Annotated in this window: 107 protein-coding genes and 3 pseudogenes (2 of these 110 cut by a window edge); 53 read left to right on the forward strand and 57 right to left on the reverse strand. The window is 70.4% G+C overall.

Translation table 11 applies throughout. The features are described from left to right. Positions 1–56, forward strand: the 3' end of a protein-coding gene (locus ACFSCV_RS15540; protein ID WP_378800478.1) for a hypothetical protein. It extends 814 nt beyond the left edge of the window; the window shows 56 of its 870 coding nt (coding positions 815–870); its start codon lies off the left edge, out of view; its stop codon occupies positions 54–56. A gap of 29 nt (positions 57–85) precedes the next feature. Here ACFSCV_RS15540 and ACFSCV_RS15545 read toward each other — a convergent pair whose 3' ends face one another. Beyond that, on the reverse strand, positions 86–910 hold the full coding sequence (locus ACFSCV_RS15545; RefSeq protein ID WP_378800479.1) for a patatin-like phospholipase family protein: 825 nt from the start codon (positions 908–910) through the stop codon (positions 86–88). Next, positions 907–2,371 (reverse strand): annotated as a pseudogene (xseA, locus tag ACFSCV_RS15550) (exodeoxyribonuclease VII large subunit). Before xseA ends, ACFSCV_RS15545 begins: the two are co-directional and overlap by 4 nt. Before the next feature lie 336 nt (positions 2,372–2,707). Between xseA and ACFSCV_RS15555 the strand changes: the two are divergent. Then, on the forward strand, positions 2,708–3,070 hold the full coding sequence (locus tag ACFSCV_RS15555; RefSeq protein WP_378800480.1) for a cupredoxin domain-containing protein: 363 nt from the start codon (positions 2,708–2,710) through the stop codon (positions 3,068–3,070). Positions 3,071–3,241: 171 nt separating this feature from the next. Next, a complete protein-coding gene (gene purD, locus ACFSCV_RS15560; RefSeq protein ID WP_378800481.1) occupies positions 3,242–4,510 on the forward strand; it encodes a phosphoribosylamine--glycine ligase in 1,269 nt (422 codons plus the stop codon). Between the two features lie 34 nt (positions 4,511–4,544). Here the strand turns inward: purD and ACFSCV_RS15565 are convergent, their stop codons facing one another. Both ACFSCV_RS15565 and ACFSCV_RS15570 read right to left on the reverse strand, forming a co-directional pair. After that, positions 4,545–5,417, reverse strand: a complete 873-nt coding sequence (locus ACFSCV_RS15565) for a TIGR01459 family HAD-type hydrolase (protein ID WP_378800482.1) — start codon at positions 5,415–5,417, stop codon at positions 4,545–4,547. A gap of 32 nt (positions 5,418–5,449) precedes the next feature. Next, complete coding sequence (locus ACFSCV_RS15570; RefSeq protein ID WP_378800483.1) at positions 5,450–6,901, reverse strand: EAL domain-containing protein; 1,452 nt, start codon at positions 6,899–6,901, stop codon at positions 5,450–5,452. A gap of 138 nt (positions 6,902–7,039) precedes the next feature. Here ACFSCV_RS15570 and ACFSCV_RS15575 point away from each other — a divergent pair, with 138 nt between their 5' ends. The 3 genes from ACFSCV_RS15575 (at position 7,040) to ACFSCV_RS15585 (ending at position 9,956) form a co-directional block, all read left to right on the forward strand. Beyond that, on the forward strand, positions 7,040–7,246 hold the full coding sequence (locus ACFSCV_RS15575) for a heavy-metal-associated domain-containing protein (protein ID WP_378800484.1): 207 nt from the start codon (positions 7,040–7,042) through the stop codon (positions 7,244–7,246). Between the two features lie 118 nt (positions 7,247–7,364). Next, on the forward strand, positions 7,365–8,744 hold the full coding sequence (locus tag ACFSCV_RS15580; protein ID WP_378800485.1) for a sigma-54-dependent transcriptional regulator: 1,380 nt from the start codon (positions 7,365–7,367) through the stop codon (positions 8,742–8,744). 90 nt (positions 8,745–8,834) lie between these two features. Next, entirely contained in the window at positions 8,835–9,956 is a 1,122-nt protein-coding gene (locus ACFSCV_RS15585) for a TIGR03364 family FAD-dependent oxidoreductase (protein WP_378800486.1), read from the forward strand. Positions 9,957–9,962: 6 nt separating this feature from the next. On the opposite strand, the gene ACFSCV_RS15590 is transcribed toward ACFSCV_RS15585, so the two are convergent. Next, positions 9,963–11,633, reverse strand: coding sequence for a TadG family pilus assembly protein (locus tag ACFSCV_RS15590; protein ID WP_378800487.1), 1,671 nt, complete (start codon positions 11,631–11,633; stop codon positions 9,963–9,965). A gap of 1 nt (position 11,634) precedes the next feature. Continuing rightward, complete coding sequence (locus ACFSCV_RS15595) at positions 11,635–12,090, reverse strand: TadE/TadG family type IV pilus assembly protein (protein WP_378800488.1); 456 nt, start codon at positions 12,088–12,090, stop codon at positions 11,635–11,637. A gap of 214 nt (positions 12,091–12,304) precedes the next feature. Between ACFSCV_RS15595 and hisS the strand changes: the two genes are divergently transcribed. After that, complete coding sequence (gene hisS / locus ACFSCV_RS15600) at positions 12,305–13,879, forward strand: histidine--tRNA ligase (RefSeq protein WP_378800489.1); 1,575 nt, start codon at positions 12,305–12,307, stop codon at positions 13,877–13,879. A 151-nt stretch (positions 13,880–14,030) separates the two neighbouring features. Here hisS and tilS read toward each other — a convergent pair whose 3' ends face one another. The 6 genes from tilS to ACFSCV_RS15630 all read right to left on the reverse strand — a co-directional run bounded on the left by tilS (position 14,031) and on the right by ACFSCV_RS15630 (position 19,973). After that, the gene (gene tilS / locus ACFSCV_RS15605; protein WP_378800490.1) at positions 14,031–15,017 is read right to left on the reverse strand and encodes a tRNA lysidine(34) synthetase TilS; all 987 of its coding nucleotides are present in this window, start codon (positions 15,015–15,017) and stop codon (positions 14,031–14,033) included. 150 nt (positions 15,018–15,167) lie between these two features. Then, positions 15,168–16,241, reverse strand: coding sequence for a tol-pal system protein YbgF (gene ybgF, locus ACFSCV_RS15610; protein ID WP_378800491.1), 1,074 nt, complete (start codon positions 16,239–16,241; stop codon positions 15,168–15,170). A 118-nt stretch (positions 16,242–16,359) separates the two neighbouring features. Next, positions 16,360–16,869, reverse strand: coding sequence for a peptidoglycan-associated lipoprotein Pal (gene pal, locus ACFSCV_RS15615; protein WP_378800492.1), 510 nt, complete (start codon positions 16,867–16,869; stop codon positions 16,360–16,362). A gap of 238 nt (positions 16,870–17,107) precedes the next feature. Then, positions 17,108–17,884, reverse strand: a complete 777-nt coding sequence (gene eutC, locus ACFSCV_RS15620; RefSeq protein ID WP_378800493.1) for an ethanolamine ammonia-lyase subunit EutC — start codon at positions 17,882–17,884, stop codon at positions 17,108–17,110. Between the two features lie 15 nt (positions 17,885–17,899). Next, the gene (locus ACFSCV_RS15625; RefSeq protein WP_378800494.1) at positions 17,900–19,300 is read right to left on the reverse strand and encodes an ethanolamine ammonia-lyase subunit EutB; all 1,401 of its coding nucleotides are present in this window, start codon (positions 19,298–19,300) and stop codon (positions 17,900–17,902) included. A gap of 220 nt (positions 19,301–19,520) precedes the next feature. Further along, positions 19,521–19,973 carry a Ros/MucR family transcriptional regulator gene (locus tag ACFSCV_RS15630; protein ID WP_378800495.1) on the reverse strand — a complete coding sequence of 151 codons (453 nt, stop codon included), beginning with the start codon at positions 19,971–19,973 and terminating at the stop codon, positions 19,521–19,523. Positions 19,974–20,271: 298 nt separating this feature from the next. On the opposite strand from ACFSCV_RS15630, the gene ACFSCV_RS15635 reads away from it, so the two are divergent. After that, entirely contained in the window at positions 20,272–22,320 is a 2,049-nt protein-coding gene (locus tag ACFSCV_RS15635) for a cation:proton antiporter domain-containing protein (protein ID WP_378800496.1), read from the forward strand. 99 nt (positions 22,321–22,419) lie between these two features. Beyond that, positions 22,420–23,016 carry a TetR/AcrR family transcriptional regulator gene (locus tag ACFSCV_RS15640; protein WP_378800497.1) on the forward strand — a complete coding sequence of 199 codons (597 nt, stop codon included), beginning with the start codon at positions 22,420–22,422 and terminating at the stop codon, positions 23,014–23,016. Between the two features lie 36 nt (positions 23,017–23,052). Here the strand turns inward: ACFSCV_RS15640 and ACFSCV_RS15645 are convergent, their stop codons facing one another. From ACFSCV_RS15645 to ACFSCV_RS15660, 4 genes are all read right to left on the reverse strand, one after another. Then, a complete protein-coding gene (locus tag ACFSCV_RS15645; RefSeq protein WP_378800498.1) occupies positions 23,053–23,382 on the reverse strand; it encodes a flagellar biosynthesis regulator FlaF in 330 nt (109 codons plus the stop codon). Next, the gene (locus tag ACFSCV_RS15650; protein WP_378800499.1) at positions 23,363–23,794 is read right to left on the reverse strand and encodes a flagellar biosynthesis repressor FlbT; all 432 of its coding nucleotides are present in this window, start codon (positions 23,792–23,794) and stop codon (positions 23,363–23,365) included. Before ACFSCV_RS15650 ends, ACFSCV_RS15645 begins: the two co-directional genes overlap by 20 nt. Before the next feature lie 85 nt (positions 23,795–23,879). Next, a complete protein-coding gene (locus tag ACFSCV_RS15655) occupies positions 23,880–25,415 on the reverse strand; it encodes a flagellin N-terminal helical domain-containing protein (RefSeq protein ID WP_378800500.1) in 1,536 nt (511 codons plus the stop codon). A gap of 212 nt (positions 25,416–25,627) precedes the next feature. Beyond that, entirely contained in the window at positions 25,628–27,145 is a 1,518-nt protein-coding gene (locus ACFSCV_RS15660) for a flagellin N-terminal helical domain-containing protein (protein ID WP_378800501.1), read from the reverse strand. 402 nt (positions 27,146–27,547) lie between these two features. On the opposite strand from ACFSCV_RS15660, the gene ACFSCV_RS15665 reads away from it, so the two are divergent. Next, a complete protein-coding gene (locus ACFSCV_RS15665) occupies positions 27,548–28,759 on the forward strand; it encodes an efflux RND transporter periplasmic adaptor subunit (protein ID WP_378800502.1) in 1,212 nt (403 codons plus the stop codon). Between the two features lie 13 nt (positions 28,760–28,772). Beyond that, positions 28,773–31,979: an efflux RND transporter permease subunit gene (locus ACFSCV_RS15670; RefSeq protein WP_378800503.1), complete on the forward strand. Its 3,207-nt coding sequence runs from the start codon at positions 28,773–28,775 to the stop codon at positions 31,977–31,979. Between the two features lie 205 nt (positions 31,980–32,184). Here ACFSCV_RS15670 and ACFSCV_RS15675 read toward each other — a convergent pair whose 3' ends face one another. Genes ACFSCV_RS15675 through ACFSCV_RS15685 form a run of 3 tightly spaced genes read right to left on the reverse strand, consistent with a single transcriptional unit; the run spans position 32,185 to position 32,913 of the window. Then, entirely contained in the window at positions 32,185–32,364 is a 180-nt protein-coding gene (locus ACFSCV_RS15675) for a hypothetical protein (protein WP_378800504.1), read from the reverse strand. Beyond that, the gene (locus ACFSCV_RS15680) at positions 32,361–32,651 is read right to left on the reverse strand and encodes a BrnA antitoxin family protein (protein WP_378800505.1); all 291 of its coding nucleotides are present in this window, start codon (positions 32,649–32,651) and stop codon (positions 32,361–32,363) included. The genes ACFSCV_RS15675 and ACFSCV_RS15680 overlap by 4 nt, the downstream gene beginning before the upstream one ends. Next, complete coding sequence (locus ACFSCV_RS15685; protein WP_378800754.1) at positions 32,644–32,913, reverse strand: BrnT family toxin; 270 nt, start codon at positions 32,911–32,913, stop codon at positions 32,644–32,646. Before ACFSCV_RS15685 ends, ACFSCV_RS15680 begins: the two co-directional genes overlap by 8 nt. 101 nt (positions 32,914–33,014) lie before the next feature. On the opposite strand from ACFSCV_RS15685, the gene ACFSCV_RS15690 reads away from it, so the two are divergent. Continuing rightward, on the forward strand, positions 33,015–33,401 hold the full coding sequence (locus tag ACFSCV_RS15690) for a GFA family protein (RefSeq protein WP_378800506.1): 387 nt from the start codon (positions 33,015–33,017) through the stop codon (positions 33,399–33,401). Between the two features lie 16 nt (positions 33,402–33,417). Here the strand turns inward: ACFSCV_RS15690 and ACFSCV_RS15695 are convergent, their stop codons facing one another. After that, positions 33,418–34,023 carry a right-handed parallel beta-helix repeat-containing protein gene (locus ACFSCV_RS15695; protein WP_378800507.1) on the reverse strand — a complete coding sequence of 202 codons (606 nt, stop codon included), beginning with the start codon at positions 34,021–34,023 and terminating at the stop codon, positions 33,418–33,420. On the opposite strand from ACFSCV_RS15695, the gene ACFSCV_RS15700 reads away from it, so the two are divergent. Beyond that, positions 34,022–34,231, forward strand: coding sequence for a hypothetical protein (locus ACFSCV_RS15700; RefSeq protein WP_378800508.1), 210 nt, complete (start codon positions 34,022–34,024; stop codon positions 34,229–34,231). The two genes, ACFSCV_RS15695 and ACFSCV_RS15700, sit on opposite strands and share 2 nt — an antisense overlap. A 92-nt stretch (positions 34,232–34,323) precedes the next feature. Here ACFSCV_RS15700 and ACFSCV_RS15705 read toward each other — a convergent pair whose 3' ends face one another. The 4 genes from ACFSCV_RS15705 to ACFSCV_RS15720 all read right to left on the reverse strand — a co-directional run bounded on the left by ACFSCV_RS15705 (position 34,324) and on the right by ACFSCV_RS15720 (position 36,827). Next, positions 34,324–34,635, reverse strand: a complete 312-nt coding sequence (locus ACFSCV_RS15705; RefSeq protein WP_378800509.1) for a hypothetical protein — start codon at positions 34,633–34,635, stop codon at positions 34,324–34,326. Between the two features lie 137 nt (positions 34,636–34,772). Continuing rightward, the gene (locus ACFSCV_RS15710; protein ID WP_378800510.1) at positions 34,773–35,246 is read right to left on the reverse strand and encodes a hypothetical protein; all 474 of its coding nucleotides are present in this window, start codon (positions 35,244–35,246) and stop codon (positions 34,773–34,775) included. A 4-nt stretch (positions 35,247–35,250) separates the two neighbouring features. Continuing rightward, entirely contained in the window at positions 35,251–35,565 is a 315-nt protein-coding gene (locus ACFSCV_RS15715) for a rod-binding protein (RefSeq protein ID WP_378800511.1), read from the reverse strand. Continuing rightward, complete coding sequence (locus ACFSCV_RS15720; protein WP_378800512.1) at positions 35,565–36,827, reverse strand: flagellar basal body P-ring protein FlgI; 1,263 nt, start codon at positions 36,825–36,827, stop codon at positions 35,565–35,567. Before ACFSCV_RS15720 ends, ACFSCV_RS15715 begins: the two co-directional genes overlap by 1 nt. Before the next feature lie 246 nt (positions 36,828–37,073). On the opposite strand from ACFSCV_RS15720, the gene ACFSCV_RS15725 reads away from it, so the two are divergent. The 3 genes from ACFSCV_RS15725 (at position 37,074) to ACFSCV_RS15735 (ending at position 38,506) form a co-directional block, all read left to right on the forward strand. Next, positions 37,074–37,484, forward strand: a complete 411-nt coding sequence (locus ACFSCV_RS15725; protein WP_378800513.1) for a flagellar assembly protein FliX — start codon at positions 37,074–37,076, stop codon at positions 37,482–37,484. A gap of 165 nt (positions 37,485–37,649) precedes the next feature. Continuing rightward, positions 37,650–38,066 carry an RNA polymerase-binding protein DksA gene (gene dksA / locus ACFSCV_RS15730; protein ID WP_378800514.1) on the forward strand — a complete coding sequence of 139 codons (417 nt, stop codon included), beginning with the start codon at positions 37,650–37,652 and terminating at the stop codon, positions 38,064–38,066. Between the two features lie 266 nt (positions 38,067–38,332). Continuing rightward, positions 38,333–38,506, forward strand: coding sequence for a hypothetical protein (locus ACFSCV_RS15735; RefSeq protein ID WP_378800515.1), 174 nt, complete (start codon positions 38,333–38,335; stop codon positions 38,504–38,506). A 15-nt stretch (positions 38,507–38,521) separates the two neighbouring features. Here ACFSCV_RS15735 and glyS read toward each other — a convergent pair whose 3' ends face one another. Then, complete coding sequence (glyS, locus tag ACFSCV_RS15740; RefSeq protein ID WP_378800516.1) at positions 38,522–40,846, reverse strand: glycine--tRNA ligase subunit beta; 2,325 nt, start codon at positions 40,844–40,846, stop codon at positions 38,522–38,524. Positions 40,847–40,968: 122 nt separating this feature from the next. Further along, positions 40,969–41,880 (reverse strand): NAD(P)-dependent oxidoreductase, encoded by a 912-nt coding sequence (locus ACFSCV_RS15745; protein WP_378800517.1) that lies wholly within the window; start codon positions 41,878–41,880, stop codon positions 40,969–40,971. Between the two features lie 158 nt (positions 41,881–42,038). On the opposite strand from ACFSCV_RS15745, the gene bglX reads away from it, so the two are divergent. Beyond that, complete coding sequence (bglX, locus tag ACFSCV_RS15750) at positions 42,039–44,258, forward strand: beta-glucosidase BglX (protein WP_378800518.1); 2,220 nt, start codon at positions 42,039–42,041, stop codon at positions 44,256–44,258. A 188-nt stretch (positions 44,259–44,446) separates the two neighbouring features. Here the strand turns inward: bglX and ACFSCV_RS15755 are convergent, their stop codons facing one another. Next, positions 44,447–44,575, reverse strand: a complete 129-nt coding sequence (locus ACFSCV_RS15755) for a hypothetical protein (RefSeq protein ID WP_378800519.1) — start codon at positions 44,573–44,575, stop codon at positions 44,447–44,449. Between the two features lie 175 nt (positions 44,576–44,750). Here ACFSCV_RS15755 and ACFSCV_RS15760 point away from each other — a divergent pair, with 175 nt between their 5' ends. Together ACFSCV_RS15760 and ACFSCV_RS15765 are read left to right on the forward strand one after the other, a co-directional pair. Continuing rightward, on the forward strand, positions 44,751–45,167 hold the full coding sequence (locus ACFSCV_RS15760; RefSeq protein WP_378800520.1) for an addiction module toxin RelE: 417 nt from the start codon (positions 44,751–44,753) through the stop codon (positions 45,165–45,167). A gap of 21 nt (positions 45,168–45,188) precedes the next feature. Then, positions 45,189–45,500 carry a helix-turn-helix domain-containing protein gene (locus ACFSCV_RS15765; RefSeq protein ID WP_378800521.1) on the forward strand — a complete coding sequence of 104 codons (312 nt, stop codon included), beginning with the start codon at positions 45,189–45,191 and terminating at the stop codon, positions 45,498–45,500. Between the two features lie 124 nt (positions 45,501–45,624). Here ACFSCV_RS15765 and ACFSCV_RS15770 read toward each other — a convergent pair whose 3' ends face one another. Further along, the gene (locus tag ACFSCV_RS15770) at positions 45,625–45,852 is read right to left on the reverse strand and encodes a helix-turn-helix domain-containing protein (protein WP_378800522.1); all 228 of its coding nucleotides are present in this window, start codon (positions 45,850–45,852) and stop codon (positions 45,625–45,627) included. A 108-nt stretch (positions 45,853–45,960) separates the two neighbouring features. On the opposite strand from ACFSCV_RS15770, the gene ACFSCV_RS15775 reads away from it, so the two are divergent. Continuing rightward, positions 45,961–46,914: an IS1595 family transposase gene (locus ACFSCV_RS15775; protein ID WP_378800755.1), complete on the forward strand. Its 954-nt coding sequence runs from the start codon at positions 45,961–45,963 to the stop codon at positions 46,912–46,914. Here ACFSCV_RS15775 and ACFSCV_RS15780 read toward each other — a convergent pair. From ACFSCV_RS15780 to gor, 7 genes are all read right to left on the reverse strand, one after another. Next, complete coding sequence (locus ACFSCV_RS15780; protein WP_378800523.1) at positions 46,911–47,351, reverse strand: type II toxin-antitoxin system HicB family antitoxin; 441 nt, start codon at positions 47,349–47,351, stop codon at positions 46,911–46,913. The two genes, ACFSCV_RS15775 and ACFSCV_RS15780, sit on opposite strands and share 4 nt — an antisense overlap. Next, positions 47,348–47,731 carry a hypothetical protein gene (locus tag ACFSCV_RS15785; RefSeq protein ID WP_378800524.1) on the reverse strand — a complete coding sequence of 128 codons (384 nt, stop codon included), beginning with the start codon at positions 47,729–47,731 and terminating at the stop codon, positions 47,348–47,350. The genes ACFSCV_RS15780 and ACFSCV_RS15785 overlap by 4 nt, the downstream gene beginning before the upstream one ends. A 56-nt stretch (positions 47,732–47,787) precedes the next feature. Further along, positions 47,788–48,279, reverse strand: coding sequence for a hypothetical protein (locus tag ACFSCV_RS15790; protein WP_378800525.1), 492 nt, complete (start codon positions 48,277–48,279; stop codon positions 47,788–47,790). Further along, the gene (locus ACFSCV_RS15795; RefSeq protein ID WP_378800526.1) at positions 48,279–48,599 is read right to left on the reverse strand and encodes a hypothetical protein; all 321 of its coding nucleotides are present in this window, start codon (positions 48,597–48,599) and stop codon (positions 48,279–48,281) included. The genes ACFSCV_RS15790 and ACFSCV_RS15795 overlap by 1 nt, the downstream gene beginning before the upstream one ends. Before the next feature lie 123 nt (positions 48,600–48,722). Then, on the reverse strand, positions 48,723–50,108 hold the full coding sequence (locus ACFSCV_RS15800) for a class II 3-deoxy-7-phosphoheptulonate synthase (RefSeq protein WP_378800527.1): 1,386 nt from the start codon (positions 50,106–50,108) through the stop codon (positions 48,723–48,725). A gap of 136 nt (positions 50,109–50,244) precedes the next feature. Continuing rightward, on the reverse strand, positions 50,245–51,693 hold the full coding sequence (locus ACFSCV_RS15805) for an MDR family MFS transporter (protein ID WP_378800528.1): 1,449 nt from the start codon (positions 51,691–51,693) through the stop codon (positions 50,245–50,247). Between the two features lie 193 nt (positions 51,694–51,886). Next, positions 51,887–53,248 (reverse strand): glutathione-disulfide reductase, encoded by a 1,362-nt coding sequence (gene gor / locus ACFSCV_RS15810; RefSeq protein ID WP_378800529.1) that lies wholly within the window; start codon positions 53,246–53,248, stop codon positions 51,887–51,889. 206 nt (positions 53,249–53,454) lie between these two features. Here gor and ACFSCV_RS15815 point away from each other — a divergent pair, with 206 nt between their 5' ends. Genes ACFSCV_RS15815 through ACFSCV_RS15825 form a run of 3 tightly spaced genes read left to right on the forward strand, consistent with a single transcriptional unit; the run spans position 53,455 to position 56,411 of the window. Then, complete coding sequence (locus ACFSCV_RS15815) at positions 53,455–54,417, forward strand: Bug family tripartite tricarboxylate transporter substrate binding protein (protein ID WP_378800530.1); 963 nt, start codon at positions 53,455–53,457, stop codon at positions 54,415–54,417. Next, a complete protein-coding gene (locus tag ACFSCV_RS15820) occupies positions 54,414–54,893 on the forward strand; it encodes a tripartite tricarboxylate transporter TctB family protein (RefSeq protein WP_378800531.1) in 480 nt (159 codons plus the stop codon). Before ACFSCV_RS15815 ends, ACFSCV_RS15820 begins: the two co-directional genes overlap by 4 nt. A gap of 12 nt (positions 54,894–54,905) precedes the next feature. Then, positions 54,906–56,411 (forward strand): tripartite tricarboxylate transporter permease, encoded by a 1,506-nt coding sequence (locus ACFSCV_RS15825; protein ID WP_378800532.1) that lies wholly within the window; start codon positions 54,906–54,908, stop codon positions 56,409–56,411. 6 nt (positions 56,412–56,417) lie between these two features. Here ACFSCV_RS15825 and ACFSCV_RS15830 read toward each other — a convergent pair whose 3' ends face one another. The 4 genes from ACFSCV_RS15830 to ACFSCV_RS15845 all read right to left on the reverse strand — a co-directional run bounded on the left by ACFSCV_RS15830 (position 56,418) and on the right by ACFSCV_RS15845 (position 60,027). Beyond that, on the reverse strand, positions 56,418–58,031 hold the full coding sequence (locus tag ACFSCV_RS15830) for an NTP transferase domain-containing protein (protein ID WP_378800533.1): 1,614 nt from the start codon (positions 58,029–58,031) through the stop codon (positions 56,418–56,420). Next, on the reverse strand, positions 58,028–58,696 hold the full coding sequence (locus ACFSCV_RS15835) for an XdhC family protein (RefSeq protein WP_378800534.1): 669 nt from the start codon (positions 58,694–58,696) through the stop codon (positions 58,028–58,030). The genes ACFSCV_RS15830 and ACFSCV_RS15835 overlap by 4 nt, the downstream gene beginning before the upstream one ends. A 16-nt stretch (positions 58,697–58,712) precedes the next feature. Further along, positions 58,713–59,048, reverse strand: coding sequence for an XdhC family protein (locus tag ACFSCV_RS15840; RefSeq protein WP_378800535.1), 336 nt, complete (start codon positions 59,046–59,048; stop codon positions 58,713–58,715). Positions 59,049–59,130: 82 nt separating this feature from the next. After that, positions 59,131–60,027, reverse strand: coding sequence for a penicillin-binding transpeptidase domain-containing protein (locus ACFSCV_RS15845; protein ID WP_378800536.1), 897 nt, complete (start codon positions 60,025–60,027; stop codon positions 59,131–59,133). Between the two features lie 246 nt (positions 60,028–60,273). Here ACFSCV_RS15845 and ACFSCV_RS15850 point away from each other — a divergent pair, with 246 nt between their 5' ends. The 7 genes from ACFSCV_RS15850 to ACFSCV_RS15880 all read left to right on the forward strand — a co-directional run bounded on the left by ACFSCV_RS15850 (position 60,274) and on the right by ACFSCV_RS15880 (position 65,988). Continuing rightward, entirely contained in the window at positions 60,274–61,188 is a 915-nt protein-coding gene (locus ACFSCV_RS15850) for an ABC transporter permease subunit (RefSeq protein ID WP_378800537.1), read from the forward strand. Beyond that, positions 61,188–62,510, forward strand: a complete 1,323-nt coding sequence (gene livM, locus ACFSCV_RS15855) for a high-affinity branched-chain amino acid ABC transporter permease LivM (RefSeq protein ID WP_378800538.1) — start codon at positions 61,188–61,190, stop codon at positions 62,508–62,510. The genes ACFSCV_RS15850 and livM overlap by 1 nt, the downstream gene beginning before the upstream one ends. Further along, on the forward strand, positions 62,507–63,376 hold the full coding sequence (locus ACFSCV_RS15860) for an ABC transporter ATP-binding protein (protein ID WP_378800539.1): 870 nt from the start codon (positions 62,507–62,509) through the stop codon (positions 63,374–63,376). The genes livM and ACFSCV_RS15860 overlap by 4 nt, the downstream gene beginning before the upstream one ends. Continuing rightward, on the forward strand, positions 63,373–64,098 hold the full coding sequence (locus tag ACFSCV_RS15865; protein ID WP_271199320.1) for an ABC transporter ATP-binding protein: 726 nt from the start codon (positions 63,373–63,375) through the stop codon (positions 64,096–64,098). The genes ACFSCV_RS15860 and ACFSCV_RS15865 overlap by 4 nt, the downstream gene beginning before the upstream one ends. Then, complete coding sequence (locus tag ACFSCV_RS15870) at positions 64,098–64,439, forward strand: DUF6867 family protein (RefSeq protein ID WP_378800540.1); 342 nt, start codon at positions 64,098–64,100, stop codon at positions 64,437–64,439. The genes ACFSCV_RS15865 and ACFSCV_RS15870 overlap by 1 nt, the downstream gene beginning before the upstream one ends. A gap of 121 nt (positions 64,440–64,560) precedes the next feature. Next, complete coding sequence (locus tag ACFSCV_RS15875; protein ID WP_378800541.1) at positions 64,561–65,667, forward strand: branched-chain amino acid ABC transporter substrate-binding protein; 1,107 nt, start codon at positions 64,561–64,563, stop codon at positions 65,665–65,667. A 93-nt stretch (positions 65,668–65,760) separates the two neighbouring features. After that, positions 65,761–65,988 carry an alkylphosphonate utilization protein gene (locus tag ACFSCV_RS15880; protein ID WP_378800542.1) on the forward strand — a complete coding sequence of 76 codons (228 nt, stop codon included), beginning with the start codon at positions 65,761–65,763 and terminating at the stop codon, positions 65,986–65,988. 38 nt (positions 65,989–66,026) lie between these two features. Here the strand turns inward: ACFSCV_RS15880 and ACFSCV_RS15885 are convergent, their stop codons facing one another. After that, a complete protein-coding gene (locus ACFSCV_RS15885) occupies positions 66,027–66,761 on the reverse strand; it encodes a cytochrome c biogenesis CcdA family protein (RefSeq protein ID WP_378800543.1) in 735 nt (244 codons plus the stop codon). A 236-nt stretch (positions 66,762–66,997) separates the two neighbouring features. Here ACFSCV_RS15885 and ACFSCV_RS15890 point away from each other — a divergent pair, with 236 nt between their 5' ends. From ACFSCV_RS15890 to ettA, 4 genes are all read left to right on the forward strand, one after another. Next, the gene (locus ACFSCV_RS15890; protein WP_378800756.1) at positions 66,998–68,539 is read left to right on the forward strand and encodes a peptide ABC transporter substrate-binding protein; all 1,542 of its coding nucleotides are present in this window, start codon (positions 66,998–67,000) and stop codon (positions 68,537–68,539) included. 46 nt (positions 68,540–68,585) lie between these two features. Next, positions 68,586–69,506 carry an ABC transporter permease gene (locus ACFSCV_RS15895; RefSeq protein ID WP_378800544.1) on the forward strand — a complete coding sequence of 307 codons (921 nt, stop codon included), beginning with the start codon at positions 68,586–68,588 and terminating at the stop codon, positions 69,504–69,506. Next, positions 69,499–70,617, forward strand: coding sequence for an ABC transporter permease (locus ACFSCV_RS15900; protein ID WP_378800545.1), 1,119 nt, complete (start codon positions 69,499–69,501; stop codon positions 70,615–70,617). Before ACFSCV_RS15895 ends, ACFSCV_RS15900 begins: the two co-directional genes overlap by 8 nt. A 144-nt stretch (positions 70,618–70,761) precedes the next feature. Continuing rightward, positions 70,762–72,414 carry an energy-dependent translational throttle protein EttA gene (gene ettA / locus ACFSCV_RS15905; RefSeq protein ID WP_378800546.1) on the forward strand — a complete coding sequence of 551 codons (1,653 nt, stop codon included), beginning with the start codon at positions 70,762–70,764 and terminating at the stop codon, positions 72,412–72,414. Between the two features lie 134 nt (positions 72,415–72,548). On the opposite strand, the gene ACFSCV_RS15910 is transcribed toward ettA, so the two are convergent. After that, complete coding sequence (locus ACFSCV_RS15910) at positions 72,549–73,094, reverse strand: hypothetical protein (protein ID WP_378800547.1); 546 nt, start codon at positions 73,092–73,094, stop codon at positions 72,549–72,551. 182 nt (positions 73,095–73,276) lie between these two features. Between ACFSCV_RS15910 and ACFSCV_RS15915 the strand changes: the two genes are divergently transcribed. The 9 genes and pseudogenes from ACFSCV_RS15915 (at position 73,277) to metH (ending at position 82,103) form a co-directional block, all read left to right on the forward strand. After that, positions 73,277–73,492, forward strand: a complete 216-nt coding sequence (locus tag ACFSCV_RS15915) for a type II toxin-antitoxin system Phd/YefM family antitoxin (RefSeq protein ID WP_378800548.1) — start codon at positions 73,277–73,279, stop codon at positions 73,490–73,492. Between the two features lie 61 nt (positions 73,493–73,553). Then, on the forward strand, positions 73,554–73,766 hold the full coding sequence (locus ACFSCV_RS15920; protein WP_378800549.1) for a PIN domain-containing protein: 213 nt from the start codon (positions 73,554–73,556) through the stop codon (positions 73,764–73,766). 15 nt (positions 73,767–73,781) lie between these two features. Beyond that, a pseudogene (locus ACFSCV_RS15925) lies at positions 73,782–73,919 on the forward strand (type II toxin-antitoxin system VapC family toxin); the annotation flags it as partial. Beyond that, positions 73,916–74,704: a trans-aconitate 2-methyltransferase gene (gene tam, locus ACFSCV_RS15930; RefSeq protein ID WP_378800550.1), complete on the forward strand. Its 789-nt coding sequence runs from the start codon at positions 73,916–73,918 to the stop codon at positions 74,702–74,704. The pseudogene ACFSCV_RS15925 and the gene tam, both read left to right, overlap by 4 nt. 63 nt (positions 74,705–74,767) lie before the next feature. Further along, a complete protein-coding gene (locus tag ACFSCV_RS15935; protein ID WP_378800551.1) occupies positions 74,768–75,490 on the forward strand; it encodes a GGDEF domain-containing protein in 723 nt (240 codons plus the stop codon). Between the two features lie 18 nt (positions 75,491–75,508). Further along, complete coding sequence (locus ACFSCV_RS15940) at positions 75,509–76,105, forward strand: MOSC domain-containing protein (protein ID WP_378800552.1); 597 nt, start codon at positions 75,509–75,511, stop codon at positions 76,103–76,105. Between the two features lie 72 nt (positions 76,106–76,177). Next, a complete protein-coding gene (locus ACFSCV_RS15945; protein ID WP_378800553.1) occupies positions 76,178–77,200 on the forward strand; it encodes an ArsR/SmtB family transcription factor in 1,023 nt (340 codons plus the stop codon). Further along, a complete protein-coding gene (metF, locus tag ACFSCV_RS15950; protein WP_378800554.1) occupies positions 77,200–78,111 on the forward strand; it encodes a methylenetetrahydrofolate reductase [NAD(P)H] in 912 nt (303 codons plus the stop codon). The genes ACFSCV_RS15945 and metF overlap by 1 nt, the downstream gene beginning before the upstream one ends. Before the next feature lie 224 nt (positions 78,112–78,335). Continuing rightward, positions 78,336–82,103: pseudogene (gene metH / locus ACFSCV_RS15955) on the forward strand (methionine synthase). Positions 82,104–82,341: 238 nt separating this feature from the next. Here the strand turns inward: metH and ACFSCV_RS15960 are convergent. Then, positions 82,342–82,878, reverse strand: a complete 537-nt coding sequence (locus tag ACFSCV_RS15960; RefSeq protein WP_378800555.1) for a GNAT family N-acetyltransferase — start codon at positions 82,876–82,878, stop codon at positions 82,342–82,344. A gap of 151 nt (positions 82,879–83,029) precedes the next feature. Further along, positions 83,030–83,962 (reverse strand): (2Fe-2S)-binding protein, encoded by a 933-nt coding sequence (locus ACFSCV_RS15965; RefSeq protein WP_378800556.1) that lies wholly within the window; start codon positions 83,960–83,962, stop codon positions 83,030–83,032. A 301-nt stretch (positions 83,963–84,263) separates the two neighbouring features. Here ACFSCV_RS15965 and ACFSCV_RS15970 point away from each other — a divergent pair, with 301 nt between their 5' ends. After that, entirely contained in the window at positions 84,264–84,959 is a 696-nt protein-coding gene (locus ACFSCV_RS15970; RefSeq protein WP_378800757.1) for a GntR family transcriptional regulator, read from the forward strand. A gap of 195 nt (positions 84,960–85,154) precedes the next feature. Here ACFSCV_RS15970 and ACFSCV_RS15975 read toward each other — a convergent pair whose 3' ends face one another. Beyond that, positions 85,155–85,523, reverse strand: coding sequence for a DUF1127 domain-containing protein (locus tag ACFSCV_RS15975; protein WP_378800557.1), 369 nt, complete (start codon positions 85,521–85,523; stop codon positions 85,155–85,157). A 186-nt stretch (positions 85,524–85,709) separates the two neighbouring features. Here ACFSCV_RS15975 and ACFSCV_RS15980 point away from each other — a divergent pair, with 186 nt between their 5' ends. Beyond that, on the forward strand, positions 85,710–86,603 hold the full coding sequence (locus ACFSCV_RS15980; RefSeq protein WP_271199337.1) for a LysR family transcriptional regulator: 894 nt from the start codon (positions 85,710–85,712) through the stop codon (positions 86,601–86,603). Positions 86,604–86,613: 10 nt separating this feature from the next. Here the strand turns inward: ACFSCV_RS15980 and ACFSCV_RS15985 are convergent, their stop codons facing one another. The 5 genes from ACFSCV_RS15985 to tolQ form a co-directional block, all read right to left on the reverse strand. Continuing rightward, positions 86,614–86,964, reverse strand: a complete 351-nt coding sequence (locus ACFSCV_RS15985) for an ArsC family reductase (protein ID WP_378800558.1) — start codon at positions 86,962–86,964, stop codon at positions 86,614–86,616. An 8-nt stretch (positions 86,965–86,972) separates the two neighbouring features. Continuing rightward, positions 86,973–88,292 (reverse strand): Tol-Pal system beta propeller repeat protein TolB, encoded by a 1,320-nt coding sequence (gene tolB / locus ACFSCV_RS15990; protein ID WP_378800559.1) that lies wholly within the window; start codon positions 88,290–88,292, stop codon positions 86,973–86,975. A 136-nt stretch (positions 88,293–88,428) separates the two neighbouring features. Further along, on the reverse strand, positions 88,429–89,733 hold the full coding sequence (gene tolA, locus ACFSCV_RS15995) for a cell envelope integrity protein TolA (protein ID WP_378800560.1): 1,305 nt from the start codon (positions 89,731–89,733) through the stop codon (positions 88,429–88,431). Between the two features lie 10 nt (positions 89,734–89,743). Next, positions 89,744–90,193 carry a protein TolR gene (gene tolR, locus ACFSCV_RS16000; protein ID WP_378800561.1) on the reverse strand — a complete coding sequence of 150 codons (450 nt, stop codon included), beginning with the start codon at positions 90,191–90,193 and terminating at the stop codon, positions 89,744–89,746. 4 nt (positions 90,194–90,197) lie between these two features. Then, a complete protein-coding gene (gene tolQ, locus ACFSCV_RS16005) occupies positions 90,198–90,875 on the reverse strand; it encodes a protein TolQ (protein WP_378800562.1) in 678 nt (225 codons plus the stop codon). A 284-nt stretch (positions 90,876–91,159) separates the two neighbouring features. Here tolQ and ACFSCV_RS16010 point away from each other — a divergent pair, with 284 nt between their 5' ends. Together ACFSCV_RS16010 and ACFSCV_RS16015 are read left to right on the forward strand one after the other, a co-directional pair. After that, the gene (locus ACFSCV_RS16010; RefSeq protein ID WP_378800563.1) at positions 91,160–91,906 is read left to right on the forward strand and encodes a trypsin-like serine protease; all 747 of its coding nucleotides are present in this window, start codon (positions 91,160–91,162) and stop codon (positions 91,904–91,906) included. Positions 91,907–92,050: 144 nt separating this feature from the next. Next, the gene (locus ACFSCV_RS16015) at positions 92,051–92,833 is read left to right on the forward strand and encodes a S1 family peptidase (RefSeq protein WP_378800564.1); all 783 of its coding nucleotides are present in this window, start codon (positions 92,051–92,053) and stop codon (positions 92,831–92,833) included. A 3-nt stretch (positions 92,834–92,836) separates the two neighbouring features. On the opposite strand, the gene ybgC is transcribed toward ACFSCV_RS16015, so the two are convergent. Together ybgC and ruvB are read right to left on the reverse strand one after the other, a co-directional pair. Further along, positions 92,837–93,277 carry a tol-pal system-associated acyl-CoA thioesterase gene (gene ybgC, locus ACFSCV_RS16020; RefSeq protein WP_271199344.1) on the reverse strand — a complete coding sequence of 147 codons (441 nt, stop codon included), beginning with the start codon at positions 93,275–93,277 and terminating at the stop codon, positions 92,837–92,839. After that, positions 93,274–94,317, reverse strand: a complete 1,044-nt coding sequence (gene ruvB, locus ACFSCV_RS16025; protein WP_378800565.1) for a Holliday junction branch migration DNA helicase RuvB — start codon at positions 94,315–94,317, stop codon at positions 93,274–93,276. Before ruvB ends, ybgC begins: the two co-directional genes overlap by 4 nt. 99 nt (positions 94,318–94,416) lie before the next feature. On the opposite strand from ruvB, the gene ACFSCV_RS16030 reads away from it, so the two are divergent. Further along, complete coding sequence (locus ACFSCV_RS16030) at positions 94,417–95,499, forward strand: hypothetical protein (RefSeq protein WP_378800566.1); 1,083 nt, start codon at positions 94,417–94,419, stop codon at positions 95,497–95,499. On the opposite strand, the gene ruvA is transcribed toward ACFSCV_RS16030, so the two are convergent. The 4 genes from ruvA to ACFSCV_RS16050 form a co-directional block, all read right to left on the reverse strand. Continuing rightward, positions 95,480–96,103: a Holliday junction branch migration protein RuvA gene (ruvA, locus tag ACFSCV_RS16035; RefSeq protein ID WP_378800567.1), complete on the reverse strand. Its 624-nt coding sequence runs from the start codon at positions 96,101–96,103 to the stop codon at positions 95,480–95,482. The two genes, ACFSCV_RS16030 and ruvA, sit on opposite strands and share 20 nt — an antisense overlap. Then, positions 96,100–96,621 carry a crossover junction endodeoxyribonuclease RuvC gene (gene ruvC, locus ACFSCV_RS16040; protein WP_378800568.1) on the reverse strand — a complete coding sequence of 174 codons (522 nt, stop codon included), beginning with the start codon at positions 96,619–96,621 and terminating at the stop codon, positions 96,100–96,102. The genes ruvA and ruvC overlap by 4 nt, the downstream gene beginning before the upstream one ends. 240 nt (positions 96,622–96,861) lie before the next feature. Further along, complete coding sequence (locus ACFSCV_RS16045) at positions 96,862–98,226, reverse strand: serine hydrolase (protein WP_378800569.1); 1,365 nt, start codon at positions 98,224–98,226, stop codon at positions 96,862–96,864. A 127-nt stretch (positions 98,227–98,353) separates the two neighbouring features. After that, positions 98,354–100,147 carry a glucan ABC transporter ATP-binding protein/ permease gene (locus ACFSCV_RS16050; protein WP_378800570.1) on the reverse strand — a complete coding sequence of 598 codons (1,794 nt, stop codon included), beginning with the start codon at positions 100,145–100,147 and terminating at the stop codon, positions 98,354–98,356. A 218-nt stretch (positions 100,148–100,365) separates the two neighbouring features. Here ACFSCV_RS16050 and ACFSCV_RS16055 point away from each other — a divergent pair, with 218 nt between their 5' ends. The 5 genes from ACFSCV_RS16055 (at position 100,366) to ACFSCV_RS16075 (ending at position 106,938) form a co-directional block, all read left to right on the forward strand. Next, a complete protein-coding gene (locus ACFSCV_RS16055; protein ID WP_378800571.1) occupies positions 100,366–103,872 on the forward strand; it encodes a hypothetical protein in 3,507 nt (1,168 codons plus the stop codon). 126 nt (positions 103,873–103,998) lie between these two features. Beyond that, positions 103,999–104,922, forward strand: coding sequence for a sulfite exporter TauE/SafE family protein (locus ACFSCV_RS16060; protein WP_378800572.1), 924 nt, complete (start codon positions 103,999–104,001; stop codon positions 104,920–104,922). Further along, entirely contained in the window at positions 104,919–105,680 is a 762-nt protein-coding gene (locus ACFSCV_RS16065; RefSeq protein ID WP_378800573.1) for a TIGR02186 family protein, read from the forward strand. The genes ACFSCV_RS16060 and ACFSCV_RS16065 overlap by 4 nt, the downstream gene beginning before the upstream one ends. Positions 105,681–105,693: 13 nt before the next feature. Then, a complete protein-coding gene (locus ACFSCV_RS16070) occupies positions 105,694–106,173 on the forward strand; it encodes a DUF3429 domain-containing protein (protein WP_378800574.1) in 480 nt (159 codons plus the stop codon). A gap of 246 nt (positions 106,174–106,419) precedes the next feature. After that, positions 106,420–106,938, forward strand: coding sequence for a hypothetical protein (locus ACFSCV_RS16075; protein WP_378800575.1), 519 nt, complete (start codon positions 106,420–106,422; stop codon positions 106,936–106,938). A 13-nt stretch (positions 106,939–106,951) separates the two neighbouring features. Here the strand turns inward: ACFSCV_RS16075 and pdeM are convergent, their stop codons facing one another. Both pdeM and ACFSCV_RS16085 read right to left on the reverse strand, forming a co-directional pair. Continuing rightward, positions 106,952–107,668 (reverse strand): ligase-associated DNA damage response endonuclease PdeM, encoded by a 717-nt coding sequence (gene pdeM / locus ACFSCV_RS16080; protein ID WP_378800576.1) that lies wholly within the window; start codon positions 107,666–107,668, stop codon positions 106,952–106,954. 237 nt (positions 107,669–107,905) lie between these two features. Then, positions 107,906–109,241: the 3' portion of a ligase-associated DNA damage response DEXH box helicase gene (locus tag ACFSCV_RS16085; protein WP_378800577.1), read on the reverse strand. 1,199 nt of this gene lie beyond the right edge of the window; only the last 1,336 of its 2,535 coding nucleotides appear in the window; its start codon lies beyond the right edge, outside the window; it ends in the stop codon at positions 107,906–107,908.

Here is a 109,241-nt window from a genome sequence, read left to right on the forward strand (position 1 = left end):
ATCTTGGACGACAGATAGCTTCCTGGACCAAACGCATCGCTGCAGAGAATAAATGATGATACGGAGTTAATATTCGCAATAATTCTCAGCCCAGCGCCGCCTCGATCGCCCGCTTGGTCTCCTCACGCGCATGTTCGGTCGCGCGCAGCACGGCGGAGGTCTTCAGGAAATCGAGCAGCGTGATCGCCTCCACATGGGGGCGGATCACCGCGTCCGGCGCGCGGCGTTCGAGCTTCAGAGCCACGATCGTCGCCTGCATGATCTGAACCGAGCCGAGCCCGATCTCCATCGCATTGGGCGGACGGGGTCTGTCGAGCACCGCCCCGCCGGTGACGTCGACCGCGATCACGGCGTCCACGTCGCCCAGCACGTCGAACGGAAGGGGGTTGGTCATGGCGCCGTCGATCAGAGTCCGATCCCGGTGGACGACCGGTCGGAACAGGCCGGGGATCGCCATTGACGCCGCGACCGCCGGCCTGAGCGGTCCGTCGCGGAACACGATCTCGGCGCGGGCGAAGAAGTCGGTCGCGATCGCCGCGAACGGGATCGCAAGCTCCTCGAACGTCTCCGCCACGCCCTCGGGCAGGAACAGACCCATCAGCGTCTCGGCGTCGAGCAGCACCGGGTTGCGCGAGCCCGCGCCGAACAGGTCCGGCAGCCGGCCGACCCTCGCCTTCCAGAACTTGCCGACCACGTCGCCGCGCGTCCGGAGCATCGCCGCGGTGTGGGCGCGCAGCTCCGCGGCGCTCAGGCCGGAGGCGTAGGCCGCGCCGTAGATCGCGCCGATCGACGTGCCGGCGATCGCGGACGGACGGACGCCGAGATCGTCGAACGCCTGCAGCGCATGGATATGGGCGAGGCCGCGCGCGCCGCCGCCCCCAAGCGCGAGGCCGATGCGGCGCGCGCTCATCCGCCGAACAGGTCGGGCTGCCCGGCCGGCCCGGGCTTCCGCGCCCTCGGCTCCCGCTTCGCCGCGGGCTCCGCAGGCCGGGTCGGTCCCTCGCCGGACGTCGTCGCCCCGACTTCGCCGTCCGCGAAAACGAGCCGAAGCGCGTCGCCGGGCTGAAGCTCGCCCGCGCGGCGCACGACCTCGCCGCTCCCCTCGCGCAGCGCCAGCGCATAGCCGCGCTCCAGCACGCCGGCGTGGCTGTAGCTCCGGAGCAGCTTCCACGCTCCGGCGAGCCGGTCGCGCCGGCGCTGCTCCAGCGTGGCGAAGGCGCGGGAAAGCCGGCCCTTCAGCGCATCCGCGCGCTCGCGGCCGAGCGCGATGCGGTTCGAGAGCGTCGCGGGCTGCAGCCGGGCGCCGGCCGCCGCGAGCCGGGCGCGGTGGCGGCCGGCGTTGGCGGCGAGCGCGGGGCCGAGCCGCGCGGCGGCATGGTCGAGCCGCTGGCGCGGCGCCTGCAGCAGCGCGCCGAGCGCCGGCAGCGCGCGCGCCGCGGAGCGCAGCTCCGTGCGCCTGGCCTCGAGCCCGCGGAAGGTCGCGCCGCGCAGCCGGCTCCCGAGCTCGGCCACATAGGCGACGAGCTCCGCCCGGACCGGCGCGACCATCTCGGCGGGCGCCNGCCGTCGGCGTCGGCGCGCGCCGGTCGGCGGCGTGGTCGATCAGGGTGACGTCGGTCTCGTGGCCGATGGCCGAGACCAGCGGGATTCCGCTCTCCGCAGCCGCGCGGACGACGATCTCCTCGTTGAAGCTCCAGAGGTCCTCGAGGCTGCCGCCGCCGCGCGCGACGATCAGCACGTCGGGCCGCGGGATCGGCCCGCCGGGCGCGAGCGCGTTGAAGCCGCGGATCGCCGCCGCGACCTCCGCCGCGGCCGTCTCCCCCTGAACGCGCACTGGCCAGACCAGCACGTGCGAGGGGCAGCGGTCGGCGAGGCGATGCAGGATGTCGCGGATGACGGCGCCGGTCGGAGACGTGACGACGCCGATGACCTGGGGCAGGTAAGGCAGCGGGCGCTTGCGGTCCGGGTCGAACAGCCCCTCGGCCCGTAGCTTGCGCTTGCGCTCCTCCAACAACGCCATCAGCGCGCCGACTCCGGCCGGCTCCAGATGGTCGATCACGATCTGGTAGGCGGACTTGCCGGGATAGGTGGTGAGCCGCCCGGAGGCGATCACCTCCATGCCCTCCTCCGGCTTGAAGCGGAGCTTGCCGAAGGCGCCGCGCCAGACCACGGCGTCGATCTTGGCGCCCTCGTCCTTCAGCGCGAAATAGGCGTGGCCCGAGGAATGCGGCCCGCGATAGCCCGAAATCTCGCCGCGCACGCGCACATGGCCGAAGGTCTCCTCCACCGTGCGCTTGAGCTGCTGGGACAGTTCCGAGACAGTGACGTCACGGGCGTTGGTAGGCGCGGCTGCGGCGTCGCTCAGGGTCATGGGCCTCTCTTCGAACTGCGCCGGTCCCTCATACCCCAAAACCCGCCGCCGCCGCGACATTGCTGCGTCGCAGCAAATACGAAGACGTCTAAATCCAAGTCGATCACAATTTCGTCTGCGACGGTACGGCGCATTGTGAGTGTTATGATTGTCTTATTTGAATTTCCGCGCATGCGCGCCAGGTCAGCGGAGACGAGGATACGTCTTCGTTCATCGGGATACTGTTTAATCTAATTCCAATCCGCCGCCTCATCCGCGCCTGTTGAACGATAAGTCCCGGAGCGATCGACTCGTAATCGAGCGCGCGCCGAGAACAACGCAACCGAGGAGAACGTCATGCGTACCGCCCTGCTGGCCGCGCTCTGCGTCGCCCTGCCCGTGTCCTTCGCCTACGCCGAAGAGCCGATCGAGATCGTCGAAGGCGGCGCCGCGAGCGCCAACGCCGTCAGCATCGAGAGGATGTCCTTCGCGACGCCGGAAATTAAGATCAAGGTCGGCGACAGCGTGACCTGGACCAACAACGACGACATCGCCCACAACGTCCACTTCCGCCAGGGTCCCGCCAAGGGCAACCCGAAGGCGCAGGGCAAGATGCTGTCGAAGGGCGAGACCTACACGGTCAAGTTCGGCGTCGCCGGCGAATATAGCTACCTCTGCACGCCGCATCCCATGATGAAGGGCAAGGTCATCGTCGAGTGATCTGACGGGCCGGGCGACCGGTCCAGTTCGCGGCCGGCGGCGCGCCCCGCCGTCGGCCGCGACCGGGAGCGCGGCCTTGTCATGGCGGGGCGCGCATGGGCCATGGCCATCGCACCCGACAGCCTCTAGAACGGCGCGACACCGACCACGTCGACGCCCGCGCGAGGCCCCATGATCGTTCTCCTTCTCGGCTCCGGCGGCCGCGAGCACGCGCTCGCCGCAAGCCTCGCGAAGAGCCCGCGGCTCACGCGCCTCATCGCCGCGCCGGGAAACCCAGGCATCGCGGAGCACGCCGAGCTACGCGACGTCTCCGTCGACGACCTCGACGGGATCGTGGCGCTGGCCAAGGCCGAGGCCGTCGACCTCGTGGTGGTCGGCCCCGAGGCGCCGCTCGTGGCGGGCGTCGTCGACCGTCTCGCGGACGCCGGAATCAAGGCGTTCGGCCCGAGCAAGGCCGCCGCCCGGCTCGAAGGCTCCAAGGCCTTCACCAAGGCGCTGTGCGCCGAACACGGCATCCCGACCGCGGGCTTCCGCCACTGCCGCGACGCGGCCTCGGCCCACGCCGCCGTCGACGCCTTCGGCGCGCCCGTGGTGGTGAAGGCCGACGGCCTCGCCGCCGGCAAGGGCGTGGTGGTGGCCGAGACGCTGGACGACGCGCACGCGGCCGTCGACGCGCTGTTCGAAAGCGACGGCGCCGAGGCGGTGGTCGAGGAGTTCATGGAGGGCGAGGAGGCGAGCCTGTTCGCCCTGTGCGACGGGACGACCGCGCTCCTGTTCGGCGACGCGCAGGACCACAAGCGCGCCTATGACGGCGACGAGGGGCCGAACACCGGCGGCATGGGCGCCTACTCGCCGGCGCCGGCGCTCAGCCCCGCGCTCGCCGAGGACGCGATGGCGCGCATCGTGCGGCCGACGTTGAAGGCCATGGCGGAGGCGGGCGACCCGTTCGTCGGCTTCCTCTACGCCGGGCTGATGCTGACCTCGGACGGCCCGAAGCTCGTCGAGTACAACACGCGCTTCGGCGATCCCGAGGCGCAGGTGGTGCTGCCGCGCCTGAAGGACGACTTGCTCGACCTGCTCTTCGCGGCGGTCGACGGCGATCTCGCCGCCCGCAAGCCCCGTTTCGCCCGCGAGACCGCGCTCGCCGTGGTGATGGCGGCGAAGGGCTATCCCGGCGCCTATGAGAAGGGGTCGGAGATCCGCGGGATCGCGAAGGCCGCGGCCCGGCCGGGCGTCACCGTGTACCACGCCGGCACCGCGCGCGACGGCGATCGCCTGCTGGCCGTCGGCGGGCGGGTGCTCGCGGTCTCCGCCATCGGCGCCGACGCGGCCGAGGCCCAGATGAACGCCTACGCCGCGGTTGACCTGATCGACTGGCCCGAGGGCTTCTGCCGCCGCGACATCGGCTGGCGCGCCGCCGCCCAGGCCGAGGAAGGGTGAGGCTCAAGCCGCAGGACCGGACGACCCTGCCCGCTCACCACGTCAGCTGGGGCGTCACCGCGACAGGGTGATAGCCGTGGGCGGCGAACAGCGCGGCGAGCTTCTCGGGGTCGGGAGCGCCGCGGCCGAGCTCCTCGGCGTGGATGCCGTCCGCCACGAACAGGCAGTCGAGGCCCGCCGCCGTCGCGCCGGCGAGGTCGGTGCGCACCGCGTCGCCGATGGCGATGACCCGCTCGCGGTCGACGTTGCGCTCGAGGATGTCGGAGGCGAGGCCGAGCGCGGCGTCATAGATCGGCGCGTAGGGCTTGCCGGCGTAATGGGTCTCGCCGCCCATGTCGCGATACATGTCGGCGATCGAGCCGGCGCACCACAGCAGTTGGTCGCCGATCTGCACCACAAGGTCGGGGTTCGCGCAGATCAGCGGCGTGCCGCGCGCCTTCAGCGCCTCGAGCCTCGGGCGGTAGTCCTCGGGGACCTCGACGTCGTCATGGACGAGGCCGGTGACGACCGCGACCGGCGCCTCCTCGGCAGCGACGCGCTCGATGCGTTCGTCGCCGAACAGCGGCACGTCGCGGTCCGGCCCGATGTGATGGACCCGCGAGACGCCACGCTCGGCCAGCATGTGGCGCGTGACGTCGCCGGAGGTGATGACCGCGTCCCAGGCGCTGCGCGGCACGCCGTAGCCGTCGAGATGGGACACCACCCAGTCGGAGGGGCGCGGCGCGTTGGAGACCAGCACCACGGCGCCTCCTCCGGCGCGGAAGCGGGTCAGCGCGTCGCTTGCGGCGGCGTGGGCGGTGAGGCCGTCATGCAGCACGCCCCAGACGTCGCAGAGCGCGACGTCATAGGCCGAGGCGAGCGGCGCGAACCGGGCGAACACCGGGGATTCGGAAAAAGCATCGGACATGAGGGCCCGGCTAAGCCCGGGCCGCAGCCCCGTCAAGCGCGGCGCACGAACGGCCGCGGCTGGAACCGGCGCGGCTGGCTCTCGGCGCGTGCCGGCTCGGGCGCCGCCGGCGGGTCCTCGCGCACCGGGCGCGGCACGCCGAACAGATGCCCCTGCGCGGCCCTGACCTCGTGGTCGAGCAGCTCCGGCACCTCGCGCTCCTCCTCCACATGGGTGGCGATCAGGTCGACGCCGTGGCGAAGCAGCAGGCTGGACAGGTCGGACGGGTGGATCGCCAGGCCGCGCGCGGCCTCGGGGTCGAGCAGCGCCGCGGCCGGAACCTTGACGAAGCGCACGCCGCGGCGGGCGAGATCGCGCGGCTCGATCCTGAGATCGGTCGCCTGGTCGATCGAGAACCGCCAGCCGCGCTCGCTCAGCGCCTTGCGGGTCTCGCGCCCGGCCTGGTCCAGTCCCTCGAACGCCTCCTGCGTCAGCTCGAGCGTCAGCGCGCGCGCGACCTCCGGCGTCCGCTCCGCGATGTCGATCAGCTCGCTGACGGCGCCCTCGTCGCCGAGCGTGCTCGCGGCGATGTTGACGAACACGCCGACGGTCCGCCCGCTCGCAATCAGCCGCGCCGCGACCCGCGCGCCGCGAGCGATGGCGCGGCGGTCGATCTCGCCGAGCCGGCCTTCGGCAGCCGCGACGGCCAGGAACTCCTCCGGCAGGGCGATGCCGTCCGGCTCGCGCAGGCGCGACAGCCCCTCGTAATGCAGCGTGCGGCGGTTCGGCAGCGCGACCACCGGCTGGAGGTAGAAGTCGATCCGGTCGTCGCGCAGCGCGAGCTCGACGCGGGCGGCGACGCCGCGGTCGACCGGCCCGTCCGGCTCCTCGGCGCCATGCTCGGCGTCGAGCGGATCGAACGCCTCGGGCGCCTGCGGCTTCGGGGCCGCGGGCGTCGCGCGTGCGGCGGCGCGGCGGCGTGGAGCCGCGCGGGGAGCCGGCGGCTCGGGCGCGCGCTCGGGCTCCCGGACGGGAGGCGGCTCGGTCGCGACGGGGGGCGGAGGCGCCGGGGCCGCCACGACCGGTTCGGAAATGGCGTCGAGGCGGAGATGGACGCGGTTCAGCGTCAGCTCGTGCGCCGCCACCTCCTTCGCGACCGACGTCACCAGCCCGCCGAGCGCCGCGATCTCCTCCATCAGCGGGCGGGCGGCGGCGCGGGCGCGCTCCTGCACCGCCGCGTCCAGCGTCGAGATCCGGACGTCGAGCGTCTCGACGCGGCTCTGGAGCTGCGTCGCCAGCCGATCGAGATCTTCGAGCCGGCTCTCGTCCAGTCCGGGCGGCCGCACGAAGGCCATGTGCGCGAAGGCCATCAGCGCCAGCGCCGACAGCGCCGCGAGCGCGCTTTCCGCGCCGCCAAGCCCGAGGCCGTAGCGCGCGATCACGCCGACGCACGCCGCCGTCACCGCCATCGCGAAGGCGACGAAGAAAACGGCAGGCTTGGGCATCCGGGTGCTTCCGTGGGGCGCGCGAGACGGAATCATTTCAGATTCGCGAATCACAGGCCAATGTCCTCGCGCGCTGAACCGCGCCTTCCCATATGAAAATCCGCGACCGCGGCAAAAAACCAACGTGAGGAAATCCGGATGATCGTGCTCGACGTCGAAGGAATGACCTGCGACGGCTGCTCCAAGGCCGTCCAGAACGCGATCGCCGCCCGCGACGCCGACGCCGTCGTGGTGGTGAACCGCATTGCCGGCCGCGTTTCGGCCGACACCAAGCTAACGGCCGAGGAGGCCGCGGCCGCGGTGCGCGACGCCGGCTACGACGCGGCGCCCGCCGTCACGGGCTGAGGATCGCCCCGGCGGCCGCGGCGGTCGAACGCCCGCTCACCTTTCATTTACCCTGTTCGGCGACCTTGGGCTCGCGTCCGGCGCCGCCGGCCGCGAGCAGAGGTTTCCGAGAGGATCGATGGCGCAGGCGCACACGTCGGAGGTTCGCCGAGCGGCTGACGCGCGGACGCACGTCCTGATCGTCGACGCGGACCCGGCCGCGCTGCGTGTCGCGACGGTCGCCGTCGCAACCGCCGGTGGCGAAGTCACCGCGGCGCTTGGGCCGGCGGAAGCGAGCGGCGCCATCGCCCGCGCCGCCGAGATCGCGGTCGTGGACGCGCCGGACCGCGCGGCGCTCGCGCTGATCGAGCGCTTCGTCGGCGAAGGCCTGACCGTGGTCGCCACCAGCGGCTCCGGCTCCGTCGGGCTGGCGGTCGAGGCGATGCGGCGCGGCGCGGTCGATTTCGTGCTGAAGCCCTATTCGCCGGACTCCCTCGCCCGCCGCCTGACGCCGCGCTTCTCCGAGCGCGCCGCGCGCGCTGCGCCCCCCGCGCCCGAGCCCGAGGATTTCTCCGGCTTCGTCGGCGCCTCCGAGCCGATGCGCCGGGTCTATGAGGAGATCGCCCGCATCGCGCCGTCGCGCGCGCCGGTGTTCATCACCGGCGAGAGCGGTTCCGGCAAGGAGCTCTGCGCGGAGGCGCTCCACGCCCGCTCAGGGCGCGCGGGCAAACCGTTCCTCGCGCTCAACTGCGGCGCCATCCCCCGCGAGCTGATGGAGAGCGAGATCTTCGGCCATGTGCGCGGCGCCTTCACCGGCGCCGCCGAGGACCGCGTCGGCGCAGCCGAGGCCGCCGCCGGCGGCACGCTGTTCCTCGACGAGATCGGCGAGATGGAGCTCGCGCTGCAGGCCAAGCTGCTGCGCTTCCTGCAGACCGGCGAGTTCCGCCGCGTCGGCGACACCCAGGCCCGCCGCGCCGACATACGCATCGTCTGCGCCACCCATCGCGACCCGCTCGCCGAGGTCGCCGCCGGGCGCTTCCGGCAGGACCTGTTCTATCGCCTGCACGTGCTGCCGATCCGGCTGCCGGCGCTGCGCGAGCGCGGCGAGGACCTGGAGACATTGGCGCTCGCCTTCCTCCGGCGCTTCGCCGCGGAGGAAGGCCGCCGCTTCACGCGCTTCGCGCCCGACGCGATGGCCCTGCTCCGGGCGCATGACTGGCCGGGCAACGTGCGCGAGCTGCAGAACGTGATCCGTCGCGCCATCGTCATGGACGACGGCGAGGAGGTGACGCTCGCCATGCTGCCGCGCGAGCTCCGCGCGAACGCGGGGCGGAACGTCGCCGCGGGGCCGGGAGCGCCGGACGCGATCGAGCCCTTCCACGTGCAGGAGCGCCGCATCATCGAGGCGGCGCTCGCGGCCTGCGGCGGCAACCTCGCCCGCGCCGCGGCCGCGCTCGAGATCAGCCCCTCCACGATCTACCGCAAGCGGGAACGCTGGGCGGACGGCGCGACCGCCTGACGGCCGGGATCTCCAGCCGGACGCGGGCTCCGTATTGACTGTGCGGCCGGGATGGCGTCAGCGTCCCGCCGTTCAACGGATGTCCCGGATATGTCGGACCATTTCGATCTCGCCGTCGTCGGAGGCGGCGTTCTCGGCCTCGCGCACGCGCTCGCCGCCGCGCGCAGCGGCCGCCGCGTCGTCGTGTTCGACCGCGAGGCGCGCGCGAACGGCGCCTCCGCGCGCATGCCGGGCGTCGTCAGCGTGACCGGCCAGCCCGCCGGCGCCGGCTGGCGCCGCGCCCGGCGCTCGCGCGACATCTGGGCCGAGGTCGCCGCCAAGGCCGCCGTGCGCGTCGAGCAGGAGGGCCTCGCGATCGTGGCCCGTCGGCCCGAATCCGCGGCCGTGCTGCAGTCCTTCCTCGCGACCGACATGGCCGAGGGCTGTCAGTTCTACCCGGCGGAACAGGCCCGCGCGCTGTTTCCCGAGTTCAAGGGCGACATGACCGGCGTGTTCTGGAGCCCGCACGAACTCCGGGTGGAGGCGCGGCCCGCCATGGCCAGGATCGCGGCGTGGCTGGCGGAGGCGCACGGCGTCGCCTTCCGCTGGGAGACCGCGGTCACGGCGATCGAGGGCGAGCGTCTCGCGACCTCGCGCGGGGCGGTCGAGGCCGGGGCGACCGTGGTCTGCGCCGGCGACGACTTCCGCACGCTCTACGCCGATCGCCTTGCGGGCCAGAGCCTGACGCGCGCCAAGGCGCACATGCTGCGCGTGCGCTACGACGACGGCTTCGAAGCGCCGGGCGTGGTCGCGTCCGACCTGAGCCTGCCGCGGCTTCCGGGCTTCGCCGACCTGCCCGAGACCGATGCGCTCGTCGCCCGGCTCGAGGCGGAGCAGCCCGAGCATATCGCCCATGGCGTCGCGCTGGTCGCGGCGCAGTCGGCGGACGGCTCGCTCGTTGTCGGCGCCAGCCGCGCCTTCGATCCGACGCCCGATCCGTTCCAGCCCCAGTCCATCGACGACCTGATCCTCGACGAGCTCGCCGCCGTGGTCGGCAAGCGGCCGAAGCAGGTCGTCTCCCGCTGGACAGGAACCTACGCCTTCTCGGCCGAGCGGCCCGTGCTGCTGGACGCCCCGGCCCCCAACGTGCGCGTGGCGCTCGCCGCCTCCGGCGCCGGCGCGAGCGCCGCCTTCGCGCTCGGCGAAGAGACGATCGCCGATCTGTTCGGCTGATAAGCTTCAGCCCACCAGCGCCGAGCCGTCGCAGCGCAGGCCGCGGACGGTGACGTCGGCCTCGCCGACCGCCAGTCCGAGCGTCTGGAGCAGCGTGTTCAGCACGGGGTCGATCAGCGCGCCGACCGGCGCGAGGGTGAGCTTCAACAGCGACTCGAGCGCGTCGCCGGTGAGGCCCAACCCGAGAATGCCGAGCACGGTCACGTTGACCTTGAGGCCGCCGACCAACGTGGCGAGCGTGGTCTGCGCCGCGTTGGTGGTCTTCACCGACTTCATCGTCCCGGCCGCGATGTCGTCATAGGAGAAGACGAGCGGCGTCGGCGCGACGTTGGTCGCCGCCACGTGCGCCTCGGCCGTCGCTCGCACCAGACCGAGCACGTTCAGCAGCGTAGCCGGGTTCATCTGCGGATTGGTCGTGAAGCCCGACCAGGCGGAGGCGCTGGCGGGCTCGCCAACCCACAGCTCCGTCACGGCCGGCGTGGCCTGCACCGTGACGCGGCCGTCGAGCCGGGGCTGCCGCCCGCAGGAGATCGCCGAGATACGCGCCTCGGCCGCCGCGAGGTCGACCGCGATCGGTAGGTAGATCACCCGGCCCAGCAGCGCGCCCGCGCCGCCGACCTGGGCCGCGAGCCGCAGCCGTGTCTGGGCGGTGCGCACGACGGTCCCCGCGCTCCCGATCGCGAGCCACGGCGAGTTCTGCGGCCGCTCGCCGATGTCGATCGTCGCGGTCAGGCCGATGAGGCCCGGAACCTGCGCGCCGAGATCGAGCGCGATCTGGTTCGCGCCGTTCGCCGCCTGGGCGGCGACGTTGAGCAGGTCGAGCGCGGACACCCCCGCCGACAGTGCGGAGGTCGTGTCGCCGAGGGCGAGCCGGGCGTAGTCGCCGAGGCTGATGAGTTTCGTCATATCGACGAGCCTGGTGACGTCGGCGGTCGCCGCGACCCGGCGCAGCGTCGCCGAGACCGACGACGAGCCCTGCGCCACGTCGGCCATGGCCGAGATCAGGTCGGTCGCCCGGACCCGCGCCGAAAGCACGTCGCCGTAGGTTCCCGCTGTGGCGTTGACGCGGACGCCGAGCGCGGTCAGCAGCGGCGTGATCTCCACTTTCGCGGAGGCGAGCGCATTGTAGTCCATCACGCTGAGCGAGACCGAACCGCCGAGCAGCTTCGACAGCAGGGCGTTGACGACCCCGCCGTTGAGCGAGGCGAGACGCGAGCCGATCGAGAACGAGGCGACCTGGGTGTTGGCGGCCACGCCCGCGGCGCGCACCACGAGACTGTTCTGCGGCAGGAACGCTTTTGCGAAGTAGAAGGAGGAGTCGACGCCGATCTCCACCTTCGCCGCGTTGTAGGGCGTCGTCCCGGCCCTGAACCGGCCGCCGGACGCGGTCCTCGGATCGGGCGTGTACTGGCCGAGCGTGAGGCGGAACTCCCGCGGCTCGGCGAACCCGTTGGCGGCGAGCGTCGCTCGGGCCGCGCGCTCGGCGTTGGCGAGATCGCCCGCGGCCGCGAGGGCTGCGAGATCCACCGCGCTCTGCGCCTTCCTGCGGTCGAGATAGATGCTGGAGGCGTCGATGCTCACCGCGAGCAGGCCCGCGGCGCAGAGGCAGAGCGCGGCAACGAGCACGGCGACCGCCCCGCCCTCGTCGCGCCGGAAGCGCCGCGCGAGGGCGAGCATCTCAATAGCCCCCGCGTTGGATCGAGGCCGAGCGCACGATCGTCTTCGTCGGCAGCGGCAGCAGGCCGCCGAAACTCCAGATCGCGAGCGCGGAGGCGTCGTAGGCGACCTGCACCTCGAACAGGTCGGCGTTGGCCGGCGACGGCCGGGCGGAGACCGTCGCCCGCGCCGGATCGAGCAGAACGTAACTGCCGGCGGAGGCCGCGACCCGGTCGCTCGCGAGCTGGGCGCGCTCGGCGTCGGAGAGCCCGCCGACGGAGGCCCGGGCGGCGTCAGCCGCCAGCTGCTGCACGCTGTTCGCGAGGCCGAAATAGAGCCCGTAGGCGACGACGCCGGCGATCATCATCAGAAGCACCGGCGCGAGCAGAGCGAACTCCACCGCCGTGGCGCCGCTGGCGTCGCGCAGCCGCGCTTGCAGGGAGCAGGCCTTGGGACGGTACGGACGAGCGACGGGCACGGTGCGCATCCATGGGGAGGCGCGCAGGAACGCGCGCACACCCATTGCGCGCGCCCGGTCGCTAACGAGACAGGCGCGCCGGAGTGGTAACGAAAACCGTTATCGATATTTTCGGGAGCCGCCCGCGGCGGGCCGCCGGCGCCCGAGATTGCCGCGCCGCGCCCGGTGCGGTAGGGAGCCCGCACTCCCGCAAGCCCGGACCGCCTGAACGCCCATGACCGCCCGCCGCACCGACCTCACAGCCCCCCGCACGCCGCGCGGCTTCGCCGACCGCGGCGCGGCCGAGCTCGCCGCGACCCGGTCCATGGTCGAGAAGATCCGCAAGGTCTACGAGCTCTGGGGCTTCGACGAGGTCGAGACGCCGTTCCTCGAGTACACCGACGCGCTCGGCAAGTTCCTGCCCGATCAGGACCGCCCGAACGCCGGCGTGTTCTCGCTGAAGGACGACGACGACCAGTGGCTGTCGCTGCGCTACGACCTGACGGCGCCGCTCGCCCGCCACGTGGCGGAGAACTTCCAGAAGCTCGCGAAGCCCTACCGCAGCTATCGTTTCGGCCCGGTGTTCCGCAACGAGAAGCCCGGCCCCGGCCGCTTCCGCCAGTTCCTGCAGTTCGACGCCGACATCGTCGGCGCCGCCTCCGTCTCGGCCGACGCCGAGATGTGCATGATGATGGCGGACGCGCTGGAGGCGGTCGGCGTCAGGCGCGGCGACTACGTGATCAAGGTCAACAACCGCAAGATTCTGGACGGCGTAATGGAGGCGATCGGCCTCGGCGGCGAGGAGAACGCCGGCCGCCGGCTGACCGTGCTGCGCGCGATCGACAAGCTCGACCGGCTGGGGCCAGAGGGCGTGCGCGCGCTTCTCGGCGCGGGCCGCAAGGACGAGAGCGGGGACTTTACGAAGGGCGCAGGGCTGGACGACGAGCAGGCCCAGCATGTGCTGCACACCATCTGGCCCTTGGACATCGCGCACTGGAAGCCAGCAAGTGAGACTAGCCAAACGGAATTGGCCGATGGCACCACTAAAAATATAGATGGATTGCAATGGTACCTCAGCAACGAGAATGCCATCGCAGCAAAAAGGGACCTGCTCGTCGGAACACCGAGCGGCCAAGCGGCGTATGTCGAACTAATGGCTATGGCGCGGCTATTTGACGAAGCCGGCTATGGCACTCGGCGCATCCGCATCGACCCCTCTGTCGTGCGCGGGCTTGAATACTACACCGGACCGGTGTTCGAGGCCGAGCTGACCTTCGAGATCGCCGACGACGCCGGCCAGCCGATCCGCTTCGGCTCGGTCGGCGGCGGCGGGCGCTATGACGGGCTGGTCGGCCGCTTCATGGCCGAGGACGTTCCCGCCACCGGCTTCTCCATCGGCGTGTCGCGGCTGCAGGCGGCGCTCGCGGCGCTGAAAGGTCCGGACGAGGCGGCGAAGGCCGCCGGGCCCGTGGTTGTGCTCGCGCTCGACCGCGATCGGATCGGCGACTCGATGGCGCTCGCGGCGCGGCTGCGGGCTGAGGGCGTCGCAGCCGAGGTCTATCTCGGCTCGTCCGGCATGAAGGCGCAGATGAAATACGCCGACCGCCGCAAGGCGCCGGTCGTGGTGATCCAGGGCTCGGACGAGCGCGAGAAGGGCGAGGTCACGCTCAAGGACCTGATCGAGGGCGCGAAAGCCGCCGCCGCGATCTCCGACCGCGCCGAGTGGACTGAAAGCCGCCCCGCCCAGGTCACCGTGCCGGAAGCCCGGCTGGTCGAGGAAGTGAAGGCGATCCTGAGCCGGCATATCTGACGACGGCGCGGTCGCAGCATTTCCCGGGCGTCAGGCCCACAATCGCCGTCATGCCCGCGCCTTCGCGGGTATCCACGACTTCGGCGTCGAGCTTCAGCGCATCAGAAAGTCGTGGATACCCGGCTTCGCCGGGCATGACGCTTCTCACGCGTCAACCCCGCCGCGGCGGGGCGGGCGTGGTCCGGACGCCGCGCGAATCCCACGCCGCCTTGGCGCCGGCGAGCGTCGCCGCCCCGCGTGGCTCGGCCGCGATCCGCGCAAACAAGCGCTCCAGCCGGTCGAGGCGGATCGGCCCGTCGCCCGCCGCGGCGATCGCGCGAGCGAGCAGGCGCAGGCGGATTTCGTCCGCGAGCCCCGCCCAGCCCGGCCCGAGGCGCGCGCCGTCCTCCTCCCGTACGAAATGCTCCGCCGCCGCGGCGTCGACCGCGGCCTCCAGTGCGTCCTCGACCCGCGCCATCCGGGCCGCGAGCGCGCCGAGCCGGGCCGCGGTCAGGCCTTCCCGCTCCAGCACGTCGCGCGCCCCGCGAAGCCGCGCCCGCAGGTAGGCCGGGTCGGCGTTCATCGCGTCCTCGGCCCAGCCGATCCTGCGCTCCTGCAGACTCGCGACCAGCCGCGCCTTGGGCGATTCAAGCAGCGGGCGCAGATGCGCGATCCAGCCCCGTTCCGCGCGCGGACGCATGGCGGCGAGGCCGGCCGGGCCGCTTCCGGCGCCAAGCCTCATCAGCACCGTCTCGGCCTGGTCGTCGCGGGTGTGGGCGGTGGCGATCGCATCCGCCCCGACCTCTGAGGCGTGCGCCAGCAGTGCGGCGTAGCGGGTGTCGCGCGCCCGCGCCTCGACGCCCGCTCCGGGCGGGATCGCGCCGGCGAGCCGCGCATGCGGCAGCCCGCGTTCGGCGCAAAGCCGCGCCACGGCGGCGACCTCGCCGTCGGCCTCCGGGCGCAGGGCGTGCGCCACGGTCGCGACGGAAAGCTCGGGACCCTCCTTGCGCCGCTCGCGCCACTCCGCGGCCAGAACCAGCATCGCGACCGAATCCGCCCCGCCCGACACCGCCAGCACGACGTGGCCCACGCCGGCGAAGCGCAGGTCGAACAGCGCGTCGCATTCGGACGGCGTCAGGGCTGAGGTCGCGTCGGTCATGTGCCGCCGGTTGCAGACAAGCGTCGCGCCAGATGACCCCAGCCCGAGCGCCGCGTCAGCCCCCGTTCGTCACGGGACGCGCGGACGCCAGAACGCAGTCATGCCCGCGTTCTGGCGCAGGACCTGCGCGTCAGGCAGGCGTGCGGAAGGTCAGCAGGCGATGCGCTTGAACTCGCGGTCGCTCTGCGAGCGGATGCGGCTGTACTTCTTGCCCGCCTCGGCGATGGTGGCGCAGGCCTCTTCCTTCTTGCCCATGCCGTTCAGTGACATGCCGAGCTTCAGCATGCTCTCCGGCGCCTTGGCCGACTGCGGCGCGTCGACATAGATCTTGTAGAAGCTGTCGGCGGCGTCGGTGTACTGCCGGCGCTGGTAGAGGCTCTCGCCCAGCCAGTAGCGCGCTTCCGCCGCCTTCGGGTCGTTCGGGTTCGCGCGCAGGAACTCGCGGAAGGTCTGCTCGGCGAGCTCGTAGTCGCGGCGCTGCATGAAGCCGACGCCCATGTCGAACTGGTCGCGCGGGTCGCCGGTGCCGACCGACATGCCGCCGCCCTGCCCCTGCGACGCGCCGCGCGGCGGCAGCGCCCCGGTGGGGCCGGTCGCCGTACGGTCGGGCGCGGCGCCGGGCGGGGTGATGCGCATCGGCCCGCTGGGATCGTCGCCCGCGCCGTCATCGATCAGGCCGCCAATCGAGTCGCGCGGCGCGCCAAGATTGGAGGGCGCGGAGCCGAGGTTGGACGGACCCGGCGCCGGGCCAGCCGAGCCTGCGGTCGCGCCCCCGCCTGCCCCGCCGGGGGCCGACGGGCCGGCGTCGCCGCGGCGGCCGGGCTTCGCCGCTCCGCCGCCGCCCTTGCCGCTCTCGAGGTCCTGGAACCGGAACTCGGCGTCGCTCTGGAACCGCTTCTGGGTCTCCTCGCCGCGCTTGATCTGGAACTGCAGCTCCTCGATGCGGCCATTGAGCTGGCGCATCTGGTTCTCCAGCCGGTCGAGCCGCACCGCGATGTCCGCCATCGACGACTGCGCCTGCTGCACGTTCGAGGACGGACGCTCCTCGCGCGCGCCGCCGAAGAAGGCGAGGCTGCGCTCAAGCCCGTCGACGCGGCGCTCGATCCCGCCGCGCTCCTCGGCCGTCTCGCCGTCGAAGGCGAGCGCCGCGGTCATGGGAGCGCATGCGAGCGCGGCGCCGAGCGCGAAACGTCGGACGAGCGGGAAGCGCGGAGCGATGTGCATGGGGGCGGACGTTCCCAGCCGGATGTGAGCGATAAGAGCCGCTTACGTCGCGAGTTCGGCTGAATTAGGGCTGTTTCCGCCGGCGGGCGCAAGAGGCCCGCCGGCGGAAAGACGTGCGTCAGTAGCCGGCGGAACCCTGCAGCGCGGTGACGGCGCGGCGGTTCTGCGACCAGCAGGAGATGTCGTCGCACACCGCGACCGGACGCTCCTTGCCGTAGGACGTGGTGCGCACGCGGGACGCCGAGACGCCGCGGGCCGCGAGGTAGTCGCGAGTGACCTGGCTGCGGCGGGCGCCGAGCGCGAAGTTGTACTCGCGCGTGCCGCGCTCGTCGGCGTGGCCTTCGATCAGGATGGAGTAGCGGGGATAGCGCGACAGCCACTGCGCCTGCTTGTCCAGCGTCGAGCGGGCGGTCGAGGTGAGCTCGGTCGAGTCGGTCTCGAAGAACACGCGATCGCCGACGTTCACGACGAAGTCCTGCTGGCTGCCGGGAGGGCCGCCGCGGCCGCCCGCGCCATAGCCGCCGCCCGCGCCGTCGAGGCCGTCGCCCGGGCCCTTCTTCGCGCAGGCCGCAAGCAGCAGCGTCGCGCAGATGGCGGCGGCGACCTTGCCGCTTCCGCCCAAACGCATGGTACGCAACATCCCCGATGACTCCTTGTGGCTTTCGGTTGAGCGATCCATAGCATCCTCCCGGTTAACCGAAGGTTCCGTTAGGCTTAAAGAGCCGTTACCGCCTTCGGGCGCCGCGCGCGGCCGAAGTCGATCAGTCGCGGCGAAACATGACGCGGGCGTGGCCCGCCGCGCGGGACCTGTCGATTGGGCGGCCCCTGAGTCCGCCGCGCCACAGCGGCGGGCGCGGGCGCCCCCGTCAGCCGCCTTCGAGCGCGGGCGATCCCGCGGCGCCGGCGAGCAGGTCGACGTCGTCCTTGAGCTTCACGCCGGTGAGGCCGAGGCGCAGCGCCTCGCGGGCGAGCCAGGCGAGCTTGTCGGCGGCGAGCGGGTAGGTGAGGCCGCCGAGCCGGTGGACGTTGGAGATGCAGTTGCGCTCGCTGTCGCGCCGGCCGCGGCGGGGATCGAAGGTCAGGTAGACGCCAAGGCTCTCCGCGACGCTGAGGCCCGGCCGCTCGCCGATCAGCACCGCGACGAGCTTCGCCTGCAAGCGCTCGCCGACCTCGTCGCCGAGCGCGACGCGGGCCTGCCGCGCCACCACCACCGGCCCGATCGACAGCCCGCTAAGGCGCTCGACCGCGGCGTGCAGCAGCGCCGCGGCGTGGGTCTGCACGGCGGTCGCCGACAGCCCGTCGCCGATCACGAACACGACGTCGAAGCCCTTCTCCTCGACGTCGAGCGCCTCGGCCGAGACCTCGCTCAGCCGCCGGCCCAGATCGGGGCGGCGCAGGTAGATCGAGCGCTCGGGGGCCGCGCTCTCGACCTGAACGACCCGGTGGGGGCCAAGCTCCGCCGCGAGCGCGTCCACGTCGAGCGGCAGATGCACGGCGTCGCGCGCCTTCGCGTGGGCGTGCTGGAATTCGAGCACGGCGCGCAGCGGCTGCGCGTCGCCGCTGCGGCCGAGGCCGACGCGGGCGGAGGTGGCGGCCCGGAGCGGGCTCCAGAGATCGGTGACGTTGCCGGGGGCGTCGGCCATAGGCTCGGTCTCCGGTCAGGCCACGCGGCGGGTCTGGTCGAGCAGCCGCGACATGCGCGGATCGGACAGCGTGAGCTCGTTGATGCGCCCCTCGGGACCCACCATGCCCATGCGCTCCAGCCAGGCCTCGAACTCGGGCGCCGCCTTCACGCCCATGGTCGCGCGCAGGTACAGCAGGTCGTGGAACGACAGGCTCTGGTAGTTGAGCATCACGTCGTCCGCGCCCGGCACCGCGATCAGGAAAGTGCAGCCCGCCACCGTCAGCAGCGTCATCAGGCCGTCCATGTCGTCCTGGTCGGCCTCGGCGTGGTTGGTGTAGCAGACGTCGCAGCCCATCGGCAGGCCGAGCAGCTTGCCGCAGAAATGGTCTTCCAGACCGGCGCGGATGATCTGCTTGCCGTCGTAGAGATATTCCGGGCCGATGAAGCCGACCACGGTGTTGACGATCATCGGATCGAACGCGCGGGCGACCGCGTAGGCGCGCGCCTCCATGGTCTGCTGGTCGACGCCGTGATGGGCGTCGGCGGAGAGCGCGGCCCCCTGCCCCGTCTCGAAATACATCACGTTCTGGCCGACGGTTCCCCGCTTCAGCGCCAGCGCGGCCTCGTGCGCCTCCCGCAGGACGGCGAGGTCGACGCCGAAGCCGCGGTTCGCCGCCTCCGAGCCCGCCACCGACTGGAACACGAGGTCGACCGGCGCGCGCCGGTTCATGATCTCGATCGCGTTGGTGACATGGGTGAGCACGCAGGTCTGGGCCGGGATGTCGTAGGACTGGCGCAGCGCGTCGAGCATCTCCATCAGCGCGATGGCGTTCGGCACGTTGTCGGTCGCGGGGTTGATGCCGATCACGGCGTCGCCGACGCCGTAGAGCAGGCCGTCGAGCACGGAGACCGCGATGCCGCGCAGGTCGTCGGTCGGGTGGTTCGGCTGCAGCCGCGAGCCGAGCCGGCCGGGAAGGCCGAGCGTGGTGCGGAAGGCGGTGACCACGCGGCGCTTGCGCGCCACCGCGATCAGGTCCTGGTTCCGCATCAGCTTGGACACGGCCGCGACCATCTCGGGCGTGAGGCCGGGCGAGACGGCCGCGAGCGCCTCGCCGTCGGCCTCGTGGCCGAGAAGCCAGTCACGGAAGCCGCCGACGGTGAGATGGGCGATCGGGCGGAACGCTTCCGCGTCGTGGCCGTCGATGATGAGGCGGGTGACCTCGTCGTCCTCGTACGGGACCAGCGCCTCGTCGAGGAAGACCTTGAGCGGCAGGTCGGCCAGCACGTAGCGGGCGGCGATGCGCTCCGCGTCGGTTTCGGCGGCGAGGCCGGCGAGCTCGTCGCCCGAGCGTCGGGGCGAGGCCTTGGCCAGAACCGTCTTCAGATCGTCGAACGCGTAACGTTCGCCGCCGAGGTCGCATCGGTACGCCGTCACGGCCGCCTCCCGCAGTCCATATCCAGGCGTCGTCAGTCTAGACCCGCGCCGCGGCCGGGCTAAGCCCATTCTGCAGGCGACGGGGCGCGCGGCTGCACGTTTTCCGGCCCCGGGACGCAAGACGCCCCGGCGGGGGCCGGGGCGTCTCACAGGTCAGCGGATCCGCCGAAGAGGTCTCATCACGATCCGCGCCACGGCTTTCGAGGCCGCGGCGCGAAGATCAGGCCGCGGCCTTGCGTCCGCGCTTGGCCGGAGCCGGAGCGGCGGCGGCCGCCTTGCTGCGCTGCTGGCCGAGGCCGGCCTTCTTTGCGAGCGCCGAGCGGGCGGCGGCATAGTTCGGGGCGACCATGGGATAGTCGGCCGGCAGGCCCCACTTGGCGCGGTAATCGGCCGGCGTCATGTCGTAAGCGGTGCGCAGATGACGCTTCAACGACTTGAACTTCTTGCCGTCTTCCAGGCAGATGATGAAATCGGGACCAACCGACTTCTTGATCGGCACCGCCGGCGTAAGCTCGACGACCGGCTCCTTGGTCGCGCCGGTCGCAGCGGCGGCCAGGGCGCCGTGCACCGTCTGGATCAGACCCGGGAGATCGGCCGCGGCGACCGAGTTGTTGCTGACGTAGGCGCTCACGACATCGGCGGCCAGGGTGACGTAATCGATCTCTTCGCTCATTTCGATTGAAACTCCTCTTTCGCTAATCAGGGATTGAGCCGGTTCGCGCAATTTTGCAAGTCGAAAACGAAGTCGCTCTCGATAAATCCACCATGAGCGGGCTATAACGGGTTCGCGCGGCAGCAGAGGGCTATTAAAAGTAGCGACTGGGCCCCGCGTCCGTCCCGTCGCGAGCGCCGCGCAGCGGCTTCCGAGCGGCGCGACCTATGGTCTTTCCGGACGATCGCCGCGAGCGAATCTGAGCGGGAGGGTCTACATAAAGCGATATTCGCCGCACGCCGCCGCGAAGGAGACGTGAATGCCGCACGAGACGCCGCTGATTTCGACGTTGGTCGCGGGCTTCGTGCTCGCCTTCGTGCTCGGGGCTCTCGCCAATCGGCTCAAGCTACCTCCTCTCGTAGGTTATCTCGTCGCGGGCGTGCTCGTGGGGCCTCACACGCCCGGCTATGTCGCGGACCAGCAGCTCGCGCCCGAACTGGCGGAGATCGGCGTCATCCTGCTGATGTTCGGCGTGGGGCTGCACTTCTCGCTGAAGGACCTGCTCTCGGTGCGCGGCATCGCGGTGCCCGGCGCCGTGGTCCAGATGGGCTTCGCCACGCTGCTCGGCTGGGGCCTCGGCGCGGCGCTCGGCTGGAGCCATGGCGGCGGCCTGGTGTTCGGTCTCGCGCTCTCCGTCGCCTCCACCGTCGTGCTGCTGAAGGCGCTGCAGGAGCGCCGCCTCATCGAGAGCGAGCGCGGCAGGATCGCGGTCGGCTGGCTCATCGTCGAAGACCTCGCGATGGTGCTGGCGCTGGTCCTGCTTCCGGCGGTCGCCAGCATCGCGGGCGGGGACAGCGGGCACAGCGGCGGCGATCCGCTGGCGACGCTCGTCAGCCGCGCGCTCGGCGTCGATCTCGGCCTTATCGGCGTGCTCGCGCTGACGCTCGTCAAGGTCGCGGCCTTCGTCGCCTTCATGCTGATCGTCGGCCGGCGCGTCATCCCGGCCGTGCTGCACCGGATCGCGCACACTGGCTCGCGCGAGCTGTTCCGCCTCGGCGTGCTGGCGATCGCGCTCGGCGTGGCGTTCGGGGCGGCGAAGCTGTTCGGCGTCTCGCTGGCGCTCGGCGCCTTCTTCGCCGGCATGATCCTGTCCGAGAGCGAGCTGTCGCACCGCGCCGCGCAGGAGAGCCTGCCGCTGCGCGACGCCTTCTCCGTGCTGTTCTTCGTCTCGGTCGGCATGCTGTTCGACCCGTCGATCCTGATCCGCGACCCCGGCCCGGTGATCGCGACCTTCGCGATCATCGTGATCGGCAAGTCGATCGCGGCCTTCCTGATCGTCATCGCCTTCAACCGCACGGTCGGAACCGCGTTGACGATCTCCGCGAGCCTCGCGCAGATCGGCGAGTTCTCCTTCATCCTGGCCGAGCTCGGGGTCGGTCTGAAGCTGCTGCCGGAAGAAGGCCGCGACCTCATCCTCGCCGGCGCGCTGCTGTCGATCGTGTTCAACCCGATCATGTTCGTGCTGGTCGAACGGCTGAAGCCGTGGCTCGAGGCGCGGATCGCCCGCGGATCGCCGAAGGTCGCCGTGGCGCAGCCCGACACTTCCGGCCCCGAGCTCGACGTCGACCGCACCAAGCCGCTGGTCGCCCCCGACGGCGGCCCGGCGCCGGCCGCGGCCGAACCGTCGGTCGCGACCGTGGAGGCCGAACGCGCCGCTGCGGTCGATGACGAGGACGCGCCGCAGCAGGCGACGACGCTGACCGGCCACATCGTGCTCGTGGGCTACGGCCGCGTCGGCGCGCTTGTGGGCGAGCAGCTCAAGGCCGCGGGCGTGCCGTTCCTTGTGGTGGAGGACGCCGAGAAGCCGATCGCCACTCTCAAGGAGTCCGGCGCCGAGACCATCGTCGGCAACGCCGCGGCGTCCGACGTGCTGGCGCTCGCCGGACTCGACAGGGCGTCCCGGCTCGTGGTCGCGATCCCGAACGCGTTCGAGGCCGGCCAGGTGGTGGAGCAGGCCCGCAAGCTCAACCCGAACCTCACCATCCTCGCCCGCGCCCACGCCTACGCCGAGATCGAGCATCTCGAGAAGCTCGGGGCGAACGAGGTCATCATGGGCGAGCGCGAGATCGCCCGCGGCATGCTGGAGCGCCTCGGCCTCGGCCGCGGGCTGTCGTCCGGGCCGACGCCAGACCGGCCCGCCGCGCCGCCGGACGGCCCCGGCGGAGGCTCCGCTCCCGACGTTCCGCCCACGGGCGGCGCGGCTCCGGGGCCTGCGCCTACGACGCCCGAGGCTGCGCCCCGCGCGGCCGATCCGGAGCCGCAGACCGAGCCGTTCCGCCCCCTGCCCCCGGCCGCGACGCCCGCCTGATACGCGGAACGCCGATCAGCCCCGCCGAATGGCCGGCTCGACGCCGGCCCTTCGGCTCACTATATCGATCGGTACAAAACGTCTGGAAAGTTCGCGGAGATGGGCAGGCCCAAAGAATTCGACGTCGACGAGGCGCTGTGCGCGGCGCTGGAGGTGTTCTGGCGTCACGGCTACGAAGGCGCGTCGCTGAGCGACCTCACGGACGCGATGGGCATCACGCGCCCGAGCCTCTACGCCACCTACGGCAACAAGGAGGAGCTGTTCCGCAAGGTGCTGGACCGCTACGAGCAGAACCATCTCTGCTTTGTCGCGGACGCCCTCGCCGAGCCGACGGCGCGGCGCGCGATAGAACGCCTCCTCAAGGGCTACGCCGACGTGCTGACCGATCCGATGCATCCGCCGGGCTGCCTCGGCGTCAACAGCGGCGTCGCCTGCAGCGAGGCCGGCTCCACCATCCGCGACGAACTCGTCGCGCGGCGCTCGCTCAGCGAACGCACGCTGCGGGAGCGGCTCGACAAGGCCGCGACGGACGGCGAGCTGCCACCCGACGAAGACCCGGCCGACTGGGCGCGCTACGTGATGGCGGTCGGCCTGGGCATGGCCGTGAAGGCCTCGTCCGGCGCCGACCGCGCCGAACTCTACCGCGTCGCCGACCTCGCGCTCCGGGCGCTGCCCAGCACCTGCCGCGCGCTCTGACCAGCGCGCGGAGCCCCGGTCAGCGCCTCGTCGGGATCAGCCGCGAAGGCCTTCCGCGAGGTTGCGGTTGATGTTGATCAGCGCCGACATCGGCTCGGCGGAAGGGTTGATCTCAAGGCTGTGGCAGCGGTCGAGCACGAACATCGCGATCTTCTTGATGTTCGTCTTGGTGGCGGCGTCGAGCGGGTTTTCGGCGCGCAGCACGGAGCTGAGGAACACGGTCCAGAGCTTGCGGTTGAAGGTCGCGGCCTCGCGGGCGGCGGTGCGGTCGAAGGGCTGCGCGGTCTGCGCGGCGGCGAAACGGGCCGCCGCCCTCAGCAGCAGCTGGGCCTCGCGCTCGCGCGGATTAGCCGTCGCTTGCGCCATCCGCGCGTACGCCTGCGCTCCGTTCTGCATGCTCGAAGATTCCCTTCTCGTGCGCCACGAGACTGCGCGCCTCACGCAAAGCTTTGTAAAGCGCGCCTGTTAAGACGTGGTTATTTATCCGGTCGATCAGGGGAAGCATGCTCGGCGCGGCCTTCACGGCGTCGCGAGTGAGCGCGCTGTAGATCTTGCTGACCTTCTCGATCGAGCCGGCCATGTACATCATCTGGACGGTGTAATAGATGCGCTTCGCCGGGGTGTCGGCGTCGCGCTCCTGCAGGATGTCGCGCTCGCGCAGCACCGGATCGCCGCCGTCGATCAGCAGCTGGGTGCGGGCGGCGCCGTTGGTGACCACGGACCGTCCGATGACGATCCGCTCCCCGGGCTTCAACTCCACCTTGAGGGTCATGCGCATCCTCCGTGGCCGGCGGCCTGAAACGGCGAGCGGCGGACGCCCGACCGGACGTCCGCCGCTCCGCCCGAAAAGGAAGCCCGGCGCCTCACTGCAGAAGCTGCAGCACCGCCGATTCCTGCTGCGTAGAGATCGAGAGCGAAGACACGATGAGCTGCTGGCGCGTCTGCAGCGTGGCGAGGTTCGCGGCCTCTTCGTTGGTGTCGGCGCCGACCAGGGCGAGCGAGCCGTCCTGCAGGGTGCCGATCATGTCTTTGGTGAAGGTCTCGCGGGTCTGCACGATCGCGAGCTGCGAGCCGAACTTGGCGGACTGCGCCTCGATGGTCGCAAGCGCCGCCTCGAGCGTGTCGATGATCTTCTCGATCGAGTCGGAGTCGTAGAAGTCCTCGGCGCTGATCGAGGCCAGGCCGAGGCCCTCGGCGTCGAACTGCACGCCCTTGACCTCGAGCCGCGACGAGCCGTCCTCGTTGAAGATGACGTCGAGATCGTCGCCGTTCAGAAGATTGACGCCGTTGTAGGTGGCGTCCTTGGCGAGCTTCGCGATCTCGCTGAGGAAGTCGTTGTAGTCGGTGGCGAAGTTCGAGCGCTTGGTGGCTGCGTCCTGATCGAGCACGGGGGCCGCGAAGCCGCCGCTGCCGAAGACCGCGCCGGCGCCCGTGGCGGTGCCGGTGGCGGCGATCGGCGTGTCGGCCGCGATCGCGTTCGTGGTCTGGAACGCGAGCTTGGCGCCGGCTTCGCCTTCCTTCGGGATCGATGCGGTGAGCTGGACGTCGTTGTTGAGCAGCCAGGCGTTCAGCTCGTCGATCGTGTCGACGTTGTCGGCGCCGGGCGAGGACGCGAAGGTCACGGTCTTCAGCGCGCCGAACTTGTCGGTGAAGGTGAGCGTCTTGTCCTTCAGCAGGCTGTCGCCGCTCGTCGTGGTCGACAGCGTGCCGTTGGTCGAGGTCGCGCTGGTCGCGGTCGAGCCGTCGGCGATCAGGCCGAGGGAGTCGAGCAGCGTGGACGAACCGCCGATGGTCAGGTCGGCGCCGCTCTCGAGCTCGAACTCCAGCGTGCCGCCGTTGTCGACGACGTTCAGCCCGGAGATGTTCAGCGAGTCGATCGCCGTCTTGACCTGCGCCGCCGTGGCGTTGGCCGGGATGTTGACCGTCGCGCCGTTGACCGTCAGCGCGCCGCCCGAGTGGGTCGCGTCGACGTCCTCGACGCCGTCGAAGGTCGTGGCGACCGCCGGCGTCACGGTGTTCATCGAGAGCAGGTTGTCGCCGCTCAGCCCGTTCATGGTCGCCGACGTCAGGCTCGCCTTGGTCGAGACCGCAAGCGGCGACTGCTGGGCGGAGCGGGCCGTCGACTTCAGCGACTCGACGAGGTCCGTGATCGCCTTGATGCCGTTGTCGGCCGCCTCGAGCGTCTGGATTGAGTTCTTGACGTTGTCGAGCAACGTTCCGAGATCGCTCGCCCGCCGGTCCAGCGACTGGGCGGTGAAGAAGCTCGCGGGATTGTCCAGCGCCGAGTTGACCTTCTTGCCGGTCGAAAGGCGCTCTTCGGTGCGGTTGAGCAGTTCGGTCGTCTGCTGCATCGAGCGCAGGTTCGACCGGACCGCGGAATTGAGCGTGATGTCGGCCATAAGAAAGGCTCCGATTCGGGACGTCGTTTAGGACGTTGATCGGAACATAGGCCGTTAACCTTAATCGGAAGTTAAGGTTAATGCCGGCTTAGCGACTGTGGTCTGACGCAACCGACGGGGCGCCGCCAAGCCCGCGCCCGCGCAAAAGAAAACGGCGGGAGCCGTGTGGGCTCCCGCCGTCGTTCAGGCCGGTTCTTCGCCGGAAGCGTCGATCAGCGGAGGAGCTGAAGGACGTTCTGCTCCTGGCTGGTCGAGATCGACAGCGAGGAGACGATCAGCGACTGACGGGTCTGCAGGGTCGCGAGATTCGCGGCCTCTTCGTTGGTGTCGGCGCCGACGAGCGACAGCGCGCCGTCCTCGAGGGTGCCGACCATGGCCTTCGTGAAGGACTGGCGGGTCTCGACGACCGAGAGCTGCGAGCCGAGGCGCGAGGACAGGCTGTCCAGCGAGCCGAGGGCGTCGTTCAGCTTGGAGACCACTTCCTCGATCTTCGAGCTGTCGGCGAAGTCCTCGAACGAGATGTCCGAGAGGCCGAGACGGTCCATCAGATCGACGCCGGAGACGTCGAGCTTGGAGGAGCCGTCCTCGTTGAACACGACCGAGAGGTCGTCGCCGGCGAGCAGGTTGACGCCGTTGTAGGAAGCGTCCTTGGCGAGCTGAGCGATCTGCTGGCGCAGGTCGTTGTAGTCGTTCTTGTAGTCCGTGCGGCGGGACTTGCCGTCGCCGTCGAGCACGGCCGACTTGGTGGCCGCGGCGGTGGAGGACAGGCCGAAGATTTCGCCGGCGGCGGGGGTGCCGTCGGTGCTGACCGCCGTGCCGCCGATCGTGAGGTCGGACGAGCCGTGCTCGTTCGTGGTCTCGATCGTCAGCTGGCCGGTCGAGGAGATCGTGGCCTTGGCGTTGTAGCCCGACAGAGCGGTGTTCAGGTCCGCGAGCGTAGACACCTGACCGGCGCCCGTGCCGAAGGTGATCGAGCCGGTCTGGCCTTCGCCGACCTTGACCGTCAGGGTCTTGCCCGTCAGGTCGTTCGCAGCCGCCGTACCGTTCGTCGAGGTGACGTCGGTGTCGGTGCCGCCCGCGGCGCTGAGGCCGAGGTTGTCGGCGAGGGCCGCCGTGCTGGCCGAGAGGGTCAGGTCTTCGCCGCTCGCGAGCGAGAAGCCGAGCGTGCCGCCGGTGTTGGTGACGGTGAGGCCAGTGATGCCGGCGGCGTCGATGGCGGCCTTGACCGCGTCGGCGTCGCTGTCGTCCGCGATGGTGACGTCGGTGCCGTTGATGGACAGCGTGCCGCCGGTGTAGGTGGCGGCGACGTTGCCGACGCCGGTCAGCGTCGTGGCGGTCGCGGCCGTGCCGGTGCCGAGCAGGTTCTCGGCGGTGGCGCCAGCGATGGCGGCGGAGGTGAAGCCGGCCTTCGCGGAGACGGCCGAGCTGGACTGCTGGGCCGAGCGGGCCACCGACTTCATCTGCGTGACGAGGTCGCTGATCGCCGAGATGCCGTTGTCGGCGGCTTCGATCGTCTTGACCGAGTTCGAAACGCTGTCGAGGAGGTTGGTGAGGTCGCTCGCGCGGCGATCAAGAGCCTGGGCGGTGAAGAAGCTCGACGGGTTGTCGAGAGCCGAGTTGACCTTCTTGCCGGTCGAGAGCCGCTCTTCCGTGCGGGCCATCAGGTCGGTGGTCGACTGAAGGGTGCGGAGGTTCGAGCGAACGGCCGAGTTGAGGGTGATGTCGGACATTTCTAGGCTCCTGTTCTGGGAGACTGAGGGGCGCGCCTCGTCCTGAAGCGCACGCGGAGCCTCGGGCGGGCGGCCCTAAGCGGGAGTTAATTCCGCGGCGCGGTTCCGCGCCTGTCGCCGGCAATCGAACGGCATGGTTATCAATAGGTTATGGCTGCAGGACGGGCGGTATCGGGATGAGCCGGGAGGTCGCCCCGGGCCACGCGACCGCAGGCCGGATCGCGACGGCGCATGCGGCGCGACGCTCCGCCGGGCCAGCGCAGGATCGTGTGGGCGCGCGCCCGCACGGAGCTTTTCATACCGATCGATAGCCTAAGCCTTGACAGCGGACGGCCCCGATATCTACCTAGCGGTACGATACCGATCGGTACATTATTCCGATACCTTCCCGGGGATGCCGCCATGACGCGTTCCACGCTGTCCGTACGCCTGAGCGCCGGAATCACCGCAGCGGCGCTCGCCGCCGCAGGGGTTTTGAGCTTTTCCACCCTGCCCGCCGGAGACGCCGGAGCCTCCGACGCGCCGGCCGCGCCCGCCGCGACCGAAGTCGGCGTCGCCACCCTCGCCCGCCGCGACACGCCGAGCTGGACGGTGTTCTCCGGCCGGCTTGAGGCGGTCGAACAGGTCGAGGTGCGCTCGCGCGTCGCCGGCCCGATCCAGCAGATCCATTTCCGCGAGGGCGCGCTGGTCAAGGCCGGCGACCGGCTCGTCACCATCGATCCCGCCCCTTACGCCGCCGAGGTCGAGCGCGCGCGGGCCGGCGTCGCGGCGGCCGAGGCGCGGCTGACGCTCGCCCGCGCCGACCTCGAGCGCGGCCGCCGCATGACGGCGCTCTCGACGATCTCGCAGCGCGACCTCGACACCCGCGTCAACGCGCTCGGCGAAGCGGAAGCGAACCTCGCCGGCGCCAAGGCGGCGCTCACGACCGCGGAGCTCAACCTGAGCTACACCGAGGTGCGCGCGCCGGTCGCCGGCCGCGTCGACCGGATCGAGATCACCGTCGGCAATCTGGTCGCGGCAGGCCCCGGCGCGCCGGTGCTGACCCGCCTCACCTCCGTCGACCCGATCTACGCCAGCTTCGACGCCGACGAGCTCGCGGTCTCGCGTGCGCTCGACAGCCTCGACGACGGCGGCGACCGCCGCGAGCGCATCGGCGACATCCCGGTCGAGATGACGCTGCAGGCGCGCGAGGACCAGGTCCGCGGCCGCCTGCAGCTCGTCGGCTCCACCGTCGACGCCCGCACCGGCACCATCCGCGTCCGCGCCACCTTCGCCAACGCCGACGGCCGGCTGATGCCGGGACAGTTCGCGCGCATGAAGCTCGGCCAGGCCAAGACCCGGCCGGCCCTGCTGCTGAGCGAGCGGGCGGTCGGCGTCGACCAGGACAAGTCGTTCGTGTTCGTCGTCGACAGCGAGAACCGCGCGACCTACCGCGAGGTCACCCTCGGCGCCTCGGTCGGCGCCCTGAGGGTGGTCGAGAGCGGGCTGGAGCCGGGCGAGCGCGTGGTGATCGACGGCGCCCAGAAGCTGCGCCCCGGCGCGCTGGTCGACCCCCGCCCCGCCGCCATGGACGCGGTCGCGAGCGTCGGCCGCCAGGCCTCGGCCAGCGAGTGAAGATCCCCGCGCCATGAACATCTCGAAGTTCTTCATCGACCGGCCCGTGTTCGCGGGCGTGCTGTCGATCGTCATCTTCCTCGCCGGCGTGCTGGCGCTGCGCGGCCTGCCGATCTCGGAATATCCGGACGTCGCGCCGCCGCAGGTGGTGGTGCGCGCGACCTATCCCGGCGCCAACCCGAAGGTCATCTCCGAGACGGTGGCGACGCCGATCGAGGAGCAGATCAATGGCGTCGAGGACATGCTCTACATGTCGAGCCAGGCGACCACCGACGGCGTGATGACGCTGACGGTGACCTTCGCGCTCGGCACCGACCCCGACAAGGCCCAGCAGCTCGTCCAGAACCGCGTCGCCCAGGCCGAGCCGCGGCTGCCGGAGGAGGTGCGCCAGCTCGGCGTCACCACCATCAAGTCCTCGCCCGACCTCACCCTCGTCGTGCATCTCGTGTCGCCGAACAAGCGCTATGACATGACCTACCTGCGCAACTACGCCGTCCTGAACGTCAAGGACCGGCTGGCGCGCATCCCGGGCGTCGGCCAGGTGCAGCTGTTCGGCTCCGGCGACTACTCCATGCGCGTCTGGCTGGACCCGCAGAAGGTCGCCGAGCACGGGCTCTCCGCCGCCGACGTGGTCGGCGAGATCCGGGCCCAGAACGTGCAGGCCGCGGCCGGCGTCGTCGGCTCCTCGCCCGCGCCTTCCGACGTCGAGCTCCAGCTCTCCGTCAACGCGCAGGGACGCCTCCAGTCCGAGGAGGAGTTCGGCGACATCGTCGTGAAGTCCGGCGCGAACGGCGAGATCGTGCGGCTGCGCGACGTCGCCCGCATCGAGATGGGCGCCGCCGACTACGCGCTGCGCTCGCTGCTCGACAACGGCGACGCCGTCGCCGTGCCGGTGTCGCAGGCGCCCGGCTCGAACGCGATCGAGATCGCCGACCAGGTCCGCGCGACCATGGCCGAGATCAAGCAGAACATGCCCGAGGGCGTGGACTATGAGATCGTCTACGACACGACCCAGTTCGTGCGCGCCTCGATCGAGGCGGTGGTCCACACCCTGCTCGAGGCGGTCGCGCTCGTCGTGCTGGTGGTGATCGTGTTCCTGCAGACCTGGCGGGCCTCGATCATCCCGCTCGCCGCGGTGCCGGTGTCGATCATCGGCACATTCGCGGTGATGCACCTGTTCGGCTTCTCGATCAACGCGCTCACCCTGTTCGGGCTGGTGCTCGCGATCGGCATCGTCGTCGACGACGCCATCGTCGTGGTCGAGAACGTCGAGCGCAACATCGAGGACGGGCTGGCGCCGCGGGAGGCCAGCTACAAGGCCATGCAGGAGGTCTCCGGACCGATCATCGCAATCGCGCTGGTGCTGGTGGCGGTGTTCGTGCCGCTCGCCTTCATCTCCGGCCTCACCGGCCAGTTCTACAAGCAGTTCGCGCTGACGATCGCGATCTCGACCGTGATCTCGGCGTTCAACTCGCTGACGCTGTCGCCGGCGCTCGCCGCCCTGCTGCTGAAGGACCACCACGCGCCGAAGGACCGCGTCACGCGCTTCCTCGACGCGACGCTCGGCTGGTTCTTCCGCGGCTTCAACCGCGCCTTCGCCTGGGGCTCGGAGGCCTATGGCCGCGGCGTCTCGCGCGCCATCGCCCGCAAGGCGGTGATGCTCGTGGTCTATGTCGCGCTGGTGGGCCTCACCGGCCACCTGTTCCGCGTCACGCCCGGCGGCTTCGTGCCGGCGCAGGACAAGCAGTACCTGGTCGGCTTCGCCCAGCTTCCCGACGCCGCCACGCTCGACCGCACCGAGGCCGTGATCCGGCGCATGAGCGAGATCGCGCTGAAGGAGCCGGGGGTGGAGCGCGCCATCGCCTTTCCGGGCCTCTCCATCAACGGCTTCACCAACTCGTCCAACGCCGGCATCGTCTTCACCTCGCTGAAGCCGTTCGAGGAGCGGCGCGACCCGTCCCTGAGCGCCGCGGCGATCGCGGCGAGCCTCAACGCCAAGTTCGCCGGCATCAAGGAAGCGACGATCGCCATGTTCCCGCCGCCCCCGGTGCAGGGGCTCGGCACCATCGGCGGCTTCAAGCTGCAGATCGAGGACCACGCCGGCCTCGGCTACCAGGCGCTCGACCGCGCGACCAAGGCGTTCCTCGCCCGCGCGCAGGCGGCGCCGGAGCTCGCCGGCCTGTTCTCCTCCTATCAGGTGAACGTGCCCCAGCTCTTCGCCGACGTGGACCGCGTCAAGGCGCGCCAGCTCGGCGTGCCGGTGTCGGAGATCTTCAACACGCTGCAGATCTATTTCGGCTCGATGTACGTCAACGACTTCAACGCCTTCGGCCGCACCTACTCCGTGCGCGTCCAGGCCGACAGCGCCTTCCGCGCCCGCGCCGACGACGTCGGCTTCCTCAAGGTGCGCTCGACGTCGGGCGAGATGATCCCGCTGTCGGCGCTGCTGACGGTGAAGCCGAGCTCGGGGCCGGAACGGGCCATGCGCTACAACGGCTTCCTCTCGGCCGACGTCAATGGCGGCGCGGCGCCCGGCTACTCCACCGGACAGGCGCAGGCCGCGGTCGAGAAGATCGCCGCCGAGACCCTGCCGAAGGGCTTCGCCTTCGAATGGACCGAGCTGACCTACCAGGAGATCCTCGCCGGCAATTCCGGGCTGATCGTGTTCCCGGTGGCGCTGCTGCTGGTCTATCTCGTGCTCGCCGCGCAGTACGAGAGCCTGACGCTGCCGATCGCGATCATCCTGATCGTGCCGATGAGCCTGCTCGCCGCCATGATCGGCGTCTGGCTCACGGGCGGGGACAACAACGTCTTCACCCAGATCGGCCTGATCGTGCTGGTGGGGCTGTCGGCGAAGAACGCCATCCTGATCGTGGAGTTCGCGCGCGAGCTCGAGCATCAGGGCCGCACGGTCCTGCAGGCCGCGATCGAGGCGAGCCGGCTGCGACTGAGGCCGATCCTGATGACGTCGCTGGCCTTCATCATGGGCGTGCTGCCGCTCGCGGCCTCCACCGGCGCCGGCGCCGAGATGCGCTCCGCCATGGGCGTCGCGGTGTTCGCCGGCATGATCGGCGTGACGCTGTTCGGCCTGTTCCTGACGCCGGTGTTCTACGTCGTGATCCGCAACCTTGCAGGGGGCGGCGCGCCGGAGCCGACGCCCGGCCCCGCCCCGGCGGAGCCCGTCGCCCCTTCGGCCGCGACGCGGGTGTCGCTCGGCTGACCTGAACCCTGCGGGCCGCGCTTCCGACGCGCGGCCCCGACCGAAGCAGGACGGCGGCGGGTTTCTGCGTCCCCACGCCCGAACCGTCGTCCTCGGAGGTCCGCGCGCCCGCCGCGCGGACCTCCAACTGGCCGACGGCCGCCGGTTTCCCCTCTCCCCGGCGGCCGTCGCGCCCTATTGGATTTTTGTCCGCTTCAGAACGGCGCTATCGCCGCCGGCGCGTCCACTCGTACCAGAGCAGGAACGCCAGGACGGGCACGCCGACCACAAGGAACGGCATCAGCCCGTCGCCCCAGCCGATGTTCTCCCGCCTTCGCCCGGCGCCGGTGATGGTCGGCTGCGTCCCGTCCGTGGCGTGCAGGAGGAGATCGACGACGTCGATCACGCCGCGCCCTTTTCGAGCCACGCCCGCAGCGCGTCGTTCACGCGCGACTGCCAGCCGGGCCCGGTGGCGCGCAGCTTCGCCACGAGGTCCTGATCCAGACGGATCGAGACCGCCTCCTTGGTCCGGGCCGGTCCGCGCTTGCGGATGGCTTCGTACATCTCGGGAAAGACCTCGGCGAAGGGCTTCGCGTTCAGGAAATCCTCTTCGGTCCATTCCGGATTGTCCGAAACGGCGTCCCAATCTTCCTTGGTGTAGCCCTTGCCGGGCTTGAACGACTTGTCAGCCATTGAAGAGCCTCCGCTCCTGGACGTTGGCAGGGCGCATGCTGACGATCGAAAACGCTTCCGAACCGAGCGAGCGGTAGACGACGGCCGTGACGCGCTCGCCGTTCAGGAGGCCGATCGCAAGGAAGCGCCCCCCGTAGCTCGGCCGGATCACCGCCGTCAGGAAGAACGCATCCGTCAGGTCGGCGAAGTCCATCGCGTGCTGCTCGATGTTCGCCAGCCGCTTCGGCTCGTCCCACGTGATGATCGTAACCTGTATATACAGGTTGCAGGTTCAAGACGCAGCTCAAGCAATGGCGCGAGGCGGGACCGGCGGAATCGGCCGGCCGACTGCGCGGTCCCGGTGGCGAAAAAGGAAGGCGGACGATGGGCGCGAGCGGAGGCTGTCTGTGCGAGGGCGTGCGCTACCGGATCTCCGGCGCGCTGTCGCAGCCGATCGCGTGCCATTGCTCGCAATGCGCGCGCACGAGCGGCAGCCACGCGATGATGTCGGCGTGCCGGACCGCGGACCTCACGCTGCTCTCCGACGAGACGCTCGCCTGGCATCGGTCGTCAGAGAACGTGCGGCGCGGCTTCTGCCGGCGCTGCGGCGGCAATCTGTTCTGGCAGGCGGAACCGGGCGACGAGATCTACGTCACCGCCGGCACGCTCGACGCGCCGACCGGGCTGCGCCTCGGCGAGCACATCTATGTCGGCTCGAAGTCGGACTATTACGACATCGCCGACGGCCTGCCGCAGAAGCAGGAATGGTGAGAGCGCGCGCGTCGCGTCACTTCAGCGGCCGCAGCCCCGTAGGATTGCCGTTGCCGACCACGTTGTCGCCGTAGGAAAACACCTTGCCGCTGCCGAGCGTGACGATGTCCGACCCGCCCCCGCTCGAGACGAGGCTGCTCGAGCCCACGAACAGCGTTCCGTTGTTCTCCACCTGAACGGCCGCGGTCGAATTGCCGACGATCGCGCTGTTGCGCACCAGCGCGGAATTGGCGGCGCCCGATTTTCCCGCGATCCTGACGCCGAACCCGTTTCCGCTTGCGGAGAGCCCGTCGATGAAGACACGCGTCCCGCCGCCGCCCTCGACGCTGACCGCCGCGCCCGTAAAGCCGCGAATGATGCTGTTGCGGATGTGAAGCGTGCCCTGCCCGGTCATCCGGATTCCGGCCACCCCCGTGCCGCCGCCCTGGATGGTTAGGCCTTCGAGATACACATCGACGCCCGCCGCCACGTTGACGATGACGCCGGTCGTGCCGGAGGCGAGAATACCGCCGCGCTCGGTCGAGCTGATGATCGTCATAGGCTTGGTGATCGTCACCACTCCCAGAGCCATAGGGTCGAGCACGCTGACCTCGCCCCCGCTCGCCGTCTTGGCGACCGCCATGACGAGCGTCCTGCACGGCGCCGTACGGCTGCAGGGATTCACGTCGTCGCCGACGCCGGACACCCAGGTGCGCGTCGCCTGCGCCGACGCCGACGGCGCGAAGGCCAGACCTGCGACGACGATGGACGCGAAAGCGACGAATATGCGGAAAAGCATGAAATCAGCCCCCAAAGAATCCGGCGCGCGACGCCCGAGACCCGAGAGCTAATACCAACCAAAAAATACCACAAGCTGGAGCATGGATTTAGGGTCGCCCATGCTCGCCCGCGCAGAAGCGCGCCGCCTGCTCTGGGCGCGCCTTCAGGCGGTGGCGACGAGCGTTGGTTCGGCGACCTTCGCGCCGAGCGTGTCGATGTAGGCGCGCAGCCTCAGCCGCGCCTCGTCGGGGGTCTGCTGCACCGTCACGCCGGTCGCGATGTCGACCGTGCGGAAGATCAGGCTGTTGGTGGCCGCGTCGATCTCGACCCGCCGCTCCGGCGGCGTCGGGGCGGCGGATTCCGCCGCCGGCCGTTCGTCGTTCGCGCGCTCAGGCGGCCGCTCCGGCGTCGGCTGCGCCGCGACGACGCGGATCGGCTGCGAGGCGGGCGCGAACGAACCGATGCCCGTATCCATAGCGTCCTCCCTCGGACCGCTCGCGGGACCCTTCGCCCGCGATACGCAATCTGACGGAGACCGCGTTAAGGCGGCGTTAGGAGGTTGGGTTAACGGCGGATCATTTCGATCCCCCGAATCATTTCGTATTCGAGCGATCAGCTCGTGCGCGACAGCGCCATCGGCGCGGCCGCCGGCCGGCCATAGGCGCCGCCGCGGGCGTCGTAGGTCTTGGGCGCGGCGCGGCCGCCGATCTCCTCCGACACGCCGCGCAGCAGGCTTTCGGCCACGGAGCGCGCGGTGCCCAGCACGGCGAGGTTCTCGTCGAGCGCGGTCCGGAAGGCGGCGTGCATGCGCTCCATCTCATCGAGCTGCTCGCGCGGCTGGACGGCGATCGCATCGACCGCGCCCGACACCGCGCCGACGTCGAGCATGTAGCGGCTCGACAGCGCGCCCTTCTCGCCCTCGAGCGCGCGGGCGGCCTGGTAGGCGCCGGAGCGGACGAGGCGCGTCTCCTCGACCACCACGCCGGTCAGCCGCTCAACGGTGTCGGCGAGCCGCGACAGCAGCGCCGCCGCCTCCTCCACCGAGAGCTGCGGGCGGGGCGTGTGGACATGACGGCCGGCGTGCATGGCGTCAGCTTCCTTTCTGGAGAGAGAGCAGTTCGGAGCGGACGTGATCCGCGAGGCCGACGCCTCCGGCGGCCGCGACCGAACGGCCGTACTGGTCGGCGAGCATGGAGCGGTAGGCGTCGGTCCCGGGCCCGCCGCCGAGCGGGCCGTCGTCGCCGAGGCCGGAAAACATCGACTGCATCATCTGCGTCAGGAACACGGCCTCGAAATCCACCGCGGCGGCGTCGAGGCGGGAGGCCGCCTTCGCCTGCGGATGGGCGTCGTAAGTCTTCAGCGCGCCGATCGCGGCGGCGGTCTGCGGGGTCGCGGCCGCTTCCATCACATCACCTCGATCTCGGCCTGCAGCGCGCCCGCGGCCTTGATCGCCTGCAGGATCGCGATCAGGTCGCGCGGGCCGACGCCGATCGCGTTCAGGCCGTCCACGAGCTGGCGCAGGTTCACGCCCTCGCGCAGCACGGCGAGCCGGCGGTTCGCGTCGGTGTCGACCGAGACGCTGGTGCGCGGCACGACCGTCGTCTGGCCGTCGCTGAACGGCTCCGGCTGGCTGACGATCGGGTCCTCGGTGATGGTGACGGTGAGGTTGCCCTGCGCCACGGCGACGGTGGACACGCGCACGTCCTGACCCATCACGATGATGCCGGAGCGCTCGTCGATGACGATCTTGGCGATCTGGTCGGGCTCGACCCGGAGCTGCTCGATCTCGGTCAGGAGCTGGACGATGTTGCCCTGAAAATTCTTCGGGACCTGGATCGCGACCGTCGAAGGATCGAGCGGCTCGGCGACGCCGGAGCCGATGAAGTCGTTGATCCCGGCCGCGATGCGCCGCGCGGTGGTGAGGTCCGGGTTGCGCAGGGCGAGCCGGACCGTCGTGAGGTTCGCAAGCGAGAACGGGATCTCGCGCTCGATCAGGCCGCCGTTCGAGATGCGCCCCGTGGTCGGCACGCCGCGCACGATCTGCGCCGCCTCCCCCTGCGCGTTGAAGCCGATCACCGCGACCGACCCCTGCGCCACCGCGTAGACCTCGCCGTCGGCGCCCATCAGCGGCGTCACGATCAGCGTGCCGCCCTGCAGGCTGGTGGCGTCGCCGAGCGCGGAGACGGTGACGTCGAGCCGCGTGCCCTGCGTGCCGAAGGGCGGCAGGTTCGCCGTCACCATCACAGCCGCGACGTTCTTGGTGCGCAGCGTCGCGCCGCGGGTGTTGACGCCGAGCCGCTCCAGCATCGACTGCAGGCTCTGCTTGGTGAAGGGCGCGGCGTTCAGGCTGTCGCCGGTGCCGTTGAGGCCGACCACGAGGCCGTAGCCCACGAGCTGGTTCTCGCGCACGCCCTCGATGTCGGTCAGGTCCTTGATGCGCGAGGTCACGCCGCCGCGGGTCGGGCCGCCGTCGTCCTGGCCGGCGAAGGCGCGCTTGCGGGCGACGCTCTTGCGGATGTCGACGCGAACGCCGGACTCGTTGCGCGCGCTCGCGCCGGGAACCACCCCGATCGCCGGGTCCGCGGCCTGCGCGGGCGCCGCGGCGCCGAGCGCGACGGCGAGCGCCATCGCGAGGGCCGGGAGGCGAGACAGGGCGGGAAGGCGCATGGCGTGCGGTCCGGATACGCGGGAGACGAAGCTCGGGCTCCCCTCCCCTTGCGAAAGCCGTGCCGGAGCCCCCGCTCCAAGACTATCTCGGCGAAGCGGCGTCACCGAGCCTCGGCGCGTCGAAAGCGCGCCGGCAGAATTAACCCTGAGGCCGGCAAATTCTGCCGAGGGTTAACGCCGGGTTAACCATACCGCCGCCATGGTCTCCGGACGCCGGAGGTCCGGCTTTGCGGGGACGCCAGCCACATGCGGATCGAAGGTCCTGGACGCCTGACGCCCGGCGGCGCGGCCGCGTCGCGCGCGCCCGCCGCGGGTTCGGGCTTTCGACTGGGCGACGCGCCGACATCGAGTCCGGCCGCCCAGCCGGCCGCCGTGAGGCAGAGCCCCGGCATCGACGCGCTGCTCGCCTTGCAGGCGGTACAGGAGCCGACCGCCGAGCGCCGACGGCGCGAGCTGAAGCGCGGCCGCGGCCTGCTCGACAACCTCGACGAACTCAAGATCGCGACGCTCGAAGGCCGCGCCGGCTTGCCCGCCCTGACCGCGCTCGCGGAGCGTCTCGCGGCCCGGAGCGAACAGACCGGCGACCGCGGACTGGACGACGCGCTGGCCGCGATCGAACTCCGCGCCCGCGTCGAACTCGCCAAGCGTGGAGCCTGACGCCGCGCGTTTTCGGACCGGACCAGCGCACGGGATTTTATGTAACAAAAATTACGTACTGATATCAAAGGCTTCCCGAATAAATCCGCAATTGTGGAGATCGCCCGACGTGGCTATATTCCGGCCCGAACGGAACCAGCGAGCGGCGACGCCAAAGGCGGGACTATGAGCGTGGAGTTGGCGAGCGATTACCGGCCGTCCGAGGACGAGCCCTTCATGAACCAGCGGCAGCGCCGCTACTTTCGCGAAAAGCTGATCGCATGGAAGGACGAGCTCCTCCGCGACAGCCGCGAGACCCTCGAGCACCTTCAGGACGAGAACCAGAACCATCCCGACTTGGTCGACCGCGCGTCGTCCGAGACCGACCGCGCCATCGAGCTGCGGGCGCGCGACCGCCAGCGCAAGCTGATCGCCAAGATCGATGCTGCGCTGGAGCGCATCGAGGACGGCTCCTACGGCTATTGCGAGGAGACCGGCGAGCCGATCTCGCTGCGCCGGCTCGAAGCCCGGCCGATCGCGACCCTGTCGATCGAGGCGCAGGAGCGCCACGAGCGCCGCGAGAAGGTCTATCGCGACGACTGACCCCGCCGTTCAGATCAATGAGACGACGCGACGCCCCGGCCGACTAGACCGGGGCGTTTGTGTTTCAGGCCACAAGTATTTTGCAGCGCAACACACGTTCTTAGAGACCGCTAACAAAGCGAATTAATGCCGATTTTAAGCTATCAGGAGATGACAACTCAGTGACGTGGGCCATCTAATGGCTTCACGCGTTACACTGAGGGGCGCCACGGCTCGGGAAGCGCAGTATGCAGCATCTGGCCGCTAACGTTGTCGAAAGTCTCGCGATGCGCATCTTCGCACGCGACCATCCACGCCGCGCCTGGCGGGTGGGCGACGCCGCCGCGCCGCGCCACGATCACGAAGGCTTCGCCTCGCAGGAAGAGCGCGAACTCTACAAGGCCTTCGCCTGGAACCGCCTGCACGAAGGCCAGAAGGCGCTCGACCGCCGGCGCCGCTGAGGCGCCGGCCCGCCCTCAGCCTGCGATGCGGTCGAAATCCGCGACCGCACGGGTGGCGCGGCGCAGGCGCGCGAGCAGGCGAAGACGGTTCGCCCGCAGCGCCGGCTCCGGCGCGTTGACCATGATGCCGTCGAAGAAGGCGTCCACCTCCGGCCGGAGCTTCGCCAGCGCCGCGGTCGCGGCGGGGAAGTCCTCGGCCGCCAGCGCCGCGGCCGCCGCGGGCTCCGCCGCATCCAGCGCCGCCGACAGCGCGCCCTCGGTCGCCTCCGCGAACAGCGCCGGATCGGGCGCGTCCTCGAACGCGCCGGAACCGTCCTTCTTCTCCTCGGCCTTCAGAATGTTGGCCGCGCGGCGGTAGCCCGCCAGCAGGTTCCTGCCGTCGTCGGTCGAGAGCAGCGTCTCCAGCGCCTCGACCCGGCGCACGATCAGCACGAGGTCGTCGTGGGACGAACCGTCACCCGCCGCGAACACGGCATCGACGAGGTCGTGCCGCTTGCCCTGCTCGCGCAGCTGGACTTTCAGACGGTCAGCAAAAAATGAGCCGAGGTCGTCCATCAACGGCATGACAGTTTGCCACTCGACTGCAGTGAACCGGCTCACATAGGCGTCGGCAATTTTCTCAGCGACCCCTGCGTCTACTGGGGGTGTTCTCTGCACTGATTCTGCTCGATCCATAAGCTCATACAGATGAATATAGTTATCATCGCCGCCTTTTGACGCTTCCAATTCGGCGAGATGCTCTGTTGCCACTTCATGCGATTCTAAGAATTCTTTCACGAGCTTTGCTCGCAAAACATCGGCTTCCTTGGAGATAGCGAGATCGCGCTGCGCATAAATTAGGTCGCGCAACCCTAGCCGCAGCCCGTTCTCCAGAATGATCCGCACCACGCCGAGCGCCGCGCGGCGGAGGGCGTAGGGGTCCTTGCTGCCGGTGGGCTTCTCGTCGATGGCCCAGAAGCCGACGAGGGTGTCGATCTTGTCAGCGAGCGCCACCGCGATCGAGACCGGGGCTACGGGCAAGCGGTCCGACGGGCCCTGCGGCTTGTAGTGCTCCTCCAGCGCGGCGGCGATCTCGGGATCAAGCCCCTCGGCGGCGGCGTAGTAGCGGCCCATCAGGCCTTGAAGCTCGGGGAACTCGCCGACCATCTCGGTGACGAGGTCGGCTTTGGCGAGCCGGGCGGCGGTCTCGGCCTTCGCCGGATCGGCCCCGATCAGCGGCGCGAGTTCCTTCGCCAGCCGCGCGATGCGCTCCACCCGCTCGTGCTGGGTGCCGAGCTTGGCGTGGAAGGTGATGCTTTTCAGCTTCTCCAGCCGAGCCTCAAGAGGCGTCTTCTTGTCCGTCTCCCAGAAGAAGCGGGCGTCGGAGAGGCGGGCGCGGACCACGCGCTCGTTGCCGTGGACGATGGCCTTGCCGCCGTCGGTGGCGTCGAGATTGGCGACCAGGATGAAGCGGTTGGTCAGCCGGCCGGTCGCCGGGTCCTTCAGCACGAAGCATTTCTGGTTGGCGCGGATGGTGGCGCGGATCACCTCGTCCGGCACATCGAGGAACTCGGCCTCGAACTGCCCCATGAGCACCACCGGCCACTCCACGAGGCCCGCGACCTCCTCCACCAGCGCCTCGTCCTCGACCAGCTCCAGGTTCTGGGCGTTGGCGAGGGTGCGGGCGTCGGCGCGGATGATGTCCCGCCGGCGTTCAGCGTCGAGCACCACGCGGGCCTTTTCGAGGCTCGTGACGTAGTCGTCGAAGCGCTTCACGCGGATCTCGCCCGGCGCGTGCACCCGGTGGCCGCGGGTTACGTCGCCGGAGACGATCCCGTCGATCTCGAAGCGGACGATCTCGGGCTCATCCTGCGGGGTCCCGAAGGTCGCGACGATCGAATGCAGCGGCCGCACCCAGCGGAGGGTCCCGGCTCCCCAACGCATGGACTTCGGCCAGGGGAAGGCGCGCACGATGGCGGGCACGATCTCGGCGATCACCTCGGTCGTGGCGGCGCCGTGCTTGTGGATGCGGGCGACGTAGAAGTCGCCCTTGGGGTCCGCCTGCACCGTCGCCTGATCGATCGAGGTCAGACCCGCCGCCTTGAGGAAGCCCTCCAGCGCCTTTTCCGGCGCGCCGACGCGAGGGCCCTTGCGCTCCTCGTGCCGGTCCGGCTGGCGGGCGGGGAGGCCGCCGACCACCAGCGTCAGCCGGCGCGGCGTCACGAAGGCCTTGGCGCCTTCGTAGGTCAGGCCGCGCTCGACCAGCGCGTTGGTCACCAGCGCCTTCAGGTCGTCGGCGGCGCGGCCCTGCATGCGCGCGGGGATTTCTTCGCAGAACAGCTCAAGCAGAAGATCGGGCATGGAGAGGCGCTCTTGGCCCGCGGGGGACGAGGCGCGGGCGACAGGTCGGAGGTTCGGGGCCGTCGATAGTCGAAAGCGGACGGCGACGCCAGACCGCGGCTTGGGGCGGGCTAAGTCCGGGCTCAGCCCGGCAGCCGGTCGGGGCCGGGGCCGAGCCGCTTGCCGCTCATGCGTTCGAGCTGGATCAGCAGCGCGGAATGGTCATAGGCCGCGCCGCCGTCGTCTCTCAGCGCTACGAACAGGTCGCGCACGGCCGAGAGCAGCGGCAGCGTCACGCCGCCGTCGGAGGCCGCGGCGAGCGCGGTGTCGAGGTCCTTCACGTGCACCCTCACCTGCCCGCCGGGCAGGAAGTCGCGCTCGATCATGCGCTGTCCGTGCTCGGCCAGGATGCGGCTCTCCGCGAAGCCGCCGCGGATCGCCTCACGCACCGCGGCCGGGTCCGCCCCGCCGCTCGCGGCGAGCAGCAGCGCCTCGGAGACCGCGCCGATGGTGATGCCGACGATCGCCTGGTTGGCGAGCTTGGCGAGCTGACCCGAACCGCTCGGACCGACCCTCAGCGCGCGGCCGAGCGGAGCGAACACGGGCGCGAGCTCCGCGATCGTCTCCTCGGCGCCGCCCGCCATGATGGCGAGCGTCCCTTCGGCCGCGCCGCGCGTGCCGCCCGAGACCGGCGCGTCCACATGGCGGAGCCCGAGCACGGAGAGCCTGAGCGCATGCTCGCGCGCGGTCGGCGGCGGGATCGAGCTCATGTCGAGCACGACCGCGCCCGGCGTCATCGCCGCGGCGGCCCCGGCGGCGCCGAACAGCACCTCGCCGACGATCGGCCCGTTCTCCAGCATGGTGATCACGACGTCGGCGCCCCGGACCGCGTCGGCCGCCGCGTCGGCTACCGCGGCGCCGTCGGCGGCGAGCGGCTCGGCTTTCGACCGGGTCCGGTTCCAGACCGTGACGGCGAAGCCCGCGCCCAGCAGGCGGCGCGTCATCGGCGCTCCCATCAGGCCGGTTCCGAGCAGGGCGATCCGTGGGGCGGTCATGACGTCGTCCTCCGCAGCTTTTGTCCGGCGTTATGCGGGGCGGGGGCGTAGCCGCGCAAGCGCCGCCTGCGGCGGACCGTCGCCGGGGGCGGGGTTTTCATCGACGGCCGCTGCGGCGAGAGTGCCCGCCCCCGCCACGTCGAACGGTGACCGCCTCCATGACAGCCTCCGTCCTCCGCCTGGCCGCGGCCGCATGTCTCGCCGCCGCGTTCGCCTCGTCCGCCACGGCCGCGCCCGAGGAGCGGAACGGACGCGTGGAGGAGCTGCTGTCGCAGATGACGCTGGAGGAGAAGGCGGGGCAGCTCAACTTCGTGTCGATCGTACCGGTGCTGGAGCCGGCCTACGAGGACGTGACCCGCCGCATCGCGGAGGGGTCGGTCGGCGGCCTGTTCAACGTCTACGGCGCGGAACAAACCCGCACGCTGCAGGAGATCGCGGTCACCAGGACGCGGCTGAAGATCCCGATGATCCTCGCCATGGACGTGATCCACGGCTACCGCACCGTGTTCCCCACCCCGCTCGCCCAGGCCGCGAGCTGGGACCTCGCCGCGATCGAGACCGCGGAGCGGGTGGCGACGGTGGAGTCGACCGCCGCCGGCGTGAACATGATCTTCACCCCCATGCTCGACGTCAGCCGCGATCCGCGCTGGGGCCGCGTGGTCGAGGGCGCGGGCGAAAGCCCGTGGCTCGCCGCCCGCATCGGCGAGGCGCGGGTGCGCGGCATCCAGGGCGCCGACCTGAAGAAGCCGGACAACGCCGCCTCCTGCGTCAAGCATTTCGGCGCCAACGGCGCGGTCGAGGGCGGGCGCGACTACTCCGCCCTGGATCTTTCCCCCCGCGCGCTGAAGGCGACCTACCTGCCGCCGTTCGAGGCGGCGTCACGGGCCGGGGTGCGCTGCTTCATGGGCGCCTTCAACGCCACCGACGGGCGCCCCACCATCACCAACCGCCATCTGCTGACCGACGTGCTGCGCGGCGAATGGGGCTTCACCGGCGTCGTGACCAGCGACTTCCAGGCCATCAAGGAGCTGCCCGACCACGGCACCGCGGCCGATCTGGCGGATTCCGCGCGCCAGGCGCTGACGGCCGGCGCCGACCTCGACATGGAATCCCGCGCCTATGTGAAGGAGATCCCGGAGCTCGTGCGCACGGGCCGGCTCGACGTCGCGGTGGTGGACGAGGCCGTGCGGCGGGTGCTGCGGCTGAAGGAGGATCTCGGCCTGTTCGAGGACCCCTATCGCGGCGCGACGCCCGACCGCGAGAAGCGCGAGATCTTCACCGACGCCCAGAAAGCGGCGGCGCAGGACATGGCGGAGAAGTCCTTCGTCCTGCTCAAGAACGACGGCGTGCTGCCGTTCGGCCCGGACGTCAAGCGCGTGGCGCTGATCGGCCCGCTCGGCGACTCCGCCGCCGACACGCTCGGCCCCTGGGCCGCCCGCGGCGAACCCAACGAGACCGAGACGCTGAAGCAGGGCCTTGAGCGCCGGCTGGGCGAAGGCGGCGAGGTGCTCGCCACCCATGGCGGCGCAGTGGAGGACTCCACCGACGAGGAGATCGCCGCGGCGGTCGAGACCGCGCGCCGGTCGCAGGCGGTGGTGCTGGCGGTGGGCGAGCGCTTCAACCAGTCCGGCGAGAGCGCCGCCCGCTCCGAGCTCGGCCTGCCCGGCCATCAGGAGAAGCTGGTGCGCGCCGTGCTCGCCGCCGGCAAGCCGACCGTGGTGGTGGTGTTCGCCGGCCGTCCGCTGGCGCTGAGCTCTCTCGCGGAGCGCGCGCCCGCCATCCTCTACGCCTGGCAGCCGGGCACCATGGGCGGCCCCGCACTCGCCCGCCTGCTGATGGGCGACGTGGAGCCGAAGGGGCGCCTGCCCATGACCTTCCCGCGCTCGGTCGGCCAGATCCCGATCCATCACGAGGCGCTGCCCACGGGGCGGCCGGCGGAGACGCCGATCAAGCCCTTCACCACGGGCTACGGCGACTCGACCTACGCCGCGCTCTACCCGTTCGGCTACGGCCTGACCTACACCTCCTTCACCTTCGGGCCGCCGAAGCTCGACCGCGAGCGGCTGGCCAAGGGCGAAAGCGCGACCGTCTCGGTCGCGGTGCGCAACCATGGCCGCCGCGACGGCGAGGCGGTGGTGCAGCTCTATCTCCGGCCGAAGGTCGCCGAGGTGTCCCAGCCCATGCGCGCGCTGCGGGGCTTCGCCCGCGTGGCGCTGAAGGCCGGCGAGACGAAGACGGTGGAGCTGACGGTGGCGGAGAAGGACTTCGGCTACTGGAAGAGCGAGACCGATTTCGGCGCGACGGCCGGCCCGATCGATGTCATGACCGGCCCCGACGCCGCCAACGTCCAGACCACGACGCTGACCTACGCGCCGTAAGGTCCGTCCGGAGGCGGCGATCAGCGGGTTCCATCATGCCCGCGAAGACAAGCATGCCCTCTTGTCCCGGCCTTGAGCCGGGCCCCAGAACCTCACGGTTCTTAAACGCGACGCGACGGGCCAGCCGCGTTGGTCTTCACACGGCGGCGCGTCTGGGTCCCGGCTCAAGGCCGGGACAAGGAGCAGGCTCACTCATCCGACGCCTCGCGATCCTCGGCGTCCAGCCGATCGAACACGGCCAGCATGAGCGCCGCGAGATCGCCGGGCGTCTCATCCACGCGATAGGCGCGGCGCACGTCTTGAGGTGAGACCGCCATACGTCTCCGCCAAATCTGCGGCCTTAGGTAGCAACTGCCAAAGGGCCGTAAGCCAATGGCGTACTTTCCCGTTGACGGCAGTGGGCCATTGGCTTACTAGAGGGAGTCGGCGTCCCGACGATTGCTCATTTGCTCAAGTCGGGGCTTAAGCGCGATCGACCCGGAGAGACACGTCATGGGGCCGCAGTTCGAGGTCATTCAGTTTTGCTCGGAAGGCTACGCGATCGAGTTTCTTCTGACTCGTTCTTTCCGCAGGGAGGCCGCCGACGTCTTCACCGCCGAAGAACGCACCGGGTTTATGAATTACATCGCGGCCAATCCAGATGCGGCTCCAAAGATTCCGGGGACGTCGGGGATTCGCAAAATGCGGTGGAAGGCGAAGGGCTTTGGAAAGAGTGGAGGCGCGCGGATTATCTACTATTTCCGCGATCTCAACATGCCGCTGTTGCTGCTGGCTGTGTACCCCAAGAACCATGTGGTGCGGCTAAGCGCGGCGCGGATGAAAGAAATCGGTCGAAAGGTCGACGCGATCGTCAGGGACTACGCGCTGGCGAACGCGAATACGAACCGAAAATCCGGTCGAAGAGCGTAGTGTTTCAGGTGGAGAACTAACATGAGCGATCTGATCAACGACGACGGCCAGAGCATCATCGATGGCCTTGACGATGTGATCGCTTTTAACAACGGCGACCAGAACGCGGCCCGCCTTATCCCATGGCAGGCGCCGACCAGCGTCGATGTGAGGGCGATCCGCAACAAGCTTGGTATGTCGCAGAAAGAATTTGCTGCGCGCTTCGGCCTGAAGCTCGCGTCGCTTCGGAACTGGGAACAGGACAAGCGCGTGCCCGAGACCGCGACGCGCGTGCTGCTGACGATCATCGATCGCGAGCCTGATGCCGTGAAGAAGGCTCTTGCGATCGGCTGAAACAATGAGGGCGACCCCATAGGGCCGCCCTCATATCTTGGGCTGAGAGCTGGAAGCTCGCACACCGGGTTTGCACTGGTAGTGTAGGGGTTCGATCCCCCTTCAGTCCAGCCTTTTCTATTGGCTAGCCAAGCACATGGCTAAGAGACTGAGGCGACGCGCCCTTTTCGGAGAACGAGAAGCCCTTGCCTTCCAGAACCGCGCGAATGGCCGCGAGGTTGTTCGTCACCGGCGTCCGCGTCCCTTTCTCGAAGTCGCGAAGGGTCGACAGGCCGACGCTTGCGGCCTTCGCCAATTCCTCTTGCGACATGCCTATCCACGCGCGAGCGGCGCGGCACTGTTCCGGTGACATGCCCTATGAGTAGCGACCATAAGTTTTATCGTCAAGAGCAACGAATTTCGTTGACGTTGGCGGAAATGATGATTATTGCTGAGGTCAACGAAAATCGTTGGCTTAGTGATGGCTCAGCACTTCCTCCTCTCCGCCAAGGCGCGCACCCTCTCCCTTCGCTCGATCTACGCGGGCGGCGAGGATAAGGCCTATGAGACGTTCAAGGCGATCCGCTGGGGCGCCACGAACGGCGAGCCGGTGTGCTCGCGCTGCGGCTGCTGCGACAGCTACGACATCGCCAAGCGCCGGCAGTTTCAGTGCAAGGCCTGCGGCTACCGCTACAGCGTCACCAGCGGCACGATCTTCGCCAGCCGCAAGATGGCCTTCGTCGACCTTCTCGCCGCGATCTGCATCTTCACCAACGCCGTTAAGGGCATCAGCTCGCTTCAGATGGGCCGCGATCTCGACTGCCAGCAAAAGACGGCCTTCGTGCTCTGCCACAAGCTGCGCGAGGCGATGGCGGCTGAGGTCGAGGGCGAAACCCTGGACGACGTTGTCGAGATCGACGGCGCGTACTTCGGCGGTCACGTCCGGCCGGCGAACCTCAAGGAAGATCGGGTCGACCGTCGCCGTGCCGAGAACCAGTCAGGCGCGCGCCGCGTGGTCGTGGTGCTTCGTCAGCGCGGGGGCCGTACTCTCCCCTTCGTCGCCAAGACCGAGGGCGAAGGCGTCGCTATCGCCCGCCGCGTCGTCGCTCCGACCGCCACAATGCAGGCCGACGAAGCCGCCCATTGGGATGCGCTCCACGCCTCGTGGAAGACGTTCCGCATCAACCATTCGCAGGCCTACAGCTTTGACGGCGCGTGCACCAATCAGGCTGAAAGCTACTTCTCACGCCTCCGTCGCATGGTGACCGGGCAGCACCACGGCGTGTCCCCGAAGCACCTCAGCCAGTACGCCCATGAGGCGGCTTGGAAGGAAGATCACCGGCGTGGCGACAATGGAGCGCTGGCGTTCCGCTCGCTCGGGCTTGGCCTCGCTCATGGCGTCAGCCGCGAGTGGGCGGGGTACTGGCAGCGTTAATGTACCTCAACCGTCTTATTCCTGCTCGCAGCAAATGTTGCCAGAACGAATCCGCCAGTTCCGCCCCCCCATGAGGGCGCGCTTTGGTCAGACAGCGTATCTAGCTGACTTCTAAAACCACGAAGCTGCGCCTCATATCCTTCAATGAGCTTGTCTTGCTCTTCAAACAATTTCGTTTGAGTGTCGATGATATTTTTCAGGGCCTGAATGTACTCTTTCATTTTTGCCCCGCCAGACATCGGGGCTGGAATTTCTAAATTCTGCGAGCGAGCTTCATCAATCCACTCAAGTATTGCCTCATGAGCGCTGGCAATGGCTTCGATTTCGGTTTCGCCGTCAGCCATGCATCCGCGCAAATCCGGGACAGTAGCCATGAAACCGCCGCCATCCTCCTCGGTGAGAGGAGTAACGACAATGGGATAAGACAGGTCGCTCATCTCTTGCCATCCGTTCCCTGATGCACCGCTTCAGTTCTACCGGTCCCCAGAGCCGCTGCCGCGCTTTGGAGTTTCGATGCTTCATCCGCCTCAAGATGGGCCATCGCAAGCGCCGTAAGCTTCCTGATGTATGGCGGCTTGATGGGCTTATGAGCCGGAATTGTTAATATCCCCGAAAGATGTTTACTGCGCACTTTGATATGGCTTCCACGGGTCGGCGGATTGCAACTTAACCCAATCTGATTGCAAAGCTTTTCGACATCTCGCACCTGCCAATCCCCCTTGGGATTCGCGCGCATATCGGCAAGTTCTCTGCATTCGATCTGGATAGGAGGCGTTTGGCGTTTTCTAGATGCCAAATCGGGATCGTTTTCCGCCACCACACCGGCTCCTTCGCCTCTCCGCCTCTGTCGCTAATTTAAATATGAACCAGTGTCTAGAACTCAACCGCCACACCTTCGTCCGTTCGTGCGCGAACAGACCAAGTGATGCCCTCTGAAGCTGAATTTTCCCTGCGGATGTCAAAGCCTGCGCTTATCCCACGAAGGGCCTTTCCGACCCTTTTCACCACGTCGCTCAACAACCGTCTGTCGGCCGCATCGCGCCCTTCTAGCGCTAGCACGGCCTTCGCAATCTCCCGGGTCGTCATCGGCTTTGGCGCCTCTCTGAGCGTGTCGAGGATTGCACGCGACAGGTCCCCCGGCCCAAATAGCACATCCCGCTTCTGGCGCGGCATGGCGGCGTCCAGATCGCCCACGTAGCCGAGAGAGCCAAGCACCCGGTCAAGCGCTTGAACGTCGTTCTTAATCTCCGCTAGGCGGTCGCGGATGCGTTCGGCCTCGCCGAACAGGTCGGCGCGCTTCGTTAGAAGCCCGTTGATCGTGTGCTCGAACGTGTCGGTTCGGGAGCGGCGGATGGTGCCGGCCATCAATCGACCTCCGGGAACATGTTGGGATGCCGACGCATGTACCGCTTCTGCTGCGGATAAGCCGTGCAAAACCGCCATCCATTCGCGACGACGACCATTACCGGGACGCCCGTGCTTGGCACCCTGACGGCGTACACCCTGCCTCCACGCAGCGTAGTGCGGACATACGACGCTTGCTTCTTTCGGATGGCCCTCCGCATCCCGGAATAGTCGCCGGGCCCGAGGACGACGCCCCAGCGCTCCAGCAGCCTCCGGTGAAAATGGAACTGGCTTTCTTCGATGAAGACGCCATTCCAGCGAGGATCAAGGTCGCTGCTCATGATCAACGATTTTAGTTGACCTTGGCGGGAACACCAGACATATTGTTTTGGCAGTTGCTACCTAAGGCCGCAAATCTGCACGAAGAATGGCGGCGCTCCTGACGGAGCGCCGCGGGACCATCGTCACTCGGCGGCCGCGACGTGCTTGCGGCCGCGTGCGACGCGTTCCTTCTTCAGCTCCTCGGCCACGAGGAACGCCGCCTCGATCGCCTGCTCGGCGTTGAGGCGCGGGTCGCAGTGGGTGTGGTAGCGGTCGTGCAGGTCCGCGTCCGAGATCGCGCGGGCGCCGCCCGTGCATTCGGTCACGTTCTTGCCGGTCATCTCCACATGGATGCCGCCGGCGTAGGACCCCTCGGCGCGGTGGACGTCGAAGAACGCCTTCACCTCGGCGAGGATGCGCTCGAACGGCCGGGTCTTGTAGCCGGACGCCGCCTTGATGGTGTTGCCGTGCATCGGGTCGCACGACCACACCACGTTACGGCCGCCGGTCTTGGTGGCGCGCACCAGCGCCGGCAGATGCGCGTCGACCTTGTCGGCGCCGAAGCGCGCGATCAGCGTGAGCCGGCCCGGCTCGTTGTCCGGATCGAGCGCCTCGATCAGCCGCATCAGCTCGTCCGGCTTCAGCGACGGGCCGCACTTCAGCCCGATCGGGTTCTTGATGCCGCGGAAGTACTCCACATGCGCATGGTCGAGCTGGCGCGTGCGGTCGCCGATCCAGATCATGTGGCCCGAGGTCGCGTACCAGTCGCCGGTGGTCGAGTCGACGCGGGTCAGCGCCTGCTCGTAGCCGAGCAGCAGCGCCTCGTGGCTGGTGAAGAAGTCGGTCGTGCGCAGCTCCGTGTGCGTTTCCGGGTCGACCCCGCAGGCGCGCATGAAGTCGAGCGCCTCCGCGATCCGGTCGGCCACCTCCTGGTAGCGGCCGGACTGCGGGCTCTCCTTGACGAAGCCGAGCATCCACTGGTGCACGAAGTCGAGATTGGCGTAGCCGCCGGTCGCGAAGGCGCGCAGCAGGTTCAGCGTCGCCGCCGACTGGCGGTACGCCTCGAGCTGGCGGCGCGGGTCCGGGATGCGGGCCTCGGGCGTCGCGTCGGTGCCGTTGACGATGTCGCCGCGGTAGATCGGCAGCTCGACGCCGTCCACGACCTCGGTCGGCGACGAGCGCGGCTTGGCGAACTGGCCGGCGATGCGGCCGACCTTCACCACCGGCGAGGCGGCGGCGTAGGTCATCACCACCGCCATCTGCAGCAGCACGCGGAAGAAGTCGCGGATGTTGTCGGCGGAATGCTCGGCGAAGGCCTCGGCGCAGTCCCCGCCCTGCAGCAGGAACGCCTCGCCCTTGGCGACCTTGGCGAGCTGGCGCTTCAGCTTGCGCGCCTCGCCCGCGAACACGAGCGGCGGAAACGACGCAAGCTGAGCCTCGACGGCCGACAGCGCGGCCGCGTCCGGATAGACCGGGGCCTGCAGGATCGGCTTTTCGCGCCAGCTTGACGGGCTCCAACGCTCGGACATCTCGGTTCTCCAAAAGCTCGCCGGGCGGCGCCGGCGCGGACGGTCGCGGCCGTCCACGCGTCATATGGCCGCTCGTGGCGCGCGCTTCTAGCACCTGCGCGCCGCGCGCGCCAACCCGCGGGAGCCGCGGACCGGCTCAGCCTTCCGGAGGGAGCGGCTCGAAGCTGTCGCGCAGCGGACGGCGCGGCATGGCGGCGAGCGCCGCGATGGCGACCGCGGTCGAGGCCGCCGCGATCAGGAACGCGATCCGGAAGGCGTCCGGGCTGATCGCCACCCGCGGGCCCGCGTCGCCGCCCTCGGCGCCGAGCCCCGCGCCCAGCACCACCGCCCCGAGCACCGCGACGCCGGCCGCGGAGCCGAGCGAGCGCATGAAGGCGAGCAGCGCGGTCGCAGCCCCCAGGTCGTGGCGCGCGACCGCGTTCTGCACGCTGACGGTGGTGGTCGGGAAGATCGTGCCGACGCCGAAGCCGTAGACGAAAAACAACGCCTCGGTGAGCCAGAACGAGCGCGCCTCGGTCGTCGCCGCGAGCACCGCGAGCGTCCCCAAGGCGACCGTGAGGCCGGCGAGCGCCGGGGTCTTGTACCGGTCGGAGCGCACCAGCACGCGGGCCGCGGTCAGCGCGCCGCCGACGGCGCCGAGCGCGAGCGGCGTCAGGCCGAGCGCGGCGAGGTCCGGCCGGAGCCCGTGCATGGACTCGAAGTAGACCGGCGCCAGCGTCGAGAGGCCGAGATGGCCGCCGACCGCGAAGAACAGCGAGGCCGTCGCGCGGGCGATGACGCGGTCCTTCAGCACGTGGAGCGGGATCAGCGGCTCGGCGAAAGTCCACAGCCGGCGCACGAACAGCGCGCCCGCCACCGCGGCCGACGCCGCGAGCCCGAGCACCAGCGGCGAGGTCCAGTCGCCGCTGACGCGCCCGAAGGACAGCGCCAGCATGGCGAGCGACGTCGCGCCGACCACGAGCATGGCGCCCGGCACGTCCAGCCTGTGCGACTTCGGCTGGAACGTCAGATCGCGCAGCGGCGCGTGCATGATCGCGAGCGCCAGCACGCCTATCGGCAGGTTGACCCAGAAGATCATCGACCAGTGCAGGTGCTCGGCCATCACGCCGCCGACGATCGGCCCCGCGATGCCCGACACCGCCCACATGCCCGAGATGTAGGCCGCGTAGTTGCCGCGCTGCTTCGGCGGCACGATGTCGCCGATGACGGTCTGCGCGAGCGCGATCAGGCCGCCGCCGCCGACGCCCTGCAGCGCGCGGCCGGCGACCAGCACGCCGAGATTCGGCGCGAGCGCGCACACGATCGACCCGACCAGGAAGATCGCGACCGCCGCGACGATCACCGGATAGCGGCCGTGGATGTCGGCGAGCTTGCCGTAGAGCGGCGTCACCGCCGTCGCGGTCACGAGATAGGCCGAGATCACCCAGGACAGGTACTCGGCGTGGCCGAGCGACTGGCCGATGGTGGTCATCGCCGGCGCGACGATGGTCTGGTCGAGCGCCGCGAGCAGCATCGCGGCCAGCACGCCGACGATGATCTGGCGCCGACGGACGTCGTCGATGACCCGGGACGGACGCGCGTCCATCAGCGGGGCCGACAGAGCGCGGCGGCTCCCGCCGCTTCACCTCTCCCCGCCGGAGAGAGGTCGATCGGCGAAGCCGGGCGGGTGGAGGGGATCGCAAACCGGAAAGGGGTAAGCCCCCTCGCCCGGCCCTCCGGGCCGACCTCTCCCCGCCGGGGAGAGGTGAAGGAGAGCGACGCGCCGCCTCGGCGAACGCTCACGACGGCGACCACTTCGTCCTGAGCGTGACGAGCTCTTCCGCGGCGGTCGGGTGCAGAGCCACGGTGGCGTCGAACTGCGCCTTGGTGGCCCCCATCTTCACGGCGACGGCCGCGAGCTGGATCATCTCCGCCGCGGCCTCGCCGACGATGTGCACGCCGAGCACGCGGTCGGTCGCGGCGTCGACGACGATCTTCATCAGCACCTTCTCGTCCCGGCCGGAGAGCGTCGCCTTCATCGGCCGGAAGCGGGCCTTGTAGATGTCGACCTCCCCGCCCCGCTCGCGCGCCTCGGCCTCGGTGAGGCCCACCACGCCCACCTCGGGCGTCGCGAACACGGCGGTGGGAATGTCGGCGTAGTCCACGAGCGTCGGCGCGTTTCCGAACACCGTGTCGGCGAAGGCGTGGCCCTCGCGGATCGCGACCGGCGTCAGGTTCACGCGGTTGGTGACGTCGCCCACGGCGTAGATCGAGGGCACGTTGGTGCGGGCGGTCACGTCCACCATGACCGCGCCGGCGTGGTCGCGCATCACATGGGTGGCGTCGAGGCCGAGATTGTCGACCAGAGGGCCGCGCCCGATCGCGAGCATCACCTGCTCCGCCTCGATCGCGCGGCCGGCGTTCGTGAGCACGCGGCGGACGTTTCCGACCGCCTCGATCCCGACGATCTCGTCCTCGAGGACAAGCTCCACGCCGCGCCTGGCGAGGCCTGCGGCGACCTCGTCGCGCACGTCCTCGTCGAAGCCGCGCAGCAGCTTCGCGCCGCGGTGGATCAGCGTCACGCAGGACCCGAGCCCGGCGAACACGCCGGCGAACTCGATCGCGATGTAGCCGCCGCCGACGATGACGATGCTCGCCGGAAGCGCGGGCAGGTCGAACGCCTCGTTCGAGGAGATCGCGAGCTCCGCGCCGGGGAAGACGCCCTTCGCGGGCGCGCCGCCGGTGGCGATCAGGATCGTCCCCGCCGTCACGGTCGAGCCGTCTGCGAGCGCGACCGCGTTCGGACCCGCGATGGTGGCGCGCTGGCGGTGGATCGCGACGCCGGCCTTGACGAGATTCGCCTCGTAGATCGCGGACAGGCGCGCGATCTCGCGGTCCTTCGCCGCGATCAGCGCCGGCCAGGAGAAGGTCGGCTCCGGCACGGTCCAGCCGAAGCCGGCGGCGTCCTCGAACTCGTCGGCGAAGCGGCTGGCGTAGACCAGCAGCTTCTTCGGCACGCAGCCCCGGATCACGCAGGTCCCGCCGATGCGGTACTCCTCCGCGATCGCAACCTTGGCTCCGTGCTGGGATGCGATCCGCGCCGCGCGCACGCCGCCGGAGCCCGCGCCAATCACGAAGAGGTCGACGTCGTAATCCGACATGGGTGTTCCTTCCGCCGTTCCGCGCACGAAAGCCGCAATAGGCTCATCGGCGGGGACTGAGCAAGGTGGGAAGCGGCGGACGATCGACAACATCGGCCTCGACATCCCTGCCCGGCGGTTGCAATTGTCGCACCCGCTGGCTTGCTTGTGATCCGTCGAGGCGCGCCGACAGAAGCGCGCTCGAACGCCGATTGGAGACGCTTTCCATGCCCCTCGCCTTCCGTCGACGCGTCGCGGCGGCCGCGGCGCTTGTCGCCGCCCTCTCGCCGGGTCCAGCGTTCGCCGCCGACATCAAGATCATCGCGCCGGCCTCGCCCGGGGGCGGCTGGGACCAGACCGCGCGGACCATCCAGCAGGCGCTCCAGGAGGAGAAACTGGCGGGTTCGGTCCAGGTCGAGAACGTCACCGGCGCCGGCGGCACGATCGGCCTGGCGCAGTTCGCCAACCGCGCAAAGGGCGACCCGCACCAGCTCATCGTCGGCGGCTACGTCATGGTCGGGGCGATCATCATGAACGACGCCCCGGTGACGCTCGACGCCGTCACGCCTCTCGCCCGCCTCACCGGCGAGTACGAGGCGATCGTGGTGGCGGAGAATTCCTCCATCCGGACCATGGCGGACGTGGTCGCGAAGCTGAAGGCCGATCCGGGCTCCGTCTCCTGGGGCGGCGGTTCGGCCGGCGGGGCCGACCACATCGCGGCAGGGCTGATCGCCAAGGCGGTCGGCGTCGACCCCACGAAGGTCAACTACATCCCGTTCTCCGGCGGCGGCGAGTCGCTCGCGGCGGTGCTCGGCGGACAGACGACGGTCGGCGTCTCGGGCTACGGCGAGTTCGAAGCCCAGGTGAAGGCCGGCAAGCTGCGCGTGCTCGCAATCTCGGCGCCGGAGCGCGTTCCCGAGATCGACGCGCCGACGCTGAAAGAGAGCGGCGTGGACGTGGAGGTCCAGAACTGGCGCATGGTCGCCGGCGCTCCCGATCTCACGCCGGAGGGCAAGGCCGAGATCCTGAAGACCATTGAGGCCATGGCGAAATCGAAGACCTGGACCGACGCGCTCAAGACCAAGGGCTGGACCGACACCTACCTGGCCGGCGACGCCTTCGCGGCGGAGCTCAAGGAGGACATCCAGAAGACCCACGTCATCCTGCGCGACATAGGGCTGGCGGAATGAGCGCGGCCGGCGGGAAATCCGGCCGCACGGCCGGCGCGGTCATCGTCGCTCTGGCGCTGATCGCGGTCGCCGGCGTCGTCGCCGCGGACGCGGTGCGGTTGAGCGCGGCGCGCACCTTCGGCCCCGGCATAGGCCCTTCCGCCTTTCCCTGGGCGATCGCGGTCGGCCTCGCCGCTCTCGGTCTCGCGAACCTCGTCGTCGCGCTTCGGGGTCGGGCGCCGGCGGGCGAGCCCGTCGAGATCGGCCCGGCGCTCTGGGTCGTCGGCGGACTGGCGGGCCAGATCGCGCTGCTGCCCTTCGCGGGCTTCTCGATCGCGACCGGAGTGCTGTTCGGGCTGACGGCGCGCGGCTTCGGCCGCGGCCCGCTCTGGCTCACCATCCCGATCGGCGCCGTCCTGGCCTTCGCGCTGTATGTGCTCTTCACCAAGGCCCTGGCGCTGACGCTGCCGGCCGGCCCGCTCGAAAAGCTCGTCTGAAGGACCGGCCGGATGGACGCTTTCGCCTCGCTCGCCGGCGGCCTCGCCGTCGCCCTCGAGCCGCACAACCTGCTGTTCTGCCTGATCGGCGTCACGCTCGGCACGGCGGTCGGCGTGCTGCCCGGCATCGGCCCCGCGCTCACCGTCGCGCTGCTGCTGCCGGTGACCTACAAGCTCGACCCGGCCGGCTCGCTGATCATGTTCGCCGGCATCTACTACGGCGGCATGTATGGCGGCTCGACCTCGTCGATTCTGCTCAACACTCCGGGCGAAAGCTCCTCGATCGTCACCGCGCTCGAAGGCAACCGGATGGCCCGCGCCGGGCGGGGCGGCCCGGCGCTCGCGACCGCGGCCATCGGCTCCTTCGTCGCCGGCGCGATCGCCACGTTCGGCCTCGCGCTGCTCGCGCCCTACGTCGTCAGCGTGGCGCTCGCCTTCTGGCCCGCGGACTATTTCTCGCTGATGGTGCTGGCCTTCGCGACCGTGTCCGCCGCCTTCGGCGACTCGGCGCTGCGCGGCGTCACAAGCCTGTTCCTCGGTCTCGCGCTCGGCCTTGTCGGCATCGACCTGATGTCGGGCCAGGCGCGGCTCGACTTCGGCGTGCCGGACCTGCTCGACGGCGTCGAGGTGACGACGGCGGCCGTCGCGTTGTTCGCGATCGGCGAGACGCTGTTCGTGGTCTCGCGCAAGGGGGCAGCCGACGAGACCATCGAGCCGATCAAGGGTTCGCTCTGGATGACGCGCGAGGACTGGTCGCGCTCGTGGAAGCCGTGGCTGCGCGGCACGGCCTTCGGCTTTCCGATCGGCGCGCTGCCGGCCGGCGGCGCCGAGATCCCGACCTTCCTGAGCTACGCGACCGAGCGACGGCTGACCAAGCATCCGGAGGAGTTCGGCAAGGGCGCGATCGAGGGCGTCGCGGGCCCTGAGGCCGCGAACAACGCCTCCGCCGCCGGCACGCTGGTGCCGCTGCTGACCCTCGGGCTGCCGACCTCGGCCACCGCCGCGATCATGCTCGCCGGCTTCCAGCAGTACGGGCTCAATCCCGGCCCGCTGCTGTTCGGCTCCAAGCCCGATCTGGTCTGGGGCCTGATCGCGAGCCTGTTCGTGGCGAACGCGCTGCTGCTGGTGCTCAACCTGCCGCTGATCGGCCTGTGGGTGAAACTGCTGGCGATCCCGCGGCCGTGGCTCTACGGCGGCATCCTGGTGTTCGCGACGCTCGGGACGCTCGGCGCCAACCCGTCGCTGTTCGAGCTCGCGGCCCTGCTCGCGCTCGGGCTGCTCGGCTTCGGCCTGCGCGTGTTCGGCTACCCGATCGCGCCGGTGGTGATCGGCCTCATCCTCGGCCCGATGGCGGAGGTTCAGCTCCGGCGGGCGCTCGCCATCAGCCAGAACGACTGGACGGTGCTCGTGACCTCGCCGATCTCGGCCGCGCTGCTCACGATCGCGGCTCTGGCGGTGATCCTGCCGATCGTGTTCAAAACGCGCGAGAAGGGCATCACCTTCGGCGAGGACGACTGAGGGGCGCTACTCCCCCGCCCGGAGCGCCGCGAGCGCGGCGGGCGTGTCGACGTCCATGAGCACGCCGGCCTGTCCGACGTCGACCTCCCGCACCGCCTCGACGTGCTGGCCGAGCAGGTGCCGGCCGCCGACGTCGCCCTCGACCGTCGCGAGCTCGCCGAAGAAGCGCCGGCCCCACAGCACGGGGTTGCCGCGCTTGCCGCCGAAGGTCGGCAGCACGACATGGGCGCCCGCCGCCGGATCGAACGCCGCGACGAGCCGCGCGACCAGCCCCGCGTCGACGCGCGGCATGTCGCCGAGCAGGACGAGCGCGCCGTCGACGCCCGCGGGCAGCGCCGCGAGGCCGGCCTTCAGCGAGCTCGACAGCCCTTCGCCGAACTTCGGATTGGCGGCGAAGCGCACGGGAAGCCCGGCCAGCGCGGCCTCGACCCGATCGGCCTGATGGCCGACGACGACCACCACCTCGGACAGCGCCTTCGAGGCGAGCGCGGCCTCGACGGCGTGCCGCACCAGCGGCCGACCCTCGACGATCTCGAGCAGCTTGTTCGGCCCTTCCATGCGGCTCGAACGCCCGGCCGCGAGCACGACGCCCGCGACGCGGCCGCCGCCCTCCTCCGCCTCCGCGCGCAGTTGCGGACGCGAGACGATCTCCATCAGCAGCCCGCCGACGCCCATGCCGGCGATGTCGGAGCCCGAAACCGGCGTGCGGGCGAGCAGCCGGCCCAGCACCCAGTCGAAGCCGTTCTCCTTCGGCGATCGCGCGCAGCCCGGCGCGCCGACGACCGGCACGTTCCCGATGCGGCCGAGCAGCAGCAGGTTGCCGGGATCGACCGGCATGCCGAGCCGCTCGACCGAGCCCCCCACCGCCTCGATCGCCATCGGCACCACGTCGCGGCGGTCGGTGATGGCGGAGGCGCCGAACACCACGATCAGCTCGGGGTCCGCCGGCGTGAGCGAGACGATCGCGCGGGCGAGGGCGTCGGCGTCGTGGGGCACGCGCAGCTCGCCCACCACCTTCGCGCCGGCCGGCGCCAGGCGGCGCTCGAAGGTCGCGATGGTCTTGTCGACCACCTTGGTCGCGAGCCCCGGCAGCAGGGTCGAGACCGCGGCCACCCGCGTCACCCGATAGGGCGCGATCCGCACCAGCGGGCCGGACGCGCGCGCCGCAGCCTCGGCGGCCGCGACCGTCGCCTCGGGCAGCGCGAACGGGATGATCTTCACCGTCGCCGCCATGGCGTCGCGGGCCACCGCGGCGTGCTCCGGCAGCGTGGCGAAGGTGACGTCCTCGGTGATCGCGTTCAGGGCGTCGACGCCGGCGCGGTCCACGAGCAGCAACCCGGCCTCGTCGGCGAACAGGTTGGCGCGGCCGGTGAAGGGGTGGTCGACGCGGACGCCCGCCCCTGCGAGCGCGGTCGCGATCCGGTGCGCGGCCTCGTTCTCGGGCACGTCGTCAGGCGCGAGCTCCGCAACCACCATCTCGGAGACGCCGGCCCGCGTCAGCGCCGCGGCGTCGGCGAGCGTCACCACCGCGCCTTTGCGGATCGCCACGCCTTCGGCGCGCACGGCGTGGGCCGCGACCGCCCCGACCGCCTGCGCCACCGGGACCGAACCGAATCTCATGCCGTGGCCTCCTCCGGCCGCCGGAGCGCGGCGGTGATTTCGGCGAGCGTCGCGACCGCGATCTCCGCCGGGCTTGCCGCGCCGATGGCCAAACCGATGGGCGCGCGGACGCGGTCGATCTCCGCCGGCGGAACGCCCGCCCCCTCCAGCCTCTGGCGGCGCGCGGCGTGCGTCTTCCGCGAGCCGAGCGCCCCGACATAGAAGCATTTCGCGCCGAGGGCCGCGACCAGCGCCGGGTCGTCGATCTTGGGATCGTGGGTGACGGCGGCGACCGCCGTGAAGGGGTCGAGCCGCAGGTCGGCGCGGTCCGGCCATTCCGCGCGCAGGTCGACGCCGGGGAAGCGTTCGGCGCTCGCGAAGGCCGCGCGCGGATCGACCACGGTTACGTCGTAGCCCGTCATCGCGGCCATCGGCGCCAGCGCCTGGCTGATGTGGACGGCCCCGACGATCACGAGCCGGGGCGACGGGCGGTGGACCGCGATGAAGGCGTCGCCCGCGACGCCGCTGCGGCCGGAGCGGATCGCCTCGCGGATGTCGGCCTCGGCCGGATCGCCCGTGGGGTCGGCCACGAGCCGCTGCTCGCCGTCGGCGAGCCGCGTGACGACGACCGCAAGCCGCCGCTCCGCCCGCGCGGCGTTGAGCGCCGCAAGCAGTGCGAGTTTCATGCGCGGAGCCGCCCGGTCACGCGACCTTCTCCACGAACACCTTGATCCGGCCGCCGCAGGACAGGCCGACGCGCCACGCGGTCTCGTCCGCGACGCCGAACTCCAGCAGGCGCGGCTCGCCGCTCGCGATGACCTCGGCGGCCTCGCCCACGACCGCGCCCTCGACGCAGCCGCCGGACACCGAGCCCTCGAACGCGCCGTCGGCGTCGATCACGAGATGGCTGCCGGCCGGCCGCGGCGCGGATCCCCAGGTCTCGACCACGGTCGCGAGCGCGACCTGGCGGCCTTCGCGGGCCCACGCCTCGGCGATGGCGAGCGGGTCGGCCGCGGAACGGTCGGGGGTGGCGGACATGGGGCGCGTCCTCGTTCCCGGCCCGGAGGAATTCCGGGCGTCGCGCCCGAACATAATCCTTCGCCGGCGTTTTGCGACGGCGTCAGCGCTTCGCCGGCGGCGTCAGCGACAGCTCGTTTAGCACGGCGCGCATGCGGCCGAGCGCGTCCTCGCCCGTGACCTCCGCGCCCTTCTCGACCGCCGCATAGATCGTGCTGCGGCCGCCGCGGTCGACCCAGCCGACCGCCCAGGCGACCCTGCCGCCGCCGGCCGGGCCGCACTCGCCGCTCTTCCACGCGATCAACCCCTCGGGGATGCGCTCGAACGGGATGATCTCGACCGCCCGCGCCTGCGATTCCGCGCTCGTCGGCAGTTCGCCGCGCTTCAGCCGAGCGAGGAAGTCGACCTGCTCGACCGGGCTGATCCTGAGGCCGTCCGGCGACTCGCCCAGCCACATGCGCTCCACCGGCTGTCCGGAAGCGTCGGCGTTGCCGTAGCGAAGGGCGGCCAGCGCCTTGCCATAGGCCTCCGGCCCGATCCGGCGCGCGAGCTCCCCGTAGACCCAGGGTTCGGGCTTACGGAACGCGTCGCGGAGACTGACGCCGCGCTCCTCCGGCTTCTGCTCGGCGTCCCCGCCCTGGGGCTCCCGCCGGATCGGCGCGTCGGCGTCGGACACGATTCCGCGATCGATCGCGACCACGTTGGCCGCGACCTCGAAGGCGGCGCAGGGCGGCAGCCGCTCGCCGCACGCCTCCGGATCGCTCACCGCCGGCTGCGCTCCGGCCGCTACGTCGCGCAACACGCCGCAGGCCGCGACGCCGTGGAACGCCCGTCCGAACGCGGCCGCGAAATCCTCGGTCGGCCCCTGGGCCCGCGTGGACGCCGGCGCGCACAGCGCCACGGCGACGGCGACCCGCGCGGCGGCCGCAAGACGCGGCCTCCGGCGCTCCGAACGCACTTCCGGGGCGAAGCCCCGCTCACATCCGTCCCTGTCCGCCAATGCGCCCTCGACGACGTCCCTCGCTCCTCCCCCCGACACATAGCACGCTCCGCGCCGTGTGGGCCTGCGCGACGCCTGTCGTCCGCATTCCCGGCGAAGCCGCGTTGTCGGCGGGCCGCGCGCTTGCTAAGACTCGAAAGAGGCCGATTTCGCACATTGCGAAGGCAGGCTCATTTTCCGGGCGGCAGGCGGGAGCGCGAGGCTTCGTCCGGCCCCCGAACTGAGGAAAGGGCGCGCGCGCGGCGCATGGAATATTTCCTCCAGCAGCTCATCAACGGCGTCACGCTCGGCTCGATCTACGGGCTCATCGCCATCGGCTACACGATGGTCTACGGCATCGTCGGCATGATCAACTTCGCCCATGGCGACGTGTTCATGGTCGGGGCGTTCATGGCGCTGATCGTCTATCTCGCCCTTGTCGCGATCGGGGTCACCTTCGTCCCGCTCGCGCTGCTCGTGGTGCTGATCGTCGCCATGGCGCTGACGGCGCTCTACGGCTGGACGGTGGAGCGGATCGCCTACCGCCCCTTGCGCGGCTCGTTCCGCCTCGCCCCGCTGATCTCCGCGATCGGCATGTCGATCTTCCTGCAGAACTACGTCCAGCTCGCGCAGGGCGCGCGGGTGAAGCCGCTGCCTCCGGTGGTGCCCGGCGGGCACCAGTTCGGCGCGGCGGAAGGCTTCGTCGTCAACATCTCGAACGTGCAGATCCTGATCGTCGTCACCACCGTGGCGCTGATGGCGATCTTCACGGTGATCGTCGCCAAGACCTCGCTCGGCCGCGCCCAGCGCGCCTGCGAGCAGGACCGCAAGATGGCGTCGCTGCTCGGCGTCGACGTCGACCGCACGATCTCGCTGACCTTCGTGATGGGGGCCGCGCTCGCCTCGGTCGCGGGGCTGATGTACCTGCTCTATTACGGCGTGGTGGACTTCTACATCGGCTTCGTCGCGGGGGTGAAAGCCTTCACCGCCGCCGTGCTCGGCGGCATCGGCTCGCTGCCCGGCGCCATGCTCGGCGGCCTGCTGATCGGTTTGATCGAGACCTTCTGGTCGGCCTATTTCTCGGTCGAATACAAGGACGTCGCGGCGTTCTCGATCCTCGCCATCGTGCTGATCTTCCTGCCCTCCGGCCTGCTCGGACGGCCCGAGGTCGAGAAGGTCTGATGCCGCAGGCCCCCGCCGCGGACGCGCAGGCGTCGACGGAAGCGCCCTTCGCCGCCGCGGTCCGAGACGCCGCCGTCGCCGCCCTGATCGCGCTCGGCCTGTCAGCGCCGATGATGGGCCTCGTGCCGGTGCAGAGCCCGCAGGGCCTGGTGCTGGAGCAGCGCTGGGCGCCGGTCGCGATCGCGGTGGCGGTGGTGTTCGCCGGCCGGCTGCTGCTCAACCTCACGCTCTGGCGGCCCGGCCGCGTCAAGCGCGCCGGCTACGTGCCGCCCAAGCTCGAGGCCAAGCTCGCGGGGCTCGCGCGCTTCCTCGGACCGCTCGCCATCGCCGGCGCGGTCGCGATGCCGATGCTGCCCTTCACCGAGCGCTACGCGATCGACCTCGGCATCCTCGTGCTGACCTACGTCATGCTGGGCTGGGGCCTGAACATCGTGGTCGGCCTCGCCGGCCTGCTCGACCTCGGCTACGTCGCGTTCTACGCGGTCGGGGCCTATTCCTACGCCCTGCTCGCGCAGTATTTCGGCCTGTCGTTCTGGATCTGCCTGCCCCTCGCCGGCATCCTCGCGGCGTTCTGGGGCGTAATCCTGGGCTTCCCCGTGCTCCGGCTCAGGGGCGACTATCTCGCGATCGTCACTCTCGCCTTCGGCGAGATCATCCGCATCGTTCTGCTGAACTGGTACTGGGTGACGGGCGGCCCGAACGGCATTTCCGGCATCCCCCGGCCGAGCTTCTTCGGCATCGACTTCGACCGCGGGCCGGACGGCTTCGCGGCGACCTTCGGGCTCGACTACTCGCCGCTGCACCGCATCCTGTTCCTCTACTACCTGATCCTCGCGCTGGCGCTGCTCACCAACTTCGTCACGATCCGCCTGCGCCGGCTGCCCATCGGCCGCGCCTGGGAGGCGCTGAGAGAAGACGAGATCGCCTGCCGCTCGCTCGGCATCAACACCGTCACCACCAAGCTGACGGCGTTCGCGATCGGCGCCTCGTTCGCGGGCTTCGCGGGCTCGTTCTTCGCGACCCGGCAGGGCTTCATCAGCCCGGAGAGCTTCGTGTTCATGGAAAGCGCGATGATCCTCGCGATCGTCGTGCTCGGCGGCATGGGCTCCCAGTTCGGCGTCGCGATCGCGGCCGTGGTGATGATCGGCGGCTTCGAGCTGTTCCGCGAGTTCAGCGACTACCGCATGATCACCTTCGGGCTGGTCATGGTGCTGGTGATGATCTGGCGGCCGCGCGGCCTCGTCTCGTCCCGCTCGCCGTCCGTGTTCCTGAAGGAGAAGAAGGCGATCTCCGGCGCCCTCGTGCAGGAGGGCCACGGATGACCGAGGAGCTGCCGGCCCTTCCCGACGACGTGCTGCTGCGCGTGGAGCATCTGACCATGCGCTTCGGCGGCCTCACCGCCGTCAACGACGTCTCCTTCGACGTCCGCCGGGGCGAGATCACCGCCCTGATCGGCCCGAACGGCGCCGGCAAGACCACGGTGTTCAACTGCATCACCGGCTTCTACAAGCCGACCGCCGGCCGGCTCGCGCTGAAGAGCCATGAGGGCGTGCTGCTGCTCGAACGGCTGCGCGACCACCAGATCTCGCGCAAGGCCAACGTCGCGCGCACCTTCCAGAACATCCGCCTGTTCGGCGGCATGACCGCGCTTGAGAACCTGCTCGTCGCCCAGCACGCGCCGCTGATGAAGGCGTCGGGCCTCACCGTGCTCGGCGTGCTCGGGATCGGCGGGTTCAACAGGGCCGAGCGCGAGGCGATCGGCAAGGCGAAAGGCTGGCTGGAGCGCATCGGCCTGATCGACCGCGCCGACGACCCCGCCGCCGACCTGCCCTACGGCGACCAGCGCCGGCTGGAGATCGCGCGCGCCATGTGCACCGACCCGGTGCTGCTGTGCCTCGACGAGCCCGCCGCCGGCCTCAACCCGCGCGAGTCGCTGGAGCTCAACGCGCTGCTGCGCTCGATCCGCGACGACGACGGCGCGGCGGTGCTGCTGATCGAGCACGACATGAGCGTGGTGATGGAGATCTCCGACCACGTCGTCGTGCTGGACTACGGCAAGAAGATCTCCGACGGCTCCCCGAAGGCGGTGCGCGACGATCCGAAGGTGATCGCCGCCTATCTCGGCGTAGAAGACGAGGAGGTCGCCGAGGTCGAGCGCGAGGTCGAGGGCGCGGAGGCCGCGCGATGACCGAGCCGATGCTGACGATCCGCGGCGTCACCGCCTATTACGGCGCGATCGCGGCCCTGAAGGGCGTGGACATCGACGTCGCCAAGGGCGAGATCGTGACGCTGATCGGCGCGAACGGCGCCGGCAAGTCGACCCTGATGATGACGATCTTCGGCAGCCCGCAGGCGCGCGACGGCTCCATCGTCTACGACGGCCGCGACATCACCCGCATGCCGACGCACGAGATCGCGCGGCTCAGGATCGCCCAGTCCCCGGAAGGGCGCCGCATCTTCCCGCGCATGACCGTGCTGGAGAACCTCCAGATGGGCGCGGCGGTGACGCAGTTCGCCCATTTCGACGAAGACCTCCGGCGGATGTTCGATCTGTTCCCGCGGCTGAAGGAGCGCGTCTCCCAGCGCGGCGGCACGCTGTCCGGCGGCGAGCAGCAGATGCTCGCGATCGCCCGCGCGCTGATGAGCCGGCCGCAGTTCCTGCTGCTCGACGAGCCGTCGCTCGGCCTCGCGCCTCTGATCGCCAAGCAGATCTTCGCGGCGATCGGCGAGCTCAACCGCACTGAGGGGCTGACCGTGTTCCTGGTCGAGCAGAACGCCTACCACGCGCTGAAGCTCGCCCATCGCGGCTACGTCATGGTCAACGGCTCGATCACCCTGTCGGGCGCGGGCCGGGAGCTGCTGGAGCGCGAAGAGGTCCGCGCCGCCTATCTCGAGGGAGGGCGGCACTGATGGGCCTGATCTGGGAAATCTCGCTGGCCGAGTTCCTGTTCGTCACCGTGATCCTCGGCGGCGGGGCGGCGTGGCTCGCGGGGCGCGCGCTCGCAAGCTCCTGGGAGCCGGCGTGGAAGGCCGCGGTCTGGATGGTCCCGCTCGCCTGCGCCGTGCGCTTCATCCATTTCGCGCTTTTCAGCGGCAGCCTGCTGACCCTGCATTTCCTGCTCGTGGACCTCGCGATCCTCGTCGGCCTCGCGCTCCTCGGCCACCGCGCCACGATGGCGCGAAAGATGGTCCGGCAATACCCCTGGATCTACGAGCCGAGCGGGCCGCTGTCGTGGCGCCCGCGGCGATGACCTCCGCCCGCCGGGACCCGCGTGACAGACGCGGCGCGGCGGGCCACATTTGACGAAAGGCGAACGGAAGAGTCGCCTTCGCGGAACAGCTTCGGGCATGCGACAGCAAGGGATCCCATCGATGAAGAAACATCTCGCGGCCGGCCTCGGGCTCGGCCTTGCGCTCGTCCTCGCGGCGCCCGCCTACGCCGACATCGTCATCGGCGTCGCGGGCCCGATGACCGGCGAGAACGCCGTGTTCGGCGGCCAGCTCAAGAACGGCGCCGAGCAGGCGGTGGCCGACATCAACGCGGCCGGCGGAATCAACGGCGAGAAACTGGTGCTGAAGGTCGGCGACGACGCCTGCGATCCGAAGCAGGCGGTCAACGTCGCAAACCAGCTCGTCAGCCAGGGCGTCAAGTTCGTGGTCGGGCACTACTGCTCGGGCTCGTCGATCCCGGCCTCCGCGGTCTACGCCGAGGAAGAGGTGATCCAGGTCTCGCCGGCCTCCACCAACCCGACCTACACCGACAAGCGCCCCGGCCCGACGATCTACCGCGTCTGCGGCCGCGACGACCAGCAGGGCGGCATCGCCGGCAAGTACATCCTCGAGAAGTACGCCGGCAAGAAGGTCGCGATCGTCCACGACAAGTCGTCCTACGGCAAGGGCCTCGCCGACGAGACGCTGAAGACGTTCCAGGCCGGCGGCGGCAAGGAGACCCTCTACGAGGCGATCACGGCGGGCGAGAAGGACTATTCGGCGCTCGTCTCCAAGCTGAAGCAGGCGAACGTCGACGTCGTCTACTTCGGCGGATACTACCAGCAGGCCGGCCTGATCGTGCGCCAGATGCGCGACCAGGGCCTGAACGCGGTGCTGATGGGCGGCGACGCGCTGCAGTCGAACGAGTTCCTCGGCATCACCGGCAAGGGCGGCGAAGGCACGCTCTTCACCTTCCCGCCGGACCAGACCAAGCTCGCCAGCGCGGCCGAGGTGGTGAAGAAGTTCAAGGAGAAGAAGATCTCGCCGGAGGGCTTCACGCTCTACGCCTACGCGGCCGTGCAGATCTTCGCCAAGGCCGCGGCCGACGCCAAGTCGACCGAGGCTGACGCCGTCACCGCCGAAATGAACAAGCAGGCGTTCGAGACCGTCGCCGGCGAGATCAAGTTCGACGACAAGGGCGACCCGACCGTCGCCGGCTTCACGTTCTACGAGTTCAAGGACGGCGGCTACAGCCAGCTCGGGCTGTAAGCTCCGACGGACTCCGACACCCTCAAGGCAAGGCCCGCCTCGCGAGGCGGGCCTTTTTCATTGCCCGATTACAGACTGGAAGGAACCGGCTTCATGGCCGACGACGAGGACATCGTCCGCGACTGCAACGGCGCCGAGCTGAACGACGGCGACAGCGTGACCGTGATCAAGGACCTGAAGGTCAAGGGCGCCTCGGAGACGATCAAGCGCGGCACGCTCGTCCGGAACATCCGCCTCACGGCGAAGCCGACCGAGATCGAATGCAGCACGAAGCAGGTGAAGGGCCTCGTGCTGCGCACCGAATTTTTGAAGAAGGCCTGAAACGCGGCCGCCCTGGATAGGTCGCGCCGTAAGGCGCCTCACCCCAGCGTCGCGAGCCCCGGAAAGGTCTCGAGCAGCCAGAACGAGGCGGTGGCGGTGAAGCCGGTCAGGAAGGCGATCCCGGTCAGCACCAGCAGCCCGCCCATCACCTTCTCGACCGTGCCGAGATGGGCGCGGAAGCGCTTCAGGAAGCCGACGAAGGGCTTCATCGCCAGCGCCGCGATGAGGAACGGCACGCCGAGGCCCGCCGCATAGACCGCGAGCAGCCCGGCGCCGCGGGCGACCGTCGCCTCCGAGGCCGCGACCGCGAGCACCGCCGCGAGCACCGGGCCGATGCAGGGCGTCCAGCCGAAGGCGAAGGCGAGCCCCATGACATAGGCGCCCCACGGCCCGACCGGCTTCTCGACCTGCAGGCGCGTGTCCCGCATCAGGAAGGGGATGCGGAACAGGCCGAGGAAGTGCAGCCCCATGACGATGATCGCGACGCCCGCGATGGTGGCGAGCAGCGGCGCGTTGCGCAGCAGGAGCTGGCCCATGACCGAGGCGGTGGCGCCGAGCGCCACGAACACGGTGGCGAAGCCCGCCACGAACAGCGCGGCGGCGCCGAGCGTGCGCGCCGTCACCGCCCGCGGCGCGTCCTCCGCCGTCAGCTTGTCGAGCGTGGTGCCGGCGAGGAAGCAGAGATAGGGCGGCACCAGCGGCAGCACGCAGGGGCTGAGGAAGCTGATCGCGCCGGCCGCGAACACGGCGGGAAGGGTCACGTCCGAGATCATGCCATGCTCCGGAGGCCGCGACGGGCGGCCGTGAGGCGGACTGCCGTAGCGCGGCGGGCGGCGAAACGGAAGCCGGCGCGCCGACGCGCCGTCGAACGTGATGCTCGCGGCGCCGCGCCGCCTTGCGACGCAGCGAGGCCCTCTCCTACCATTGCGCTTCGCCCCTGCAGGATCCGGAGGCCGACATACGAGCCCTGCGCGCGCTGCGGCGACTTCTCGCCGGCCTCGTCGTCGCCATGGCGCTCGGCCTGCCGGCGCAGGCGCTCACCGTCTACGACCGCGGCAACGCCGCCGAACCGGAGACGCTCGACCCGCATCTCGTCTCCACCGTGCAGGAGGCGAATCTGATGCGCGACCTGTTCGAGGGCCTCACCGCCCACGACGCCCACGCGAACGTCGCGCCCGGCGCGGCGGAGCGCTGGGAGGCCTCCGACGACGGGCGCACATGGACCTTCACGCTGCGGCCGGACGCGCGCTGGTCGAACGGCGACCCGGTGACGGCGGAAGACTTCGTCTATTCGCTCCGCCGCATCCTCGATCCAACCTTCGCGGCGAAGTACGCCAACCTGCTCTACCCGATCCTCAACGCCGAGAAGGTCAACAAGGGCGAGGCGCCGAAGGAGGCGCTCGGCGTCGCCGCACGCGACTCGCGCACGCTGGAGATCCGGCTCGAACGGCCGACGCCCTACTTCCTCGAGCTGCTGACCCACCAGACGACCTACCCCGTGCACCGCGCGAGCGTGGAGCGCTTCGGCCGCGACTGGGTGAAGCCCGGCCGCATGGTGACGAACGGCGCCTATCGGCTCGCCGAGAACCTGCCGAACGACCACATCCGGCTGGAGAAGAACCCGTTCTTCCACGCCGCCTCCGAAGTCGCGATCGACGTGGTCAACTACGTGCCGTTGGAGGACCGCGGCGCGGCGCTCCGGCGATTCCAGACGGCTGAGATCCAGTCCTACGACGACGTCCCGGCGGAGCAGATCGCCTTCATCCGCCGCACCCTCGGGGACCAGCTGCGGATCGCGCCTTATGTCGGCGTCTACTATTACGCCGTGAACGTGCGGAAGGCGCCCTTCGCCGATCCGCGCGTCCGCCGCGCGCTCTCCATGGCGCTCGACCGGGAGTTTATCGCCGAGAAGGTCTGGGCCGGAACGATGTTGCCGGCTTACGGCTGGGTTCCGCCGGGTTTCGACGGCTACGCCCCGGTCGAGGCCTCGTGGCGGTCGATGTCCCAACTCGAGCGCGAGGACGCCGCGCTCGCGCTGCTGAAAGAGGCCGGCTTCGACCCCGCAGGAAAGCGGCTCGAGGTCGAGATCCGCTACAATTCGGGCGAGAACCATCAGAACACCGCAACCGCGATCGCGGACATGTGGAAGGCGATCGGGGTCGATGCGCGGCTGATCAACGCCGACGGCAAGACCCACTACGCCCATCTCCAGAACCGCGGCGACTTCGACGTGGCCCGCGCCGCCTGGATCGCCGACTACCGCGACCCGCAGAACTTCCTGTTCCTCGGCCTCAGCGACAATGTCGGCTTCAACTATCCCGGCTGGAACAGCCCGCCTTACGACGCACTGGTGAAGGCCTCCGACGCCATGGCCGACCCCGCCGAGCGCCTCGCGACGCTCCGGAAGGCGGAAGCGATCCTGGTCGACGAGCAGCCGATGATCCCGATCCTGTTCTACGCCTCCAAGGCGCTGGTCTCGGACCGTCTGAAGGGATGGGAGGACAATGTCATGGACATCCATCCCACGCGCTATCTGAGGCTGGAGCCGTGAGGATTCCGCCTACTCCGGGACGTCGTTTCCGTCCGCGGCGCGCGCGATGATCGCCTTCGTCCTCCGCCGCCTGCTCTGGGCGATCCCGACGCTGTTCGCGGTGGTGACCCTCTCCTTCGTCCTCATGCGCTTTACGCCCGGCGGGCCGTTCAACGCGGATCAGGCGCTCGCGCCCGCGGTGCTCGAAAACCTCAAGCGCGCCTACCGGCTGGACCAGCCGCTCATCGTCCAGTACGGCGACTATCTCGCGCGGCTTCTCCAGGGCGATCTGGGTCCGAGCTACAGCTACCGCGACTTCACTGTCACCGAGCTGTTCGCCCGCGCCCTGCCCTACTCGCTCCAGATCGGCGGCGCGGCGCTCGTTCTGGCGCTCGTCGTCGGCGTTTCGCTCGGCGCGCTCACGGCGAAGCGGCAGGGCTCCGCGATCGACGCGGCCGTGACCACGCTGTCCGGCCTCGGCCTCACCGTGCCGAGCTTCGTGGTCGCGCCGCTGCTGTCGCTCGTGTTCGCGGTCTGGCTCGGCTGGCTGCCGGCGGCCGGCTGGGGCCAGGGCGCGCTCGCCTACAAGATCCTGCCGGTGGTCGCCCTCGCCCTGCCGCAGATCGCGGCCTTCGCGCGGCTGACGCGGGCCGCGACCATTGAGGCGCTGAAGGCCGACCACATCCGCACCGCCCGCGCCTACGGCCTGCCCGAATGGCGAGTGACGGCGCAGGCGCTGCGCGCGGCGGGCGGGCCGGCGCTGTCCTATCTCGGCCCGGCCGCGGCGGCGCTGCTCACGGGCTCGGTCGTGGTGGAGACCATCTTCGGCATCCCCGGCGTCGGACGCTATTTCGTGCTCGGCGCGCTCAACCGCGACTACGCGCTGGTGATGGGGACGGTGGTTCTGGTCGGCGTCTTCGTCGTCCTGTTCAACCTGCTCGTCGACCTCGCCTACGCCGTGCTCGATCCGAGGATCCGGCATGACTGACGCCGTCCTCGCTCCGGGCCCTGCGCGGGGCGGGCTCGCGGCCCAAGCGCTCGGGCGCCTGAGGCGCGATCCGGTGGGCCTTTTTGCGCTCGGGCTTCTGGCCGCGATCGCCGCCCTCTGCGTTGTCGGGCCGTGGCTCTCGCCGCACCCCTACGACCGCGTCTACCGCTCCTATGTGCTGGTCCCTCCAAGCCTCCAGCCCTATCCGCAGGAGGCGACGCTCGAGGACGCATTGCGCTCGGCGCTCGCCCGCGGCCGGGTGGAGCTGGCGCGGCTGACGGTCGACGGCGACCGCTTCCGCGCCGAGATCGCGGGCGCCGAGCCGATCGACCCGCGGGTGCTGCGCTACGTCGAGCGCGCCGACGAGTTCCGCAACGCGAGGCTCGCGGAGACGCGCGACGGCGGGCGGGCCGCCGTGATCGAGGGCGACGTGAACCGCGTCCGCTTCCTGATGGGCACCGACGCCAACGGGCGCGACCTGCTGGCGCGCATCCTCGCCGGCGGACAGGTCTCGCTCGCGGTCGGGCTGCTCGCCACGCTGACGAGCCTCGTCATCGGCGTCGCCTGGGGCGCGGTCGCGGGCTTCGTCGGCGGCCGGACCGACGACGTGATGATGCGGATCGTGGATGTGCTCTACGCCCTGCCCTTTGTGTTCCTCGTCATCCTGCTGGTGGTGACCTTCGGCCGGAACTTCGCGCTGTTGTTCCTCGCGATCGGCGCGATCGAGTGGCTCGACATGGCGCGCATCGTGCGCGGCGAGACGCTGCGGCTGAAGCGGCGGGAGTTCGTGCAGGCCGCCCGCGCGCTCGGCGTCTCGGAAAATCGTATCCTGCTGCGCCACATCCTGCCGAACATGGTCGGGACGGTCGTGGTGTTCGCCACGCTAACCGCGCCCAAGGTGATCCTGCTCGAAAGCTTCCTGTCGTTCCTGGGGCTCGGCGTCCAGGCGCCGCTGACGAGCTGGGGCGCGCTGATCGCGCAGGGCGCCGGCAGCCTGCAGGGCGCGCCGCACCTGCTGCTGTTTCCCGCCGCGTTCTTCGTGGCGACGCTCGCCGCTCTCAACATGCTCGGCGACCGCCTGCGCGACGCCTTCGATCCCCGGGTGAGATGAGGCCCGCGCGGAGATGGAGTTCCCGCCGGAAACGCCCCTCCCCCTTCCGCGCCGGAGAGCGCCGCGCTAAAAGGCCGCCGACCCACGACATCCCCGCGCCGGCCGCGCCGCCGCGCGCGCCTCCCACGCGAGTTCGAAAGCCCCATGGCCCAGCGCGAATTCATCTATCACATGGCCGGCGTCTCGAAGGCCTTCGGGCCCAAGAAGACGCTCGACAACATCCACCTCTCCTTCTACCCGGACGCCAAGATCGGCATCCTCGGCCCGAACGGCGCCGGCAAGTCGACCCTGCTGAAGATCATGGCGGGGATCGACAAGGAGTTCACCGGCGAGGCCTGGGCCGCCAAGGGCGCGAGGATCGGCTACCTCGAGCAGGAGCCGCAGCTCGATCCGAACAAGACGGTGCGCGAGAACGTCATGGAAGGCGTCGCCGCCAAGACGGCGATCCTCGAGCGCTACAACGAGCTCGCCATGAACTACTCGGACGAGACCGCGGACGAGATGACGGAGCTTCAGGACCGCATCGAGGCGCTCGGCCTGTGGGACCTGGATTCCAAGGTCGAGCAGGCCATGGACGCGCTCGGCTGCCCGCCGGACGACTGGGACGTGGAGAAGCTGTCGGGCGGCGAGAAGCGCCGCGTGGCGCTGTGCAAGCTGCTGCTCGAGGAGCCCGATCTCCTGCTGCTCGACGAGCCGACCAACCATCTCGACGCCGAGACGGTGAACTGGCTCGAGAACCACCTCCGGAACTACCCCGGCGCGATCCTGATCATCACCCACGACCGCTACTTCCTCGACAACGTGACGGGCTGGATTCTCGAGATCGACCGCGGCCGCGGCATCCCCTACGAGGGCAACTACTCCTCCTGGCTGGTGCAGAAGCAGAAGCGCATGATCCAGGAGAACCGCGTCGAGGAGGCGCTGCAGCGCACCCTGAAGCGCGAGCAGGAGTGGATGGGCAACAGCCCGAAGGCGCGCCAGGCCAAGAACAAGGCCCGCATCCAGCGCTACGACGACCTCGTCGCCAAGGCCTCGGAGGCCGGCCCGACCACGGCGCAGATCGTCATCCCGATCGCGGAGCGCCTCGGCGCCAACGTGGTGGAGTTCGACGGTCTGTCGAAGGGCTTCGGCGACAAGCTGCTGATCGAGGACCTGTCGTTCAAGCTGCCGCCCGGCGGCATCGTCGGCGTCATCGGCCCGAACGGCGCCGGCAAGACCACGCTGTTCCGCATGATCACCGGCCAGGACACGCCGGACAAGGGCGAGATCAAGGTCGGCGACACCGTCCATCTCGGCTATGTCGACCAGTCCCGCGACGCGCTCGATCCCAACAAGAACGTCTGGGAAGAGATTTCCGGCGGCACCGACGTCATCTATCTCGGCAAGCGCGAGGTGAACTCCCGCGCCTATGTCTCCGCCTTCAACTTCAAGGGCGCGGCCCAGCAGAAGAAGGTCGGCGACCTTTCGGGCGGCGAGCGCAACCGCGTCCATCTCGCCAAGATGCTGAAGTCGGGCGCCAACGTGCTGCTGCTCGACGAGCCCACCAACGACCTCGACATGGAGACGCTGCGCGCGCTCGAGGAGGCGCTGGAGGACTACGCCGGCTGCGCGGTCATCATCAGCCATGACCGCATGTTCCTCGACCGCATCGCGACCCACATGCTAGCCTTCGAGGGCGACAGCCACGTGGAATGGTTCGAGGGCAACTTCCAGGACTACGAGGAAGACAAGAAGCGCCGCCTCGGTCCGGACGCGGTCGAGCCCAAGCGCATCAAGTACCGCCAGTTCGCGCGGTGAGATGACGAGAGGGAAGACGCGACGGGGGTGATCGCCAGCCCTGTCGCGTCCAGCTCTTGGTGACGACGCAACCGGCCGTGCTGCTCGGCCGGCGCAGCACTTTGCGTCGCATGCCGCCATACTAATGCGGCCCGCTATTTAATCCCCAGTTTATCCCGAAACATCTGCAGTTCTATTGCATTCCTGGCTGCATTATCTATGATAATCTTGTTCGCCGCCCCAATGCCTGCAGCAGGGGGAGCAGATTTCGACAAGAATTCGTCGATCTGAAGTGATTTCGACACAGAATTGTTCGAAGTTCCGCCACCTTGGGCAGGAGATGAGGCGGCCGATGCCGCCAGAACGGCGAGTCGCGTCTCAACCGTCTTGATCTGCTCCTTCAGGTCGTCGTTCACCTTTACCTGTTTCGCGATCGAGTCATTCAATGTCGTGATCTGCTCGACAAATATCTTGGTCGTCGTGGTGACCTCGATCCCGCTGGCGGTCAGTTTGAAGTTCTGGATCACGCCGAGACTTGCGATTATCGCTCCGGCGACGATGAGCGCAGAGTTGCCGATCGCGATGTCTATTCTTTTGTAAGAAACAAAGAAGGCGGCGACGATGATCGCCACACCGACGGCTACGTAAACCCAGGGACTGGCGCCGCCTGTCGCGATGCTCGCCAACCCGATCTCGCTCACGCTCCGCGCATCCGCAGTCTCGACGCCTCCCATATCTCTCCCCCTGAGACCCAACGACCCTCGAACGGAAATACAATCTTAAATTGCATAAATTCGCAACAACAATTTTCCTTCATGGTTCCGCTCGTGACAAAACCGCACATTTCGTGCTAGCTAGCTTAGCTAAGTCACAGAGCGCGCCCATGAGCGTCACCAACATCCATCAGGCGAAGACCAACCTCTCCAAGCTGATCGAGGCGGCGGAGCGGGGCGAGGAGGTCATCATCGCCCGCAACGGCAAGCCGGTGGCCGCGATCGTGCCGATCGCGCCTCCAAACCTTGATGAGAAGGATACGCCGGGCAAGCGGATCGAAGACATCTGGGCGGGGAAGCTCGCTGGGAGCGACCCGGAGTGGTGAAAGAACGACGACGAATTTATCGACCTCTTCTATGACATCAGTAAATTCGCGAAAGATCCTGATGCTGCTTGATAGCAACATCCTGATCTTTTTGACCACGCGATCCCCCATCCTGCCGCCGGGAGCGCGGTCGGCGATACGGGAGGCGTCTTATCTCGCCGTAAGCATGGCGACCGTGTGGGAATTGGAGATCAAGAAGGGCATCGGAAAGCTGAACGACATCCTGGATTGGAGCGAACTCCAAGCTGATGGCCTTCAACTCCTACCAATCTAGGTCGAAGACGCCGTCCTCGCAGGATCGCTCCCTCTCCACCATCGCGACCCCTTCGACCGCATGATCATCGCGCAGGCCAAGCGCCGGGGGCTCCCGATCGTCACGCGTGACCGCGCCTTCGAGAACTATGGCGTTCCGGTGATCTGGGCATGAGCTTCAAGGAAGACTGGTCCGCCGCGCGCTATCTGCGCTTCGAGGACGAGCGCACCCGGCCTGCGGCGGAGCTGCTGGCGCGCGTTCCGCTCGCCTCGGCCCGGCGCGTGGTCGACCTCGGCTGCGGTCCCGGCAACTCCACCGAACTGCTGGCGCGCCGCTTTCCCGACGCGGAGGCCGTCGGCGTCGACTCCTCGCCCGACATGCTGGCGGCGGCCCGCGGGCGCCTGCCCTCCGCCCGCTTCGTCGAAGCCGACATCGCCCATTGGGCGCCGGGCGAGGCGGAACGGCCGGACGTGATCTTCGCCAACGCCGCGCTGCAATGGCTGCCGGACCACGAGACGCTGTTTCCGCGCCTGCTCCGCGCCCTGGCGCCGGGCGGCGTCCTCGCCGTGCAGATGCCGGACAACCTGCAGGAGCCGTCCCACGTCGCCATGCGCGAGACCGCGCTCGACGGCCGGTGGCGGGACAGGCTGAGCGCCGCCGCCGCGTCGCGCACGGCCCTTCTTCCCATGGAGCGCTACTATGACCTGCTGACCGGCGCGGGCGCGACGGCGGACGTCTGGCGCACCACCTTCGCCCATCCCCTCGACGGGCTGGCGGCGATCGTCGACTGGCTGCGCGCGACTGGGCTCCGGCCGTTCACCGCGCCGCTCGACGCCGCCGAGCGGACCCTATTCGAAGCCGACTACCAGCGGCGGCTCGCCTCGTTCTACACGCCCCGCGCCGACGGCAAGGTCCTGCTGCGCTTTCCACGCCTTTTCATGGTGGCCAAAGCCCGCTGATCCCGCGATAACTCCCCTGTGCCACCGTGAGACTCGGGGTGGTTCGGGGGAGTTCGGGAATAAATGCTTCGCTTCGTGGCGCGGCTTGGCGTCGTGACTCTGATCGCGATCGCGATGTCGGTCGCCCTGACCGTCGGGCTCGCCACGCTGTTCGGCTTCACGCCGGACCATGTCACCCTGATCATCGCCGCGACCTGCCCTCTGGTGATCTCGCTCACGCTCGGCGGCTACCTTCAGCGCCAGTCCGACCGGCTGCGGCTGCTGAACGACGACCTGCGGGAGGCGCACGCCCGGCTGAGCTATCTCGCGCGCCACGACGGGCTCACCGGCGTGCTGAACCATGCGGGTTTCTACGCCGCGGTCGACGACGTCCGCCGGCAGGGCGGCGCGCTGCTGCTGGCGGACGCCGACCACTTCAAGCAGCTCAACGACCACCACGGCCACGCCGCCGGCGACCGGGCGCTGCAGGCGCTCGCCCGGTCCATGGCCGCCGCCGCCGGACCGGACGCCCTGCTCGGCCGCGTCGGTGGCGAAGAGTTCGCGATCTATCTGCCCGCCAACAGCGCCGAGGAGGCCGCCGCCATCGCGGAGCGGGTGCGCCTCGCCGTGGCCGAAACGGCCGTCGCGCTGCCCGCCGGCGCCCAGACGCGCCTCACGGTCAGCGTCGGCGGCGCGACCGACGATCCCGCGCTGCCCTTCGCCGAAACCTTCCGCCGCGCCGACGCCTGCCTGTACGAGGCCAAGCGCGCCGGCCGGAACCGCGCCATACTGCCCGTCGCGGCCTGACGAGCTGAGAAGACTCCCATGACCACAGACCTGTTCGGCGAGATCGCCATCCATCCGGGCCGCCACATCGCCGGGCGGCTCGTGGACGTGCTCGCCACGCCGACCCCCGACACGTTCGAGACGGCCCCGGTCGCGCGCCTCGCGCTCGGCTTCGAGGGCGTTCCGGGCGACCGCCACGCCGGCTTCGTCCGGCCGTCCGGAGGCCGTGAGCCCTGGTACGAGCGGGGAACGGAGATCCGGTCCGGCCGGCAGCTCTCGATCGTATCCGTCGAGGACCTGGCGGAGGTCGCCGCGGCGATGGAGCTGGCGGAAGTGGCGCCGGCCTGGATCGGCGCCAACATCGTGATCCGGGACGTGCCCCGCCTGTCCTTCCTGCCGACCGGAACGCGCCTGTTCTTCGACGGCGGCGCGGTCGTGGTGGTCGAGGGGCAGAACGCCCCCTGCCGCTTCGCCGGCGCCGCGATCGCCCGGCACACCGGGGCGGCGAGCGCAGAACTCGGCTTCCGCGCCGTGGCCCGCAGGCTGCGCGGAGTGGTGGCGAGCGTCGAGCGGCCGGGCGCGATCGAAGCCGGCGGCGCCGTCGCGGTGAAGATTCCGGAGCAGTGGATCTACTAAGCCGGGCGCGGCGGGCCTTGCGCCTGAAAAGGCGCATTGCATCGGCGGCCATACCGATATAAAGACATCTTTATGTCTTTTATCGACGCCTCGTCCCGGATCGGCCTCGACGCCGCGCTCGCCGCCCTCCGGGCCGCGGCGGAGCCGACGCGGCTGCGGGTGCTCGCCCTGCTCGCCGAAGGCGAGCTGACGGTGTCCGACCTCACCGACATCCTCGGCCAGAGCCAGCCGCGCATCTCGCGCCACCTCAAGCTGCTGGTGGAGGCGGGGCTCGTCGAGCGTCGGCGCGAAGGCGCCTGGGCGTTCTTCGGGCTCGCCGAGATCGCGCCGATCAAGCAGGCGATCGCGGCCGCGCTCGACCGCCTCGACCCGGCCGACGCGGCGCTCGCGCGCGACCGCGAACGGCTGGCGGAGGTTCGGACCGCCCATCACGACGCCGCCGCCCGCTACTTCAGCGCGCAGGCCGCGCAGTGGGACGGCGTGCGCAGCCTGCACGTGGCCGAGACCGCGGTGGAGCGGGCGATCCTAGACATCCTCGGCGACCGCCGGATCGAGACCGCGCTCGACCTTGGCACCGGCACCGGCCGCGTGCTGGAGCTGCTCAGCCCGCAGGTCGGCCGCGCCATCGGCATCGACAGCAACCGCGACATGCTTTCGCTCGCGCGCGCCAATCTCGCCCGCGCCGGCGTCGCGAACGCGCAGGTGCGGCAGGGCGACATCTTCGCGCCGCCCGTCGCCGCCGACAGTTTCGACCTCGTGGTCGTGCACCAGGTGCTGCACTTCCTCGACGACGGCGCCCGCGCCGTCCGCGAGGCCGCGCGCGCGCTCAGCGCCGGCGGGCGGCTGCTGATCGTCGACTTCGCGCCGCATGGCATCGAGGAGCTGCGCGAGGCCCACGCCCACCGGCGGCTCGGCTTCTCCCACGACACGATGACCGGCTGGCTCACGGCCGCCGGCCTCGACGTCGTCGCCCATGTCCAGCTGCCGCCGCCCGACGGCGCCGCCGACAAGCTCACCGTATCGCTTTGGCTCGCGCGCGATCCGCGGATCGTCGCCGACGCGCCGCCCTCTCCCTCGAACCTCGAGGTGGCATGATGCCCAACCAACGTCTCTCCCGCGCCGCGCGCCGGCCGATCCGCGTGTCGTTCGAATTCTTTCCGCCCAAGACGCCGGAGATGGAGGAGACGCTGTGGCGCTCGGTGGAGCGGCTCGCGCCGCTCGGGCCGACCTTCATGTCCGTCACCTACGGCGCCGGCGGCTCGACCCGCGAGCGCACCCACGCGACCGTCGCCCGGATGGTGAAGGAGACCGACGTGCCGCCGGCCGCGCATCTGACCTGCGTCTCCGCGACCCGCGAGGAGGTCGACGCGGTGGTCGACGGCTACCGCGAGGCCGGCGTCCGCCACATCGTGGCGCTGCGCGGCGATCCCGCCGGCGGCGTCGGTTCGACCTTCGAGCCGCATCCCGGCGGCTACGCCTCCACCGCGGACCTGATCTCCGGCATCCGCCGCCGCGCGCCGGAGATCGAGATCTCCGTCTCGGCCTATCCCGAGAAGCACCCGGAGAGCCCGAGCGTCGAGGCTGATTTCGACGTGCTCAAGGCCAAGGTCGACGCCGGCGCGACCCGCGCCATCACCCAGTTCTTCTTCGACAACGGCCACTACCTCCGCTACGTCGACCAGGCGCGGGCGCGCGGCATCCACATCCCGATCGTGCCTGGGATCGTCGCGGTGTCGAACTTCCGGCAGACCGCGAACTTCGCGACCAAGGCCGGCGCCACCGTGCCGGACTGGTTCGCCGCGCGCTTCGAGGGGCTGGAGAACGATCCGCAGACCCGCCAGCTCATCGCGGCGGCGGTCGCCGCGGAGCAGGTGTTCGACCTCGTCGATCACGGCGTGAAGGACTTCCACTTCTACACCATGAACAAGGCCGACCTGGTCTACGCTGTCTGCCACCTGCTGGGCCTGCGGCCGGATTCGGCCGCGGCGGGGGCGGTCGCGGCGTGAAGATCACGCTCGACGACATCAGCCGTATCCGCGCCGAGATGGACGGACCCATGGAGCTGTGGTCGGGGCGACACCGGTGAAATTATGGCCTGGGCCCACGATATGATCGTGTTGGAAGATCGACTGCTCGATGCGCTCGCCGGAAGCCCGCCGCCGCGTTCGATCAGGGAGCTTCGAGAGCTTCGGAAGCTTCTCGCCCCGATCGAGAACGAAGGAACGCCGTCATGACCGACACCGAAACCACGATCCGCACGCTCGCCGCCGAGCGCATCCTCGTGCTCGACGGCGCCATGGGCACCATGATCCAGCAGCGCAAGTTTTCGGAAGAGGACTTCCGCGCCGAGCGCTTCAAGGACTGGGGCCATGACCTCAAGGGCAACAACGACCTCCTGATCCTGACCCAGCCCGACGCCATCCGGGACATCCATCTCGAATACTTCCGCGCCGGCGCCGACATCGTCGAGACCAACACCTTCTCGTCCACGACCATCGCCCAGGCCGACTACGGCATGGAGTCGCTCGCCTACGAGCTGAACGTCGAGGGCGCGAAGCTCGCGCGGCAGGCCGGCGACATCGCGGCCAAGGAGGACGGGCGCCCGCGCTTCGTCGCCGGCACGCTCGGGCCGACGAACCGCACGGCGTCGATCTCGCCGGACGTGAACAATCCGGGTTTCCGCGCCATCACCTTCGACCAGCTCGCCGAGGCCTATGGCGAGGCCGCGCGCGGCCTGCTCGACGGCGGGGCGGACCTTTTGCTCGTCGAGACCATCTTCGACACGCTGAACGCCAAGGCGGCGATCTTCGCGATCGAGGAGACCTTCGCCGAGCGCGGAATCCGCGTGCCGGTGATGATCTCCGGCACCATCACCGACCTGTCCGGCCGCACGCTCTCGGGCCAGACGCCGACGGCGTTCTGGAACGCGCTGAACCACGCGCGGCCGATCTCGTTCGGGCTGAACTGCGCGCTCGGCGCCAAGGAGATGCGCGCCCACGTCGCGGAGCTGTCGAAGGTCGCGAACACGCTGATCTGCGCCTACCCGAACGCCGGCCTGCCGAACGAATTCGGCCTCTACGACGAGAGCCCGGAGGCGATGGGCGAGCTCGTCGGCGAGTTCGCCTCGTCCGGCCTCGTCAACATCGTCGGCGGCTGCTGCGGCACCACCCCCGCCCACATCGCCGCGATCGCGCAGGCGGTGAAGGGCAAGGCGCCGCGCCAGATCCCGGACATCGCGCCCAAGATGCGCCTGTCCGGCCTTGAGCCGTTCGAACTGACCGCCGCCTGACGCCTGACCCTCACGACGGATCGCCCTATGACCTCCGCCGCCTCCCGCTTCGTCAACGTCGGCGAGCGCACCAACGTCACCGGCTCCGCCAAGTTCCGGAAGCTGATCACCAACGCCGACTACGCCGCGGCGCTGGACGTGGCGCGCGAGCAGGTGGAGAACGGCGCGCAGATCCTCGACGTGAACATGGACGAGGGCCTTCTCGACTCCGAGAAGGCGATGACGGAGTTCCTGAACCTCGTCGCCTCGGAGCCGGACATCGCCCGGGTGCCGGTGATGATCGACAGCTCCAAGTGGTCGGTGATCGAGGCCGGCCTGAAGTGCGTCCAGGGCAAGCCGATCGTGAACTCGATCTCGCTGAAGGAAGGCGAGGAGAGCTTCATCCACTACGCCCGCAAGGTGCGCGCCTACGGCGCCGCCGTGGTGGTGATGGCGTTCGACGAGACCGGACAGGCCGACACCTTCGCGCGCAAGACCGAGATCTGCGGCCGGGCCTACAAGATCCTGACTGAGCAGGTCGGCTTCCCGCCCGAGGACATCGTGTTCGACCCGAACGTGTTCGCGGTCGCGACCGGCATCGAGGAGCACGCCAACTACGGCGTCGACTTCATCAACGCGACGAAGTGGATTCGCGAGAACCTGCCGCACGCGCATATCTCGGGCGGCGTCTCGAACCTCTCCTTCGCCTTCCGGGGCAACGAGCCGGTGCGCGCGGCGATGCACTCGGTGTTCCTCTACCACGCCATCGCCGTCGGCATGGACATGGGCATCGTCAACGCCGGCGCCCTGCCGGTCTATGACGACATCGACCCGGAGCTGCGCGAGCTCGCCGAGGACGTCGTGCTCAACCGCCGGCCGGACGCGACCGACCGGCTGCTCGCCGCGGCCGACAAGTTCAAGGGCGGCAAGCAGGAAGCCAAGGTCGTCGACACCAAGTGGCGCGACCAGCCGGTGAAGAAGCGGCTGGAGCACGCCCTCGTCCACGGCATCACCGAGTTCATCGAGGCGGACACCGAGGAGGCCCGCGCCGCGTCCGAGCGTCCGCTGCACGTGATCGAAGGCCCGCTGATGGACGGCATGAACGTCGTCGGCGACCTGTTCGGCGCAGGGAAAATGTTCCTGCCGCAGGTGGTGAAGTCGGCCCGCGTCATGAAGCAGGCCGTCGCCTACCTGATGCCGTTCATGGAGGAGGAGAAGCGCCTCAACGGCGGCGCCGAGCGCTCCAACGCCGGCAAGATCCTGATGGCGACGGTGAAGGGCGACGTCCACGACATCGGCAAGAACATCGTCGGCGTCGTGCTCCAGTGCAACAACTACGAGGTGATCGACCTCGGCGTCATGGTGCCGGTGCAGAAGATCATCGCCGCGGCGCGGGAGCACAAGGTCGACGTCATCGGCCTGTCCGGCCTGATCACGCCCTCGCTCGACGAGATGGTGACGGTCGCCTCCGAGCTCGAGCGCGAGGGCTTCGACGTGCCGCTGCTGATCGGCGGCGCGACCACCTCCAAGATCCACACCGCGGTGAAGATCCATCCGGCCTATGAGCGGGGCCAGGCGGTCTACGTGCTGGACGCCAGCCGCGCGGTCGGCGTGGTGTCGCAACTGCTGTCCAAGGAGGGCGGCGCCGCGACTTACGTCTCCGACATCCAGGCCGACTACGCCCGCCTCGCCGAGCAGCACGCGCGGGCGCAGGAGGACAAGGTCCGCGCCACGATCGCGGCCGCGCGCGAGAACCGCCTCGTCATCGACACGGGACGCGTGCAGCCGAAGCCCAGCTTCCTCGGCACGAAAGTGCTGAAGAACATCCCGCTCGAAACCCTGATCCCCCATATCGACTGGACGCCGTTCTTCGCGACGTGGGAGCTGAAGGGCCGCTATCCGGAGATCCTCACCGACGAGAAATACGGCGAGGCCGCGCGCAGCCTCTACGACGACGCTACCGCCATGCTGCGCCAGATGGCGGAGGAGAAGTGGCTGGAGGCGCGCGCCGTCATCGGCTTCTGGCCGGCCGCCGCCCGCGGCGACGACATCGTGCTGTTCAAGGACGACTCCCGGACCGAGGAGCTCGCGACGCTCCACACGCTGCGCCAGCAGATGGCGCGGGGCAAGGACCGGCCGAACCTCGCGCTCGCCGACTTCGTGGCGCCGGAAGACTCAGGCGTGCCGGACTATGTGGGCGGTTTCGCCGTCACCGCCGGCATCGGCGAGGAGGCGGTGGCCCAGCGCTTCGCCCGCGCCAACGACGATTACGGCGGCATCCTCGCCAAGGCGCTCGCCGACCGTCTGGCGGAGGCCGCCGCGGAGTGGATGCACGCCGAGGTGCGCAAGGTCCACTGGGGCTACGCCCCCGACGAGGCGCTCTCGAACGACGATCTGATCGCCGAGAAATACGACGGCATCCGCCCCGCCCCCGGCTATCCGGCCCAGCCGGACCACACCGAGAAGGGCACGCTGTTCGAGCTTCTCGACGCGCCGGAGGCCATCGGCCTGACGCTGACGGAGAGCTACGCCATGTGGCCGGGCTCCGCCGTCTCCGGGCTCTACTTCAGCCACCCGGACAGCCGCTATTTCGGCCTCGGCAAGATCGACCGCGACCAGGTCGCAGACTACGCCGCCCGCAAGGGCTACGCGCTCGCCGACATGGAGAAGTGGCTCGCCCCGGTGCTGAACTACGATCCCAACCGCGCGGCCAAGCTCGCCGCGGAGTGAGGACGCCGGGCGTCGTCCCGGCCGCGGCGAAGCGGAGAACCGGGACCGTCGTCCGCAGTGGCGCGTTCGCGGCCCGGGCCGCCCTCCGCCGTCGTCCTCCGGCCTGACCGGAGGACCCATCGTCGACGTCGAGCGGCGCGCCGGACATGGATGCTCCGGTCGAGCCGGACCATGACGAGCTTTGTTCTGAAAACGGTCCCGGATCGGCCTTCGGCCGTCCGGGATGACCCGGCGGCGCTTACGCCCCCGCGTGCATCGCCGCCGTACGGCGGTAAAGCGCGTGCGGCAGGCCGGCGTGCTCGAACGGCTTGTCATAGGCGAAGGCGAGCCGGTCGATCACCGCGAGCGAGTGCGTGTTGGCGACGGTGGTGAAGGCGACGATCTCGGGCAGGCCCAGATTTTCGAACCCGAGCTGGAGGGCGGCCGCGCCGATGCGCGTGGCGTGGCCCCGGCAGCGCATGCGCGGCGTCAGCGCGTAGGCGAGCTCGACGGTGCGCTCGCCCGCGACCTCGCAGCGGCGGATGCCGGCCCAGCCGGAGAAGGAGCCGTCGCGCATGTCGCGGAGAAACCAGAGCCCGAAGCCCGCGTCACGCCAGTGCGCCCTGGCCCGCGCGATGAAGCTCGACGCGGCGTCGCTGGAGCGGACGCCGCCGAGCGTCGTCATCACGGCGGGGTCGGCGAACACCGTCGTCAGCGCCGGCAGGTATCCGTCATGGGGCACGTCGCCCAGGACGCCCTCGATCTCGAGGATCGTCGGATAGCGCTGGCTCAGCATCGCGCGCTCCTGTCATCGCCGTCTCGGGCGGCGTCGCCGCAGGGTGGCTCCCCGCGTAGTCCCCTAGAAGGACATGGGCGGATCGTGGCGCCATCAAGACCGCGTGAGAACAGAACTTGAGTCTATTCAAGGCGTTTTCGGCGCCGACGCGTCAGAACGCCTCGCGCGCCGAGGCGCCCGCGCAGGCCTCGTCGCCGAGCCGGCGTCGAAACGCCGCGAGCATGCGCTCCTCGCGTTCCGCCGGATCGAGCAGCACGCAGCTTCCGCAATAGGTCCCGCCCTCGACCGTGTAATAGCGGCAGCACCCGCCGCGGACGCGGAAGTTCTCGCTCGCGATCGGCTTATCCGGCGCGGACGGATCGATCAGGTCGAAGCGGGTGAAGCGCATCTGCCGGTTGGTCAGCGGCGAGCCCGGACGCTTCAGGACGCCAAGCGCGTCGCGCTTCGCCTCCTCCACCCTGTCGAGCGCCTCGCCCGCGCCGAGAAAGGCGAGCGCGACAGAGTCGCCCACGAGCCGCCACAGCGCGCCGCGGGACAGGCCGCCATAGCCGCGGAGCCATTCGACCAGCGGCGCGAAGAGGGCCTCGAGCGCGATCCGGACATGCTCGGCGAGCGCGGCGCGGTCGGACAGGAGCACGGCGCCCGGGACGCCGTCATGGGCCGGATCGAGGCTCGCGAAGCCCGGCGAGGCCAGCCGCAGATGGATCCGCTCGCCCGGCACGTCGCGGCCTTCATACGCCATGACGCGGCGCTCCAGCCGGAAGCCCACGCGGTCGGCCGACAGGTCGAAGGCGACGCCGTGCTCCACCACGCCCATGGCGAGCGGGACCGTTAGCGCATAGGCCAGTCCCCCGACGAGGTAGGCGGACTGGCCCTTCTCGTCGAGATCCGTGGAGAAGGCCCGCTGATAGGCGAGCAGCCGGTCCATGGCGGCGCGGTCGGGGCCCCAGAGCCGCGACAGCGGCGCCCATTCCCCAGAGAGCGGCCCGACGCTCAGCGGAGCCGGAAGATCACGGCTCGCCAGAGCCGCGGCCAGGCGCTCGAGCGGGTTCGGCCTGGACGTTTCTGCGGACTGACGCGACATCGAACTCCGGCGGAGCTGAACCACGCGCCTCTATACCCCCGTCCGGCGGCCGCGTCTCGGAGCGCGTGGGCGCCAACGCCACGGCTCTGGAGCTGTTCTGGACTGCACGATTGCGTGGGCGCCCATGCGCCGGCTCGCCTTTCGCCTTCTTTCGTGCACCGTATAATGCCGTACTGGCACGGCGCGCCTGTGGCGCGCGACCGGCCCTCTTCATGTTCGCCTGTCCGGAAGCGCCTACGTCTTGAGCGACGCCCCCAACCTGTTCAACCTTCTCCGCCTGCGCGACGACACCGCGCGGCCCATGTATCAGCAGCTCGAGGAGCAGCTCGCGGCGCTCATCGGCGCGGGCGTCGTCGCGGTGGGCGCCACGCTGCCGGCCGAGCGTCGGCTCGCCGAGGATCTCGGCGTCAGCCGCACCACCGTGCAGCGCTGCTACGACGCGCTGCGCCGCCGCCGTATGCTGAGCGCGCATGGCCGGCTCGGCTACCGCGTCGAGGCGGTGGAGAGCCGGATCAAGCCGGGCATGGAGAGGCTGAAGGGCTTCACCGAGGAGATGCGCGAGCTCGGCCGGACCCCGTCGTCCGAGGTGCTGGAGCAGGACGTCGCCACGGACCGTTCGATCGCCTCGATCTTCGGCCTGCCCTCGGCCGCGCCTCTGCTCAAGCTGGTGCGCGTCCGGCTCGGCGACGGCATGCCGCTGTCGGTGGAGAAGGCGTGGTACGACGTCGCCGCGGCGCCGGCGCTGGCCGAGGCCGACCTCAGCGGCTCGGTCTACGCCCGTCTGGCCGAAAGCGGCCTGACGCTGACGCGCTGCGAGCAGACCATCGAGGCGGCGTCGCCGGACGAGCGCGAGAGCGCGATCTTCGGCTTCGAGGAGCCCCTGCCCTGCCTGCTGATCCGCCGCCGCTCCTATGACGGCGGCGGCCGGATGATCGAATATGTGGAAGGCCTGTTCCGCGGCGACGCCTACGCCTACCGCCTGACGCTCAACGCCTGATTCGGGCCGGAGCCGCGACGGACGGCCCGGGGCGCGATCCGTTTATCATCCGACAAACTTTTCCAACCGTCTTTATGGCCCTCTTTTGGCCGATGCGACGATCGGCAGCGGCCCTCGAATGACTACGGGACGGCCCGGACGTCGCCATCAAGGCGAGGTCCCGGCCGTCCCGCGGCAGGTCCTATGGACGGGGCGTCAGTCGGCGCAGGCTTCCCGCGACCGTGTCCCTTGGACGCGCGTTTCGCGCGCCGTCTCGATCGTTTCGCGCCGCCACCGCGCGTGATCGCGCGCGGCCGCCCGACGCTCGACCGCGAGCGCCGACAGCCTGAGCGTGGGGTCCCGCCACATCGGCTCGGAGGCCGCCGAGGCGATGTCGCCGCGCGACAGGCCGAGATCCGCCAGCATCCGATCGTCGAAATGCGCGAGTTCGCGCAGGTCGCCTCGCCGTTTCCAGGCCACGGCCACGGCGGTGGCGCGGCGCATGACGTCGCGGGCCACGAAGATGGCGACCTTGGCCGGAGTGATCCGGGCGGTCTTCAGGCTCTCGAGCGACATCAGCGACATGGCGACCTCCTTATCGGCCGGGCGGCGTAATCCATCGGTAGCGACGATCCGTGGTCCGGCTCATCCGGACCACCCGAAACCGCCGCAGCCTCCCGGGAACGACGCGACCATGCCTGAGACCGATTGATCAGTGAAACGAATGTTTCTAATATGGGTCATCATATCCCGTGATGCTCAGAGGCGCTCATGACTGCCCTGCTGGATGTCGACCAACTGAAGACCTTCGTCGCGATCGTGGACACGGGCTCGTTCACCCGCGCCGCTGACGTGGTGCACAAGACGCAGTCGGCGGTGTCGATGCAGATGAAGCGGCTGGAGGAGCGGGTCGGCCGGCCGATCTTCGCCCGCGACGGCCGCGGCGCGCGGCTGACCGAGGACGGCGAGCGCCTGCTCGACTACGCCCGGCGCATCGTCCACATCTCGCGCGAGGCGGTGTCGGCCTTCGCCGACGACGCCCTGACCGGACGGGTGCGGCTCGGCGTGCCGGACGACTACGCCGAGCGCTACCTGCCCGAGATCCTGGCGCGCTTCTCCCGCTCCAACCCGCGGGTGGAGGTTTCGGTGGTGTGCGAGCCGACCAGCCATCTCGTCGGCTTCATCGAGCGCGACGACCTCGACCTCGCCATCATCACCCACGCGTCGCGCAAGCCGGTCGGCGAGATCATCCGGCAGGAGCCGCTGCTGTGGGTGACGTCCCAGCGCGCCATGGTCCACGAGGAGGCGGTGATCCCGCTCGCGCTCGGCACCGCCGCCTGCGAGTGGCGGGAGACCGCGATGGCGCAGCTCGAGGCGGTCGGCCGCGCGAGCCGGGTGCTCTATTCGAGCTGCAATTTCACGGCCGTGGGCTCCGCCGTGCTGGCGGGCCTCGCGGTGTCCGTGCTGCCGGAGTCCGCGCTGCGGCCGGGCATGCGCATCCTGAACCAGGCCGACGGCTTCCCGCCGCTGCCGACCTGCAAGATCGCGCTGCTGAAGAACGCCGGCTCGCTGACGGAGACCGCGCAGGCGCTCGCCGACCACATCGTTGCGAGCCTCGACAACCTGTCGGCGTCTTACGAGAGCGCGGCGATCGCGGCGGAGTGACCGCGAAAGATTAGCCGGCGAACAGCTCGGCGTAGCGCTCGGGCTTGAAGCCGACCACGGGCTTGCCCCTGCCGGTCAGCACCGGCCGCTTGATCAGGCTCGGATGCGCCGCCATCAGCCGCAGAGCCTTCGCCTCGTCGAGCCCTTCGCGGTCGGCGTCGGGAAGCTTGCGGAACGTCGTGCCGGCCCGGTTCAGCAGGGTCTCCCAGCCGACCTCGCGCGCCCAGTCCGCGAGCGTCTCCGGCTGGATTCCGGCGGCCTTGTAGTCGTGGAAAGCGTAAGCGACGCCGCGCGCGTCCAGCCAGGCGCGCGCCTTCTTCATCGTGTCGCAGTTCTTGATGCCGTAGACGGTCAGGCTCATCGGGCCGCTCAGTTCAGCGGCGGCGACCACGCCGGATCGGAGGCGAAGCCCGGCGTCGGGATGCGCTGCTCGTTGCGGCCTGTGACGTCGACGGAATAGATGCGCGGGCCGCCGCCCTGGTCGCGGAAGAACATCAGCACGCGGCCGTTCGGCGCCCAGGTCGGGCCCTCGTTGTGGAAGCCCTCGGTGAGGATGCGCTCGCCGGAGCCGTCCGGCTTCATCACGCCGATCGCGAACTTGCCGCCGGACTGCTTGGTGAAGGCGATCAGGTCGCCGCGCGGCGACCACACCGGCGTCGAGTAGCGGCCCTGTCCGAAGGAGATGCGCTGCGCGCCGCCGCCGCTGGCCGACATGACGTAGATCTGCTGGTTGCCGCCGCGGTCGCTCTCGAACACGATCTGGCTGCCGTCCGGCGAATAGGACGGCGAGGTGTCGATCGCGCCGGAATCCGTCAGCCGCGTGGTGGTGCGCGAGCGCAGGTCCATGGCGTAGAGGTTCGAGTCGCCGCCCTGCTGCAGGCTCATGATCACCTTCTGCCCGTCCGGCGAGAAGCGCGGCGAGAAGGTCATGCCGGGGAAGTTGCCGACAACCTCGCGCTGGCCGGTCTCGATGTTCAGCAGGTAGACGCGCGGCTCGGCGCGCCCGAACGACATGTAGGTGATCTCCTGGCTCGTCGGGCTGAAGCGCGGGGTCAGCACCAGCTCGTCGCCGCCGGTGATGTAGCGGACGTTGAAGCCGTCCTGGTCCATGATGGCGAGGCGCTTGACGCGCTTGTCCTTCGGGCCGCTCTCGTCGACATAGACGACACGGGTGTCGAAGTAGCCCTTCTCGCCGGTCAGGCGCTCGTAGATCATGTCGGCGATCAGATGCGCCACGCGGCGCCAGTTCTTGTCGGTGAAGAACTGCTGGCCGTCGAGCTGGTTGCCCGCGAACACGTCCCACAGCCGGAACTCGGTCCTGAGCCGCCCGTCGCCCTGGCGGACGACCCGGCCCGTGACCAGCGCCTGCGCGTTGATGATGCGCCAGTCGCCGAAGCGCGGGGCGGCGTCGGTGTTGGTGATCTTCTCGATGAAGGCCTTGTGGTCGATCGGCGCGAACAGGCCGGAGCGCTTCAGGTCCGCCTCGACGACGCTCGCGATGTTGCGCGCGAGCTCGGCGTCGCCGCCCTGGCCGAGAAAGGCCGGGATCGCGATCGGCAGCGGCTGCACGTTGCCCTGATTGATGTCGATGTTGACCTGCGCGCGCGCGGCGGGAGCCAGCGCGGCGAGGCCGAAGAGCGCGACGATCAGGGCCGCGGCGCGGAGCAGTTGAGCAGGCGAGAGCGACATTCGTGGCTATCCGTTTGAGGCCGGCGGGCGAGCCGGCGGCGCGGAACGCGTCAGAGCGGGCGAGCGGTCCGGCGGAGCGGAACCGTGAGGGGCGGCATGCCGCGCGAGCGCGGCGAGGCCATGGCGGAGACGCGGGTCATCCGCCCATCATCTCCTTGGGGTCGAAGTTGATCGTCACCTGGCGCCAGTAGTCGTAGGCGTCGGCCGGCAGCTTCAGCGGCGCGCAGCGCTGGACCGCGCGGGTCGCTGCGCCCGCCGCGGCGCGGAAGGCAGGGTTCGACGAGTTGTTCACCACGGTGGGCCCGTCGCTGAGCGTGCCGTCTGCGTTCAGCGTGAAGGTCACGCGCACGGCCAGGCTGTCGCCGTTCGCGGCCCCGAAGGGCGGGTTCCAGCACTGCATCACCTGCTCGCGCACGGCGTTGTCGATGCCGTTGCGCTGCGAGAGCGAGAGCTTCGTCGCGGTGCCGCGGCTGGTGCCGGCGGTGGTCTCGGGCGCGGTCTCGCGCGCCGCCGTCTGGGTGCGGCCGGGCGCGCGCTTGTCCTCGAGCGCGGACTTGCTCGGCGTGTTCGAGGTCGACTGCGAATTCTTCAGCAGCGAGGCGATCTTGTTGGGGTCGAACTTGCGCTCGGCGGCCTTGGCCTCGGCCGCCTTCCTCTCGGCCTCCGCCTTGGCGGCCTTTTCGGCTTCAGCCTTGGCGAGCTTCTCGGCCTTCTCCTTGGCGGCCTTCTCGGCTGCGAGCTTCGCCGCCTTCTCGGCTTCGGCCTTGGCGAGCTGCTCCGCCTTCTCCTTGGCCGCCTTCTCCGCCGCGAGCTTCGCCGCCTTTTCGGCCTCGGCCTTTTCCGCAGCGGCCTTCTCGGCCGCCGCCTTGTCCTGCGCGGCCTTCTCTTCGGCGGCGGCCTTGGCGCGCAGCTCGGCCTCGGCGGCCTCCGCCTGGGCGAGTTTCTCGGCCTTCTCCGCGGCGGCCTTGGCGGCTTCCGCCTTCGCGGCCTTGTCCGCGGCTGCCTTTTCGGCGGCGGCCTTGGCCACTTTCGCGGCTTCCGCCTTCTCGGCTTTCTCGGCTTCCGCCTTGGCGGCCTTGGCTGCTTCCGCCTTCTCGGCCTTCTCCGCGGCGGCCTTGGCCTCCGCCTCGGCCTTCGCGAGGTTCGGCGCGGGCGGCGGCGGAGGCGGCGCGGCGACGTCCTCCTTGGCCTCGGGCAGCGCGTCGTCCACGGGCTCGGGGTCGGCCTCCGCGACCTTGTCGGCCTTGATCTTCGGCGCGTCGACCTTCTTGGAGGTCTTCGAGCCCTTGGTCATGGCCTCGAATTCCTGCGGCGTCAGGATCTCGATCGGAAGCGACTCCGTCGGCGACACCTCGAACGGCTTGGCCGTTCCGAGATTCACCACTCCCCAGGCGAGGATCAGCGCGTGAGCGGCCGCAGAGGTGACCAGGCCTGGGCGCATGGGCGTCCGCTCAGCTCCCCTGCTCGAGTTCCGTCACGAGCGCGACCCGGCGGAAACCCGCCGCGGACAGCGTGCCCATGACTTTCATCACCTGGCCGTAGACCACGTTCCTGTCGCCCCGCACGTAGATACGTTCGTCGTAGCCGGAATTCGTGATGGCAATGAGGCGCGGCGCGATCTCCTCGACCTGCACCTGCGTCTCCTGAAGGAAGACTTCGCCCTTGGTGTTCACCGTGATGGTGAGGGGCTCCTTCTCCTCGTTCAGCGGGTTCGCGGAGGTCTGCGGCAGGTCGATCGGCACGCCGACCGTCAGCAGCGGCGCCGACACCATGAAGATGATCAGCAGCACCAGCATGACGTCGACCATCGGCGTCATGTTGATCTCGGACATGACCTGCGTGCGCCGCCGACGGCGCGCGCCGTGCGATCCGCCTCCGCCTCCGCCGGCGCTCATCCCCATCGGATCAGGCCCTCTCGTCGATCTGGCGGGACAGGATCGCGGAGAACTCGTCGGCGAAGCCCTCCATCCGGCTCGCCTGGCGCGTCACCTGGCTGGAGAACTTGTTGTAGAAAATGACCGCCGGAATGGCCGCGACGAGGCCGATCGCGGTGGCGAACAGCGCCTCCGCGATGCCGGGCGCGACCACCGCGAGCGAGGTGTTCTTGGACGCCGCGATCGACTGGAACGCCGTCATGATGCCCCAGACCGTGCCGAACAGGCCGATGAACGGCCCCGCCGAGCCCACGGTCGCGAGCACCAGAAGCTTCGACTCCAGCCGCTCGGTCTCCCGCGCGATCGTCACGTCCAGCACCTTGTCGATGCGCTGCTGCAGGCCGGCGACGGACCGGCCGCCGCTCTCGTAGGAGCGCTTCCATTCCCGCATCGCCGCCACGAACAGAGCCGCCATGCCGGTGTTCGGACGGTTGGACAGCGAGCGGTACAGCTCCTCGAGGCTCTGGCCCGACCAGAAGATCTTCTCGAAACGGTCCATGTTGCGGCCGTTGCGCGAGAACAGAAGCTGCTTGTCGATGACGATGGCCCAGCACCAGACCGAGGCGGCCAGCAGCCCGATCATGACGAACTTCACGACGAAGTGCGCCTGTAGGAACAGGCCCAGCAAGGACATGTCGGGTGTTGGCATCGTCCGTTCGTCTCCACGCTCCGCGGCCGCGCCGCGACTTCCGGCCCGGCGCCGCGCGGCGGCCTCGACCGCCCGCGCGCCGCGCGCCATCGACGCCAACAGGACCGGAACGACCGCGCTAGTCGCGCGTCAATGTGTTGAAACTGCGACCCGATCCCACAGGGGCACCCTTCGTTAATGGCTCGTCAAGGTTAAGACGACGTTACCGGCTTGCGGCGTGGCTCCCCCGTCGCGGTTCGCCCGGCCGCTCGCTTCGCCGGCCGCCGACGGCTAAGACGGACGCCATGCGCGCCTTCGCCCTCGCCGTCTTCGCCGTCTTCGCCTGCGATCCCCTCGCCGCCGCGGGGCTGGAGGCCGCGACCGTCGCGGTCCAGACCGTCACGCCCACCGGCGACGGCCGCGCCCGCATCTCGGACTGCGCCGGCGTGCTGATCGAGCCCGACGTGGTGCTGACCGCCGGCCACTGCCTCGACGCGGCGTCCGGGCCGGCGCAGGTGGCGGTCTTCGGCTATGAGAACCGCCGCGCGATTCCGCCGCACCTCCCCGTCCTGCGGTTCGCCCGCCATCCCGGCCATGTGATCGGCTGGCGCGAGCGTCCCGGCGAGCCGGAGACGCGCCAGCGTGAGATCGCCGCCGACCTCGCGCTTCTGAAGCTAGCGCGCCCCGTGGCCGGCGCGACGCCCGCCTCCTTAAGCGGAAACGTGGAGGCCGCCGCCGCGGCGACGGCCGCGATGACGGGCGTCGGCCGGGCGGGTCCGGGCGACGGCGCGCGCTCCGGCGCGCTCAAGAGCTTCCGGCCAAGCGCCGTCCGGCTCTCGACCGGGTCCGGCGCCCGCGTCGCCTTTGCGTCCGTCGACCGCCCGGCCTGCGGCGGCGACAGCGGCGGGGCGCTCGCGAGCCGCGACGGCGCGGTCTGGGGCGTGGTCTCCGCCATCCTGCGCCCGCGTGGCGGCTGCAGCGCACGGATCGCGATCGCGCCGATCGATCCCGCGTCGGACGGCTTCCGCCGCATGCGCCGCGCGCTCGACTGAGCCGGTTGTCGCTCGACGGACACATGTGACAGCCGGCGGCCGAAATCACGGCGACTGGAACGGACCTTTGACGTTCCGCATGCCATGGTGCGGCCTGAAACCCGACCCTTTCCGCGCCGCGCCGCGCCCGACCGGATTTCCTGCATGCGCCTCATCGTGTTTTGCGTTCTCGCCGCTGCGGGCCTCGCCGTCCTCGCGCCGCAGCAGGCTCTGGCGCTTTCCGGCGGCTCCCCCGCCCCCGCCGGCGACCGGCTGACGCGAGCGACGGTGTTCATCACCAGTCTGACGCCCACAGGCCGGTCGCGCGCGCAGGTCGGCAACTGCACCGGCGTGCTGATCGAGCGGAATCTCGTGTTGACCGCGGGCCATTGCCTCGCCGACCTCGGCGGCCCGAGCGTGGTGGTGGCGCAGTTCTTCGAGGGCGACGGCCGGCCGGGGCCGACCGTGCAGGTGGCGGCCGGCGCGATGCACCCCGACTTCCAGGGCCGCGGCGACGCCGACAACCCGCGCCCCGAACTGCTGGGCGCCGACCTCGCGATCCTGAAGCTCGCCCGGCCCGCGCCGCGCGACCGCCGGCCGATCCGGATCGCGGCGCAGCCGCTGAAGGCCGCGAAGACCCGCTCGGTGCTGGCGGGCGCCGGGCTCACCGACCCGTCGGACGAAGGCTCGAGCGGCGAGCTCCGCCTCGCCAACGTCTCGGCCGAGGTCGTCACCGACGGGCCGACGGCGGTCGCGTTCGGCGTCTCCGGCGGCGCGGTGTGCCGCGGCGACAGCGGCGGGCCGGTGATGGGCCAGGGCGGCGTCTGGGGCGTGGTGATCGCGATCGTGCGGCGCCGCAACCTCTGCAACTCGACCATCTTCATGGCCGTGCTCGACCCGAAGTCGCGCGGCTTCCGCAACATGCTGTCGCGCGCCCGTAAGGGCTGAGGGCTACTCCGTCCGCGCCATCTGCTCGCGCATCGCGAGCGGCATCCGCACCGGCCGGCCGTCGCGGACATAGGCGCAGACGGCGAGCCCGGTCACCAGCGTCTCGCCATCGCGCGTTACCGACTGGCCGAGCGTCAGCGACGCCTGCTTGACCTCGTGCACCCAGGTGGTGACGGCGACGACGTCGTCCATGCGCGCGGGCCTGAGGTAATCGACCGTCATGCGGCGCACGACGAAGCCCTCGCGCTCGGTCTCCCACAGCACGCGGTGGTCGAAGCCGATCGCGCGCAGGATCTCGGTGCGGCCGCGCTCCATGTAGCGCAGGTAGTTGGCGTGGTAGACGGCGCCCGAGAAGTCGGTGTCCTCGTAATAGATGCGCAGCGTCAGCACGTGGCGCACGCCGTCGAGGCGACCTCCGACGCCGTCTTCGAGATTTGCCGTCATTGCTCCTCGTCGAGATCGAACAGCGGCGCCTGGGCGGGCGCGGCCGGCGCGGCGAGGCCGAGATGCCGGAACGCGTTGGCCGTCAGCATGCGCCCCCGAGGCGTCCGCTGTATGAAGCCCTGCTGGATCAGATAAGGCTCGATGATCTCCTCGACCGCGTCGCGCGGCTCCGACAGCGCCGCGGCGATCGTCTCCACGCCGACCGGGCCGCCGCCATAGTTGGTCGCGATCGTGGAGAGGTAGCGGCGGTCCATGGCGTCGAGCCCGAGATCGTCGACGTCGAGCAGGCGGAGCGCCCGGTCGGCGCTCTCGCGCGACACTGTCGCCTCGCCGGACACGGAGGCGAAGTCGCGCACCCGCCGGAGCAGCCGGCCGGCGATGCGGGGCGTGCCACGCGAGCGCCGCGCGATCTCGCGCGCGCCCTCCGGGCTCATGGCGACGCCGAGCACCCGCGCGCCGCGCCGCACGATCAGCTCCAGCTCGTCGATCTCGTAGAAATTGAGCCGCAGCGGGATGCCGAACCGGTCGCGCAGGGGGGTGGTCAGCAGGCCGGCGCGGGTCGTCGCGCCGACGAGCGTGAACTTCGACAGGTCGATGCGCACCGAGCGCGCCGCCGGCCCCTCGCCGATGATCAGGTCGAGCTGGAAATCCTCCATCGCGGGATAGAGGATCTCCTCCACCGCCGGATTGAGCCGGTGGATCTCGTCGATGAACAGCACGTCGCGTTCTTCGAGATTGGTCAGCAGCGCCGCGAGGTCGCCGGCCTTGGCGATCACCGGGCCGGAGGTGGCGCGGAAGCCGACGCCGAGCTCGCGCGCGACGATCTGCGCCAGCGTGGTCTTGCCGAGGCCGGGGGGGCCTGCGAACAGCACGTGGTCCAGCGCCTCGCCGCGCGCCTTGGCGGCCTGGATGAACACCGACAGGTTCTCGCGGGCCTGCCGCTGGCCGGTGAAGTCGGCGAGCGTCTGCGGACGGATCGACGCGTCGAGGGCGTCGTCGTCGCGAAGATGGGCGTCGCGGACGGGGCTTTGCGAAGTCATGCGGCCGATCGGTGCGAAACAGTCGCATTCGTGATACGGCATCGGCCCGGTCCGCGAAACCGCCTGCCCACGCGGCGGCTCCGCGCGGGGGAGGACGGCTTGCGCATCTGCCATCTCCATGTCGGCACGCCGAAGACCGGCTCAACGACGATCCAGGGCTTCCTGCAGAACCGGCGCGACGTCATCGAGGCGCGCGGGCTCGGGCTGCCGACCTTTCCGCCGCGCACCATCGCGATGACCGGCCGCCAGCTCGCCCGCCATCTCCCGCTGGAGCAGGACCCCGCCGCCCCCGTCACGCGTTCGTGGCGCTGGCTCGGCCGTCATCTCGCGGCGACGGACGGCGACCTGCTGATCACGCGCGAATCGCTCAGCACCGATTTCGCCAAGGCCGAGCGCTTCGCCTTCGTTCGGCAGTTCTTCGCGCGCCGCGGCGTCCGGCTGCACATCATCGGCTACGTCCGCGACACGCCCGACCGCATCAACGCCACCTACACCCAGCACGCCAAGCGCCTAAGGCTGACGCGCTCCTTCAACCGCTGGATCGCCTCGGCCTCCCCGGAGCAGAACCCCAACTTCTCGCCCTGGCGCGTGTTCCGCCACATGATTGAGGCCGACGACGTCGACCTGACGCTGAAGAGCTTCGAGGCGGTGAAGGGGCGGCTCGTGGAGGACTTTCTCGAAACCGTTGGCCGAGGCGACGTCGACGCGCGCGGGTTCGACGACCGGTCCTACCGCAACGCCTCGCCGGGGCCGAAGGCGATTGAGGCCGCGCTCACGATCCGCCGGCGGCTCAACGAGCGCGGCTTCGATCCGAAGGCGCTGATGGACTACTCCATGGCGTTCGAGGCCGCCCTCGCCGAGCGGGGCTGGAACGAGACCGCGTTCTTCGGGCCGGACCCGGCGCTCGCGGCCCAGCTTTCGGCGCGCTACGCTGAGGAAAACGACCGTTTCGCGCTCGCCGTCTGGGGCCGCCCGTGGAGCGAGCGCGTCGCCGCGACCGACCGGCTGCGCAACGTGTTCGACCCGAAGCGCGCCAGCCTCCGCGACCTCGCCGACATCGACGATCTCGCGCGCGACGCGATCGCCCGCGGCGACGCCGCCCTGCGGCCGGTCAGCCGGGCCCTCGCGGTCTTCACGCGCCTCCGCCGCCGTCTCGCCGGCGTCAGCCCGCGAGCTGCCTGAGGCCCGCCCGGATCAACTGCTCGGTGGTGGCGCCCTCCCCCGCGGACTGCATGGCGGCGGCGACGGCGGCGCTCGCCTGCGGAGCGGCGTAGCCGAGATTGACCAGCGCCGAGACCGCGTCCCGCGCCGGCTGCGGGCCGCGCTTCGGCTCCGCGCCGTCGCCCGCCGCCAGCCGCCCGAGATTGGGGTCGACGTCGGCGAACAGCGGCGCGCGGTCCTTGAGCTCGGCCGCGATGCGCGCCGCGACCTTGGGGCCGACGCCCGGCGCGCGGGCGATCGCGGCCTTGTCCTGCAGCGCGATCGCGGTCGCGAGCTCCGGCGCGTCGAGCACCGAAAGCACGCCGAGCGCGACCTTGGTTCCGACCCCCTGCACGGTGTTCAGCAGCCGGAACCACTCCCGCTCCAGATCGGCCATGAAGCCGAAGAGCTGGATGCGGTCCTCGCGCACATGAGTCTCGATCGACAGCCGGGCGATCTCGCCGGCCTTCGGCAGCCGCCCGAGCGTCCGGGCGGAGCAGTGCACGACATAGCCGACGCCGCCGACGTCGATGATCGCCCAGTCGGTCCCGACCGAGTCCACCTTGCCCGTCAGCTTGCCGATCATGCGGTCATCCTCGTCGCGGCGGCGATGCGGGCGCGCGCCCCGCGGTGCTGGGCGTGGCAGATCGCGACCGCGAGCGCGTCGGCGGCGTCGGCGCTCTTGAACGTCGCCTTCGGCAGCAGCACGCCGATCATGGCCTGGATCTGGCGCTTCTCCGCATGGCCGGCGCCGACCACCGTCTTCTTCACGAGGTTCGGCGCGTACTCCGCCACCGTGAGCCCCGCGAGCGCCGGCACCAGCAGCGCGACGCCGCGCGCCTGGCCGAGCTTGAGCGTGGCCGACGGGTTGTTGTTGACGAAGGTCTCCTCGACCGCCGCCTCATGCGGCGCATGCCCGGCGAGCACCGCGCACAGGCCGGCGTGGATCGCCGCGAGCCGCTCCGCGAGCGCCAGCGCGTCGTCCGGGACGATGACGCCGGAGGCCACGAAGGACAGCCGGCTGCCGTCAGCCTCGATGATCCCCCAGCCGGTGCGGCGGAGGCCCGGATCGACGCCGAGGATGCGAATCGCGGACAGGCTCATGCTCCCGATGTAGCGGGAGAAGGTTACCGGAACACAAGCGGAACGTCGCGGCGCAGCGCGCGCAGGCCGCCCAACCTGTTCGGAAATCGCCTCGGTGCCGCGCCGCCTGCCGTCAGGCCCGCCGAAGGCGGGTATCCACGACTTCCTTGTGCGTACAGCCCTGCGATCGAAGTCGTGGATGCCCGCGAAGGCGGGCATGACGACTTCGCCTGTGGCGACGCATACTTTGCGGACCCGCCCTCAGAAGGCGGACTTGCCCGACGGCGGCTGCGCGTTGCGGTAGACCGAACCGGGCGTCGGGGTCGGCCCGTTCGAAGCCGCGGTGGGGCCGGCGCCCAGCGTCTTCCGCGGCGGCGTCTTGGGATCGAGCTCGATCTTGACCCGGCCCTTCTTCTCCGCCTCGGCGGCCTTGGTCGCCTTCGTCGGCTTGGCGGCGGGCTTCTTCACCGGCTTGTCGGCCTTGAGCGACTTCACCTTGGCGCTTCCGGGCTTCACCGCGGCGCCGGGCACCACCGCCGACGACGCGGCGGCGTTCGGGGCGTAGGCGGTCGGCGCGTCTTCGTCGACGCCGCTCGGCTTGGCGGCGACCGCCGGCGCGTTCGGCGCCGGCGTGGCGTAGACCATCACCGGGTTCACCTGCGTCTTGGACATCAGGATCGGCCGCCACGGATGGCCGTTCGGATCGTACTTGCGCGCGGCGCGGAACTTGGCGGTCGACTTGCCGCACATCTCCTCGCGCAGGTCGATCGGGAAGGCCGGCGCGACCGTGGGCAGGGTCGCGAGCGTGCCGACGGCGGAGCGGGCGGCGAACCCGCGCTCGAAGGCGTCGATCGCGGTCTCGGAGCGCTCCAGCGGCGTCGGCGAGCCCAGCACGACCGTCACCAGCCGGCGTCCGCCGCGACTCGCGGTCGCCACCACGTTGAAGCCGGACGAGCAGACATAGCCGGTCTTCATGCCGTCCGCGCCGGGATAGCGGCCGATCAGCCCGTTGTGGTTGCGGATGACGCGCTGGCCGATCTGGATCGCGTCGAGCGAGAACAGGTCGGCGCGGTCCGGGAAATTGCGGTAGAGCGCGGTCGCGAGCACCGCCATGTCGCGCGCGGTGGTGCGCTGCAGGTCCGGGCCCGGGCGCACCGGCAGGCCGTTGGGATTGACGAAATTGGTGTTGGTCATGCCGATCTGGACCGCCGTGCGGTTCATCTCGGCGACGAAGGCCTCGACGCTGCCCGAGACGCCCTCGGCGAGCAGGAAGGCGATGTCGTTCGCGGACTGCACCATCAGCATCTTGAGCGCGTCGTCGACCGTCACGGTCTGGCCGACCTGAAAGCCCATCTTGCTGGGCGGCTCGGCCTGCGCGCGGGCGGTGTAGACGAGCGGCGTGGAGGACGAGAGCCGGCCGTTCTTGATCGCCTGCAGCACCACGAAGGTGGTCATCAGCTTGGTGAGCGACGCCGGATACCAGGGCGTGGTGGCGTCCTGCGCCTCGAGCACCTGGCCCGTCGCGATGTCGGCGACGAGCAGCGGCTTGGCGGAGGCCGGAGCGGCGGCGATCGAAAGGACCGCGGCGAAACAGACCAGCGCGCGGCGGCGGATCGAATGAAGCATGGGCGCCATCGTACTCGTGATGCGTCTGTGGGAGGCGGCCCCGACGGCGCCGTCCCCCGACGCGCACGGCGCATGACAGCCTGCCGATCTCACCTGACGTTGTACCTGCGTAGTGCCCGGATGCCAATCACGCAGGGGTCACGACGACGTCGGAGCCGGACTTCGCGTGCTCGACAGCCTGCGCTAACGCCTGCGCCGCGACGAGCTTCGCGAACGGGCCGCCGGCGTTGGCGAGCGCCTCGAACGAGCCGCGCTCGACGATGCGTCCGCGCTCGAACACCAGCACGAGGTCGGCGCTGCGCACGGTCGCGAGGCGGTGGGCGATCACCAGCGTGGTGCGCCCGGCCCGCGCCGCGTCGAGCGCCGCCTGCACCTTCGCCTCGGTGCCGGCGTCGAGCGCGCTCGTCGCCTCGTCGAGCACGAGGATCGGCGGGTCCTTGAGCAGCGCGCGCGCGATCGCGAGCCGCTGGCGCTCGCCGCCCGAGAGCGAGGCCCCGCGCTCGCCGAGCGGGGTGGCGAAGCCGTCCGGCAGGCGGCGCACCACGTCGAGCACCTGCGCCTTCTCGCAGGCGGCCTCGAGCTCCGTGTCGGTCGCGTCCGCGCGCCCGACACGGAGGTTCTCGGCGATCGTGCGCGCGAACAGCATCGGCTCCTGGAACACCACGCCGACGTTGCGCCTCAGCCCGTCGAGCGTCATCGCGCGGATGTCGGTCCCGTCGATCGTCACCCGCCCCGCCTGCGGGTCGAAGGCGCGGTGCAGCAGCGCGAGCGTGGTCGACTTCCCCGAACCGGTGGCGCCGACCAGCGCGACGGTCATGCCCGGCCGGGCGCGGAAGGAGACATCGGACAGCGTCGGCCGGCCGGGCTCATAGGCGAAGGACACGTCCTCGAACGCCACGTCGCCGGAAAGCCGGCCGGGGTCGCGGGCGTCCGGCGCGTCGGCGACGTCCGGCGCCGTGTCCACCAGCGCCAGCAGCTCGCCGATCTTGGGCGCGTTCATCAGCAGCATGTTGACGAGCGTCACCGCCTCGCCGAGCCGGCCGATGACGAGGGTGGCGAGCGCCGCGAAGGCCACGATGTCGCCGACGCTCGCGAGCCCTTGCGCGTTGAGCGCGGCGCCGGCGAGCACGACCCCGAGCACGGTGAGCGTGCCCGCGGCCGGCGTCGCCGCCGCCGCATAGGCCCACCAGGACAGCACCGGCATCTGCGCGTCGAGCAGCCGCTGCATCACGCCGCCGAGATAGGACATCTCGCCCCGGATGCGCGCGAAGCTCTGCACCACCGCGACGTTGCCGACCGCGTCGGCGGCGTGCTGGGCGAGGTCGGAGTGGTAGGCCTCGACGTTCTCCTGCCGGCTCTGCGTCTTGCGCAGCAGCAGGGTGATCGCGATCCCGAACAGGACGACGAGCGCGATCAGGATCGCGCCGAGCCAGGGGTTGAGCATCAGGCTCGCCGGCAGCAGCGCGACGAGGCCGATCAGCGTGGCGCAGCCGGAGCGGAAGAACAGCAGCCACACGTCGGCCAGCGCGTTTGCGCCTTGCGTCAGCGCCTTCACGATGCGCCCGGAATGGGTGCGGCGGTGGTAGCTGAGCGGCAGCGACAGCGCGTGGCCGAAAACCTCCGTCATCACCACGAGCCGGCGGCGGTGGGCGAGCCGGTCGGCGTTCAGCCCGACCGCCACCCGCCCGGCGATGGCGGCGAGCGCGATCAGCGCCCAGGCCGCCGCGAGCGTCGGCAGTTCGCCGGCTCGGCCGCCGGCGAGGCTGTCGATGATGCGCCCGAACAGCACCGGCTCCGCGAAGGCCGCGAGCGCGAGCGCCGCGTTTCCGGCCGCGAGCGCGACGCCGAGGCGCCGCTCCTCGCCCAGCAGCGCGAACGCCCGCCGGTAGATGGCGAACACGCCCGTCCCGCGAGGCGTCACGCGGACATCCGCCGTTTGCGCGTTACGGGAGCCGCCGCCATCCGCTTCCCCTTCCCGATTCGCCTTGAGCGCCAAGCGCGTTAACCGCGAAATTAACGGGTTGTTTACCCTATCCGTTAACATTGCATTAGGCGCCGCACCAACGCGTCGCCCACGAGCCCCCAGCACGTCGCGGCGCCGGACCGCGACGGGACGGGGGGCCGCCCCGGGGTGGTGCGATGAGCTTCAGCGACCAGAGACATGCGACCGCGCCGGCCGAGGACGAGGCTCCGGCCGGCTCCGCTCTGGACCGGCTCGCGAAGCGCCTGGCCGCCAGCCGCGGCGAGACCAGCAGCGCGCCGCGCCGCGACCTCGAGCAGCTCGTCGACATGCTCGCCCGCCGCAACATCCAGACCGAAGACCGGCTGACGGACGCGCTCGAGGGCCTCGCCCGCTGGGCCGGCCGCGCCGAGGGCGAACAGGCCCCGAGCGTCGCGCCCCGCCCCGCCGCGCCGCCGCCGGACGCCCCGCGGCCGGCGACGCTCCGTTCGGCGCTCGCGGAGATCGCGGCCCGCCAGAAGGACCTCGACGCGCGCGACGTCCGGCCTGCGGCCGCGAAACCCGAGCCGGCTTCCGTCGCGCCCGCGCTGTCGGCGAACGAAGCCGTGATCGCCGACATGCGCCGCCAGATCGAGGCGCTCGCGGGCGCGGTCGACGGCCTGCCGACCCGCTCGGACGTCGACGGCCTGCTCCGCGAGATCGCCTCGGTCGCCGCGCGTTGCGACGCCGAGCGCCCCGCCAGGCTCGATCCGACCTCGCTCAAGGCGATCGAAGCGCTGGTGGTCGAAGTCGACCGCATGCGCAACGACGCCGCGAGCCCGCAGATGCTCGCCCGCTTCGCCGAGGAGGTCACCGGGCTTTCGCGCCAGCTCGAGGCCATCGGCCCCTCCAACGCCGAAGCGATCGAGACGCTCGCCCGCCACATCGACGACATCCGCGGCGAGCTCGCGCATTTCACCAAGGTCGGGGCCGTCGATGGCCTCGCTTCCGACATACAGGCTCTGGTCGCGCGGCTGGACGAGCAGGAGGCCGCGGCGGCCAGGCGCAGCGAAGACTCCGCGCGCATGGAAAGCGTGCTCCGGGCCGAGATCGAGGCGCTGTCGCCGGCGCCCGCGCTCGACGCCTTCGCGCAGCGCCTCGACGCGCTGACCGCGCAGCTTGGCCAGCGCGGCAGCGTCTCCCCCAAGCTGCAGGCGCTGCCCGAGAAAGTCGAGGCGCTGAGCGGCAAGATCGACGCGCTCGCGGAAAACAGCGGGCTGGCGGACGTCGGGCCGAAGGTGGACGCCATCGCCCGCAAGCTGGCGGAGCCGGCTGCGGCGCACCCGGCGCTCGCCTCCCTGTCCGGCAAGGTGGAGTCGCTGCACGGCAAGATGGATTCGCTGGCCGCCGCCGCGCTGACGCGCGCCGCGGATGTGGAGCGGATCGCGGACGCCGTCCGGAACGAGCTCGCCGCGCTCGCGGAGCCGAACGGGATCGAGGCCGTCGGCCGTCGGATCGAATCGCTCGCGCAGCAGCTCGCCGAGCGCCCGTCGGCGGCCCCGGCGGTGCTGGCGCTCTCGGAGCGGGTCTCCGACCTCTCCACCCAGATCGAGGACGTCGCCGTCGCCGCGCAGGCGCGCGGCTCCTCGTTCGAACGGATCGAGGAGGCCGTCCGCGGCATCGCCGAGCATCTGGTCGCGACCGCCGCGGGCCCGTCCGCCGGGCCCGACGCGCTGGTCGGGATCGAGCAGCGCATCGTCGGCCTTATCAACAATCTCGACCGCACCGACGGCCGGATCGACGACCTCAACGCCGGCTTCGCCGCGCTCGCGGCGCGGGTGGAGCAGAGCTGCGCCGCCGTCGCGCGCGACGCGGGCCAGGCCGCCGCCGACGCGGTGCGCGAAAGCTTCGTCGAACGCGACAGCGGCGAGCCCGCCGGCGGCCATGGCGTCGGCATGCTCGACCTCGCGGAGGCGCTCGGCGAACTTCGCGCCGCGGCCGTGCGCAACGACCGCCGCACCGCCGACACGCTCGACGCAGTCCGCATGACGCTCGACCGTCTGGCCGACCGCATGGACGCGCTCGCCGCCGGCGGATGGCCCGCGGAGCGTCCGGCCTACGACGACCGCCCGCTTACGGCTCCTGCGCCCGCGGTCGACCCGATCGAAGCGGCCCGCGCCGCCGCCCGCCGCGCGATGGCGGAAGCCATCGAGAACGAGCCCGAACCGGTCCGCGTCCGCGCGGCGGCCCCCGTGGCCGCGCCGGCGACCGCGGCTCCCGCCATCACCGCGTCGCGCGCGCCGATCGAAGACGACGTCTTCGACCTGCCGATGGAGCCGGCCGCGCCGACGGTCCGCGCGCCCGAGCCCGCTCCCGATACGCCGGCCGCCGCGCCGAGCGCCGCCTCCTTCATCGCCGCCGCCCGGCGCGCGGCGATCCAGCCGTCGTCGGAGCTGGACGACGAGCCGTCGCGTCCGTCCGCGAAAGCGAAGAGGGCGAAGGGGCCAGGCGTTCGCCTGCCGGACGTCACCGGGCTCGTGTCGACGCTCAAGGCGCGCCGGCGTCCTATCGTGATCGCCCTCGCCGCCGCGCTGATCGTGCTCGGCGTGGTCAAGCTCGCGAACTCCCTGCACGACGATCCCGCCGAGTCGGCGCCCACAGCGCATTCGCCGCAGTCCGACCTCGTCGTGCCGGCCGCGCCCCAGGCCGCGGCCCCCGCCCCCGCCGCCGCGCCCGAGATCGAGACGCCGCGGGCCGAGGCCCGGCGTCAGGAGGCGCCGGAGCCCGCGCCGCTCGCCGAACGTCGGGCCGACCCGGTCCCGCCGCCGACCGCGTCCGAGCCGTCCGCCGCGCCGAAACCCGGCGCGCAGCTCTCTCCGCCGCGCGCGCCCGCGAAGGACATGACCGACTTCGCGTTCTCGCAGACCCTCGGGCCCGCGCCGCAGAAGTTCGAGCCCCCGTCGACCTCCGCCGACGGCCTGACGACCGGCTCCATCAACCGATCCGCCAATCCGGACGCGCTTCCGGACTCGATCGGCGGCGCGACGCTCCGGATGCGCGCGGTTCAGGGCGACCCGTCGGCGCAGCTCGAGATCGCCGACCGCTTCCTCGACGGACGCGGCGTTCCCGCGGACGCCGCGGCGGCCGCCCGCTGGCTGGAAAAGGCCGCGGCGCAGGGCCTCGCTCCCGCGCAGCACCGGCTCGGCAGCATGTACGAAAAGGGCCGCGGCGTGCCGCGCGACATCCTCACCGCCCGGCGCTGGTACGAACAGGCCGCCGCCTCCGGCAACGTCCGCGCGATGCACAATCTCGGCGTGATCTACGCCGAGGGCGGGCTCGGCAAGCCCGATTTCGGCGCCGCCAGCGTGTGGTTCCGCATGGCGGCCGAACGCGGCCTCGCCGACAGCCAGTACAATCTCGCGGTGCTGCAGGCCCGCGGCCTCGGCGGCAAGCGCGACCTCGCGGAAGCCTACAAGTGGTTCGCGCTCGCGAGCCGCCAGGGCGACCAGGACGCCGGACGGAAGCGCGACGAGGTCGCCAAGGCGCTTGGCGCCAACCTGACCGCGGCCCAGCAGGCGACCGACGCCTTCCGCGCCCGCGTGGTGGACGATTCCGCCAACGAGGCCCCGACGCCCCCCGGCGGATGGGACCAGGCCTCCGGCTCCTCCGCCCGCTCGGCGCGGGCCACGCCGGCGTCGCTGCGCTGAGCCGCGCCGCAGCCCGGACCGTTGACAAGGCGGGCCGGGGCGGGACCTAACGGGCGGAACTCGCCCGTTCATCGCGCCCGCGCCGGGCCGTGAGCGTCGGCGCGCGCTCTTCGTCGATCACGGCCCATGCAAATCTACCTTCCGATCGCCGAGCTACCGGTCAACGTGCTGCTCGTGATCGGCATGGCGCTCGCGGTCGGCTTCATCTCCGGCCTGTTCGGCATCGGCGGCGGCTTCCTGATGACGCCGCTGCTGATCTTCATCGGCATTCCGACCGCCGTCGCCGTCGCCTCCGAAGCCCCGCAGATCGCGGCCTCCGCCTTCACGGGCGTGCTGTCCTACTGGCGAAAACGGGCGCTCGACGTGAAGCTCGGTGCGGTGCTGCTCGCTGGCGGCGTGGCCGGAACGGGGATCGGCGTCTGGTTCTTCAACGCCATGCGCGACGCCGGCCAGCTCGACGCGATCATCGCCGTGTCCTACGTCGTGCTGCTCGGCGCGATCGGCGGTCTGATGCTGGTGGAGTCGGTGCGCTCGCTCACCCGGCGCCCGTCCGCAGCGCCTGCCCCCCGCCGGTCGGGCCGGCTCTCGCTCGTCGACCGTCTGCCGCTCAAGATGCGGTTCCAGCGCTCGATGATCTACGTCAGCGTCCTGCCGCTGATCGGCCTCGGCGGCTTCGTGGGCTTCGTGGGCGCCGTGCTCGGCATCGGCGGCGGTTTCCTGCTGGTGCCGATCCTCGTCTACGTCTTCCGTGTGCCGACGGCCGTGGTGGTCGGAACCTCGCTGTTCCAAATCCTGATCACCATGCTCTCGGCGACGGTGCTGCACGCCGTGACCAACGCCTCGGTCGACGTGGTGCTCGCGATCCTGCTGATGCTCGGCGGTTCGATCGGCGCGCAGTTCGGCGTCCGCGCCGGCCAGAAACTGAGGGGCGAGCACCTCCGCCTGCTGCTCGCGCTGCTTCTGCTGACGGTCGGAGGGCGCTTCCTGCTGGACCTGACCGTGGCGCCGCGCGACGCCTACTCGGTCACGCTCGGAGACAAGCCGCAATGAGGCGCGCGGTGCTCGTCCTCACCGCGCTTGCGCTCGGCGCCCCGCCGGCCCGCGCCGAGAAGCTGATGCTGGCGCTGTCGTCCCAGCAGGTCACGATCGCCTCCAACTACGCCGGCGCGGACCTGACGCTGTTCGGCGCCGTCCGCGGCGCGCGGCCGGGCACGCGCTGGGACGTCATCGTCCAGGCGGAGGGCCCGTCCGGGCCAGTGACCGTGCGCCGGAAGGAACAGGTCGGCCCGCTATGGCTCAACCGCGCCACCCGCGCCTTCGCGCGCGCGCCGAGCTTCCTCACCACGCTGTCGTCGCGGCCCTTGCAGACGGTGGCCTCGCCCGAGGACGTCTTCAGCGAGCGCCTCGGCCTGCGCGCGGTGGCGGAAGGCGCGCCCGCCGAAGGCACCCGCAAGCTCAGCCTGTCGGAGGACGCCGCCTTCATCGACGCGCTGATCCGGCTGCAGACGGAACGCGGGCACTGGATCGAGGACGGCGGCGGAGTGACGTTCCTGGACCGCGATCTTTTCCGCGCGACGATCCATCTGCCGCCGGACATCGCGTTCGGCCCGTATCAGGTCGACGTCCGGCTCTACGCCGGCGGCATGCAGGCGGCGCGCGAGACCATCACCTTCCGGGTCGTCAAGGCTGGCTTCGAGGCGCGCGTGGCGGCGCTCGCGGACAAGCGCCGCGTGGCCTATGGTTTCGTGATGGCGCTGCTCGCGCTCGCCTTCGGCTGGACCGCGAGCGCCGTGTTCCGACGCGATTGAGGGGGCTGCGTCCGTGACGCTGATCGCATCCGAGCCCGTCGACCAGAACCGCGAGATACCCGAACTCCCGCTGGCGCTCGGCCTGGCGGGGCTGGCTCCGTTCCTCGGACTGTCGCTCGCTCTGGCGCTCGGGCACGCGCTGCCGCTCGGGATCGACGCGGCGGACGCGCTGCTTGGCTACGGCGCCGCGATCCTGTCGTTTCTCGGCGGAGCGCACTGGGGGCTCGCGCTGCGCCACCCCTCGCCCGCCATCCGCAACAGCCTGTTCCTGCTCGCCGTCGCGCCGCCGCTGTGGGCCTGGGGCGCTCTTGTGGTCGGCGGAGCGCCGGGGCTCGCCATGCTGGCGGCGGGTCTCGCGGCCCATGGCGCGCTCGACGCGACGCGCGCCCCGCGCTCCGCCGCCCCGCGCTGGTACGCCCGGCTCCGCCTGCTGCTCGCGGCGCTGGCGACCATCGCAACCACCGCCGCCGCCGTGGTCGTGGGCTACGCTTGACGGTCAAAACAACGCGACGATACGGACGACGAATTGCCCAGACTTCCCGCCGTGCTACCCTATAAGGAGAGGAAGGCGGGGGGATCGGCAGGTCGGCGAGTGAAAATTGTGCGCGTAAGTTCAAGGCCAGCCGCGGTTCTGGGGATAGCCACGGCCATTCTGGCCAGCGCTGCGATGTCGCGGGACGCCTCGGCCAACGAGTTCGAATTCAAGTCGCCTTTCGCGCCGTGCGCGATGGATTGCGCCGTGACCGGCTTCGCCGGAGCGCTCGTCCAGAGCTCGATGACGTCGATCTACGTCTCCGGCAGGAACCTGCCCCCGACCCACTGGAACTTCGGCTCCTCCGGCATCATCGGCGCGTCGTTCTCGCGCGAGGTCCTGACCTACGGCACGCTCTGGGCGTTCGAGACCGAAGCCGGCGTCGCCCAGCGCTTCGGCAGGCTCGATGAGACCGAAATCTGGACCGCGCTCTATTTCCGCTGGAAGAGCTTTCCCTGGAGCGACCGCCTGCGCACCTCGGTCGCGGTTTCGACCGGCCTGAACTGGGCCTCGGACGTGCCGCCCTACGAGCTGGACAAGTCGCGCGGCGGACGCTCCCAGGTGCTGCACTACCTGTCGCCCGAGGTGACCTTCGGGTCGATCGACCACCCGAACTTCGACCTCGTCTTCCGCTTCCACCACCGCTCGGGCGGCAAGCTCGCCGTGTTCGACCACGCGAGCGGCGGCGTGCAGTACGGCACCGTGGGCCTGCGCTACCGCTGGTGACGGTCGATCGTCCTCAATCCGGCCGAAGGCCCCGCGAAGGCATGGCGTAGACGCCGGCGTCACCCAGCATCCAGGCGGTGAAGGCCTCGGCGGCGAACAGTCCGTCGAAGGCGCGGTCGCGCACGTTCAGGCCGCCGGCGTAGGCTCCGAAGGCCGGCAGCACCACGCGCGCGCCATCGGTCGCGAAGCAGCGGCGGCGCAGCGCCTGCCCCCGCGCAAGAACCTTCGCCACGGGATGCAGGTGCCCGGCGAGTTCGCCGGGAGCGGCGCCGGCCGTCGGCTCATGGCGCAGCGTGAGCGAGCCGATCACGAGAACGTCGCGCGCCTCGCCGCCGAGGCCTGCGGGCGGCGCCGGATCGTGGTTGCCTGCGATCCAGATCCAGTCCCGGCCGCGCTGCATCAAGGCCACCGCGGCGCGATCAGCCTCGCCCATGCGCGCCGGGCCGTCGCCGTCATGAAAACTGTCGCCAAGCGCGATCACCGCCCGGGGCTGGTAGGTGGCGACCAACCGCGCCAGCCGGCCGAGCGTGGTCGCGGTGTCGTAGGGCGGCAGCATCTGGCCACGCCTCGCGAAGGACGAGCCTTTCTCCAGGTGGAGGTCCGCCACGATCAGCGCGCCCGAGACCGGCTCGTACAACGCGCCAGCCACGTCGGCCACGAGCCCAACGCCCGCGATATCGAGCGTCGGCTCGACCGCGTCGGCGCGGAGAAGGGCGGAGCGAATCGTCATTATCGAGAACGTAGCAGGAACTTTGAAAGGCGGTCTATGACGGAGCGGTATCATGCGAACCACACCCCGTCGTCCTCCGGCTTGACCGGACCATGACGCGGCGAGTGTTGGGGAGGTAAGCGTCATCCCGGCCGTAGCGGCGTCAGCCGCGGAGAGCCCGGATCGTCAGGGCCGTGCGACGTATGAACCTACGCACGATCCCGGCTCGGCCTGCGGCCGTCCGGATGAGGCCGCCGGTCAATCCTCCGCCATCGCCTCCGCCACCAGATCGTCGGCGGCGAGCTTCAGGAGCGCGTCCTGGGAGGCGCCGTAGACCGGCTCGCGGCCGACCTCCAGCAGCACGGGCACGGCCAGCGGCGAGACGCGCGACAGCGGCTTGTGGACCATGTGGCCCTTCACCCGCGCCAGCATCTCGACGATGCGCTCGAGGTCGATCAGGCCGCGGGCGGCGTCGGCGCGGGCGGCGCGGAGCAGCACGTGGTCCGGCTCGTGCCGGCGCAGCACGTCGTAGATCAGGTCGGTGGACATGGTGACCTGCCGCCCGGTCTTCCGTTTCGCGCCGATCACGTTGCGCTCGATCAGCCCTGCGATGATCGCGCAGTTGCGGAAGGTGCGCTTCATCAGCGCGCTCTCCTCCAGCCACGCCTCCAGGTCGTCGCCCAGCATGTCCTGGTCGAACAGCGCGTCGAGCGAGAGCAGGTCGCCCGCGATCATCGCGCTCATGTCGCGCAAAGCCCAGACCGCGAGGCAGTAGTCGCTCGCCACGAAGCCGAGTGGTGCGGCGTGCGCGCGCTCCAGTCGGCGGGTCAGCAGCATGCCGAGCGTCTGGTTCGCGAGCCGGCCCTCGAAGGTGTAGGCCACGAGGAAGTTCTTGCCCGCCCGGGGAAAGGTCTCGACCAGGAGCTGCTCCGGCTCCGGGATCAGCGAGCGGCGCTGCTGCAGGCCGAGCCATTCGCGCGTCTGCTCGGGCAGCGTCGGCCAGCTCGCGCGGTCGTCGATGATGCCGCGCACGCGGGCCGCGACGTCGGTCGTCAGCGGCATGCGGCCGCCCACGTAGGTCGGCACCTTCGGCGCGTCGGAGGTTGAGCGCGAGGCGTAGACGTCGGTGTCGACCAGGGCGTCGAACTTCAGGATCTCGCCCGCGAACATGAAGGTGTCGCCGGGGGTTAGGGTCTCGACGAAATACTCCTCGATCTCGCCCAGCACCCGCCCTCCGAAGCCGCCGGGCGCGACCGTGCCCGCCTTCGAGCGGCGCGCCTTGGCGAGGCGCACCTTCAGCGTCGTCGCCTCGATGATGGTGCCGACGTTCATGCGCCAGCTCTGCGCGACCTGCGGGTTCGAGACCCGCCAGAGCCCGTCCTTGGTCTTCCGGATCTTGGCGAAGCGCTCGTAGGAGCGCAGCGCATAGCCGCCGGTCGCCACAAAAGCGACGACGTCGTCGAAGGTCGCGCGGTCGACGTCGGCGTAAGGCGCGGCGGAGGTGACCTCCGCGAACAGCGCGTCGGCGTCGAACGGGCCGCCGCAGGCGACGCCCAGCACGTGCTGCGCCAGCACGTCGAGCGAGCCGGGCTTC

Source organism: Methylopila henanensis, assembly GCF_042681025.1.
In the GTDB taxonomy this organism is placed as follows: domain Bacteria; phylum Pseudomonadota; class Alphaproteobacteria; order Rhizobiales; family Methylopilaceae; genus Methylopila; species Methylopila henanensis.

Excerpts from the sequence above, each read along its gene's own strand:
- ACFSCV_RS15895 (WP_378800544.1), top strand. The coding sequence starts at position 68,586 with ATGATCGCCTTCGTCCTCCGCCGCCTGCTCTGGGCGATCCCGACGCTG.
- ACFSCV_RS15650 (WP_378800499.1), bottom strand. The coding sequence starts at position 23,794 with ATGCGCATGACCCTCAAGGTGGAGTTGAAGCCCGGGGAGCGGATCGTC.
- ACFSCV_RS15780 (WP_378800523.1), bottom strand. The coding sequence starts at position 47,351 with ATGAGCGACCTGTCTTATCCCATTGTCGTTACTCCTCTCACCGAGGAG.
- ACFSCV_RS15975 (WP_378800557.1), bottom strand. The coding sequence starts at position 85,523 with ATGTCGCTGATGTCGCTCGAGAGCCTGAAGACCGCCCGGATCACTCCG.
- ACFSCV_RS15760 (WP_378800520.1), top strand. The coding sequence starts at position 44,751 with ATGGGGCCGCAGTTCGAGGTCATTCAGTTTTGCTCGGAAGGCTACGCG.
- ACFSCV_RS15770 (WP_378800522.1), bottom strand. The coding sequence starts at position 45,852 with ATGTCACCGGAACAGTGCCGCGCCGCTCGCGCGTGGATAGGCATGTCG.
- ACFSCV_RS15640 (WP_378800497.1), top strand. The coding sequence starts at position 22,420 with ATGGGCAGGCCCAAAGAATTCGACGTCGACGAGGCGCTGTGCGCGGCG.
- metF (WP_378800554.1), top strand. The coding sequence starts at position 77,200 with ATGCCCAACCAACGTCTCTCCCGCGCCGCGCGCCGGCCGATCCGCGTG.
- ACFSCV_RS15920 (WP_378800549.1), top strand. The coding sequence starts at position 73,554 with ATGCTGCTTGATAGCAACATCCTGATCTTTTTGACCACGCGATCCCCC.
- ruvC (WP_378800568.1), bottom strand. The coding sequence starts at position 96,621 with ATGAGCCTGTCCGCGATTCGCATCCTCGGCGTCGATCCGGGCCTCCGC.
- pal (WP_378800492.1), bottom strand. The coding sequence starts at position 16,869 with ATGCGTTTGGGCGGAAGCGGCAAGGTCGCCGCCGCCATCTGCGCGACG.
- ACFSCV_RS15735 (WP_378800515.1), top strand. The coding sequence starts at position 38,333 with ATGCGCATCTTCGCACGCGACCATCCACGCCGCGCCTGGCGGGTGGGC.
- ACFSCV_RS15645 (WP_378800498.1), bottom strand. The coding sequence starts at position 23,382 with ATGGCGCAAGCGACGGCTAATCCGCGCGAGCGCGAGGCCCAGCTGCTG.
- tolB (WP_378800559.1), bottom strand. The coding sequence starts at position 88,292 with ATGTCGCTCTCGCCTGCTCAACTGCTCCGCGCCGCGGCCCTGATCGTC.
- ACFSCV_RS15965 (WP_378800556.1), bottom strand. The coding sequence starts at position 83,962 with ATGTCGCGTCAGTCCGCAGAAACGTCCAGGCCGAACCCGCTCGAGCGC.
- ACFSCV_RS15715 (WP_378800511.1), bottom strand. The coding sequence starts at position 35,565 with ATGGAAGCGGCCGCGACCCCGCAGACCGCCGCCGCGATCGGCGCGCTG.
- ACFSCV_RS15850 (WP_378800537.1), top strand. The coding sequence starts at position 60,274 with ATGGAATATTTCCTCCAGCAGCTCATCAACGGCGTCACGCTCGGCTCG.
- ACFSCV_RS15585 (WP_378800486.1), top strand. The coding sequence starts at position 8,835 with ATGTCGGACCATTTCGATCTCGCCGTCGTCGGAGGCGGCGTTCTCGGC.
- ACFSCV_RS16010 (WP_378800563.1), top strand. The coding sequence starts at position 91,160 with ATGCGCGCCTTCGCCCTCGCCGTCTTCGCCGTCTTCGCCTGCGATCCC.
- ACFSCV_RS15635 (WP_378800496.1), top strand. The coding sequence starts at position 20,272 with ATGCCGCACGAGACGCCGCTGATTTCGACGTTGGTCGCGGGCTTCGTG.
- tolA (WP_378800560.1), bottom strand. The coding sequence starts at position 89,733 with ATGCGCCCAGGCCTGGTCACCTCTGCGGCCGCTCACGCGCTGATCCTC.
- ACFSCV_RS15720 (WP_378800512.1), bottom strand. The coding sequence starts at position 36,827 with ATGCGCCTTCCCGCCCTGTCTCGCCTCCCGGCCCTCGCGATGGCGCTC.
- ACFSCV_RS15725 (WP_378800513.1), top strand. The coding sequence starts at position 37,074 with ATGCGGATCGAAGGTCCTGGACGCCTGACGCCCGGCGGCGCGGCCGCG.
- dksA (WP_378800514.1), top strand. The coding sequence starts at position 37,650 with ATGAGCGTGGAGTTGGCGAGCGATTACCGGCCGTCCGAGGACGAGCCC.
- tam (WP_378800550.1), top strand. The coding sequence starts at position 73,916 with ATGAGCTTCAAGGAAGACTGGTCCGCCGCGCGCTATCTGCGCTTCGAG.
- eutC (WP_378800493.1), bottom strand. The coding sequence starts at position 17,884 with ATGGCCGACGCCCCCGGCAACGTCACCGATCTCTGGAGCCCGCTCCGG.
- ACFSCV_RS15630 (WP_378800495.1), bottom strand. The coding sequence starts at position 19,973 with ATGAGCGAAGAGATCGATTACGTCACCCTGGCCGCCGATGTCGTGAGC.
- ACFSCV_RS15970 (WP_378800757.1), top strand. The coding sequence starts at position 84,264 with ATGTATCAGCAGCTCGAGGAGCAGCTCGCGGCGCTCATCGGCGCGGGC.
- ACFSCV_RS15880 (WP_378800542.1), top strand. The coding sequence starts at position 65,761 with ATGGCCGACGACGAGGACATCGTCCGCGACTGCAACGGCGCCGAGCTG.
- ACFSCV_RS15775 (WP_378800755.1), top strand. The coding sequence starts at position 45,961 with ATGGCTCAGCACTTCCTCCTCTCCGCCAAGGCGCGCACCCTCTCCCTT.
- ruvB (WP_378800565.1), bottom strand. The coding sequence starts at position 94,317 with ATGACTTCGCAAAGCCCCGTCCGCGACGCCCATCTTCGCGACGACGAC.
- tolQ (WP_378800562.1), bottom strand. The coding sequence starts at position 90,875 with ATGCCAACACCCGACATGTCCTTGCTGGGCCTGTTCCTACAGGCGCAC.
- ACFSCV_RS15825 (WP_378800532.1), top strand. The coding sequence starts at position 54,906 with ATGGACGCTTTCGCCTCGCTCGCCGGCGGCCTCGCCGTCGCCCTCGAG.
- ACFSCV_RS15815 (WP_378800530.1), top strand. The coding sequence starts at position 53,455 with ATGCCCCTCGCCTTCCGTCGACGCGTCGCGGCGGCCGCGGCGCTTGTC.
- ACFSCV_RS15870 (WP_378800540.1), top strand. The coding sequence starts at position 64,098 with ATGGGCCTGATCTGGGAAATCTCGCTGGCCGAGTTCCTGTTCGTCACC.
- tilS (WP_378800490.1), bottom strand. The coding sequence starts at position 15,017 with ATGACCGACGCGACCTCAGCCCTGACGCCGTCCGAATGCGACGCGCTG.
- ACFSCV_RS16060 (WP_378800572.1), top strand. The coding sequence starts at position 103,999 with ATGCAAATCTACCTTCCGATCGCCGAGCTACCGGTCAACGTGCTGCTC.
- ACFSCV_RS15805 (WP_378800528.1), bottom strand. The coding sequence starts at position 51,693 with ATGGACGCGCGTCCGTCCCGGGTCATCGACGACGTCCGTCGGCGCCAG.
- ACFSCV_RS15660 (WP_378800501.1), bottom strand. The coding sequence starts at position 27,145 with ATGTCCGACATCACCCTCAACTCGGCCGTTCGCTCGAACCTCCGCACC.
- ACFSCV_RS16045 (WP_378800569.1), bottom strand. The coding sequence starts at position 98,226 with ATGCTTCATTCGATCCGCCGCCGCGCGCTGGTCTGTTTCGCCGCGGTC.
- ACFSCV_RS15940 (WP_378800552.1), top strand. The coding sequence starts at position 75,509 with ATGACCACAGACCTGTTCGGCGAGATCGCCATCCATCCGGGCCGCCAC.
- ACFSCV_RS15680 (WP_378800505.1), bottom strand. The coding sequence starts at position 32,651 with ATGGCTGACAAGTCGTTCAAGCCCGGCAAGGGCTACACCAAGGAAGAT.
- ACFSCV_RS16065 (WP_378800573.1), top strand. The coding sequence starts at position 104,919 with ATGAGGCGCGCGGTGCTCGTCCTCACCGCGCTTGCGCTCGGCGCCCCG.
- ACFSCV_RS15835 (WP_378800534.1), bottom strand. The coding sequence starts at position 58,696 with ATGAAACTCGCACTGCTTGCGGCGCTCAACGCCGCGCGGGCGGAGCGG.
- ACFSCV_RS15555 (WP_378800480.1), top strand. The coding sequence starts at position 2,708 with ATGCGTACCGCCCTGCTGGCCGCGCTCTGCGTCGCCCTGCCCGTGTCC.
- ACFSCV_RS15590 (WP_378800487.1), bottom strand. The coding sequence starts at position 11,633 with ATGCTCGCCCTCGCGCGGCGCTTCCGGCGCGACGAGGGCGGGGCGGTC.
- ACFSCV_RS15860 (WP_378800539.1), top strand. The coding sequence starts at position 62,507 with ATGACCGAGGAGCTGCCGGCCCTTCCCGACGACGTGCTGCTGCGCGTG.
- ACFSCV_RS15935 (WP_378800551.1), top strand. The coding sequence starts at position 74,768 with ATGCTTCGCTTCGTGGCGCGGCTTGGCGTCGTGACTCTGATCGCGATC.
- ACFSCV_RS15945 (WP_378800553.1), top strand. The coding sequence starts at position 76,178 with ATGTCTTTTATCGACGCCTCGTCCCGGATCGGCCTCGACGCCGCGCTC.
- ybgC (WP_271199344.1), bottom strand. The coding sequence starts at position 93,277 with ATGACGGCAAATCTCGAAGACGGCGTCGGAGGTCGCCTCGACGGCGTG.
- ACFSCV_RS15960 (WP_378800555.1), bottom strand. The coding sequence starts at position 82,878 with ATGCTGAGCCAGCGCTATCCGACGATCCTCGAGATCGAGGGCGTCCTG.
- ACFSCV_RS15800 (WP_378800527.1), bottom strand. The coding sequence starts at position 50,108 with ATGTCCGAGCGTTGGAGCCCGTCAAGCTGGCGCGAAAAGCCGATCCTG.
- ACFSCV_RS15820 (WP_378800531.1), top strand. The coding sequence starts at position 54,414 with ATGAGCGCGGCCGGCGGGAAATCCGGCCGCACGGCCGGCGCGGTCATC.
- ACFSCV_RS15670 (WP_378800503.1), top strand. The coding sequence starts at position 28,773 with ATGAACATCTCGAAGTTCTTCATCGACCGGCCCGTGTTCGCGGGCGTG.
- hisS (WP_378800489.1), top strand. The coding sequence starts at position 12,305 with ATGACCGCCCGCCGCACCGACCTCACAGCCCCCCGCACGCCGCGCGGC.
- ACFSCV_RS15830 (WP_378800533.1), bottom strand. The coding sequence starts at position 58,031 with ATGAGATTCGGTTCGGTCCCGGTGGCGCAGGCGGTCGGGGCGGTCGCG.
- ACFSCV_RS15565 (WP_378800482.1), bottom strand. The coding sequence starts at position 5,417 with ATGTCCGATGCTTTTTCCGAATCCCCGGTGTTCGCCCGGTTCGCGCCG.
- ACFSCV_RS15790 (WP_378800525.1), bottom strand. The coding sequence starts at position 48,279 with ATGGCCGGCACCATCCGCCGCTCCCGAACCGACACGTTCGAGCACACG.
- ACFSCV_RS15875 (WP_378800541.1), top strand. The coding sequence starts at position 64,561 with ATGAAGAAACATCTCGCGGCCGGCCTCGGGCTCGGCCTTGCGCTCGTC.
- ettA (WP_378800546.1), top strand. The coding sequence starts at position 70,762 with ATGGCCCAGCGCGAATTCATCTATCACATGGCCGGCGTCTCGAAGGCC.
- livM (WP_378800538.1), top strand. The coding sequence starts at position 61,188 with ATGCCGCAGGCCCCCGCCGCGGACGCGCAGGCGTCGACGGAAGCGCCC.
- ACFSCV_RS15665 (WP_378800502.1), top strand. The coding sequence starts at position 27,548 with ATGACGCGTTCCACGCTGTCCGTACGCCTGAGCGCCGGAATCACCGCA.
- purD (WP_378800481.1), top strand. The coding sequence starts at position 3,242 with ATGATCGTTCTCCTTCTCGGCTCCGGCGGCCGCGAGCACGCGCTCGCC.
- ybgF (WP_378800491.1), bottom strand. The coding sequence starts at position 16,241 with ATGCACATCGCTCCGCGCTTCCCGCTCGTCCGACGTTTCGCGCTCGGC.
- ACFSCV_RS15980 (WP_271199337.1), top strand. The coding sequence starts at position 85,710 with ATGACTGCCCTGCTGGATGTCGACCAACTGAAGACCTTCGTCGCGATC.
- ACFSCV_RS15705 (WP_378800509.1), bottom strand. The coding sequence starts at position 34,635 with ATGGATACGGGCATCGGTTCGTTCGCGCCCGCCTCGCAGCCGATCCGC.
- ACFSCV_RS15695 (WP_378800507.1), bottom strand. The coding sequence starts at position 34,023 with ATGGCGGTCGCCAAGACGGCGAGCGGGGGCGAGGTCAGCGTGCTCGAC.
- ACFSCV_RS15865 (WP_271199320.1), top strand. The coding sequence starts at position 63,373 with ATGACCGAGCCGATGCTGACGATCCGCGGCGTCACCGCCTATTACGGC.
- ACFSCV_RS15710 (WP_378800510.1), bottom strand. The coding sequence starts at position 35,246 with ATGCACGCCGGCCGTCATGTCCACACGCCCCGCCCGCAGCTCTCGGTG.
- ACFSCV_RS15745 (WP_378800517.1), bottom strand. The coding sequence starts at position 41,880 with ATGACCGCCCCACGGATCGCCCTGCTCGGAACCGGCCTGATGGGAGCG.
- ACFSCV_RS15900 (WP_378800545.1), top strand. The coding sequence starts at position 69,499 with ATGACTGACGCCGTCCTCGCTCCGGGCCCTGCGCGGGGCGGGCTCGCG.
- ACFSCV_RS15655 (WP_378800500.1), bottom strand. The coding sequence starts at position 25,415 with ATGGCCGACATCACGCTCAATTCCGCGGTCCGGTCGAACCTGCGCTCG.
- ACFSCV_RS15700 (WP_378800508.1), top strand. The coding sequence starts at position 34,022 with ATGACGAGCGTCCTGCACGGCGCCGTACGGCTGCAGGGATTCACGTCG.
- ACFSCV_RS15795 (WP_378800526.1), bottom strand. The coding sequence starts at position 48,599 with ATGAGCAGCGACCTTGATCCTCGCTGGAATGGCGTCTTCATCGAAGAA.
- ACFSCV_RS15890 (WP_378800756.1), top strand. The coding sequence starts at position 66,998 with ATGGCGCTCGGCCTGCCGGCGCAGGCGCTCACCGTCTACGACCGCGGC.
- ACFSCV_RS15570 (WP_378800483.1), bottom strand. The coding sequence starts at position 6,901 with ATGCCCAAGCCTGCCGTTTTCTTCGTCGCCTTCGCGATGGCGGTGACG.
- ACFSCV_RS15580 (WP_378800485.1), top strand. The coding sequence starts at position 7,365 with ATGGCGCAGGCGCACACGTCGGAGGTTCGCCGAGCGGCTGACGCGCGG.
- ACFSCV_RS15765 (WP_378800521.1), top strand. The coding sequence starts at position 45,189 with ATGAGCGATCTGATCAACGACGACGGCCAGAGCATCATCGATGGCCTT.
- ACFSCV_RS15690 (WP_378800506.1), top strand. The coding sequence starts at position 33,015 with ATGGGCGCGAGCGGAGGCTGTCTGTGCGAGGGCGTGCGCTACCGGATC.
- gor (WP_378800529.1), bottom strand. The coding sequence starts at position 53,248 with ATGTCGGATTACGACGTCGACCTCTTCGTGATTGGCGCGGGCTCCGGC.
- glyS (WP_378800516.1), bottom strand. The coding sequence starts at position 40,846 with ATGCCCGATCTTCTGCTTGAGCTGTTCTGCGAAGAAATCCCCGCGCGC.
- bglX (WP_378800518.1), top strand. The coding sequence starts at position 42,039 with ATGACAGCCTCCGTCCTCCGCCTGGCCGCGGCCGCATGTCTCGCCGCC.
- ruvA (WP_378800567.1), bottom strand. The coding sequence starts at position 96,103 with ATGATCGGCAAGCTGACGGGCAAGGTGGACTCGGTCGGGACCGACTGG.
- ACFSCV_RS15545 (WP_378800479.1), bottom strand. The coding sequence starts at position 910 with ATGAGCGCGCGCCGCATCGGCCTCGCGCTTGGGGGCGGCGGCGCGCGC.
- ACFSCV_RS16015 (WP_378800564.1), top strand. The coding sequence starts at position 92,051 with ATGCGCCTCATCGTGTTTTGCGTTCTCGCCGCTGCGGGCCTCGCCGTC.
- ACFSCV_RS15840 (WP_378800535.1), bottom strand. The coding sequence starts at position 59,048 with ATGTCCGCCACCCCCGACCGTTCCGCGGCCGACCCGCTCGCCATCGCC.
- ACFSCV_RS15755 (WP_378800519.1), bottom strand. The coding sequence starts at position 44,575 with ATGGCGGTCTCACCTCAAGACGTGCGCCGCGCCTATCGCGTGGATGAG.
- pdeM (WP_378800576.1), bottom strand. The coding sequence starts at position 107,668 with ATGACGATTCGCTCCGCCCTTCTCCGCGCCGACGCGGTCGAGCCGACG.
- ACFSCV_RS15985 (WP_378800558.1), bottom strand. The coding sequence starts at position 86,964 with ATGAGCCTGACCGTCTACGGCATCAAGAACTGCGACACGATGAAGAAG.
- tolR (WP_378800561.1), bottom strand. The coding sequence starts at position 90,193 with ATGGGGATGAGCGCCGGCGGAGGCGGAGGCGGATCGCACGGCGCGCGC.
- ACFSCV_RS15575 (WP_378800484.1), top strand. The coding sequence starts at position 7,040 with ATGATCGTGCTCGACGTCGAAGGAATGACCTGCGACGGCTGCTCCAAG.
- ACFSCV_RS16055 (WP_378800571.1), top strand. The coding sequence starts at position 100,366 with ATGAGCTTCAGCGACCAGAGACATGCGACCGCGCCGGCCGAGGACGAG.
- ACFSCV_RS15915 (WP_378800548.1), top strand. The coding sequence starts at position 73,277 with ATGAGCGTCACCAACATCCATCAGGCGAAGACCAACCTCTCCAAGCTG.
- ACFSCV_RS15885 (WP_378800543.1), bottom strand. The coding sequence starts at position 66,761 with ATGATCTCGGACGTGACCCTTCCCGCCGTGTTCGCGGCCGGCGCGATC.